This window comes from Cupriavidus pauculus, assembly GCF_002858765.1.
GTDB classification, from domain to species: Bacteria; Pseudomonadota; Gammaproteobacteria; order Burkholderiales; family Burkholderiaceae; genus Cupriavidus; species Cupriavidus pauculus_B.
In genome coordinates this window covers 1-113698 of the sequence record NZ_PJRP01000001.1, presented here as the reverse complement: position 1 = coordinate 113698, position 113698 = coordinate 1, and the positions used below count along the sequence as shown (strand labels likewise).

Sequence of the window (113698 nt, the reverse complement as noted above, 5' to 3'; positions counted from 1 at the left end):
GCCTTGCGTGACGCACAGCGTTTCCGCCGCACGGGTGAAGCTGCCGAGCTTGGCTGCCGTCACAAATGCATGTAGCTCGGACATCGAAGGTGAGCGTATACGCATGGCAGTTTGAGCATGAGCTTTGGTAATGGAAGCGTGCAATATAGTCGTTTGTGCAGGGCCGGTAAACTGTCGAAACTCCCCAGCTCGGTATCCAGATTCGAGAACGAAAAAACGAGGAGTTTTACGCCATGAACCGAGCCCTGCATGCCTCCGCCACGCGCCGTCGGCTGATGTTTTCCACAATGTTGTCCACAGCCGCGGCTGCCGTATTTGGCGGCATGGCGATGCCGGTGGCAGCGCAATCCAACTACCCCAACAAGCCGATCCGTCTGGTCGTGCCGTTTGCCGCAGGCGGTACCACCGACCTGTCGGCGCGCCTGGTCGCCGAGTACGCAGGACGCGAGCTGGGCCAGACCATCGTGGTCGACAACAAGGGTGGGGCGGGCGGTTCCATCGGTATGGAGCAGGTGGCGCGCTCCACTCCTGACGGCTACACGATCGGCATGGCCACGGTTAGCACGCACGGCTCGAACCCGGCGGTATACCCCAAGCTTGGCTATGACCCGATCAAGGACTTTGCACCGGTGACCAATGTGGCGGCCGTGCCCAGCGTGTTTGCCGTGCACCCGAGCGTGCCCGCCAAGACCATGCAGGAGTTCGTGGCACTGGCCAAGGCCAACCCCGGCAAATACACGTTTGCGTCGCCCGGCGCCGGATCGCTTGGACACGCGAACATCGAGAACTTCATGATGCTGGCCAAGATCGACCTGCTGCACGTGCCGTACAAGGGCGCCGGCCTGGCACTGAACGACGCGCTGGCAGGGCAGGTGAACGCGATTACCGACAACCTGTCGACCACGCTGCCGCACGTGAAGGCGGGCCGGCTGCGCGCGCTGGCCCTGCTGGGTGCACAGCGTTCGCCGCAGCTGCCGAACGTGCCGACGTACGGCGAGCTTGGCTACAAGGACATGGGCGACGGCGGCTGGTTTGGCATCGTCGCGCCGGCGGGTACACCCCAACCGGTTATCGACAAGCTGAACGCCGCCATCCACAAGGCGATGCTGAATCCCGAGTTCAAGCGCAAGATCGAGGAGTCGGGCGGTACGCTGGTGCCGACCACGCCGGACCAGTTCAAGGCCCAGATCCAGCAGGCCATGGCGCGCTACGCCCGCGTGGCCAAGGCTGCCAACATCAAGCTGGATTGAGCCATGACGACGTTCGACACACCGTACCGGGCGGTACAGGGCGACGCGCCGGACGGCCCGTATACGTTGGCTTTGCCGGAAGGGCTGCCGCTGCCGCTGGTCTGTGATTCGCCGCATAGCGGCGTCTACTATCCAGCGGATTTTCGTGCTGCCGTCCCGATGTCACGGCTGCGCGGTGGCGAGGATACCCACATCGACACGCTGTGGGGAGCCATCCCCAAGGTCGGGGGCACGCTGATCGGCGCCACGTTCCCGCGTGTCTATATCGATCCGAACCGGATGCTGGAGGACCTCGACCCGGAACTGCTGGATGCACCGTGGCCCACGCCGCTGTCTCCGGGTGAGAAAACGCGCCTGGGCTATGGCCTGGTCTGGCGGAAGCTCGATGCGGCCACGCCGATCTACGACCGGCAGCTGTCGGTGGCAGAGGTCCAGAGCCGTATCGGGCGCTACTACCGGCCATACCATACGGCGCTGGCCGAGGCCGTGGAAGCCGCTTACCGCCAGTTCGGCGCACTCTGGCATCTGAACCTGCACTCGATGCCCAACAACGCCTACGAGCGGCTCAAGATCAAGAGTCCGCACCCGCTGGCGGACTTTGTGCTGGGGGACCGCGATGGTACGACCTGCGAGCCGGGCATCGTCGATCTGGTGGAGCGGGAGCTGAAGTCGATGGGCTACACGGTGGCGCGCAACGATCCGTACAAGGGTGTGCAGTTGATCGCCCAAATCGGACGCCCGGCCGAGCGGCGCAACAGCCTGCAGATCGAGATCCGCCGGCCGCTGTATATGGACGAGGCAACCAAGGCGCCGAACGAAGGGTTCAAGACCCTGCAACGCGATCTCGGGTCGCTCTCGGCAAGTATTGGTAGCTACATCCGCAGTCAGCTTTGAGTCATGTTTCACGTGAAACACTGGCGGTAGGGAAGGGCCCCGTGCAAGCGGGGCCCTTTTCATTGCGGAGAGTGTTTCACGTGAAACACACTTTGCCGCTGGGTGAGTATCGTCGACGCCATGTTTCACGTGAAACATCGTCGTGGGCAGAGTTCGCCAAACGAATGCCGCTATAATTCGACATCCCGTATTTTCCCGCCCAGCCTCCCGGAGGAGGTGTCCCATGCTTTACCCGAAAGAATTCGACGTCATTGTCGTCGGCGGTGGTCACGCCGGCACCGAAGCTGCCCTCGCCGCGGCGCGCATGGGCTGCCAGACGCTGCTGCTCTCGCACAACATTGAGACGTTAGGCCAGATGAGCTGCAATCCGTCCATCGGCGGCATCGGTAAGGGGCATCTGGTCAAGGAAGTGGATGCCATGGGCGGTGCGATGGCGGCTGCCACCGACGAGTCCGGTATCCAGTTCCGCATCCTCAATTCGAGCAAGGGCCCGGCCGTGCGCGCCACGCGCGCCCAGGCTGACCGGGTGCTGTACCGCAAGGCGATCCGTACGCGGCTGGAGAACCAGCCGAACCTGATGTTGTTCCAGCAGGCCGTCGACGACCTGATGGTGGAGGGTGATCAGGTGGTGGGTGCGCGTACGCAGGCGGGTATCGACTTCCGCGCCCGTGCCGTGGTGCTGACGGCGGGCACGTTCCTCGATGGCAAGATCCACGTGGGGCTGGACAACTACACCGGCGGCCGTGCAGGCGACCCGGCTGCGGTGTCGCTGTCGGCACGTCTGAAGGAACTGAAGCTCCCGCAGGGGCGGCTGAAAACCGGTACGCCGCCGCGTATCGATGGCCGAACGATCGACTTTTCGGTGATGGACGAGCAGCCGGGCGATATGGATCCGGTGCCGGTGTTTTCCTTCCTGGGCAGGCCTGAGCAGCATCCCCAGCAGCTGCCGTGCTGGATTACCCATACCAACAGCCGTACCCACGACATCATTCGCGGTGGCCTTGATCGCTCGCCGATGTACACCGGCGTGATCGAAGGGGTGGGGCCGCGCTACTGTCCGAGCATCGAGGACAAGATTCATCGCTTCTCGGGTAAGGAAAGCCACCAGATTTTCCTCGAACCGGAAGGGCTGACGACCAACGAGTTCTATCCGAACGGCATCTCCACGAGCTTGCCCTTCGATGTGCAGCTGGAGCTGGTGCATTCGATCCGGGGCATGGAGAACGCCCATATCCTGCGCCCTGGCTATGCCATCGAGTACGACTACTTCGATCCGCGCGGGCTGAAGGCTTCACTGGAAAGCAAGGCGATCCAGGGCCTGTTTTTCGCCGGCCAGATCAACGGTACGACCGGCTATGAAGAGGCCGCCGCCCAAGGAATGCTGGCCGGCATCAACGCCGGGTGTTTCGTGCGGGAGCGCGATGCATGGACGCCGCGCCGTGACCAGGCATACCTGGGTGTGCTGGTCGACGACCTGATCACGCGGGGCGTGACCGAGCCGTATCGCATGTTTACGAGTCGCGCCGAATTCCGCCTGAGTCTGCGTGAAGACAACGCCGACATGCGCCTGACCGAAGTCGGCCGCGAACTCGGGGTGGTGGACGACGTACGTTGGGATGCTTTCAACCGCAAGCGCGACGCTGTTTCACGTGAAACAGAGCGGTTGAAATCCACATGGGTCAATCCGACGTTGCTGCCGGAAGCTGACGCCGTGCCGTTGCTCGGCAAGGCTATCGAGCGCGAGTACTCGCTTGCCGACCTGCTGCGTCGTCCAGAAGTCCGCTACGAGGCACTCGTGGCCGTGCAGGGTGGTCGCTATGCACCGGAAACGCCGCTCGCCGACGACGTGATGCTGGCCGAGCAGATCCGCGAGCAGATCGAAATCGGTATCAAGTACCACGGCTACATCGCCCGCCAGGCTGCGGAGGTCGACAAGCTGGGCGCTAACGAAGCCACTAAGCTGCCACTGGACTTTGACTACACCGAAGTCCGCGGTCTTGGTTTCGAGGTTAGCCAGAAGCTGAACCAACACCGTCCGGAAACGCTGGGCCAGGCGTCGCGGATCTCGGGCGTCACGCCGGCAGCAATCTCGCTGCTGCTGGTCCACCTGAAGAAGAAGGGCATGGGACGCGTGGCGCAGGCAAACGGAAAGGTCGGCGACGGCCAGGAGGCTGCCTGAGTGGGTGGCTTCCGATACACCGTGGTCGACGAGGCCGCGCAACGCCAGCGTCTGGAAGCTGGGCTTGCCGCTATCGGCCTGACGCTGGCGCCTGCACAGATCGAGACGCTATTTGCCTACCTGACGCTGCTCCGCAAATGGAACAGCGTCTACAACCTCACCGCCATCCGTCATGCCGACGAGATGCTGACCCACCACATGCTCGATTCGCTGGCGGCGGTTCCCGCGCTGGCCGAAGCCGCACGCAGCACGACCGTACCCGACGCTGCGCGGGGCAGGGTGCTGGATGTGGGTTCGGGGGGCGGGATGCCCGGCATGCCCCTGGCCATCGCCTGTCCCGATGTATCGGTGCTGATGGTCGATATCGTCCAGAAGAAGACCGCATTCCTGACCCAGTGCCGCGCGCAGTTGCATCTGACCAATGCGGCGGCCCACTGGGGCCCGGTGGAGAAGATCAAGGACGCGAATGGCTATGCCGTCATCACGTCGCGCGCATTCGCCGAACTGACGGACTTTGTGAACCTGTCCGGCCACTTGTTGGCGCCGGGCGGGAAGCTGCTGGCCATGAAGGGTGTTTATCCACAGGCGGAGATCGACCGGATGGAAGCCGCCGGCCTGATGCAGACCTGGCAGGTGGAAGCGGTGCCGAAACTGGTCGTCCCGGAACTGGACGCAGAGCGGCATCTCGTAGTGTTATCGCGGTGTTGAATCCGCAGGTTTGAATTTGGCAAGTGTTATTCGTTGTATGAATATGAATAGCACACACAGGGAGCTGCAAGCGCATATGGCCAAGGTATTCGTGATCGCAAACCAGAAGGGCGGCGTCGGCAAGACCACCACCACGGTGAATCTGGCCGCCGGTCTGGCCGCGCAGGAGCAGCGCGTGCTGCTGGTCGACCTGGACCCTCAGGGCAATGCTTCGATGGGCTCGGGTATCGACAAGCAGTCGCTGGAACACAGCGTGTACCAGGTGCTGGTGGGGCTGGCGTCGGTGCAGCAGGCAACCCGTCGGTCCGAGTCGGGGCGCTACGACGTGCTGCCGGCCAATCGCGAACTGGCTGGCGCCGAGGTGGAGCTGGTGGAGCTGGATCAGCGCGAGCGGCGCCTCAAGCAGGCGCTGGCCGAAGTGGACGACCAGTATGACTTCGTGCTGATCGACTGCCCGCCGTCGCTGTCGCTGCTCACGCTGAACGGCCTGTGTGCCGCGCATGGCGTGATCGTGCCGATGCAGTGCGAGTACTTCGCGCTGGAGGGGCTGTCCGACCTGGTCAACACGATCAAGCAGGTGCATGCCAACCTGAATCGCGAACTCAAGGTGATCGGCCTGTTGCGGGTGATGTTCGACCCGCGCGTGACACTGCAGCAGCAGGTATCGGCACAACTCGAGGCCCACTTTGCAGAGAAGGTATTCAAGACCGTGATCCCGCGCAATGTGCGACTGGCCGAGGCGCCGTCATATGGCATGCCGGGCGTGGCATTCGATGCGTCCTCGAAGGGCGCCAAAGCGTATCTCGATTTCGGCGCGGAAATGATTGCGCGCGTACGCCAGCTCGGTTGAGCGGCACGAACAGACAGGGAAGGGTGGCGAGCATGGTGACCGCTAAGAAGAAGGGTCTGGGCCGGGGACTGGAAGCACTGCTCGGCGGGCCCGCCGAGATTGTCGAGACCGCGAAGCAGGAGGGCGCGCCGTCGGTACTGGGCGTCAATCAACTCCAGCCCGGCAAGTATCAGCCGCGTACCCGCATGGACGAAGGTGCGCTGCAGGAACTGGCGGCGAGCATCCGCGCGCAGGGCCTGATGCAGCCGATCCTGGTGCGCCGCGTGGCCGAAGCCGATCGGTACGAGATCATCGCCGGCGAACGCCGCTTCCGCGCATCGAAGCTGGCGGGGCTCGACAAGGTGCCGGTCCTGGTCAAGGACGTGCCCGACGAGGCCGCCGCCGCAATGGCGCTGATCGAGAATATCCAGCGCGAAGACCTGAACCCGCTCGAAGAGGCGCAGGGCATCATGCGCCTGATCCGCGAATTCAGTTTCACGCACGAGCAGGCGGCGGAATCGGTAGGCCGTTCGCGCAGCGCGGTGTCTAACCTGTTGCGCCTGCTGAATCTGGCGTCGCCGGTGCAGACCATGCTGATGGCCGGCGATCTCGACATGGGCCACGCCCGTGCGCTGCTGGCAGTCGATGGCGCCAATCAGATCACGCTGGCCAACCAGATCGTGAACAAGCGACTGTCGGTACGCGAGACCGAGAAGCTGGTCACGTCGACGCTGAAGCCGTTCGACTTGAAGTCGCTCAAGCAGAAACAGGGCAACGGCACGCGCGATGTGGCGCGACTGGAAGAGGAGTTGTCGGACACGCTCGGCCTGGCCGTGCAGATCAAGCTCGGTGCGCGCGGCAAGGGCCAGTTGACCATCCACTTCACCAGCAACGATGCACTCGATGGCGTGCTGATCCGCCTGCGCGAGCCGGCTGCCAGCGCCTGACATCGGCCAACGCCATCAGGAGTCGGCCCCCTATACGTTTACCCGGTATACGGCAATCGTTTTGCCGATGAAATTGCCGGGCTGTCGGCACCGCGCGACAGCCCGCAGCTCATGCACCGTGTCGCGGCATGAATCTGCGCGATAACCGAACGGCTGGCTAGGCCTGACCTTTCTGAATACACGTCCTAAGTGGCGCTAGCGATGGCGGATTCGCCATCATGCACGTGCTGGCGTGCGCAATCCAATTACGTTACGCATCATTGCCGCGCAATTTCACACCATCCATCATGAATGCGTGATAGCAACCGTTGTGCGAAATTCGCTGCAAGCTAACTGAAAGCAGATTGACTCGCGTCGTCGATTGCTAATAGAATCGTGCGGTTTGAATTCTGGCCGGACGCAAAAAGTTCCGGCCTGGAACGAGGCTAGGCAGGTGGTGGTACGAGACCGTCAGCAGGAAAAATCGCAAGCCGGTACGGCATCCCGCGACAATCGTCGAGACGATGATTGGCGTGATGACTGGGATGATAGCGCCGCGCGCGAAGATGAAGCTGTCGATCCGCTGTCGCATGCCGAAGCGGTGAAGCTGCTTGGCGAGCGCGCGTTGCGCACGTCGCGCATGACACCGGGCAAGGTGGTGCTGGCGCAGGTCGTCGTGACGTTGTTGTCGGCTGTTGCCTGGGCGGTGTTCGCGCATGAGCATGCACCGTCGGGCTGGTCGGCCTTCTTCGGCGGCATGGCGTGTTTCGTCCCCAGCGGGTTCTTTGCGCTGCGTCTGTATATGTCGCGCAAGCAGCCGTCGGTCGGCGGGCTGGTGGCCGGCGAGGCGATCAAGGTCTTCGGCACGATGGCACTGCTGGTGCTGGTGATCGTGCTGTACCGCGATCTGCGCTGGGTGCCGTTGCTGGTCACGTTCCTGTTGGCGCTCAAGACTTATTGGGTGGCGCTCGCGATCCGCTAAGCGGAGATACGCGAATCCCGTCGCCCTTGGCAATGCATGAAGCAGGGCCACGGCGTGGGATTCGGTCTCAGATGAGGCACCCATCCGGAATATCAAGTGGTTTCAAGCGCAGGGCGTCACAACCGTGAAGCGCTGCGTGAGTAAGGTTTTGCCCAGAACAATAGAGCGGGCTTGCCCAGGCAGTGACCGGTCATGTGACCGAAGGCCAAAGCAAGACGCGTACCGGGCGACCGCCAAAGCGGTTGCCGGCAACAAAGATTTCGCAATATACCGATCGTTTCGACATGTCAGCTGAAGCTACTCAAGGCGCTGGGCACACGCTCACACCCTCAGGCTATATCGCCGAACACCTGCAGAACTTTAATTCGGTCGGCGGCAAGCAGCATTCCGTCGTCGATTTCAGCATCATCAACTACGACACAGTGTTCTGGTCGGTGCTGTGCGGCTTCATCGCCGTGCTGTTCCTGTACATGGCCGCGCGCCGTGTCTCGGCCGGCGTGCCGGGCCGCTTCCAGGCATTCGTCGAAATGATCGTCGAGATGGTCGACGATCAGGCCAAGGGAATCATCCACGGCGACCGCTCGTGGATCGCCCCGCTGGCACTGATGGTGTTCTGCTGGATCACCATGATGAATGCGATCGACCTGATCCCCGTGGACTGGGTCACCGGCCTGAACAACGTGCTGGGCATTTTCCACATCCACCTTCCGCACCACCGCGCAGTGGCCACGGCCGACCTGAACGGCACGCTGGGCATGTCGTGCTCGGTGCTGGTGCTGATGATTTACTACAGCTTCAAGATCAAGGGTGCGGGCGGCTTCATGCACGAGCTGTTCTCGGCCCCGTTCGGCGCCAAGTGGTACCTGGCCCCGTTCAACCTGATCCTGAACATCATCGAATTCCTGGCCAAGGCTGTGTCGCTGGGCATGCGGTTGTTCGGCAACATGTACGCCGGCGAACTGGTGTTCCTGCTGATCGCGCTGCTGGGTTCCATCTGGACCTTCAGCGCCGACCTGTCGGCTCTGGGTTTCGTTGGCCACGTGGTTGCCGGCACCGTATGGGCCATCTTCCACATTCTGATCGTGCTGCTCCAGGCATTCATTTTCATGATGCTGACGCTGGTGTACATCGGCCAGGCTCACGATCACCACTGATTTTCCGGTTCTTCGTTTTTTGGTTTTTTGGTTCTAAGTCTCTCTAAATTAAAGGAGTCATCATGCAAGCATATCTCGCCAACATCCAGGGTCTGACCGCTATCGGTATCGGCATCATCATCGGTCTGGGTGCTATCGGCGCCTGCCTGGGTATCGCCCTGATGGGTGGCAAGTACATCGAAGCGTGCGCACGTCAGCCTGAGCTGATGAACCCGCTGCAAACCAAGATGTTCCTGCTGGCTGGCCTGATCGACGCTGCATTCCTGATCGGTGTGGGTGTTGCAATGCTGTTCGCCTTCGCCAACCCGCTGCTGGCAGTCATTCAGTAAGTCTTTTCGGTCTGCATGATGCTGACGGGCGGCGCAGGCCTCAGTCCGATGGCCTGGCCGCCCTTGTGCATTTATCTGTAGTTTGATTACCGAAAGGAACACACCATGAATCTGAACGCAACGTTTTTTGCGCAGATGGTCGTGTTCTTCATCCTGTGGTGGGTTGTTGCCAAATTCATTTGGCCGCCGCTGGTGAAGGCGCTCGACGAACGCGCAAAGAAGATCGCCGATGGCCTCGCCGCTGCCGAAAAGGGCAAGGCGGAGCTTGAACTCGCCAACAAGCGTGTGGACCAGGCCATGGCCGAAGCCCGCACCGAAGGCGCGCAACGCGTGGCCGACGCTGAAAAGCGCGCCCAGGTGGCCGCCGACGAGATCAAGCAGAACGCCCAGGCAGAAGCCGCACGCATCATCGCCCAGGCCAAGGCCGAGGCAGAGCAGCAAGTGACCCGCGCCCGCGAAACGCTGCGCGACCAGGTCGCCGTGCTGGCCGTGAAGGGTGCAGAGCAGATCCTCAAGCGTGAAGTGAACGCGCAGGTCCATGCAGACCTGCTCAATCAACTCAAGGCTGAGCTCTAATCATGGCTGAAACCGCAACCATTGCCCGTCCCTACGCCGAGGCGCTGTTCCGCGTCGCGAGCGAAGCCGGTGCAGGCAACCTGGGTGCATGGTCTGAACTGGTGTCGGAGATGGGGCAAGTTGCCGCCAACCCCGACATGCAGGCGCTCGCCACCGATCCGAACGTCCCGGGCGAAAAGCTCCAGGAAGTGTTCCTGTCGGTGCTGAAGAGCCCGGTGAACGATGAGGCGCGTCGCTTCGTCAACCTGCTGGTGGAGAACAACCGCCTGACGGTGCTGCCGGAAGTCGCCGAACAGTTCCATGCGCTCAAGAATGCCCGCGAGGGTTCGTCCGACGTCGAGATCACCAGCGCTTTCCCGCTGGACGATTCGCAGGCGAAGGAACTGGTCGCCGCACTCGAACGCAAGTTCGGTCGCAAGCTGTACGCAAAGGTGGCGGTGGACCCGTCGCTGATTGGCGGCGTGAGCGTCAAGGTCGGCGACGAAGTGCTCGACACCTCCGTGCGCGCGCGCCTGGCTGCCATGCAAGCCACGCTGACCGCCTGACCGCAACGGCCGACGGATTGAAGAATTAGGAGCATTGTGATGCAACTGAACCCCTCAGAAATCAGCGAGCTGATCAAGTCCCGCATCTCGGGTCTTGGCGCTGACGCTGAAGTGCGCAACACCGGCACGGTGATTTCCGTGACCGATGGTATCTGCCGCGTGCACGGCCTGTCCGGCGTGATGCAGGGCGAGATGCTGGAATTTCCGGGTAACACGTTTGGCCTGGCATTGAACCTCGAGCGTGACTCGGTGGGTGCCGTGGTGCTGGGCGATTACGAACACATTTCGGAAGGCGATACGGTCAAGTGCACCGGCCGCATTCTGGAAGTGCCGGTTGGCAAGGAACTGCTGGGCCGCGTGGTCAACACGCTGGGTCAGCCGATTGACGGCAAGGGCCCGATCAACGCCAAGGAAACGGACGTGATCGAGAAGGTGGCTCCGGGCGTGATCGCACGTCAGTCGGTGAGCCAGCCGGTCCAGACCGGTCTGAAGTCGATCGACGCGATGGTGCCGATCGGCCGTGGCCAGCGCGAGCTGATCATTGGCGACCGCCAGACCGGCAAGACCGCCGTGGCCGTCGATGCCATCATCAACCAGAAGGGCAAGGGCGTCTTCTGCGTGTACGTGGCAATCGGCCAGAAGGCTTCGACGATCTCGAACGTGGTGCGCAAGCTCGAAGAGCACGGCGCCATGGAATACACGATCGTCGTGGCCGCTTCGGCTTCGGACTCGGCCGCCATGCAGTACCTGGCTGCCTACGCCGGCTGCACGATGGGCGAATACTTCCGCGACCGCGGCGAAGACGCGCTGATCGTTTATGACGATCTGACCAAGCAAGCCTGGGCCTACCGCCAGGTGTCGCTGCTGCTGCGCCGCCCGCCGGGCCGTGAAGCCTACCCGGGTGACGTGTTCTACCTGCACTCGCGTCTGCTGGAACGTGCAGCCCGCGTGAACGAAGACTACGTGGCGAAGTTCACGAACGGCGCCGTCACCGGCAAGACCGGTTCGCTGACCGCGCTGCCCGTGATCGAAACGCAGGCCGGCGACGTGTCCGCGTTCGTGCCGACCAACGTGATCTCGATTACCGACGGTCAGATCTTCCTGGAAACCGACCTGTTCAACGCCGGTATCCGCCCCGCTATCAACGCCGGTATTTCGGTGTCGCGCGTGGGTGGTGCTGCACAGACCAAGGTCGTCAAGAAGCTGTCCGGCGGTATCCGTACCGACCTGGCCCAGTACCGTGAACTGGCTGCGTTCGCGCAGTTCGCCTCGGACCTGGACGATGCCACCCGCAAGCAACTGGAGCGCGGCCGCCGCGTGACGGAACTGCTGAAGCAGCCGCAATACCAGCCGCTGCAAGTGTGGCAACTGGCCGCGTCGCTGTACGCCGCGAACAATGGCTTCCTCGACAACGTCGACGTGAAGGACATCCTGCCGTTCGAGAAGGGCCTGCACGACCATCTGAAGACCAAGTTCGCCGACCTCGTCGCCCGCATCGAAGATACCAAGGATCTGTCGAAGGACGACGAAGCCGCCCTGCGTGCAGCGATCGAGGATTTCAGGAAGTCCGCCGCGTTCTAACCGCGTGATTCCACGGACCGCGCCGTAGCTGCCGCAAGGCATGCGGCGCGGCACGAATGGAGAGGAAAGATATGGCCGGAACGAAAGAGATTCGAACCAAGATCAAGAGCGTGCAGAACACGCGAAAGATCACCAAGGCGATGGAAATGGTCGCCGCATCCAAAATGCGCAAGGCGCAGGAACGGATGCGTAACGCCCGTCCGTATGCTGAAAAAGTGCGCAATATCGCAGCGCACCTGGCCACCGCCAACCCCGAGTTCAAGCACCCGTTCATGGTGGAGCGCGACGTAAAGCGCGTCGGCATGATCGTGGTGACGACCGACAAGGGTCTGTGCGGCGGCATGAATACGAACGTGCTGCGAGCCGTGACCAATGAACTGAAGACCCTGCAGAACCGCGGCGTGGACGTGCAAGCGACCGCTATCGGTACCAAGGGCATGCAGTTCCTGGGTCGCATCGGCGCCAAGGTGGTCTCGAACGTGGTGCAGCTCGGTGACACCCCGCATCTGGAAAAGCTGATCGGCGCGATCAAGGTCCAGCTGGACGCCTTTACCAACGGCGAAGTCGACGCGGTGTACTTGGCTTATACCAAGTTCATTAACACGATGAAGCAGGAGCCGATGGTCGAGCAACTGCTGCCGCTGGCCGCGGACAAGCTGAGCCAGACCGAAGATGAAAAGCGCGCCTACTCGTGGGATTACATCTACGAGCCCGACGCACAGACGGTTGTGGAAGAGCTGCTCGTCCGCTACGTCGAAGCGCTGGTGTACCAGGCCGTGGCCGAAAACATGGCGTCGGAGCAATCCGCGCGCATGGTGGCCATGAAGGCGGCTTCCGACAATGCCAAGAACGTGATTGGTGAACTGCAGCTGGTCTACAACAAGACCCGCCAGGCAGCAATCACGAAGGAACTGTCGGAAATCGTCAGCGGCGCAGCTGCGGTCTAAGGCGTCAAGAATTCAAGCTATCGGAGATACGAAATGAGTATCGGAAATATTGTGCAGTGCATTGGCGCCGTGGTGGACATCGAGTTCCCGCGCGACGCAATGCCGAAGGTGTACGACGCACTCGTCCTCGAAGAGGGCAACGACAAGTCGTTCGCCGAGAAGGGGCTGACCTTTGAAGTGCAGCAACAGCTCGGTGACGGCGTGGTGCGTACCATTGCCCTGGGCTCGTCGGACGGCCTGCGCCGTGGCATGTCGGTGAAGAGCACCGGCGCCCCCATCTCCGTGCCGGTTGGCCACGGTACGCTGGGCCGCATCATGGACGTGCTGGGTCGCCCGATCGACGAAGCCGGCCCGATCGTCGCTGATGAAAAGCGCGGGATTCACCAGAAGGCACCGAAGTTCGACGAACTGTCGCCGTCGGTTGACCTGCTGGAAACCGGCATCAAGGTGATCGACCTGGTGTGCCCGTTCGCAAAGGGCGGCAAGGTGGGCCTGTTCGGTGGCGCCGGCGTCGGCAAGACCGTGAACATGATGGAGCTCATCAACAACATCGCCAAGCAGCACAGCGGTCTGTCGGTGTTTGCCGGCGTGGGCGAGCGTACCCGTGAAGGGAACGACTTCTACCACGAAATGAAGGACTCGAACGTGCTCGACAAGGTGGCCATGGTGTTCGGCCAGATGAACGAGCCGCCGGGCAACCGTCTGCGCGTGGCGCTGACCGGCCTGACGATGGCCGAGCGCTTCCGCGACGAAGGCCGCGACATCCTGTTCTTCGTCGACAACATCTACCGCTACACGCTGGCCGGTACCGAAGTGTCGGCACTGCTGGGCCGTATGCCTTCCGCCGTGGGCTATCAGCCGACGCTGGCTGAAGAAATGGGCAAGCTGCAGGAGCGCATTACGTCGACCAAGACTGGCTCGATCACGTCGATCCAGGCCGTGTACGTGCCTGCCGATGACTTGACCGACCCGTCGCCGGCTACCACCTTCCTGCACCTGGACTCGACCGTCGTGCTGTCGCGTGACATCGCCGCGCTGGGTATCTACCCCGCCGTCGATCCGCTCGACTCGACCTCGCGCCAGCTGGATCCGCAAGTCGTGGGTACGGAACACTACGAAGTGGCCCGCCGCGTGCAGCAGACCCTGCAGCGCTACAAGGAACTGCGCGACATTATCGCGATTCTGGGCATGGACGAACTGTCTCCGGAAGACAAGCTGGCCGTGTCGCGCGCTCGTAAGATCCAGCGTTTCCTGTCGCAGCCATTCCACGTGGCCGAAGTGTTCACGGGTTCGCCGGGCAAGTACGTGCCGCTGAAGGAAACCATCCGTGGTTTCAAGATGCTGGTGGATGGCGAGTGCGATCACCTGCCGGAACAGGCCTTCTACATGGTCGGCGCGATCGACGAAGCCTTCGAGAAGGCCAAGAAGCTTCAGTAAGCGGCGTCTTTCGCCTTTGCGCCAGATTGTGGCTGCCGTGCTCCGGCACGCGGCCGCAGCCGGCGCGAAGGCGAAGATCGTGCTTCCTGATTTGCGGGAAGCAAACGCTTTCTGGAGAAAGGATCTTATATGGCAACCATTCTTGTAGACGTCGTCAGCGCCGAATCGTCGATCTTCTCCGGTCAGGCGAAGTTCGTGGCGCTGCCGGGCGAGACGGGTGAACTGGGCATTCTGCCGGGCCACACGCCGCTGATCACCCGCATCCAGCCGGGTGCGGTGCGCATCGAGAAGGAAGACGGCAGCGAGGAATTTGTGTTCGTCGCTGGCGGCATTCTTGAAGTGCAGCCTCAGCACGTGACCGTTCTGGCCGATACCGCCATCCGCGGCAGCGACCTGGACGAAGCCAAGGCGCAGGATGCCAAGCGCGCTGCAGAGGAACTGATGCAGAACCAGAGCAGCGACCTGGACCTGGCGCGCGCTCAAAGCGAGCTGGCCGTGGCCGCAGCGCAACTGGCTGCTATCGCCCGTCTGCGTCGTAAGAAGTAAGCACTACCTGCAGTCGCCACGCTGTTGTTTTTTCGGCGTGGAAAATGAAAAAGGCAGCCGATTGGCTGCCTTTTTTTCTTCCGGACGCTATATTTCGTTGCCTGGACCACAAAAAAAAGCGCGCGGGCCGGGGAGGCTCCGCGCGGACGGGAAAATCCCTTCGAGGGGTCAATTCGAAGGAACGGGTTCGGTCCAGGATTCACTTAAAAGCGCAGCGGAACTTTTTTGTCCGCATCATCGGCGAGTTTCAATTATCGAAAACTCAAGCCGCGCGCTACCGGTCTTCCTGGTAGTCCGGATCAGTCGATTTCGATCGTCTGGTCCGGATAAATCGGGGAACTGCTCAGGCTTTCTTCCACACCCCTTATTTTTCAAGACTTTAGCGGCGGGGGTGCCTCACACCAAGCGCTGGTCTGTCAATGCATTGTGGGGGAAACTTCTTGGGATGGCAGTAACAAAATGTATCCTTTTGAAAGAAGATGAAAGCTCGGCCGGTAAAAATCCGGCGTTTTGGACACTTTTGCTCGTTTTTGAAAGCGTTTTCACGACACCGTCTAGCAATTTCCTTGGCTTAAATTGTTAAGACATTGTGAGCGTAGTGTACTGAATGCATTACGTTTTTTCGGTCAACGCTTAAGACTGTCCCCACCTTCGTGGGATGTCCGAAATGTGGCCGCGAAAATTGTGTTCGCTAGCGCATCCAGCGTTACGATTCGATACGGTTCCAGGGGCATCTTTCGGCGCTAACAAAGAGCCCCGGCACGCGCGCCTTAACCGCTACACTGGCGGACGTTCGACCTCCGCTAGATCCCCGCCATGGCTATCGATCCCCAGCTGCAAGCCTATTACCGCCAGATGGCGGAAGTGTATGCCGGTCAACCCGTCGCCCAGAGTGCCGTCGAGCGCCGTGCCCGCTTCGAGGACGTCGCCGCGCGCTCGCAGTTGTCGGACCCCGAAGGCATCACGTTCACCGACCTAGCGCTTCCGGTGGATGGCGCAACGCTGGCGGTCAGACTATTCCGACCGATGGACGTCGACCGGCCGCGGCTGATTGTCTATTTCCACGGTGGCGGCTGGGTAGTCGGATCGCCGGGCACGCATCACACGGTGGCTGCATTGCTGGCTGCCGATACGGGCTGCGCCGTGGCCAGCGTCGACTACCGCCTCGCGCCCGAGCAGCCGTTCCCGAAGCCTTGCGACGACGCCATCGCGGCGGTGCAGTGGCTCGCCGATGCACGTGATCGGCTCGGGCTCGCGCCGGAGTTCCTGGCCGTCGCTGGCGACAGCGCCGGTGGTCATCTGGCCGCCGTTGCAGCGCGCCATCTCAACGACGCCGCCGGCAGCCACGTGGTCAATGCCCAGTTGTTGATCTACCCGGTCGCCGCACCGGTACTGACAACCGAAAGCTATCGCGCCTTTGCCGATGGTCCGGGTCTGACGCGCGACGAGATGGCGTGGTTCTGGACGCAATACATCGGTGCCGAAGCCCTGGCGCTCGGGGCCGCGCACGCCGACCCGCGCATTCACCTGATGGCCACCCCGCCGCGCCATTTGCCGCCCGCCAGCGTGGTCATCGTGGCATCCAATGACGTGCTGCGCGATGATGGCTTGGCCTATGCCGATTTCCTGGTGCGCCACGATGCACCCGTGGTGACGATCGAGGCCAGCGGCATGACGCACGGTTTTGCCCGGCTGCAGCCCGATGCCCCGCGTGCCCGCGAATGGATGCGCCGCGCGGCCCAGGCCTTTGTGGCCGCGTTCGACGATATCTGACGCACGACGCGCCGAAGCTGCCGCCGATATGACGCCCATCATCCTCGGGGACGGCTGCACGGGACGGCGTTCCCGTAGAATGGCGGTCTTACGAGGATGACCATGACAGTACTGCAGAACGACACCTTCCTGCGCGCGCTGCGCCGGCAACCGACCGAATACACGCCGCTCTGGCTGATGCGTCAGGCCGGCCGCTACCTGCCCGAGTACAACGCCACGCGTGCGCGCGCCGGCAGCTTCCTGGGCTTGGCGAAGAACCCGGCATATGCCACGGAAGTGACGCTGCAACCGCTCGATCGTTATCCGCTCGACGCTGCCATCCTGTTCTCGGACATCCTGACCGTACCCGACGCGATGGGCCTGGGCCTGTCCTTTGCCCAGGGCGAAGGTCCGCGCTTCGCCCATCCGCTGCGCACCGAAGCCGACGTGGCCAAGCTGGCCGTGCCGGATATGTCTTCGCTGCAGTACGTATTCGACGCGGTCAGCGAGATTCGCCGCGCCCTGGTGCAGGATGGCGCCCAGCGCGTGCCGCTGATTGGATTCTCGGGCAGCCCCTGGACGCTGGCCTGCTATATGGTCGAGGGCGGCGGGTCGGACGACTTCCGCACCGTCAAGGCGATGATGTACGCACGCCCTGACCTGATGCACCGGATCCTGGAGATCAACGCGCAGGCCGTTTCCGCCTATCTCAATGCCCAGATCGAAGCGGGCGCGCAGGCCGTCATGGTGTTCGACACCTGGGGTGGCGCGCTGGCCGACGGCATGTACCAGACCTTCTCGCTCGCTTATATGCGACGCGTGTTGCAGGGTCTGAAGCGCGAGCACGACGGCCAGCAGATTCCGGTCATCGTGTTCACGAAGGGCGGTGGCATCTGGCTGGAGCAGATAGCCGCCATCGAACCCGACGCGATCGGGCTGGATTGGACGGTCAACCTGACTCAGGCGCGGCGTCGCACCGAGGGCAAGGTCGCGCTCCAGGGCAACATCGATCCCACCGTGCTGTTTGCGTCGGAAGCGGCAATCCGCGAGCAGGCGCGCGGCGTGCTGGATAGCTACGCAGCCGGCGGCGGCAGTGACGGTCATGTCTTCAACCTCGGACATGGCATTTCGCAATTCACGCCGCCGGAAAACGTGGCGGTGCTGGTGGACGAAGTGCACAGCCACAGCCGCAAGCTGCGCAACGGCAAGGTTGCACCTTCGGCCTGATATTGACGGGTTCCCCGCGACGCAGCGATGTGATGGGTATCTGCCGTGCAGTGGCGCGGCAGGCGGCGCATGCGTCCTGTCAAGTAAACTATTTAACGATATTTCGCCAAAAAGGTGCGAGGGGCTTGCTGTCAAGGCTTGACTTATGCACACCGATAGGTTTGCGGCACTGCACGAGCGGGTTACCCCTTAACTCAGTTGGGGGGTGTTTGCAAGTCCTTGATTCATAAGGCTTTGAATGTTCTGCAAAGGGGGGTGCAAGGACGATGAAAGCCTTGTGTCAAGCGCCTTGCCGGGAAGTTTGTGCGACTTTTCAACAAAGTTATCCACAGGGGCGATGAAGGCGGTGGAAAACCATCCGTGGATCATCGACTTAGGGTCACATTTGAAGTTTTACTTTAAGTTGATGTTGCGCCGCACACAGACTTTTGCCCCCGCCTCTGAAGCGCTCCGCATGCACAACGACAGCGCAACCGGGCTGCACCATGCCGGGGTCTGCGCATGACCTCCGACATGCCTGATACCGCGCAAAAGGCCTCCACCGCAGAGGGTGTCGCGTCTTCCCCACAGTTTCCCGCCCCTCGCATCGTTCGCGTCGCCCTCGACACGCCGGCAGACGACTGTTTCGACTATCTGGCCGATGACGGTGTGGCGCCTGGCGAACTGGTGGTAGTGCCCTTCGGCAAGCGTCAGGCCGTGGGCGTGGCGGTAGCGCGTGTGGATAACTCCGACGTGCCGGAGGACAAGCTGCGTCCCATCGTCCAGCGGATCGGCTGGATGCCGCCGATGAGCGACGAATGGATCGCATTAGCTCGCTTTGCCGCGCGCTATTACCACCGCCGGCTCGGTGAGGTCATGCTGCCCGCCTTGCCCCCTTCGTTGCGCGAGGCCGAAACCTGGGAGCGGTTGGGGCAGCGCGCGCGCACCACACAGTACCGGGTACGCCCCGGCCAGGCAGAAGCGCTGCGAGAGGCGGCGCCGCCGCGTGCGCGCACCGTCCGGGCGCTGGCCGATGCGCTGATCGATACGCAGGACTGGGTACGCCTGGCCGACGCCCGCGAACTTTGCACGGCGGCGCCCCAGCGCCTGGAAGAGTGGACCACCGCTGGCTGGCTCGAATGCATGCATGCCGACCGGCCGCTGCTGGAAACGGACACGAGCCGCGAGCCATCTGCCGCGCCCGCCTTGCATGCGGAGCAGCAACTCGCGGTGGACGCCATCGCGGCGGCGCAAGCCTACGCGGCCTTCCTGCTGCACGGCGTAACGGGCAGCGGCAAGACTGAGGTCTACCTTCATGCCATGGCCCAACGGCTGGCGGCCGATCCTTCAGCCCAGGTGCTGATGCTGGTGCCTGAGATCAATCTCACGCCGCAGCTGCAATCGCGCATCGCGGAACGCTTTCCCCATTTGCCACTGGCGGTACTGCACAGCGGGCTGGCGGATCAGGAACGCAGCCTGCAATGGCTGGCTGCCCACCGTGGCGAGGCGCGCATCGTGCTGGGTACGCGCATGGCCGTGATGGCGTCGATGCCGCACCTGAGTCTGATCGTGGTCGACGAAGAGCACGATACGTCCTACAAGCAGCAGGAAGGTCTGCGGTACTCGGCGCGCGACCTCGCCGTGTGGCGCGCCAACCAGCTTGGCATCCCCGTGGTGCTCGGGTCGGCAACGCCGTCGATGGAGACCTGGTATCGGGCGGAGCAGGGTGCGTATCGCAAGCTGGTGCTGCGCGAGCGCGCGCAGGCCGATGCAACCTTGCCGACTGTGCGGCTGATCGACCTCAATCACGAGCGCCAGCGTCAGCGCACGCTGTATGAAGGCTTGTCGGTGCCGCTGCTCGACGCCATCCAGCAGCGGCTGGACCGTGGCCAGCAAAGTCTGCTGTTCCTGAACCGGCGCGGCTATGCGCCCGTACTGGCTTGCGATAGCTGCGGCTGGCTTTCGGGTTGCCCGCGCTGTTCCGCGTACCTGGTGCTGCATCGTCCCGAACGGCGTCTGCGCTGCCACCACTGCGGTCTGGAATCGCCGGTGCCGCATCACTGCCCCGATTGTGGCAACGTGGATATTGCGCCACTTGGACGTGGCACCCAGCGTATCGAAGAAGCGCTGGCCACGCGCTTTCCCCAGGCCCGCATCGCCCGGATCGATGCCGATTCCACGCGCCGCAAGGGCAGCGCCCAGGCCATGTTCGACGAGGTGCACGCGGGCGAGGTGGATATCCTGGTCGGCACGCAGATGGTGGCCAAGGGGCATGACTTCCAGCGCGTGACGCTGGTCGGCATCGTCCACCCGGATGCCGCGATGTTCAGCCACGACTTCCGCGCCGCCGAGCACCTCTTTGCATCGTTGATGCAGGTGTCTGGCCGGGCTGGCAGGGCGGGGCTTGGCGGCGAAGTCCTGATCCAGACGCGCTACCCGGACGCCCCCGCATTGCAGGCGCTGGCGCGCCATGACTATGATGGATTCGCGGCCAGCCAGTTGCGCGAGCGGCGGCAGGCTGGGTTGCCCCCGTTTGCCTACCAGGTGCTGATTACCGCCGAGCACGGCCAGCTGGAGCGCGCCCTAGCGTTCCTGCAGGCGGCGCGCGAGCAGGCCAACGCCTGCGCGATGGCGCCCGAGGTGCAACTGCATGATCCGGTGCCGATGTCGATGGTCCGGCTGTTCAACAAGGAACGCGCCCAGATGCTGGTGGAGGCGGGCTCGCGCCCCATCTTGCAGCGCTTTGTGAGTGAGTGGGTGTCAACTTTTGAAGATGTTGGGGCACGGGTAAAAGGCGTGCGCTGGCAGTTGGAAATCGATCCGTTGCGGATCTGACGGCCCGCCGTGGCGAGGAGAATGTTGCGCAAGTGCAACCTTTTCGCGGCGGTAGAACTAAGTGGTTGCACTAGGTTGCACCTAGTAAATCTCCGAGAGTAAGATCGCGCCAGCCCGGTAGTCTGGCCGGTACGCTCGCGCGTATCGCCAGGACTGCCAACCGTCTTACCAAGATCCGCTGGAGAACTGCCCGCATGGCCACCACCACCCTCGGCGTCAAGCTTGACGATGCTTCGCGCGAACGCCTCAAACGTGTTGCCCAATCGATTGACCGCACGCCGCACTGGCTGATCAAGCAGGCGATTTTCACGTACCTGGAACAGGTTGAGCGTGGTCATCTGCCGCATGAGGCAGGCGCCGCCGGGCTGGCGGATGGCGAGGGCGCCGACGCCGGCGACGCGGCCCACGGCGACGCCATGCCGCAGCCGTTCCTTGAGTTTGCCCAGAGCATCCAGCCGCAGTCGGTGCTGCGCGCCGCGATCACGTCGGCCTACCGCCGGCCCGAAACCGAGTGCGTGCCGGTGCTGCTGGAACAGGCGCGCCTGCCCCAGGCTCAGGCCGACGCTGCCATTAAGATGGCTAAGGCGCTGGCGCGAAAGCTGCGCGAGCAGAAGGTGGGCACCGGCCGCGAAGGCCTGGTGCAGGGCCTGATCCAGGAGTTTTCGCTGTCGTCGCAGGAAGGCGTGGCGCTGATGTGCCTGGCCGAGGCCCTGTTGCGCATCCCCGACAAGGCCACGCGCGACGCGCTGATCCGCGACAAGATCAGCGGCGCCAACTGGCAGTCGCACCTGGGCCAGAGCCCGTCGCTGTTCGTCAACGCCGCCACCTGGGGGTTGCTGCTGACCGGCCGTCTGGTGGCCACCCATACCGAAGCCGGCCTGTCGAAGGCGCTGACGCGCATCATCGGCAAGGGCGGCGAGCCGCTGATCCGCAAGGGCGTGGATATGGCCATGCGCCTGATGGGCGAGCAGTTCGTGACCGGTGAGACAATTTCCGAAGCGCTGGCCAACGCCCGCAAGTACGAAGCCGAAGGTTTCCGCTATTCGTACGACATGCTTGGCGAAGCGGCGATGACCGAGGCCGATGCCCAGCGCTACCTGGCGTCGTACGAGCAGGCCATCCACGCCATCGGCCAGGCATCGCGCGGCCGGGGCATCTATGAAGGCCCGGGCATCTCGATCAAGCTGTCGGCGCTGCACCCGCGCTACAGCCGCGCCCAGCACGAGCGCGTGATCACCGAACTGTACGGCCGCCTGAAGAGCCTGACGATGCTGGCCCGCCAGTACGACATCGGCATCAACATCGACGCCGAGGAAGCCGACCGCCTGGAAATCTCGCTCGACCTGCTGGAACGCCTGTGCTTCGAGCCCGAGCTGGCCGGCTGGAACGGCATCGGCTTCGTGGTGCAGGGCTACCAGAAGCGCTGCCCGTTCGTGATCGACTACCTGATCGACCTGGCGCGCCGCAGCCGCCATCGCCTGATGATCCGTCTGGTCAAGGGCGCGTACTGGGACAGCGAAATCAAGCGCGGCCAGGTGGATGGCCTAGAGGGCTATCCGGTCTACACGCGCAAGGTCTATACCGATGTGTCGTACGTGGCCTGCGCACGCAAGCTGCTGTCGGTGCCGGACGCGATCTACCCGCAGTTCGCCACGCACAACGCGCACACGCTGTCGGCCATCTACCAGATCGCCGGGCAGAACTACTACCCCGGCCAGTACGAATTCCAGTGCCTGCACGGCATGGGTGAGCCGCTGTACGACCAGGTGGTGGGCGCCAAGGCCGATGGCAAGTTCGGCCGCCCGTGCCGGATCTACGCCCCGGTGGGTACGCACGAGACGCTGCTGGCGTACCTGGTGCGCCGCCTGCTGGAAAACGGCGCCAACACGTCGTTCGTGAACCGGATCGCCGATGAAACGATTCCGCTCGACGAACTGGTGGCCGACCCAGTGACCGTGGTCGAGCAGATGCACAAGACGGAAGGCACGATGGGCCTGCCGCACCCGCGCATTCCGCAACCGCGCACGCTCTACGGCGACTCGCGCGCCAATTCGGCCGGTATCGACCTGTCGAACGAACATCGCCTGGCGTCGCTGTCGTCGGCGCTGCTGGCCGGCACCAGCGACGCGCTGCGCGCAGATCCGCAACTCGGCGCCGATGTGGACCGTGGCGACGCCAAGTCCGAGCCGGTGCTGAACCCGGCCGACCATCGCGACGTGGTGGGCCACGTCAGCGAAGCCACGCCGGCCGAGATCGAAGCCGCACTGGTGGCCGCCGGCAACGTGGCGCCGATCTGGCAAGCCACGCCGCCCGAAGTGCGCGCCGCCGCGCTGGAGCGTGCCGCCGACCTGATGGAAGCCCAGATGCAGTCGCTGATGGGCATCATCATGCGCGAGGCTGGCAAGACGTTCTCGAACGCCATCGCCGAAGTGCGCGAAGCCGTGGACTTCCTGCGCTACTACGCGGTGCAGGTGCGCGAGACCTTCTCGAACGACACGCACCGTCCGCTGGGCCCGGTGGTCTGTATCAGCCCGTGGAACTTCCCGCTGGCGATCTTCACCGGCCAGGTGGCCGCAGCCCTGGCCGCCGGCAACCCGGTGCTGGCCAAGCCGGCCGAGCAGACCCCGCTGATCGCCGCCGCCGCCGTGCGTCTGCTGCGCGATGCGGGCGTGCCGGCTGGCGCCGTGCAACTGCTGCCGGGCCGTGGCGAAACGGTGGGCGCCGCGCTGGTGGGCGATGCCCGCGTCAAGGGCGTGATGTTCACGGGCTCGACCGAAGTGGCGCGCCTGCTGCAGCGTAATGTGGCGGGCCGCCTGGACGCCGCCGGCCGTCCGATTCCACTGATCGCCGAAACCGGCGGCCAGAACGCGATGATCGTCGACTCGTCGGCCCTGGCCGAACAGGTGGTGGGCGACGTCGTGAACTCGGCGTTCGACTCCGCCGGCCAGCGCTGCTCGGCGCTGCGCGTGCTGTGCCTGCAGGAAGACGTGGCCGACCGCATCCTGGAAATGCTCAAGGGTGCCATGGGCGAACTGACGCTGGGCAACCCGGATCGCCTGTCGACCGACGTCGGCCCGGTGATCGACGACGAAGCGCGAGGCAATATCGTGCGCCATATCGAAGCCATGCGCGCCAAGGGCCGCCGTGTGCACCAGGCCGACCTGGGTGCCGCGCAATCGGCGGCCTGCCGCAACGGCACGTTCGTGCCGCCGACGCTGATCGAGCTGGATTCGATCGCGGAGCTGAAGCGCGAGGTGTTCGGCCCCGTGCTGCACGTGGTGCGCTACCCGCGCGCCGCGCTGGACACGATGATCGGCCAGATCAACGGCACCGGCTACGGCCTGACGCTGGGTATCCACACGCGGATCGACGAGACCATCGCGCACATCGTCAACCGCGCGCATGTGGGCAACCTGTATGTGAACCGCAACATCGTGGGCGCCGTGGTGGGTGTGCAGCCATTTGGCGGCGAAGGCCTGTCGGGCACCGGCCCCAAGGCTGGCGGCCCGCTGTATCTGCATCGCCTGCTGTCGGTGTGCCCGCAGGATGCCGTGGTACGTGGCGTGCGCACGTCCGACATGGGCGACGCCACGGCGGCGGCGCCGGAGAACGCCGCGCTGACCGCCCTGCAGGGTTGGGCCAAAGCCAGCCTGCCGGACGTGGCGGACGCCTGCGGGCGCTTCGCCGCAGCCTCGGCCTCGGGCCTGTCGGTGACGCTGCCCGGCCCCACCGGCGAGCGCAATACGTACTCGCTGCTGCCGCGTGAGCGCGTGCTGTGCCTGGCCCAGCAGGAATCCGATCTGGCGCTGCAACTGGCGGCCGTGCTGGCGGTAGGTTCCGAAGCGTTGTGGACTGACACACCTGTTGCAAAGGCCCTGTTGGCGCGCCTGCCTGCCGCAGTACAATCGCGCGTCCGCGTGGTTTCCGACTGGCAGGGCACGGACATCGCCTTTGACGCTGTGCTGCACCACGGCGATTCCGACCAGCTGCGCACGGTTTGCGAACAGGTGGCCACGCGCCCTGGTCCGATCGTCAGCGTGCAGGGCATGGCCCAAGGTGAACCGAATATCGCGCTGGAGCGTTTGTTGATCGAGCGTTCGCTGTCTGTCAATACGGCGGCGGCGGGCGGCAATGCAAGTCTGATGACGATCGGCTGAGGTCACCGGCCCGGCGGATTGTCAGCAAAGCGCGTGGTGGGGGCCGGCGATCCCGACCCTGCCCGCAACCCAGGAACGGAACGGTGCTGCCAACGCCGATCCGCAAATATGCCGACACCGGCACCATATGGCACCCTATGGGACCCAAGGAGAACTGATGAGCTCGACATTCCGCAAGACGGCCATGACCGTTGCCATGGCCGTTGCAGGCCTGACCGCCGCCTCGGCCGCTTTCGCCCAGGCACAGGAAATCAAGCTGGGCTACGCCGGCCCGCTGACCGGCGGCCAGGCACAGTACGGCAAGGACATGCAGAACGGCATCGTCCTGGCCATCGACGACATGAACGCCACGAAGCCGAAGATCGGTGGCAAGGAAGTCAAGTTCGTCCTGATCTCCGAAGACGACCAGGCCGACCCGAAGACCGGTTCGGTGGTGGCTCAGAAGCTGGTGGACGCCGGCATCCAGGGTATGCTCGGCCACTTCAACTCGGGTACCAGCATCCCGGCGTCGATGGTCTACAACCGCGCCGGCATTCCGCAGATCGCCATGGCCACGGCGCCTGAGTACACCAAGCAGGGCTTCAAGACCACGTTCCGCATGATGACGTCCGACACCCAGCAGGGTTCGGTGATCGGCGCCTTCGTGGTGAAGAAGCTGGGCGCGAAGAACATCGCCATCGTCGACGACCGCACCGCCTACGGCCAGGGCCTGGCCGACGAGTTCGAGAAGGCTGCCAAGGCCGCCGGCGGCAAGATCGTGCGCCGCGAGTTCACGAACGACAAGGCTGTGGACTTCAAGGCCGTGCTGACCAACATCAAGCGCAGCAACCCGGACGTGATCTTCTACGGCGGCGCCGAGACCCAATCGGCCCCGATGGCCAAGCAGGTCAAGGAACTGGGCCTGAAGGCACCGATCGTGTCGGGCGAAATGTCCAAGACCGACAACTTCCTGAAGCTGGCCGGCACGGCTGCCGAAGGCACCGTGGTGTCGCTGGCGGGCCTGCCGCTGGAACAGATGCCGGGCGGCTCCGCCTACGAGAAGAAGTACGAGAAGCGCTTCGGCTCGAAGGTCCAGACGTACTCGCCGTACGCCTATGACGGCGCCACCGCAATGATGACCGCCATGATCAAGGCCGGCTCGGCCGACCCGGCGCGCTACCTGCCGGTGCTGGCCGCCACGAACATGCAGGGCGTGACCACCAAGACCCTGGCCTACGACGCGCGCGGCGACCTGAAGGACGGCGGCATCACCGTCTACAAGGTCGAAGGCGGCAAGTGGACCGTGCTGGAGACGGTGGGCGGCAAGTAAGCGCCTGGTCGATTCAGCCGATCCGAAGCAGGCCGGGCGACTTTCCCGTCAGGTCTGGTGCAGAACTGGCGCCATCGCGGAGTGCTCCGCGACGGCGCTTTTTATTTGTGTGCAATAGTAAGCAGGACCTTTTTCCCCCCTGTTCTCTCCCAAGCGTGTCACGCCAATGGCGCATAATTCCGCCTTTGCCGAATTCTGATGAAGGAGCGGGCCGTGCAGGATGTCCGTTACGAGCACGCGATCGCGCTGGCCAATGCCGGGCGCCATGACGAGGCGCTGCAGATTGCCGACCAATTGTGGGCGGCGCACCCCGAAGTAGTCGATTACGCCGCGTTGCGGGCGCAGATTCAGTCTGACCGCGGCGACGTGGCCGCCGCGCTGGCTGCGCTGGACGAAGCCATGGCGCGTCTGCCCGAACTGCCGCTGGCGCCGATGCACCGCTGGGCGTCACGCGGGGCGCTGGTCCATATGTATGGCACATTGCTGATGCGCGACGGCCGCGATACCGAGGCGCAGCCGTGGCTGCACGAGGCGGCGCGCCGCAACGGGCTGGCCACCGGCGAATGGGCCGCGCACTTCTACGCGGGCTTTGTCGCGTTCCGGCTGAACGACTTTGCGTTGGCCGGGCGCTACTGGCACGACTTGCTGTACCGTGCCCCCGATCTGGGCGCCAGCGACATCCTGCCGCTGGTGCAGGATTACGTGGCACGCAGCGATGCCGCCGAATTGCTCGGCGAGGCGCTGCTGCGCATCTGCCTGGGGCGCATCGCGCTCGATTCCCCGGAACTACTTGACCTGACGCCCGCACAGGGCGATGCGCTGGCCGCCGCTCAAGCCGAACGCGTGCTGGCCGAACAGCCCGATCACGCCGAGGCACGTCGCCTGCGTGCGCCGCTGCGACTGGGTTCCGAACCCGCCGCTGCGCTCGACGATCTGGAGACGTATCTGCGCCAGCGGGCCGATCCGCTCGCGCAGGTGCGCGCACTGACGTGGCGCCATCAGGCCAACGTGGCCGCCGGGGCGAACGCCCCGGCACAACCGGCGTGGACCGGTTTCGCCGTGACGGCGGACGCCGACGATGGCGCGCTGTACTTCCATGCGGCGACTGCACTGGGCAGTTTCCTGGACGAAGTGCCTGCCTCGCAGGCAGCGCTCAAGCCGATGCTGGAGGCCACGTGCCGCAAGGGCCTGTCGTGCTTCGAGGCGTATTTCGAGACCGGCGAGGGCGATGCCCAAGGCCACGGCGGCAATGCCGACCCCCATATTTACTCGCTGCTGTGCCGCCTGCTGGGACGCACACTGCCGGCCGATGCCACGCATCTGGACGAGAAGGTAGCGCTGCACCGCAAGGGCATGGCGGCCAGCGATTTCATCGATCACTGGATCGACCTGCTCGACGCGTACGCGTCCGCCGGCCAGCATCAGCAGGTGGTGGATATGGCCGGCGAGGTGCTGAACCGCTATCCGGTGGAGCGCAATCCGGCGGACGTGAGCTGGGCCTTCAGCCGTCTGGTGGCGGCCTGGGCGGCGATCGGCGGGCGCGAGGCCACCGAATCGGCCAGCGCGGCGTTGGCGCATATGGATGCCCGGCTCGATGCGCTGCCCGTGGAGGCCCGTACCGAGGGCGCCCACGCCATGGCTCATGCGCGCGCCCACTACGGCACCTTGCTGCAGACCGGCATGGCGTCGATGGACGAGCACGACAAGGCGGATGCCGTCGCGGAACTGGAGGCCCTACAAAGGCGCTCGCTGCTGATCGAGGACGCGTGGGTATCGGGTCGTTTCGGCCAGATCTGGCGCGACCTGGGTGACCATGAACGGGCCATGCCGTTGCTGGAGCAAGCGGTGGAACTGGGCGACGGCGATGCGCGGCAGCAGGCACCCGCACGCGTGCAGCGCGCCAAGCTGCTGGTGGACCTGGAACGCCATCCGGAGGCGCTCACCGACTTCCAGATCGCCTTTGCCGCACGTGACGACTGGGATGCACAGACCTGGCTGGCCGCAGTGCAGGCTGCCCTTGGCATGGGCCAGCGCGAAACGGCACTCGGATGGTTCGAGCGCGCGCGCGGTCTCGATGCCGAAAAGGGCGGCACGCGTGGCTTGTTCGCCAAGGTGGAAACAGCCTTGAAGGCCACACGGCCCAAGTGGAAAGTCTGGGGCGTTTGATCGCGCGGTCAGGAGAATGTGACCCACCGCACCAGGGACGAATCTGATTTTGCAAGCCCTACAAAAGCGCTATCGGAGACGATGGCGCTTTTTCATTGGAGAACGGAGAAGTTGTCGGCGTGATCGGGAAAGTGTCGGACAGGCACTTACATTTTCTGACGTGTCCTTCCGTTACCATGTCGCGCATGAACGGATTGAGCCAACTTTTTCCCTCGCTGCCGCTGGCGCCGGGCGGACTGTTCTGGGTGGGTCTTGCGCTGGTAGGCGCGGGCCTGGCTGGTGAAGTCTGCCGTCGCTGGCTGGGCTGTCCGCGTATCGTCGGCTACGCGGTGGTAGGGCTGTTTGCCGGCATGCTCGGGCGCAGCATTGTCGACGACAACATGATCGCGCAGACCCGGGTGCTGATCGACATGGCGCTGGCGCTGGCACTGTTCGAGCTTGGTCACCGGTTGTCGCTGTCGTGGCTGCGCGCCAATCCGTGGCTCCTGATCACGAGTGCCGCCGAAAGCCTGCTGACCTGGGGCCTGGTGTCCACGGTGCTGCAGTGGATGGGTGCCTCGCCGGGTGTGGCCATCCTGGCCGGCGGTATCGCGGTCAGCACTTCGCCCACCATCGTGCTGCAGCTCAAGAACGAACTGCGAGCTGACGGGCAGGTCACCGAACGCCTGATGGCGATGTCGGCGCTCAATTCGATCTACGCCGCGGCCATCGTGCAGGTGGCCACCGGCTGGCTCCATTCCGAATACGGCAACCTGGGTGCGGCGCTGCTGCATCCGCTGTACCTGCTGGTGGGCTCGTGCCTGCTGGCTTGGCTGGTGGGCAAGTTCGGGCATGCAATCTACGCGCGCATGTCGGCCGACGACCACTACAGCTTTCTGGTGCTGGTGGGGCTGGTGCTGTTCACGCTGGCGCTGACGCGGGTGCTGAAGCTGTCGATGCCGCTGACGCTGATGCTGGCCGGCGTGGTGTTCAAGCACCAGGACCGCCAGCCGCATGTGTGGCCCACGCACTTCGGCAGCGCGGGTAGCCTGCTGATCATCGTGATGGTGGTGTCCCTGGGCCTGCCGCTGACCGCCAAGGACTGGGTGGTGGGCGGGTCGCTGGCCGTGGCGCTGGTGTTCTTCCGTCACGTTGCCAAGCTGGCCGGCGTGGTATCGCTGGGTTCGTTTTCGGGGCTGAGCCTGCGACAGTGCATGGCGCTCGGGCTCGCGCTGGCGCCGATGTCCGGGCTGGCTTATCTTTTGATGAGCGACGTTGCCCGCCTGTACCCAGGCACCGGGGCGCCGCTCGCATCGATCATCCTGTGCGCGCTCGCGATCGAGCAGCTACTGGCGCCGATTATTGCGGCGTGGGCGCTGCGCTACGCCGGCGAGTCGCGCGACCATGGAGGAGGGCGCTGATGTCGCTCGAACCGTTCAAGCATTCCGAGGCGCTGACCTTCGGCGTCGAGCTGGAACTGCAGCTCGTCAACCGGCACGACTATGACCTGGCGCCGTTCGCGCCCGACCTGCTTCGCGCGCTGAAAGGCGCGCAACACGCCGGCGACATCAAGCCGGAAATCAGCCCGTCGATGATCGAGATCAGCACCGGCATCTGCCGCGACTACGCGCAGGCGCTGGAGGAACTGACGGTGATGCGCGATCTGATGATCAATGCGTCGCGCGGGCTGAACCTTGGCATCTGCGGCGGCGGCACGCATCCGTTCCAGGTCTGGTCGGAGCGCACGATCTCGAACTCGCCGCGCTACCAGTACATTTCCGAACTGTATGGCTACCTGGCCAAGCAGTTCACGGTGTTTGGCCAGCACGTCCACATCGGCTGCCCAAGTGCGGACGAGTCGCTGTTCCTGCTCCACGCGATTGGTCGCTACGTGCCGCACTTTATCGCGCTGGCCGCTTCGTCGCCTTACGTGCAGGGCGTGGATACGGGCTTTGCCTCGGCGCGCCTGAATTCGGTGGCGGCGTTCCCGATGAGCGGCCGTGCCCCGCATGTGCTGACATGGGACGGCTTCAAGGCGTACTTCGACAAGATGCGCGCCACCGGCGTGATCGAGAGCATGAAGGACTTCTATTGGGATATCCGTCCCAAGCCGGAGTTCGGCACGATCGAGGTGCGCGTGATGGACACGCCGCTGACCGTGCAGCGCGCCTGCGACATCGCCGCCTATATCCAGGCGCTGGCGCGATACCTGCTGCTGTCGCGGCCGTTCATGCCGCAGGAAGACGACTACCTGGTGTACACGTTCAACCGCTTCCAGGCCTGTCGTTTCGGGCTGGAAGGGGAATACGTGCATCCGAACGAACTCACCCGGATGCCGGTCGCGGACCACATCCTGTCGATCTGCGACGCGCTGGAGCCACACGCCGAGGCGCTGGGTTCGCTCCAGGCGCTGGCCAATATCCGCGCCCAGGCGGCAGCGCGCGACAACGACGCACGTCTGGTACGAACGGTGAACGACGAGGCCCACAGCCTGCGCGACACGGTGCGCCGTACCTGCGAGCTTTGGGAAGCCTGAGGCAGCGCCTGGGCTGACGCACGGGTTGGGGCCGGGCCGGATCGATATTGGTCCGGCGCGCCGGAGAGCCCGAAATCGTCTCGCGTCAGATGCCGTGTGGCACGCTCTCCCCGTCGCGGCCATTGGCCAGACCCAGCTGCTGGTTGGCGGGGACGGCGATGTCTATCAGCTTGGGCCGCGGCAGGTTCAGGTTGCGCATCATCACGATGAACTCGTCACGCGTGCGGCCGGCAATCCGGCTGTTGGTGGCGCGCTCATGGCCGATCGTTGATTCGGTTCGACCCTTATAGTCATGCGCGGGATAGACGTGCGTGTCGTCGGGCAGGCGGAAAAGCTTCTGCGTCAGGCTGTCGAACAGCGTGCCGGCATCGCCCGACTGGAAGTCGGTACGACCGCAGCCGTCAATCAGCAGCGCGTCGCCGGTGAAGATGCGCCGCGTCACGCCCTCGGGCGACGACTCCTCCCACAGGTAGCTCATGCTGCCGGCGGTATGGCCGGGCGTGTGGATCGCCCGCAGCACCTGGCTGCCGAACGGAATCGTATCCCCGTCGATCAGTTGTTTCCGTGCGGGCTTGATGTCGCAGCCTGACGGCGCCGCCGTGCTGGCGCCCGTCAGCTGGGCGAGATGGCCGGCTGAAGTGATGTGATCGGCGTGCGCATGGGTTTCCACCACCCAGGCCAGCTTGGCGCCGGACTGCTCTAGCAGCGCAAGATCGCGCGTGGACTGTCGATCGACGGGGTCGATCAGCACGGCCTCGCGCGTGTCAGCGTCGATCAGCAGGTAGGTGAAGGTGGACGAAACTTCGTCGAACAGCTGGTGAAAGGTCTGCATGGCGGTATTTTTCTGGCAAACCGAAAGTGCTTCCATCATACGTCGCCGGCCAGCGCCGGCAACTGGAATCCACACAAATCAGCACTCCACGATATTCACGGCCAGTCCGCCACGGGCGGTTTCCTTGTACTTGGTCTTCATGTCGGCACCGGTTTCGCGCATCGTCTTGATGACCGAGTCCAGCGACACATAGTGCGTGCCGTCGCCGCGCAAGGCCATGCGCGCCGCGTTGACGGCCTTGACCGATGCCATGGCGTTGCGCTCGATGCACGGAATCTGCACCAGGCCGCCCACCGGATCGCAGGTCAGGCCCAGGTTGTGCTCCATGCCGATCTCGGCCGCGTTTTCCACCTGTTCCGGCGTGCCGCCCAGCACGGCGGCCAGCGCGCCGGCTGCCATCGAGCAAGCCACGCCAACTTCGCCCTGGCAGCCCACCTCGGCGCCCGAGATCGACGCATTGAGCTTGTAGAGCAAGCCGATGGCCCCGGCCGTCAGCAGGAAGTCGACCACGCCCTGGGGATTGGCGCCCGGGACGAAGCGGTCGTAGTAGTGCAGCACGGCCGGAATGATGCCGGCCGCGCCATTGGTGGGCGCCGTGACCACGCGGCCACCGGCGGCGTTCTCCTCGTTGACGGCGATGGCGTAGAGGTTGACCCAGTCCATGACTGACAGTGGATCGGAAAGCGCGCGCTCGGCGTGCAGTGTCAGGTGTCGATAGAGTTCCGGTGCCCGCCGCTTGACCTTGAACGGGCCGGGCAGTTCGCCGTCGGTGCGGCAGCCGCGCGCCACGCACTGCTGCATCACGTCCCAGATATGCAGCAGACCGCTGGTGACATCGTTCTCCGGGCGCCATGTGAGTTCGTTCTCGAGCATGAGCCGGGCAATCGACTTGCCGCTGGCCTGGGCCATTTCGAGCATCGCGCGACCCGTGCGGAACGGATGCGGCAACTGCTCGTCGGCGGCCAGCAACTGCGTATTGGGCGCGCCGGCGGTAACGACGAAGCCGCCACCCACCGACAGGTAGCGGGCTTCGCGCAGCGACACGCCATCGGCATCGAAGGCGTGGAACTTCATGCCATTTGGATGTTCGGCCATGGCCTCGCGCCGATAGAATGCGATGTGCTCGCGCTCCGCGAACGGCACGACGTGCTGGCCCAGCAGGGACAGCTGCTTGCTGGCGCGCAGCGCTGCCAGTTTGCTGTCGATCGCGTCGGGCTCGACCGTGTCGGGCGATTCGCCCATCAGCCCCAGGATCACACCCTTGTCGGTGCCGTGTCCCTTGCCCGTGGCGCCGAGCGATCCGTAAAGCTCCACGCGCACGCTGCCCACCCGGGGCAGCAGGCCGTCGCGTTCGAGGCCATGCGCGAACATCAGGGCTGCCCGCATCGGACCCACGGTGTGGGAGCTCGACGGGCCGATGCCCACCTTGAACAGATCGAAGACGCTGACTGCCACGGCTGAACTCCAGATTGGTTGCCGGCGCGGTCCGTCGGACCGTTGGCCGTAAGGCCCGCTAGGTTGGCTTGTCCTGGTCGGACCGCCCCGGATGACGCCATAGTGCGCCGGGTACGGCGCGATCGGAAGTGTCCGGTGGGGGCTCCTTCATCTTCACGCTGATGGAGCCGTCGGTTTCCAGAATCGCGAAATGCACGTCTTCCACACGGGCGCAGCCATTGCGGCGCAAAACCTTGTGCAATTCGTGCGTGCTGATGCGTTCGCGGCGCATGACTTCCTCAAAGACCTCGCCCTGGTGGATCACGATCTGCGGGCGGCCGTCGACCAGCATTTCCAGTGGCCGGCTGCGCCAAGTGACATACCCGAGCACCGAATCGGCCCCAAACAACGTGGCCGCTAGGATTAGCCCGGCCAGCACTGAGTTGTCGCCCGCGTTCATCGCGTTCTGCACCGCGTTCGAGATGATCAGCAGCAGTACCAGGTCGAACGGCGTGAGTTGCCCGATCTGCCGCCGGCCCGAAACACGCATCAGCACCAGTATTGCGCCATAGACGATCAGTCCGCGCAGGACGAATTCCCACCAGGGCGCGCTGAGATTCCACATGAATGAGGCCTCCGCTCAAGGAAGGCGCCGGCCGCCGGCGCCCGTTTTCCTGAGCATAGTCCGTCGGCGGCATCCGCGTGTATCGGACGCCGCCTGACGGGCCAGACGCTCACTCGTCGGCGTACTCGCTCATCGGCACGCACGAGCAGAACAGGTTGCGATCACCGTACACGTTGTCGGCACGGCCAACCGGCGGCCAGTACTTCTGCGTGCGAAGCGATGCCAGGGGGTAGGCCGCTTCCTCGCGCGTGTACTTGCGCGTCCACTCGTTGCCGACCACCACGGCTGCCGTGTGCGGCGCGTGCTTGAGCGGGTTGTCCTCGCGGTCGAAGCTGCCGTCCTCCACGCGTGCAATCTCGCCACGGATGGCGATCATGGCGTCGATGAAGCGGTCCAGCTCGTGCAGCGATTCGCTCTCGGTCGGCTCGATCATCAGCGTGCCCGGCACCGGGAAGCTCATGGTCGGGGCGTGGAAGCCGTAGTCCATCAGGCGCTTGGCCACGTCTTCGTTCGAGATGCCCGTGGATTTCTGCAGCGGGCGCACGTCCAGGATGCACTCGTGCGCCACCAGACCGTGCTGGCCCGTGTACAACACCGGGAAGTGCGGCGACAGGCGGCGCGCCACGTAGTTGGCGGTCAGGATCGCGTTCTCGGTGGCAGCGGTCAGGCCGGCCGAGCCCATCATCGCGATATACATCCACGAAATCGGCAGGATGCTGGCCGAGCCGAACGGCGCGGCGGAGATGCCGCCGATACCGTTGTCGTCGCGGCGATAACCAACGCTGTCCTGGTTCGGTAGGAAGTCGGCCAGGTGCGCGCCCACGGCCACCGGACCCACGCCGGGGCCGCCACCGCCGTGCGGAATGCAGAATGTCTTGTGCAGGTTCAGGTGCGACACGTCGCCGCCGAACTGGCCCGGCGCGGCCACGCCGACCATCGCGTTCATGTTGGCGCCGTCGACATAGACCTGGCCGCCGTGCTTGTGAACGATGTCGCAGATCTGCTGCACGCCCTGCTCGAACACACCATGCGTGGACGGGTACGTGATCATGATCGCGGCCAGGTTCTTGCTGTGCTGCTCGGCCTTCTTCGCCAGATCGTCGAGGTCGACGTTGCCGTTGTCATCGCAGGCCACCACCACGACCTTCATGCCCGCCATCTGTGCCGACGCCGGGTTGGTGCCGTGTGCCGACGACGGGATCAGGCAGATGTCGCGATGGCTCTCGCCACGGCTGGCGTGGTACGCGTGGATGATCAGCAGGCCGGCGTATTCGCCCTGCGAGCCGGCGTTCGGCTGCAGGCTCACGGCGGCGTAGCCGGTGGCGGCGCAAAGCATCACCTCCAGTTGGTCGATCATCTCGCGGTAGCCAACCGTCTGGTCCAGCGGCGCAAACGGGTGGATGTTGCTGAACTCGGGCCACGTCACCGGAATCATTTCGCTGGTGGCGTTCAGCTTCATCGTGCAGGAGCCCAGCGGAATCATCGTGCGGTCCAGCGCCAGGTCCTTGTCGGCCAGCGAACGCAGGTAGCGCAGCATCTCGTGTTCGGCGTGATGCGTGTTGAACACCGGATGCGTCAGGTACGCGCTTTGGCGCGCCACCTTGCCCGGGAAACCGTCGCCCACCGATGCCTCGATCTTGTCGAAGTCGGGCACTGGCTTGCCGTGCGCGAAGATTTCCCACAGGGTGACCACGTCGTCGCGCGACGCGGTTTCGTCCAGCGAGATGCCGATGCGCGACGCGCCAGCATGGCGCAGGTTGATGCCGCGCTGCGTGGCCGTGGCGTGGAACGCCTCCGTGTTGAAGCCGGTTTCCAGCGTCAGCGTGTCGAAGAACGTCTCGTTGACCGGGGCCAGGCCCAGGGTCTTCAGGCCGGCGGCCAACGTGGCGGTCAGGCGATGCACGCGCTGCGCGATGCGCTTCAGGCCTTGCGGGCCATGGTAGACCGCGTACATCGACGCCATCACGGCCAGCAGCACCTGTGCAGTGCAGATGTTCGAGGTGGCCTTCTCGCGGCGGATATGCTGCTCGCGCGTCTGCAGTGCCAGGCGATAAGCCTTGTTGCCCTGCGCGTCGATCGTGACGCCCACCAGGCGGCCCGGCATCGATCGCTTGAATTCATCTTTGACGGCCATGTAGCCCGCGTGCGGACCGCCGAAACCGAGCGGCACACCAAAGCGCTGCGAGTTGCCCACGGCCACGTCGGCACCCCATTCGCCCGGGGCGGCGATCAGCGTCAGCGCCAGCAGGTCGGCGGCGGCCACTACGCGGCCACCGGCTGCATGCACGGCCTCGGCAATGGCACGGTAGTCGGCCACATCGCCGTTCACGCCCGGATACTGCAGCAGCACGCCAAAGGCATGCGATTGCGCGGCGTCGGCGGCGGGGCCGACCTTCACCTCGATGCCCAGCGGCAGCGCGCGCGTGCGCACCACTTCCAGCGTCTGCGGCAGCACGTCGTCGGCCACGTAGAACGTGTTCGACGCATGCTTGTGCACGCGCTGCAGCAGGGTCATGGCCTCGGCGGCGGCCGTGCCTTCGTCCAGCATCGACGCATTGGCGATGTCCAGGCCCGTCAGGTCCGTGATCATCTGCTGGAAGTTCAGCATGGCCTCCAGGCGGCCCTGCGAGATTTCCGGCTGGTACGGCGTGTAGGCGGTGTACCAGGCCGGGTTCTCGAAGATGTTGCGCAGCACCACGCCCGGCGTGAGCGTGTTGTAGTAGCCCTGTCCGATGAAGCTCTTCAGCACGCGGTTCTTGCTGGCCAGGCCGCGCAGGCGGGCCAGTGCGGCTTCCTCGGTCAGCGGTGCGGTGAACTCGCCCAGCGACATGCCGTCGCGGCGGCGGATGGCGGCGGGCACCACGGCGTCGATCAGCGCGGCGCGGCTGTCAAAGCCCAGCACCTTGAGCATGTGTTGCTGTTCGGCGTTGTCGGGGCCGATGTGGCGGGCGGCGAAGGCGTCGCGCGCCTCCAGTTCGGCCAGCGTGGGCCGGGTACCTTGGGCGGCGGCATTCATGGGAAGCGGGGCGTTCATGGCAAGGAATCTCGGGGAGCGGGCGGCGGCAGGTGGTCAGCCTGGCCGCCGCGCGCGGCATCAAACAGTCAGCGCGATCAGGCGCCGACGCTGGCCTTGTAGGCGTCGACGTTCATCAGGCCGTTCACGTCGTCGGCGTTGGCCGGCTTCAGCTTGAACAGCCAGGCGTCGAAGGCGTTGGTGTTGACCGACTCCGGCGATGCCGAGGCGGCGTCGTTGACGGCGATCACTTCGCCGGCCACCGGGGCGTAGATGTCGGAAGCCGCCTTCACGGATTCCACCACGGCCAGGGCGTCGCCGGCGCCAACCGACTTGCCCACTTCGGGCAGTTCCAGGAAGACGATGTCGCCCAGGGCGTCCTGTGCGTGGTCGGTAATGCCGATCGTCAGCGTGCCGTCGGCTTCGACGCGCACCCACTCGTGCGACTCGGTGTACTTCAGGTCAGCGGGGAAGTTCATGAGGTTCTCCGGGATACAGTTTGATTCTTGTTTCATTCACCCTGTCCGCAGTAGGTTGGGCTCGAGCGGACGGGTGGAAGGGCGACCGTTGATGTGAAGCCGGGCGATGCCTCAGCTCACGAGTGCCTTGCCATTACGCACAAACGGCAGTTTAACCACAGTCGCGGTCAGTTTGCGGTCACGAATCTCGACCTGGACGTCGGTGCCGGGCGCCACGTCCTTCGGCAGGCGAGCAAAGGCGATCGACAGTTGCAGGCTCGGGCTGAACGTACCGCTGGTAATTTCGCCGGTGCCGGCAGCCGTGATGACCTTCTGGTGCGCGCGCAGCACGCCGCCCTTGTCGCGCAGGATCAGGCCCGCGAAGGTCTGCTTCTGGCCGCCGGCCACCAGGGCCTGCTTGCCGGTGAAGTCGCGTTCGCTCTGCAGGTCGACCGTCCAGGCCAGGCCGGCGTCCAGCGGCGACGTGTTGATATCCATGTCCTGGCCATACAGGTTCATGCCGGCTTCCAGGCGCAGCGTGTCGCGCGCACCCAGCCCGGCCGGGCGCACGCCCGCGGCGACCAGCTTTTCCCAGATGCCGGCGACGTTCTCGGCCGACACCACCAGCTCGAAGCCGTCTTCGCCGGTGTAGCCAGTGCGGGCGATCATCAACTCGCCCATTTGCGGGTCTTGCACGACCAGCGCGTTGAACGGCTTCAGCGCATCGGCGGGTTGGGTGGAGGGGAAAGCCTGGTAGACCTTGGCGCGGGCGTTGGGGCCCTGCACGGCCACGATGGCCAGCTTGCCGGCGCCGGCCGGTGCGACATCGCCTCGGCGCGGTGTGATCGTCACGCCGCTGCCGGTGGCCGCATTGCGCGACTGGATCCATTCGATGTCGCCAACAGCCGTGCTGGCGTTCACCACCAGGCGGAAATGGTCTTCGGCAAAGAAGTAGACGATCAGGTCGTCGATGACGCCGCCTTTGTCGTCGAGCATGCAGGAATACAGCGCCTTGCCCGGCGTCTGCAACTTGTCGACGTTGTTGGCCAGCAGGCCGCGCAGGAAGGCGCGCGTGCCGGCGCCGTGCAGGTCGACCACGCACATGTGCGACACGTCGAACATGCCGGCATCGCCACGCACGGCGTTGTGTTCCTCGATCTGCGAACCGTAGTTGACCGGCATGTCCCAGCCGCCGAAATCGACCATACGGGCGCCGAGGGCGCGGTGGATAGCGTTGAGGGGCGTGGCCTGGAGCGTCATGGATATCCTCGGGGGCGGTTCGGAAACGAAAAAAGGGTCATCCGCCGCAGCGATCGGCGCACCAAAAGTGCAACCAATCCGCTGCGGCGGATGACCCCTCTGTCCTCGATACCTGAGAGATTACGAAGCCGAAGCTTCGTGCGCCCCTTCGGTGGACATGCTCACCCTGCGCACGGGCAGTGGCGGATGTCGCTCTCCAGAGTGCGGCATGCATCGTGTGCATGTTGCATGCCGATCCGGTCGGTCCATGGTGCCTGAGAGTTTTTGGGTAGTTCCCCTTCGGCGGCGCATTCGATGCGCGCTCTCCCGGCCGGATGCGCGAGAATGTACGGGACCGGTCAGCCTTTGTCAAACGAGAAGCCTGACGCCGGCCACCGGCCCCGCTCCGGGACCGGAACCCCTGGAACCGCCGGCCAGGCTTAGCGGCGGTCCTTCGTCACGACGTTACCGACCACGCCGCCCACGGCCGCGCCGCCCAGCGTACCCAGTGCGCTACCGTCGGTCAGGACGGCACCGCCGAGCGCACCTGCGCCGGCGCCGATGGCGGTATTGCGCTGCTTCGGGGTCATGTCCGCGCAGCCGGCAAAGCCCACCAGCGTCACGCCGATCAGGGCCACTTTGGTAAGGGTGCGAAGCGTCTTCATGATTGGCTCCTTTGTTGTCATCGAGATCATCGTTTCCGATTTGTTGATGTCCCGACCGGTCGCGCCACGCGCAAGCCGGGTGCGGTCCTGCCCGTTAAGAGGCAAGCTCCATGCCCCGGGATCCGCCGCTTTACGATTGTTACCAGCCTGAAACGCCTCTTGTCGGACGCCGCCCGACAACCCGATGCGGGTATGAAGCGCGTGTTAACATCGACGCCTTCGGCGCGCCGCCCCCCAGGTGCGCCTTGAGACATCCCGCCTGCAACGTTCCCCAGCCTCATGACTCACGGACTCAATGCCGCGCAATCCGAAGCGGTCCGCTACCTGGACGGCCCCTGCCTTGTGCTGGCGGGCGCCGGCTCGGGCAAGACGCGCGTGATCACGCAGAAAATCGCCCACCTGATCGAGGACAAGAGGTTCGAGCCGCGTCACATTGCCGCCGTCACGTTCACGAACAAGGCGGCGAAAGAGATGCAGGAGCGCATCGGCAAGCTGATGGAAGGCAAGACCACGCGCGAAGGGAAGCGCATTCCACTCAAGCAGCTGACGGTTTGTACGTTTCACTCGCTGGGCGTGCAAATCTTGCGCATGGAAGCCGAGCATGTCGGCTTGAAGCCGCAATTCTCGATCATGGATTCGGACGACTGTTTCGGCCTGGTCCAGGAGCAGCTGGGCACCACCGACAAGAAGCTGATCCGCAGCGTGCAGGGCACGATTTCGCTGTGGAAGAACGGCATGGTCGATCCCGAGACGGCACTCGCGCAGGCCGCCAATGCCGACGAACACCAGGCCGCGATGGTCTATCGCAACTACGTGGCCACGCTGAACGCATACCAGGCCGTGGACTTCGACGACCTGATCCGCCTGCCCGCCGAACTGTTCGCGCGCGACGAGGCCGTGCGCCTGAAGTGGCAGAACCGCCTGCGCTATTTCCTCGTCGACGAATACCAGGACACCAACGCGTGCCAGTACCAGCTGCTGAAGCTGCTGGCGGGCGGCTCGCACCTGCGTGCGCCGGCGTTCACGGCGGTGGGCGACGACGACCAGGCCATCTACGGCTGGCGCGGCGCCACGCTGGACAACCTGCGCCTGCTGCAGACCGATTTCCCGGACCTCAAGGTCGTCAAGCTCGAGCAGAACTACCGCTCGACCGTACGCATCCTGGAAGCGGCCAACGCGGTCATTGCCAACAACCCGAAGCTGTTCGACAAGACGCTGTGGTCGGAGCACGGCATGGGCGATCCGATCGCCGTGCATCCGATGAACGACGAGGAGCACGAGGCGGAGTCGGTGGTGTTTCGCCTGTCCGCGCACAAGTTTGAGCGCCGTGCCCAGTTTCGCGACTACGCCATTCTGTATCGCGGCAACCATCAGGCGCGGCTGTTCGAGCAGATCCTGCGGCGGGAGCGCATTCCGTACGTGCTGTCAGGCGGCCAGAGCTTCTTCGACAAGGCCGAGATCAAGGATATCTGCGCCTACCTGCGCCTGATCGCCAATCCGGACGATGACCCCGCGTTCATCCGCGCCATCACCACGCCGCGCCGTGGCGTGGGCAATACCACGCTCGAAGCGCTGGGCACCTTTGCCGGCCAGGCCAAGGTGTCGCTGTTCGAGGCGGCGATGATGGGTGGTATCGAGGCGAAGCTGCAGCCGCGCCAGCTGGAGCCGCTGCGCACGTTCTGCGAATCGATGGTGCGCCTGGCAGACCGCGCGGCCAACGATCCGGCCACCGTGGTGCTGGACGACCTGATGGAAGGCATCCACTACGAGGCCTACCTGTACGACACCTTCGACGAACGCCAGGCGCAGTCGCGCTGGACCAACACGCTCGAATTCCTGGACTGGCTCAAGCGCAAGGGCACGCGCCCGGAGACCGACGGCGAGGGCGAGGCCACGGGCTTCGATACGGCCGACGGCTTTGGCAACGAAGGCAAGAACCTGCTCGAACTGACCCAGACGGTGGCCCTGATGAGCATGCTCGAAGGCCGCGAGGAAGATCCGGACGCCGTGCGGCTGTCGACACTGCACGCGTCGAAAGGCCTGGAATATCCGCACGTGTTCCTGGTGGGCGTGGAGGAGGGCATCCTGCCCCACACACGCGAGGACGAAGACCTGGTCGACGAGAAGATCGAGGAAGAGCGCCGCCTGATGTATGTGGGCATCACGCGGGCGCAGCGCAGCTTGCAGATCAGCTGGTGCAAGAAGCGCAAGCGGGCGCGCGAAACCTATTCGGTCGAGCCGTCGCGCTTCATCGCCGAAATGAAGCTCGAGGAAGCGCCGGCACCGCAGGACGCCACCCCGGCGATGAGTCCGAAGGACCGGCTTGCCGGCCTGAAGGCGCTGCTCAACAAACCGGCCGCGGGCTGACTTGATACAAGGTCGACAAGACTGCCGGGTATGGGCTCACTACGATTGGCGGCGCGTGGAAACGTCTCTCGGACGTTGCTGCGACACACCGCGCCCGCCCTTCGGTTGCGGTGTGGCTGGGCGCATGCGAGCCCGGCTTCTTCCCTGTTGAACGCTCCCGGATGCGGCAGCACCGGGGGCGTATTTTTCTTCCAGGCGTCTCCGCCGCGCCAACCCCGCCCAGCGCTCTGAAACACGGCATCAGGTGCCCTTTGCTACACGTATCAAAATTGATACAAAGCGGGCATCGCCTGTAACCTCCCGGCTGGTACATTGGCCGATCGGATGTCCCGCCTATTTCTCACTTTTTCTCCATGGAACTGTCGCCCAACCTGCCCATTCGTCTGCTGATCGTCGATGACGATCCCCAGATCCGTTCCATGCTGGCCGAATACTTGGCCACGTTCGGCATGGAGGCCGAGGGGGCGGAAGGCGGTACGGCGATGCGCGCGGCGATGGGCCGGCAGGAATACGACCTAGTGATCCTGGACCTGTCGCTGCCCGGCGAAAACGGCCTGACGCTGTGCCGCGAGATCCGCGAGCAGAGCAACCTGCCCGTGATCATGCTGACCGCGCGTGCCGAACTGGCCGACCGCGTGGTCGGGCTGGAAGTGGGTGCCGACGACTACGTGACCAAGCCGTTCGAGATGCGGGAGCTTGTGGCGCGCATCCACACCGTGTTGCGACGCAGCCGTGGCGAAGTCCGCCGCGCGTCGCCGGCCGCGGCGGGGCACGAAATGCGCTTCGGCTGCTGGCGCCTGAATGCCACGCTGCGCCAACTGGTCGATGCGGAAGAAACCGTGGTGCCGCTGTCCAATGCGGAATTCCGGCTGCTGCTGACGTTCATCGAGAATCCGAACCGCGTGCTTGACCGCGAGATGCTGATCAACAATGCGCGCGGCCGCGACCTGGACGTCTTTGACCGCAGCATCGATCTGCTGGTCTCGCGGCTGCGCCAGAAACTGCGCGACGATCCGCGCGACTCGTCGCTGATTCGCACCGTGCGCGGCGAGGGGTACGTGTTCACCGGCAACGTGGAGCACTGACGGCATGGCTGCTGCGATTCCGCCGTCCGCCGGCGGTGCTTCGGCGATGCGGCCCGAACCGCGCGCCGCCGAACCGGCCCGACGCCGCCGGTTCAATTCGATGTTCATGCGGTTGTTCTTTGTGATGACCGCGATCATGCTGGCCGTGCACGTGCTGGGTGTGACGGTGATCGAAAGCGTGTTTCCGCGCCCTGGCTCGGAACGTTACATGGAGCGCATGCGCCGCGCCGCTTCCGATGCCGAGGCGGCGGCCCAGTTGCTACCCAACGGGCCGCCGCCGCACCCGCTCGAAGGCGTCTTCGTGCCCGACCATCCGCCTGGGCCGCCGCCGGGCATGCGCGGCAATGAACCATTCGATTTCGATGGCCCGCCGCTGCGCCCCGAGGCATTTGGCGAACGCCGGCCGTTCGATCGCCCGCCCGGGCCGCCGAAGGGCTTTCATATCCGTGGCATCTGGCCGCCACATCTGGGCCTGATCTTCCAGCTTGCGGCCATCCTCATCGCGTCATGGGTGGGCGCACGCCTGCTGGCGAGGCCGGTGCAGCAACTAGCCAGCGGTGCGAACCGCCTGGCGCAAGACGTGCACGCGCCGCCGCTGGACGAGGACACGGGACCCGCCGAAGCGCGCGATGCCACGCACGCGCTGAACCTGATGCAGCAGCGCATCCGTACCCAGCTGGCGCAACAATCGCGCTTCCTGGCAGCGGTGTCGCATGACCTGCGCACGCCACTGACGCGCATGAGCCTGCGTATCGAACGCATCGAGGACAACGACGTGCGCTATCGCCTGCGCCAGGATCTGGCCGAGATGAACGGCCTGATCGACGCCACGCTCTATTACCTGCGCGAGCGCGACGACGGCACCGGCCCGCGCCAACGCGTGGACGTGCTGGCGCTGCTGCAGGCGGTGGTCGACGACGCCCAGGAAATCGGGCAGGACGTACGCCTGTCTGGCGAAGCGGCGCCGCTGCTGGCCTATCCGACCGAACTGCGGCGCGCCGTGGTCAACCTGGTGGAAAACGCGCACCGCTATGGCGGCGCCGCGCACATCATCCTGACCGACAGCCCCGAACGCGTATCGATCGATGTCTGCGACAACGGCCCCGGCATTCCGCCGGCCGAATTGCAGCGCGTGCTGGAGCCATTCTATCGGCTGGAGTCGTCGCGCAGCCGCGCAACGGGTGGCGTGGGCATGGGCCTGTCGATAACCGCCGATATCGTGGCGCGCCACGGCGGCGAATTGAAGCTGACCAACCGGGTGGAAGGTGGCCTGCGCGTCAGCATCACGCTGCCGCGCGCCTGACCACGATGCTCCGGCACGCCCTTAGGCGCGCTGTGGCAGGCCGCTCTTGCCGATGGCCGCCAGCTGTACGTACTGCGAACCACGCAGGCTGCGCGTGAAGTCCAGCGTGAAATCACCCACGTCGATGCGGGCCTGCAGCGCGCGCCGCAATTCGGCCGTGCCCGACGCCTTCATGCCGGCGGCCGCGCGCACCAGCCAGGCCGCGCCGATATAGCCGGCCAGCGTGGCGGGCGAGGGCGGCTCGTCTAGGTACTGCTTCATGCGGGCCACGTGTTCCTTCACCACGCGCAGCGTCGATTCCTGCGGCCCCGGCGCGATCTGGGTCACGACCATGCCGCCTGCGTAGTTGGCGCCCAGGATCTCGCGCGCCGATGACGGGCTGACCGCCGAAAGCCCCACCAGAAAGCCATACCAGTTCTGCGCCGCCAGCGCGCGGCCCAGGCTGCCATAGGCCAGCGTGTCGCCGGCGACGATCACGGCGCCGGGCCGCGCGGCGGCAATGCGCCGTGCGCTGTCGTCGAAATTGCCGGTCAGGGCCACCGCACGCGTCGAGATGTCCTTCTCCAGACGAGCCAGCCATGGCGTACCGACGCCGAGCGTGCCGGCCGCGAAGTCGGGCGACACCGCCAGCGAGATGCCGGTCAGCCCGTAGCTGCGCAACTGATGCACGGCGGCGTCAAGCTCCGCCTGGTAGTCGGCGCGCGTGAACCACACGTTGTCGGCGCTCAGGGCTAGCCCCGACAACGGCGCCACGATCTGTACGCCGCGCCGTGTCAGGTCGGCGGAGCCCGCGAGCGTGGGCAGCAGGCTGTCACTGGGCCCGAACAGTACCTCGGCACGTTCGTTGTCGATCAGCGCCACGGCCTGTGCGGCGGCGGCGCGCGGGTTCGACGCGTCCGCGTCGCGCACCATGTGGACGATGCGCAGGCCGCCGTTGCTGGCCGGCGACGCGTTGAAGGCATCAAACATCACCTTAGCGCCCGCCAGGTAATCGCGCGCCTGGTCAGCCTGCGGCCCCACGCGGTCCACCAGGTGGCCCACCACAAGCTGCCGGCGCAGCACTTGGCCGGCCGGCTGCGCCAAGGCGGGCAGTACGGCGGCGGAAGTCAGGGCGCCAAGCATCTGCAAGGCGCGGCGGCGGCCCGTGGGAGCGGGCGGACACGCGAGGGTCGACTGCGGCAAGGCAGGGCGCATGGCAGTGGAAGAGTCGGATGAACGGGATGTGCGGCGGAAAGCGAATACAGGCGGGACTTCGAGAGCCGGGCCCGAGACTATCGGCCCTTCATGACGCTTCCGTGACTTTTGCCAGACATGAGGCCCCCCGTTGGCGGGGCTGGCAGGTGTAGGGTCGCCGTGATCTTGATGCGCATCAAGGTTGTCGCACCGGGTGAGGCATAGCATCGATCGTCATTCCGCCCACAAATCGAGTCTCCGCATGTCCGCCCCCATTTCAGACGTCGCCGGCACGGCCTTCAACCGCCGCGCGCTTGCCGATTTCCGCAGCCTAGCCGGCCGTATCGACGGCAACGGCCCCCGCTATACCTCCTATCCCACCGCCGACCGGTTCCACAACGAAGTCGGCGACGGCGGCTACCAGACCGCGTTGCAGGCCTGCCGGGCCGATTCCCCGGCCCCACTATCGCTGTATCTCCATATCCCGTTCTGCGAGAACATCTGCTACTACTGCGGCTGCAACAAGATCATCACCAAGGATCACAGCCGCAGCGCGCAGTATGTGGATTACCTGTCGCGCGAAATGGCGATGGTCGCCGGCCGGCTGGGTGAACGGCGGGGCGTGATGCAGTCGCACTGGGGCGGTGGCACGCCAACCTTCCTGGATCCCGATGAGATGCGCCGGGTGATGGCGGCGCTTCACGAGCACTTCGTGCTGCTGCCCGAGGGCGAACATTCGATCGAGATCGATCCGCGTCGTGTCACCGACGCGCGCATGGACTTGCTGGCCGAACTGGGCTTCAACCGGATCAGCCTGGGTGTGCAGGATTTCGATCCCGAGGTGCAGGAAGCCGTCCACCGCGTGCAGTCGTATGAAGAAACGCGTGCCGTGGTGCTGGCGGCGCGGCGCCTGGGATTCCAGTCGGTCAGCGTGGACCTGATCTATGGCTTGCCGCACCAGACCACCGCGCGCTTTGGCAAGACGATCGAGAAGGTGCTTGAGCTGCGGCCGAACCGGCTGTCGGTCTACAGCTACGCGCACCTGCCGCACGTGTTCAAGCCGCAACGCCGTATCGACGCCGCAACACTGCCGCCGGCCGCCGAGAAGCTCGACATCCTGGTGTCGACGATCGAACGCCTGACCGCTGCCGGCTATGTCTACATCGGCATGGATCACTTTGCGCTGCCCGAGGACGACCTGGCCGTGGCCCAGCGCGAAGGCCGACTGCAGCGCAATTTCCAGGGCTATGCCACGCATGCCGGCTACGACCAGGTTGGCCTGGGGGTGTCCGCCATTGGCGCCGTGGCCGGTCACTACGTGCAGAACGCCCGCGCCACGGACGAGTACTACGCCGCGATCGATGTCGGGCGCCTGCCGGTCGTTCGCGGTTTTGAGATGTCCGCCGACGATCATATGCGCAAGGCCATCATTGGCGCGCTGATGTGCAATGGCACGCTCGACCTCGCCGAGGTGGAAAAGACCTACGGCATCGACTTCGCCGCCACCTTCGCCGCCGAACTGGCCGACCTGGACAAGCTGGCCGTGGACAACCTGGTACGCCGCACGCCGGCCCGCATCGACATTACCGAACTGGGACGCCTGCTGGTACGCCGCGTGGCCATGGTGTTCGACCGCTACCTGCGCGATGACGCCACCCGGCCGCAACCGGCGCCGAACACCGCCAACGATGCCAAGGTGATACCGCTGGTTCGCTATTCGCGCGTGGTCTAGCGCTGCAGCGACGCCCGAAACGAAAAAGCCCGCGAATCGATCGCGGGCTTTTTGCTGGGCGTCAGCCTTGTATCGGGCCCCGCTTCGGACCTTGTGTCCGGCCTGGTCCGGCGCCTATTTTGCTGCGTTGGCCATGTAGTCGGACGCTGCGATGACATCCGCGTCCGGGCCGGCGTAGCCACCCTTGGGCGGCATCACGCCTTTGCCCTTGAGCGCGTAGTTGTGAACCACGTCCATGCCTTCCTTGAGGCGCGGGGCCCAGGCAGCCTTGTCGCCGAACTTCGGCGCACCGGCCACGCCGGCCGCGTGGCATGCGGCGCAAACCTGCTCGTAGACCTTCTTGCCCGTGTCTGCGGACGCAGCGGCCGGCGCAGCGGCGGGTGCACCGGCTGCCGGGGCAGGCGCTGCTGCCGCGGCAGGTGCAGGCGCTGCCGCCGCCGGTGCTGCAGGCGTTTCGGGAGCCGAAGCCGCAGCCTGGGCGGTGGCGCCCTGGGCCGGGGCGGCTGGCTCGGGGAACTTGGCGCCGCCGGCATCGGCCATGTAGACCACGGCGCGGGCCAGTTCGTAATCGCTGAGATCGTCCGGCGACGTGCCAGCGCGGGCCGGCATCGCACCCTTGCCGTTCAGCACCGACTTCAGCAGGCCGTCAAAGCCTTGGCCGATCCGGGCCGTCCAGTCGCCGGCCGTGCCGTACTTCGGCGCACCGGCCGCACCGGTGGCGTGGCACGCGGCACAAACTTCCTTGTAGACCTGCTCGCCCGTCTTGAAGACGCGCGGCGCATTGGGGTCTTTGATTTCGAGTGACGCCACCGGCGCGATACGGCTGTTCACCGCTTCCACGCTCTGGGTGGAGCCGGCGCCCTCGCGGGTGCCGTGTCCGACAAAATTGACCAGCAGAATGATGACGATAATCGGCACCAGAAAGGCGGCGATCACAACAGCGATAAGCTGCTTAGGGGTCTTGATTGGCGACTCGTGGTGGTCGTTTTGATGGACGTCACTCATACAGAACTCTCGATTTTGCGGGAAACCTATTGCACAGCACGTGGGGGCGGCTTGCTTGTCTGGCCCTGTCTTCGGGGATGAATCTGTCGGTCTATGCGTCCGGGGCGTCTCCTGCCCCGCTACGTCTCTGGTACGACGCAAATAGCTGCCGATTATAGACCCAAGACTCGGCCCACGGGGCCAAAAGCGACGGCTCAGAGACCTGTGAAAACCCGGGTTTGACGGCCCCCGGCGCATCCCGCATGGACGGCCACGGACAACTCGGGTATCCTATGCGACTTTCCGACGCCGGCACTCGCCGTTGTCAATGCAGCTCACATCGCGCCCGTAGCTCAATGGATAGAGTACTGCCCTCCGAAGGCAGGGGTTGCTGGTTCGATCCCAGCCGGGCGCGCCAAGATTTTTCCACCTGCAGTCAGTCAAGAACGGGCCAATAGTCCGATGCCGACGTGGTCCGCCCGCCGGATATGGCAGCCAGACCGTCCTTTGTGGCATCGGTGATTCAGCCGCCTGTCCCGCTAACGGCGCGCCATTGGCGCGGCGCTTGCAATCAGTTTCCGGATGTCCGGCGCCATGTCCCTGGCAATCATCGAACTCGAGTAATACGAGAGGTGGTCGGAGTAGCTGTATAGGAAATTGCCGCCCTGCATGATATTGCACTGGTCTTTTTGCGTGTCACAGAGCAGCGGCGTCGGATCGTAGACCGAAAGGCCTGGATTACGGCGGCCGAGTTCGTCCACAAAGTGCCGGTAGGGGGCCGTCCCGGCAATATGTTCGGCGTGGCTGGCCGCACACCGAGGGTTCTGATATCGCCAGAAAACCCGGTTGAGGAGCGGGCTCGACGTCAATCCTCCCGAAACGCAGTTTCTCGGGTCGGGCAGCGTCGGATTATCGATCACGAATATCACGCGCTTGCCAGCAGCCTCTGCCTTCCGTACCGCATCGCCATAGGCCGATAGCAGCGCGTTGATCGGCGGATTCCCGCGCACAAATCCGTCTTCGTCCGCGGGAAAGGTGTGCCGCAACGCCACTGCCCAGATAATCAACTTGATCGAAGGGGAATCCAGGACGGACTGCAGGGCCGCGTGTACCGCCGCCTGCTTGCTCTCGGTGACAGAATCATCGGCGCCGGGCGCGACAAAGGAGCCAATCAGCACCCCGGGCGCGTCGGACGCCATTTCATTGGCCAGACCAAAATAGAGCGCCTGTGCCTTGCTGTCGCCCAATACCGCGAAAGCTGGTGCGCCTTGCCCGCTTGTCAGGCAGAAGGCCAGGCTTTTTGCATGTTCGGCAGGCACGCCACATTCGTTGCGATAGTGTCCGAATTCAATCCCAAGGGTCAGGGTACTCAGGTCGCCGTTCACCAGGCCATCCAGGCGTCCCGCAAAGCCATCCTTCTTCTTGATGACCACGCCCACCGCGATTATCGCGACCATGGCCAGGCACAATCCGCCAATTACCCACTCTGCGCCTGTTCCCCGGCTATTCCTGACGGGCCGCTCGATGAATCGCCAGGTTGCCCAGGCCAGTGCAATGCTGGCAGCGATGGCCCAGATTCTCGCTTCCGCGGTCGGTGTTGCGCCATGCAGGATACGCGCCAGGGCAAACAGTGGCCAATGCCACAGATAGAGGGGATAGCTGATCAGGCCAATCCAGACAACGGGCCGGGCGGCCAGGATGTGTCGATTGAACGGCGCCTTGGTGCCGCTCAAAATCAGCAGTGCCACACCGACGGTCGGCAAGAGAGCCCAGGCCCCGGGGAATGCGAACTCGGGCCGCAGGCCGGCAACGGCGGCCAGAATCAGCGCCGCGCCGATCCACGCGAGCAAACGCCGGTGTGCAGCGGCAAACGCGGGTCGGCGCAGCGTGACATGGGCCAGCAAGGCGCCAAGGGCCAGTTCCCAGAATCGAGTGAGGGGCGAATAGAAATCTGCCGTGACGTCGCGATAGACCGTCACCATGCTGAACGCGAGCGACAGCACGATCAGGGCGACCATGCCTTTGCCCAGCCAGCCGCGTTTGCGCGACAGCACCGTCAGGATCAACGGCCAGACAATATAGAACTGCTCCTCGACGCCCAATGACCACAAATGAAGCAGCGGCTTGGTGTCGGCCGCGCGATCAAAATAACCGGATTCCTTCCAGTTCTGGATATTCGCAAAAAAGCCGGCGCCCGCGATCATATGCCGGCCAAGCGATTCATATTCCTCGGGGGTGAGGATGAGCCAGCCCAGGGCGGCCGATGCAGCCAGTACGGCAATCAGGGCGGGGAAAATGCGCTTGACGCGCTTGGCGTAGAACCTGGCGGTGCTGTACCGCCCATCCTCGATATCCTTGAGAATGTGCCGGGTGATCAGGTAGCCGGATATGACAAAGAAAATATCCACACCGGCAAAACCGCCGGGAAGCAGGCCCGGAAATGCGTGGAATCCGACCACCGCCAGAATGGCCAGTGCGCGCATTCCGTCGATGTCGGGCCGATAGTCCAGCGCCCAGACATGATCCCGTTGTCCGGCGAGACTGGCCGGTTGATTCGATAATACTTGGACTGACATGCTATGAACGATTGGTACGCGGTAACGGCTGCCAATGGAAGCCGCCCGCAAGCACATGCCCCGTCATGCCAGTCATCTAACTGGATAACGGCGCATTCACACCGGTTTGAACCGGCGCGCGGACAACGGCATTACTGGTCCGGTGATGGCCGGAGGCAAATGCCCTCAGTTGCGGGGATCGAGATTCGTAGCCCTATCGGTTGCCGAAGGGCTTTTGCCGGTGGCGTGACGTGGCAGAAGAAAAAGGGGAAAAGAAAAGGCGGGGAATCGCTGCGACCGGATGACCAGATTTCATATGCTTTTATTGCAGGGTACTTCTTCGAGTACGCCTGGCAAGCCACGACGTGGCATTGTTCGAGGCTGACATATTAAGAAAATGCGCGTGCCGGCAAAATCCCTCAAGGGTAGGGGTAGCGATTATGGGCAAACCGGATGGCACCGATTTGCCCCATTCGGCCGTCCCCGTTACCGCCCCATCCGCCGTTGATAGCTTTGCGTGATGCGGTTGACCAGCCCCGGATCGCGGGAATCGGACGCCTGGAATTCCACGCGCACGCTACCGTCTGACTGCTGACGAATCATGGCTGCCACGGGGGTACTGCCGTAGTAGCCGGTGATATTGCCGGTGGTCGGTTCCTGCGTCTGGATCGCCACCCCTTGATCGCGCATTGCGTCGGCCGCCGCGTAGAACGAGCGGTCGTAGCTGGTGGGCCCCGGGCCAGGCGGCGGATAGCCGTAATAGCAGCCGCCCAGCAGCAGGGCCATCCAGAGGGCAAGCATCAGTGGCAGGCGTTTCATGGCATCCCCTTCAATCTGTCGGCGCCGAGTATCTGTTCTAGCACCGGATTCGGGGTGCCCGATATTGGGCGGAAGGCTCAGACGAGGAACGGCCCGGCCAGCTTTAAGGCCCAATATGGAGAAAAATCGGTGCACCGCGCATCGAGAGACGGACAGCATGCAAGATGAGTGAAAAGACCGATTACCAATTGATGACGCTGACCAACGGCAAGCCAGTCAAAATGTGGACGGTCGGCGTGCCCGTCGAGGAAGACGCACGCCGCCAGCTGCAGAACACCGCGCGCATGCCGTTCGTATTTCGCCATCTGGCCGTGATGCCGGACGTACACCTGGGCAAGGGTTCTACGATTGGCACGGTCATTCCTACCCAGGGCGCCATCATCCCGGCGGCAGTCGGCGTCGATATCGGCTGCGGCATGATGGCTGCGCGCACCACGCTCAAGGCCACGGATCTGCCCGATTCGTTGCACGGACTGCGCGGCGCCATCGAACGCGCGGTGCCACATGGCCGCGCGCCGGGACGGCGTGATCCGGGTGCCTGGGGTGAGCGGGCACCCCATCATGTGGATGAAGTGTGGAAGACGCTGGTGCCGGGCTTTGCGCGCATCTGCGAGAAGTACCCGAAGCTGGCGCAGACGAACAGTCATGTCCACCTGGGAACGCTTGGCACGGGCAATCACTTCATCGAAGTCTGCCTCGACGAAAGCGACACGGTCTGGTTCATGCTCCACAGCGGATCGCGTGGCGTAGGCAACGCCATCGGCACCCAGTTCATCGAACTGGCGCAGCAAGACATGCGACAGCACATCGCCAACCTGCCCGATCGTGACCTGGCGTACTTCCAAGAGGGCAGCGAGCATTTTGACGACTACGTCGAGGCCGTGGGCTGGGCGCAGGAATATGCGCACCGTAATCGCGAAGTCATGATGGCCGCCGTGATTGGCGCGGCGCGGGCGGCGATCAACAAGCCGTTTGCCGTGAATGAACACGCGGTGAACTGCCACCACAACTATGTACAGAAGGAGCGCCACTTTGGCGCCGAAGTTCTTGTGACGCGCAAGGGCGCGGTCTCGGCACAGAAGGGACAACTCGGCATCATCCCGGGGTCGATGGGCGCGAAGAGCTTCATCGTGCGCGGGCTGGGAAACGCCGAAAGCTTCTGCTCCTGCAGCCACGGCGCTGGCCGCACGATGAGCCGCACCGAGGCCAAGCGCCGCTATACAGTAGCGGACCAGGTCAAGGCCACGGCGCACGTGGAATGCCGCAAGGACGCGGCAGTGATCGACGAAATTCCGATGGCCTACAAGGACATCGACGCCGTCATGGCCGCCCAGAGCAGCCTGGTGGAAGTTGTCCACACGTTGCGGCAGGTGGTTTGCGTGAAGGGGTAGACGGCTGGCCAACGTCGTCGCGCTTCATTCAATGCGGCGACTGACGTAGCCAGTCAGCGAACTGGATAGCACCGCCGGCGCCAGCAAGGTCTGCAACCGCACCTGTTGCGAGTCATCAAGAAAGTGCCATGGCAGCGGCGCCATCAGATGTGCCATACCGCCCGATCGCAATCCGGGCCAAGTAAAATTTTGTGTCCGATGCACGCCGGTGTCTCGCCAACGCCGCCTCAAGAGTGCAACAGATTGTGCTAACTGCCTGGTCGTAAGCACGCACACCATCGCCACAACCGTTGCCGCTAGGCCATTCGCCGGGGCCTGGCGCGTGCCTTGCATCGATAACGCTTCCCAAGAAGATCTTCGATGAAAAAGGGGAGGGTTCATCATGCCCACGCTTGCCGCCGACCACATCGACATGCTGCGCAAGGCCGTGCGCGGCAAGGTACTGCTGCCGCACGACACCGGCTACGACGTGGCGCGCACCGTCTGGAATGCCACCGTCGACCGCCGGCCTGCGGTCATCGTTCAATGCACGGGCACGGCCGACGTGATGCAGGCCGTCAATTTCGCCCGCGATCATGGATTGCCGATTGCCGTGCGCGGTGGCGGTCACAACATCGCCGGCAACGCCATCTGCCATGACGGGCTGGTTGTCGACCTGTCAGGGTTGCGCAGTGTCCATATCGATCCGCGCGACAACGTCGCCTGGGTCAGCCCCGGAGCCACGCTAGGTGATTTTGACCACGAGGCCCAGGCCCTTGGACTGGCCACGCCGCTTGGTATCAACTCGACGACCGGCGTGGCCGGACTGACGCTCGGTGGCGGCTTCGGCTGGCTGACGCGCCAGTACGGCATGACTGTCGATAACCTGCTGGGCTGCGAGGTGGTGACGGCCGATGGCCAGCGATGCTGGGCCGACGCCAGCCATGACGCGGAGCTGTTCTGGGCCCTGCGTGGTGGCGGCGGCAACTTCGGCGTGGTCACGCTGTTCGAGTTCAAGCTGCATGCCGTGGGCCCACTGGTGACGGCCGGACTCATCGTGTTTCCGGCCGTGGAAGGCAAGTCGGTGCTGCGCCAATACCGCGCTTTTACAGAATCGGCCATGCCCGACGATATGAACGTGTGGGTCGTCCTGCGCAAGGCGCCGCCGTTGCCATTCCTGCCGTCGTCGGCACATGGTGCCAACGTGGTGGTGCTGGCGGTCTTTTATAACGGCGACCCGGGGAAGGCGGACAAGGCGATCGATCCGCTGCGCGGATTCGGCCAGGCCATCGGCGAGCATGTGGGGCAGATGCCCTACGCGGCGTGGCAGCAGGCATTCGATCCGCTGCTCACGCCGGGCGCGCGCAACTACTGGAAGTCGCACAACTTCACGCGGCTGGATGACGCGGCCATCGACCTGATGACCGATTACGCGGCGCGCGGCCCGTCGGCCCATGCCGAGATCTTTATCGGACAGGTGGGCGGCGTGGCCAACCGTGTGGCGCCCGACGCCACCGCGTACCACCATCGCGACGCGCGCTACGTGATGAACGTGCATTCGCGCTGGGACCGCACCGACGAGGACACCGCCTGCATCGGCTGGGCCCGCGATTTCTTCAACGCTACCGCGCCCTACGCCACCGGCGGCGTCTATGTGAATTTCATGACCGAGGACGAATCCGCGCGTGTCAACGCGGCGTACGGCCACAACTTCGACCGCCTGGCGCGGGCCAAGCGGACGTACGATCCGCAGAACCTGTTCTGCTCGAACCAGAACATCAAGCCGGCGCCGTGACACGGTCTGACGCACACCGCCCGACCATGCGTTGCTATGATGCGGCGCATGGCCGACGACCTGTTCATCCCTCACCACGAATACGAGATCACCGCAATCCGCGCGCAGGGCGCGGGCGGGCAGAACATCAACAAGGTGTCCAATGCGGTACACCTGCGCTATGACGTGCGCACATCCTCGCTGGCCGCCGATCACAAGCAACGCCTGCTGGCGCTGCACGACCACCGCATCACGCGCGACGGGGTGATCGTCATCAAGGCGCAGCAGCACCGCAGCCTGGAAATGAACCGCGAGGAAGCCATCCGTCGCCTGCACGAGCTGGTCCGCAGCGTGGCCGAACCGCCGCGTATCCGGCGCGCCACGCGGCCCACCCGGGCGTCGAAGGTGCGGCGGCTCGATGCCAAGGTACAGCGCGGCCAGATCAAGGCGATGCGGGGGCGCGTGGTCGATTAGAGGCGCGATTCAAAAACCCGCGAGAGCGGTCTTGGGCCGGGAAGCCGTAATGAAGCGAAGCGGTTCTGGCTAGGCGCGCGGCCGCAGACAGGACAAGTGGTACGGCAAGGCCGCGCAACGACGCCAGAATCATTCTGAAGCGGCATCCCACTCGAACAAACATTTCAAACGGACGAACGCCGGGCGGGACAATGGCGCGATAGACAGGCATGCTCTGGCATCGCGCTGCCCAGCCATTTCCGTTCTCAACAAGGAACGCCCCCAATCCATGTCATCCGTCACCCCCGCCGCCGCCCTGGAACCGATTCCGCGCGATCCGGGCTGGCCCATCGTCGGCAACCTGTTCCAGATCACGCCCGGTGAGGTCGGCCAGCACCTGCTGGCGCGCAGCCGCCATCACGACGGCATCTTCGAGCTCGATTTTGCCGGGCGACGCGTGCCGTTCGTGTCGTCGGTGGCACTAGCGGCCGAAGTGTGCGACCCGGCGCGCTTTCGCAAGATCATCGGTCCGCCGCTGTCGTATCTGCGCGACATGGCCGGCGACGGCCTGTTCACCGCCCACAGCGACGAGCCGAACTGGGGCTGCGCGCACCGCATCCTGATGCCGGCGTTCAGCCAGCGGGCGATGAAGGGCTACTTCGACGTGATGCTGCGCGTGGCCAACCGGCTGGTGGACAAGTGGGACCACAAGGGGCCGGACGCCGATATCGTCGTGGCCGACGACATGACGCGGCTGACGCTCGACACCATCGCGCTCTCGGGCTTCGGCTACGACTTCGAGTCGTTCGCTAGCGAGCAGCTTGACCCGTTTATCGTGGCGATGGTCGGCGCGCTGGAAGAGGCCATGCGCAAGCTCACCCGCCTGCCGATCCAGGACCGCTTCATGGGCCGCGCGCACCGCCAGTTCGCCGACGACGTGGCCTATATGCGCAACCTGGTGGACGACGTGATCCGCCAGCGCCGGGCTGCCCCCCGGCCGGGCATGGACCTGCTGAACCTGATGCTGGAGGCGCGCGACCCCGATACCGATCGCCAGCTCGACGACGCCAATATCCGCAACCAGGTCATCACATTCCTGATCGCCGGCCACGAGACCACCAGCGGCCTGCTGACCTTCACGCTGTACGAACTGCTGCGCAACCCGGCGGTGCTGGCCCAGGCCTATGCCGAAGTCGATGCCGTGCTGCCCGGCGACGCCCCGCCGGTCTACGCCGACCTGTCGCGCCTGCCTGTGCTGGACCGCGTTTTGAAGGAAACACTACGCTTGTGGCCGACAGCGCCGGCCTTCGCCGTGGCGCCGTTCGACGATGTCGTGATTGGCGGCCGCTACCGCCTGCGGCAGAACCGTCGTATCTCGGTGGTGCTGACGGCGCTGCATCGCGATCCGAAGGTGTGGGCGCACCCGGAGCGGTTCGATATTGACCGCTTTCTGCCCGAGAACGAAGCAAAGCTGCCGGCGCACGCCTACATGCCGTTCGGCCATGGCGAGCGCGCCTGCATCGGCCGCCAGTTCGCGCTGACCGAGGCCAAGCTGGCGCTGGCCCTGATGCTGCGCAACTTCGCGTTCCATGATCCGTATGACTACCAGTTCCGGCTCAAGGAAACGCTGACGATCAAGCCCGACAACTTCGTGCTGCGCGCCCGGCGCCGGCGGCCGCATGAGCGCATCGCCGTGCAGGCCGTCAACGAGGTGGTGACCGATGCCGCGCGGGCCGAGGTGCGCGGGAACGGCCAGGCCATGACCGTGCTGTGCGCGTCGAGCCTGGGCACGGCACGCGAGCTGGCCGAGCAGATCCATGGCGGCGCCGTGGCGGCGGGGTTCGATGCCACGCTGGCCGATCTGGACGATGTGGCGGATGCCTTGCCCACATCGGGCCTGCTGGTCGTGGTGGCGGCCACCTATAACGGCCGCGCCCCGGATTCCGGCCGCCGGTTCGAGGCCATGCTCGATGCCGGTGGTGCCAGCGGCTACCGTGCCGAAGGCTTGCGGCTGGCGCTGCTCGGTTGCGGCAACTCGCAGTGGGCGACGTACCAGGCCTTTCCGCGCCGCGTGTTCGATTGTTTCACGGCTGCCGGGGCGGTGCCGTTGCTGCCGCGCGGCGAAGCCGATGGCAATGCCGATTTCGACCAGGCGGCGGAGCGCTGGCTGGCGCAGTTGTGGCAGGCGCTGCAGGCCGATGGGGCCAGCACGGGCGGCATCAGTGTGGACGTGCAGTTGCGCAGCGTCGATGCCATGCGCGCCGGTACCCTGCCGGCCGGCACGCAGGCCTTTACGGTGCTGGCCAATACCGAACTGGTCGCCGATCCAGCGGGACTATGGGACTTCGCCATCGAGGCGCCGCGCACCTCCACGAGCGACATCCGGCTGCAACTGCCGCCCGGCGCGACCTACCAGACCGGCGATCATGTCGCAGTCTGGCCACAAAACGACGCGACGCTGGTGGCGGCGCTCTGCGAGCGGCTCGACCTCGACCCCGACGCCATGGTCACGCTGTCGGCCCCCCACGGCGCGGGGCGCGGGCTGCCGATCGGAGAAACGCTGCCGCTGCGGCAACTGCTGACGCACTTCGTCGAGCTACAGGATGTGGTGTCGCGCCAGACGCTGCGTGCGCTGGCCCAGGCCACGCGCTGCCCGTCCACGCGGCAGTCGCTGGAGCAGCTTGCCGCCGACGATGCCGATACCGGCTACGCCACGCAGGTAGCGGCCCGGCGACTGAACGTGCTCGATGTCCTTATCCGCTTCCCGGCCATCGCGCTCACGCTCCCGCAGTTGCTGGCCTGCACCGTGCCAATACGGCCGCGCTTCTATTCGATTGCGTCGTCGCCATTCGTCTCGCCCGATGTGGCCACGCTGCTGGTGGGTACGGTCTGGGCGCCTGCGCTGTCCGGGCGCGGCCAGTTCCGGGGCGTGGCGTCGACATGGCTGCAGGCGCTGCCGCCGGGCGCGCGCGTGTCGGCATCGATCCGCACGCCGAATCCGCCGTTCGCGCCGCCTGCCGATCCCTCGGTGCCGATGCTGCTGATCGGCCCTGGTACGGGTATCGCGCCGTTTCGGGGCTTTCTGGAGGAGCGGGCCGCCCAGTTGGCGGCCGGGCAGCCCGTCACGCCGGTGCAGTTGTACTTTGGCTGTCGCCATCCCAGACACGACTGGCTGTTCCACGACGAGATCGCAAGCTGGGCCGACGCGGGCGTCGCCGAGGTTCACACGGCGTACTCCGTGCTGCCGGGTACGCCGCGCTATGTGCAGGATTTGCTCTGGCAGCGGAGCGCGCAGGTCTGGGTACAGCTGCAGGCCGGGGCGATGGTCTACGTCTGCGGCGACGGCCGTCGCATGGCGCCCGCCGTGCGGCAGGTGCTGATCGAGATCGGCGCGGAGCAGGGCGGCATGACGGCCGACGCAGCGTCGGACTGGTTCGCCGGCCTGGTGGCGCAGGGTCGCTATCGGCAAGACGTCTTTAACTGACATCTGCAACTTGCAACCGCGCAGGGGGGCCGAGGCGGCCTCCGCGCTTGGCAGAATTCCGCTGAACATTGTCAGTCGGCCGCCTGGCTGGGCCCGTACGCTGGAAACCATCCCTTTCCAGAATTCGGAGACTCCGATGGCTTCCCCTGCGATGCGGCAAGCGCGCGTGCTGGCGCTTTGCCAGGCGCTGTTCACGTCCGCCATATCCGTCGACCTGACGCTGACCGGACTGGTTGGCTACACGCTGGCCCCAGCCAAGGCGCTGGCCACGCTGCCGTTCGCGCTGATTACCGTGGCCGGCGCGGCCACGGCCCTGGGCGTGCCATTCGTGATCGAGCGATTCGGGCGCCGCTTCGCCTTCTGTCTGGGCGGCGTGGCCTGCATGCTGGGTGGATGGGTCTCGGTGGCGGCGATCTGGCGCCACGACTTCTGGCTGTTCTGCGTCGGCACGGCGCTGGTCGGCGTATTCCAGTCGTTTGCGCGCTTCTACCGGCTGGCTGCCGCCGATGCCGCCCCGATGGCCGACAAGCCCCGTGTGATCTCGGTGGTACTGACCGGTGGCGTGGTTGCCGCCATTTGCGGCCCGGCCATCGCCGCGTGGAGCGCCGACATGATGCTGCCGACGCCGTTTGCCGGGTCCTACGCGGTGGTCGCGGTCTTCGGGGCGCTGACCGTGCTGCTGCTGATGCTGGCGTACCGCGAATCCCCGGCCGCCCTGGCCGCCGCTGCTGCCGATACCCGGCCCGCACGCCCGCTGGGCGAGATCGTCCGGCAGCCGGTATTCTTGGCGTCGTTTGCCAACAACGGCATCGGCAACGCCGTGATGATGTTCGTGATGACCGCCACACCGATCGCGGCCATCGCCTGCAACCACACGATTGGGCAGGGCGCGCAGATCATCGAATGGCACCTGGTAGGCATGTACGCGCCGTCGTTCTTCTCGGGGTGGCTGCTGCAGCGGTTCGGCAACCCGGTGATGCTGGTGGCCGGTATCGCGCTGTCCGCGCTGGCCGCCGTGGTGGCGTTGTGCTCGACGTCGCTCGTGGCGTTCTACGTGGCGTTGCTGTGCCTGGGCATGGGCTGGAATTTCATGTCGGTGGGCGGCACGACGCTGCTGGCCGGCAGCTATCGGCCCAGCGAACGCGCGCGCACGCAGTCGGTCAGCGAGTTCTCGGCGGCGGTGCTCACAGCGGTCGCTACGCTGGCTGCGGGTCAGGTGCTGACGGTCTGGGGCTGGCAGGGCGTGAACCTGGCGGTGCTGCCGGCGCTGGGCTTCGCGCTGGTCGTAACGCTGGCGTGGCAGCGCCGGGAACGGGCGGCGGCGCTGGCTGCGGCAGTATGATCGTGGCAAGGTAGGATCCAGCCCTCTCCCCCGCCCCCTCTCCCGCGGGCGGGAGAGGGGAGACACCCACCACGGGCAGATTCGGCCTGACGGGTTCGCTCCCTTCTCCCGCGCGCGGGAGAAGGGCTGGGGGAGAGGGCCAGCGCGCCAACCACCTATTACGCAACACATCATGCATCTCGTCTCAGACCCGCCGCGCGTCGTGGTGATCGTCGCGCCAGATCCATCGCAGGAGCTCGATGTCACCGGGCCGACGGCGGTCTTCAGTACGGCGAGCAAGCTGTGCGGCCGCGACCAGCCGGCGTATGAGATTCACGTGGCCAGCGTCAGCGACGATGCCATCGTGCACACCGAATGTGGGCTGCGGCTGCTGGCCGAGGCGCCGTACCATCAGATGGCCAGCTGGATCGGCAAGCCCATCGATACGCTGCTGATCTCCGGCGGCGCCGGCTCGCGCGCCGCGGCAGATGACGCCCGGCTGGTGGGCTGGCTGCGCGAACAGGCCGGTACGGTGCGCCGCATGGGTGCCGTGTGCACGGGCGCCTTCGCGCTGTGCCGCACCGGCCTGCTCGACGGCCAGCGCGTGACTACGCACTGGCGCCACGCCGAACGGCTGGCGCAGCGTCATCCGGAACTGACCGTCGATGCCGATCCGATCTGGATTCGCGCGGGGCGCTTCTACACGTCGGCCGGCGTCACAGCTGGCATGGACCTGGCGCTGGCGCTGGTCGAGGAAGACCTGGGCCATGCGGTGTCGCTGGAAGTGGCACGCGAACTGGTGATGTTCCTGCGGCGCCCAGGCAGCCAGGCGCAGTTTTCCACCGTGCTGCGCGCGCAGGCCGCGCAAAGCCCGGAGCTGCGGGCGCTGCAGACGTGGATCGCCGACAACCTTGGGCGCGACCTGTCGGTAGGCGTGCTGGCCGAGCGGGCGGCCATGAGCCCCCGCAATTTCGCCCGGGTCTTCGCCAAACAGGTAGGAGAAACGCCAGCACGCTACGTGGAGCGGCTGCGCGTGGAAGCCGTGCGGCGGCTGCTGGAGGGCAGCGACCGCCGGCTGGAGGCGATCGCCCACGCCACAGGATTCGGCAACGCCGATGTCATGCGGCAGGCGTTCCTGCGCCATGTGCAGACCACACCGGAACGCTACCGCGCCGCGTTCCGGTCTGACGGCGCAGCGGAAGGGGAAGACGGGCTGGCGGCGTAGTCACATTGCCACGCCGCCGGCCGTACCCGCATCAGCGGGCGTTCTGCAGCGCGGCGATACGCGATTCGATCGGCGGGTGGCTCGAGAATAGCGCCATCCACGACTTGCCGCCCGAGATGCCCATGGCCTGCATGTTTTGCGGCAGGCCGTCGGCGTCCAGGCCGCCCAGGCGGCGCAGCGCACCCACCATCGGCACGGGCGTGCCCATCAGGCCGGCCGCGCCGGCATCGGCCCGGTATTCGCGATGGCGCGAGAAGGCCGCCACGATGATGCTGGCCAAGATGCCGAACACGATCTCGCAGACCACCACCGTGATCATGTAGCCGATGCCGGGGCCGTTCGATTCCTCGTCATTGCGGCGCAGCCACGAGTCGACAAAGTAGCCGACGACGCGTGCCATGAAGATCACGAACGTGTTCACCACGCCCTGGATAAGCGTCAGCGTGACCATGTCGCCATTGGCGATGTGGGCCACTTCGTGCGCCAGCACGGCCTCCACCTCCTCATGCGACATCGACTGCAGCAGACCCGTGGACACGGCCACCAGCGAGCTCTTCTTCGACGCGCCCGTGGCAAAGGCGTTGGGCTCGCCGTCGTAGATGGCTACTTCGGGCATCGGCAGGTCGGCGCGCGTGGCCAGCTTCTCGACGGTCTGCATCAGCCAGAGCTCCGTGCTGGTGCTCGGGTGGGTGATGACCTGGGCACCGGTGGACCACTTGGCGATGGTCTTGGACATCAACAGCGAGATGAACGAACCGCCAAAGCCCATCAGTGCGGCAAAGGCCAGCAGCATGCCGAGGTTCAGCCCGTTGGACGTCAGGAAGCGGTTCACGCCCAGCAGGCTGGCCGTGATACTGAGTACGAGCATGACGGCGATGTTGGTCGCCAGGAACAGGAAAATGCGTTTCATGGTTGTGGGGCAGTACAGGTAAGGACGCGGACAGGCCGCAGGCGCGCTCGGCACCCATCCGGCGTGCCAGGCGACAAGGGTAGGCGCGGCACATGTCGGCCGCGCGAATCGGGATCAGCCGCGCGGCGGGCGCGGCAGCAGGGGCAGGTCGGGATCGGGCAGCGCGGCGGCCGCGTAGCGCGGCACGGTGCCACGCGCGGCCGATGTCACCACGCGCGGCAAGGGCGCGGGCAGCAGCTGCTCGGCAAAGTCGGCACCGGGCGGCGTCGGCTCTGCGCTATCGGCAGGAACGGAAGAGTCGGACGATGAGGGCGATGCGGGCGTGGCCGACGGCTGGAAAGGATCGGCCTGGTCGGCGGACACCGCCACGTTGTCCTGCGCCATGGCGGCCACGTGCGGCGCCTGCACCATGTCGGGGCCTGCCGCAGACATGCCAATGCCGGCCCAGGCCTGCAGGGGCAGGAAGGCAAGCAGCACGATCATCATCAGGAGCCGAAGCGGATGCACGGGGGCGGGTGACGCACAAGACAGGAAACGATGGCGTCGATTCTACAGGATGGCGCGTCGGCCGGCAGGGCGCCCGATCGACGCGCCAACCACTATCCGACGATTCTCAATGCGGCGCGTGTGCCCCACCATGCCGCTTCCTCGAACACCGACAGGCCGGATAGGTCGGCGTGCGCGAACAGCACCGGGCCGTCCGCCGCGCGCAGGGCGGCCAGGCCGGCATTGGACAGGAAGCCGGGCGTTGGCGTGGCCATCGCATGGCCGCGCGCGGTGATCTCCACGGCGTCGGCGTGGCGCCAGAACTCGCGCCCGTAGACCGCCTGCAGGTCGGCGACGGCCAGTTCCATCAATGCGGCCGGCGACGCATCCACCAGCCAGCTTCGCACGGCGTCGGGGCGGCTGCCGGCGGGCAGGCCAGCTTGGGCGTCGAGCGGTGTGTACGCGGTGAACGCGGTTTGCGCGGGGCGCGCCTGGCGAATCCACTGGTGCGTGGCCACCACATAGCCAAGTCCGCGCGCACCATGGACGACGTTGTCCCACGCCAGCGGCACGCCGGCCTGTTCTTGTGGAAAACCACGCAGTCGGAACGTGGAGACCAGCCATGGCGCGTGGTGCTGTTGGTGAACAGCGGGATCGAATCCCAGCGGCTGCAGCGGCATCAGGTGCGCCGCCACGTGCAGGGGCATGGCGCAGATCACGCGGCGCGCCACGATGCGCGACAGCCTGGGCGGCTGGCCAAAGCCATCGGGCCATTCGGCGCACAGCACGCTGACACCATCCTTGCCAGGCTCGATCTTCACCGCCATCCCGCCGCGCCGCCACGGGCGCCCGGCGCCCATGCGGGCATCGATACGGCCCATCAACCGCGTCACCAGCCCATGCAGCCCATCGGGCCAGGTCAGCACGGCGCCATCGGCCGCATTGCTGGCATGTCCGCCCCGACTGGCGAAATAGTGCAGGCCGGCCCAGGCGGATACCACGTCGGCGCCCGCGCCATAGTCGTCGCGACAGCAGTAGTCGGCGTACCAGTGCAGCGTCGGCGCCGTGTAGCCCTGCGCGGTCAGCCATTGCCGGAACGTCTGGCCGTCCAAGGCCAGCCAGGCGGGGTCGCGCGATGACTGGGCCAGCGGGATGGCGAACACCTTGCGGCCGTCGTTGCCCACGGCGGATCGCAATTTGTCCACTTGGGCGAGAAAGCGCGCGTGCTCGGCGTGGTGGGCGTCGCTGTCGGGCAGCAGGCCGTCCTGCCATGCGCCGTCGAAGAACAGACGTTCTTCCGGTGCATGCACCAGCGCGCGTTCGTCAAAACGGGGCCGGGCATCGAACGGATCGCGCTCGATCACGCCCACGTCGGCCAGCATCTCGCGCACATGGGTGGATTCGGCCGACGGCAGCGGCAGGTAGTGCGCGCCGCGCGGAAAGCCGATGTCTCCGAAGCGGCCGCCAGACGCATTGCCGCCGAACTCGGGGCCGTCGAGCATGACGAAGTTGCGCAGGCCGGCGCGCGACAGCTGCCAAGCCGCCGACAGGCCGCCAACGCCGCTGCCCAGAATCGCCACGTCCACGCGCTGCTTGCTGACCGGTGCCGCCCAGCGATGCATGTCGCGCAGCGCATGCCCTTCGGCCATGCCGGGGCGCAGCACCACCGGCGTTGGCTCGTGCAGGCCCAGCCCGGCCAGAAAGTGCGCGGTATCGTTGCCGATGCGCTCGCAGCCGGCCAGCGCGGTGCCGGCCGCGGCAATCAGGAAGCGACGTCGATCCATGGCCGTTGGCGGTTAGCGGATCACGTTGCGCCAGTCCTGCTCGAAGTCATGTACCAGCGTCTGTTCGTTGAGCCGGTTCGCCTGGCCGTCGCGCGGCGCCATGTCGGCCGGAAAGCTGAACATCAGCTTCGTGCTGTCGGCGTCCAGGAATTTCAGTGGCACGTCATAGCGCAAAGGGGGCGTGTAGTCGGCACGCTTGGCGGCCAGGATAAAGCCCCATTCGCCGAACGACGGCACGTAGGTGTGGTACGGCCACGTGTGCAGGCCGGCTTCGCGCAGCGTGGCGGCGATGTCCCAGAACGAGCGCGGCGCGTAGTAGGGCGACGTCGATTGCACGACCGCGTAGCCCTTCTCGGCCAGGTGACGCGACAGCAGGCGGTACATCGGCACCGAATACAGCTTGCCGAGGCCAAAGTTCGACGGATCGGGCAGGTCGACGATGATCGCGTCGAAACTGTCCTGGCTCTGCTCCAGCCACTGCGCGGCGTCGGCGTTGACCACCGTCACGCGCCGGTCGGTCAGCGAGCCGTGGTTCAGCGCGCGCAACGGTTCGCTGCGCGAGAACAGCGTGGTCATGGCGGGGTCCAGGTCGACCAGCGTCACGTGCTCGATGCCGGGGTACTTGAGGATCTCGCGCAGCGCCAGCCCGTCGCCGCCGCCAATCACCAGCACGCGGCGCGCCCACGGCAACGCCTGTAGCACCGGGTGGACCAGCGCCTCGTGATAGCGATGCTCGTCGCGCGACGAGAACTGCAGGTTGCCGTTGATGTACAGGCGCAGGTCGTCCTTCCAGCGCGTGATCACCAGCCGCTGGTAGGGCGTGGTCTCGCTGTGGATGATCTCGTCGCCGAACATGCCCCGCTCGGCCCAGCGCGTCAGGTGCGTGGAGCCCGCAAAGCCGGCGGTCAGTAGCGCGAATACGATGCCGGCGCGCAGCGTGCGCAACGTGGAGCCCTGGATCTCGTCACGGAAGATGCGCAGCGTGAACAGGGCCACGGCCACATTGAGCATGCCGAACAGGAAGCCCGTGCGCGACAGGCCCAGGCGTGGCGCCAGCACCAGCGGGAACACCAGCGAGACGGCCAGCGCGCCCAGGTAGTCGAACGTCAGCACGCGGCTGACCAGGTCGCTGAACTGGGCCTTTCGCGCATTGAGGATGCGCATCACCAGCGGGATCTCCATGCCCACAAGCAGCCCTATCACGAAGATCAGTGCATAGAGCGCGGTCCGGAAGGGCGCGGACAGCCAGGCGAACACCACGAACAGCAGCGCGGCCGAGATGCCGCCCAGCAGGCCGACGAGGATCTCGATGTCGATAAAACGCGACAGTACGTCTTCGTCCTTCACATACCGAGACAGCCACGAGCCGACGCCCATGGCGAACAGGTAGCAGCCTATGATGGAAGAGAACTGGAGGATCGAATCGCCCAGCAGATAGCTGGACAGGGCGCCGGCAATCAGTTCGTAGCCAAGCCCGCAGGAGGCTACGATCAACACCGACAGGACAAGGGTACGGTCGCGCATGGGGCGGCGGCGTGCAGCGGGAGATGGGCCGGTACGCAACAGCGTCCGGCAAGGTCATGAATACTGGTATTGGGAAAAATGCGACTGCGGATATACTCTGCCGCAATCATCATGCGGCATCGCATCGGCAGGGCGGGACCACCCCAAACACACGTCAGAAACGACCCGAAACATGCTACCAATCTATGCCTACGTCGAGCACCTGCTGGCAAGCCTTGTGCTGCTGGTCGTGTTCGTCGGAGTCTACACCAGGATCACACCGTTCCACGAGTTCACGCTGATCCGCCAGGGCAACGTGGCGGCGGCGTTGTCGCTGGGCGGCAGCACGCTGGGTTTCTGCTTCACGCTGTCATCGAGCATCCAGCACAACGACACCTTCCTGATGTTTCTGGTGTGGTCGCTGGGGGCGATGGTGGTGCAGGCCGTGGTCTACGCCGCGCTGGCGCGCGCGCTGCCGGACATGGACGCGGCCATCGAATCGAACAACATCGCCATGGGCGGCCTGATGGGCACGATGTCGGTCGCGGTCGGCGTGCTCAACGCGGCTTGCCTGTCCTGACGCCTGGCGCGCGCGGCAAACCATTCCCCCTTCGAGAGGTGCTGAAATGAGTATCGGGTCATTCATCAAGAAGCAGTTCATCGATATCCTCCAATGGACGGAGGATACGGACGGCGTGCTGGCCTGGCGCTACCCGATGGAGGACATGGAGATCCAGTACGGCGGCAGCCTGACCGTGCGCGAATCGCAGATGGCGGTCTTCGTCAACGAAGGCAAGATCGCCGACGTGTTCGGGCCCGGCATGTACAAGCTGACCACCCAGACGCTGCCGGTGCTCACGTACCTGAAGAACTGGGACAAGCTGTTCGAGTCGCCGTTCAAGTCGGACGTCTACTTCTTCAGCACGCGCCTGCAGATCGGCCGCAAGTGGGGCACGGCCCAGCCGATCACGATCCGCGACGCGGACTTCGGCATGGTGCGGCTGCGCGCATTCGGCCTGTACTCGTACAAGATTGCCGACCCGAAGCTGTTCTATACGGAAATCAGCGGCACGCGCGCCGAATACACGCGCGACGAGGTGGAAGAGCAGTTGCGCAACCTGCTGATCGCCACCATGACCAGCACGCTGGGCGCGTCGTCGATCCCGTTCCTGGACATGGCGGCCAACCAGACGCTGATGGCGCAGGCCATCCGCGAAAAGCTGGTGCCGGAGTTCGCGCGCTACGGCGTGGCACTGGACAACTTCGCGGTGACCAACGTGTCGCTGCCCGAGGAACTGCAGAAGGCCATTGACACGCGAATCTCGATGGGCATGATGGGCGATATGGCCAAATACACCCAGTACCAGGTAGCCAGCTCGATCCCGCTCGCGGCGCAGAACGAAGGTGGCGTGGCGGGTCTGGGCGCGGGCCTGGCGGCCGGCGCGGTGATGGGGCAGGCCATGGCCGGCGGGCTGGTGGGCGGCGTGGCCGGGATGCCGGGCGCCGCGGGCGCACCGGGGATCGCGCCAGCAGCTGCGGCCGCGGGTGCGGTAGCCGCCCCGGCCGATGATCCCGCCGCGCGGCTGGGCAAGCTCAAGGAACTGCTCGACAAGGGTCTGATCTCGCAGGTGGAATTCGACTCGGCCAAGGCGGAGATCCTGAAGAAGCTGGTCGGCTGATTCCCGATGCAAACGGTCAACTGTCCGGGCTGCGGCGCGGAGGTCAGCTTTCGTTCGTCCGCCGCCGTCATGGCGGTTTGCGAGTACTGCCACAGCACCTTGCTGCGCGAGGCCGACCAGGTGCGCGACATAGGCAAGATGTCGGCCGTGCTGGAGGACTACACGCCGCTGCAGATGAATACCAGCGGCGTGTGGCAGGGACAGGGCTTCACGCTCGTGGGCCGCATCCAGCTGCGCTACGACGCCGGGCTGTGGAACGAGTGGTATCTGCTGTTCGACGACGGCAGCGACGGCTGGCTGGCCGATGCATCGGGCCAGTACATGCTGACGCGGCGTGTGGCGACGGAGGATGCCGCGAAGGCGTTGCCGGGCAAGCTGCCGCAATTTGCATCGCTCAGGCCCGGCGAACCGCTTTTCTTCGGCAAATATCGCTACGAGGCCAGCGACGTCCGGACAGCCCGTTGCACGGGTGGGCAGGGCGAGCTGCCTTTCCAGGTGGGTGCGGGGTGGACGGCGAATGTGGCCGACTTCCGCAATGCCGCTGACTTCCTGACACTCGATTACGCCGATGGCTATCCGCCCGCCGTCTATCGCGGCGGCATGGTTACGCTGGCACAACTGCAGGCACAATTCCTCCGCGAATCCGACGCCATCGACCGCACCGCCGACCGCTTTCGGGGCAAGGCCGAACAGCTGGCCTGTCCCCACTGCGGCAGCCCGATCGGCTGGCGCCCGGGGGTAGCGAATTTCGTCGTTTGCCCGAGTTGCCATAGCGAGGTGGATTGCACGACGTCGACGGCGATCGTGCTGGAGAAGCACGCCGAGATCGAAGCCTTGCAGACCAGCCTGACGCCTGGCGAGGTCGGCACGATCGACGGCAAGCCATACACGGTGCTTGGGCTGCTTCAGTGCATCGATGACGATCCCGATGAATCCTCGACTTGGGTCGAGTATCTGCTGTTCAACGAGCAGGCCGGGTTCATCTGGCTGGTGGAGCAGGATGCCGGCTGGGATCGCGTGCGCGTGCTGGATACCTGGCCCAGCCTGATGGGGGGCGCCAGCGTCGCCGTGCTCGACGACAAGGAGTACCGCAAGGGCTTCGCGTACAGAAGCACGGTGCTGTATGCCGCCGGCACGTTCAACTGGCGCGTGCAGGCCGGCGATGTCACGAACCTGACCGAGTACGGACCACCGGCGCGGCGGCTGACCCGCGAGGCATCGAGTACGGAAATTGTCTGGACCCAGTCGACTACCGTCAGCCGCACGCAGGTGGCGCAGTGGTTCCGGAACAACAAGGCGCTGGCGGCCGCGAGCCGGCTGCGCGAGAAGAAGCGGCCCGTGGCGGCAGGCAGCGACCTGGGATACTGCAGAAGGGTGGCCTGGTGGATCGTGGCCATCATGTGGCTGCTGAACCTGCCGATCGTCCTGTTCGGGCGCGCGAATTTCGCCGGCCTGATCGTTGGGACACTGTTGCTGTGGCTACCGTTGTGGCTGGTGGGAAGCATGTCGAACCCCGGCACAGACGACGACTAGAAAGGACTGGCGGTGCGTTTTCTGTTTCTTGTTTATGGCTCGATCGTGCTGTTCGGCGCGACGTTCTACACGCTCGCGTCGTCGGGCGCCATGGACCGCGGCGGCTATTCGTCGTCGTCGCGCGGCTGGAGCGGTTCCAGCGGCAGCGGCTGGTCGTCGGGCGGCGGCCACAAGTAGGCGAGGCGCCAGCCATGAACGCCCCAACGCCGATCTGTCCGCCCGTGCTGGGCCACCACCTGCTGCTCGACATGCAGGGCGTGGCCGCCACGTTGCTGACTGACGCCACGCGGATCGAGCGCGCGCTGCGCGACGCCGCGCACGCGGCCGGCGCCACGCCGCTGGACGCCCGGCTCCATCACTTCGGCCCCGGGTTGGGGGTCACGGGTGTGCTGCTGCTCAGGGAGTCGCATATCAGCATCCACACCTGGCCCGAGTACGGCTTCGCCGCGGTGGACATCTTCATGTGCGGCACGGCGCGGCCGGAACTGGGCGTCGATGTCCTGGTACGCGCGCTGGCCCCCACCGACTGGCACGTGCGAAACCATGCGCGCGGCCCGGGTACTGCACGCCCGACCTGACAGGGCTACACTATCAGCCAACCCTGTAATGACTACAGGGATTGGTTTGGAGAACTGGCCATGCGCATCGGCGAACTGTCGCGCCACAGCGGCTGCGACGTGGAAACCATCCGGTATTACGAACGCGAAGGGCTGCTCGACGCCCCCCAGCGTGAAGACAACGGCTACCGCCGCTATGGCGATGGCCATCTGGTGCAGCTGAATTTCGTGCGCCACTGCCGATCGCTGGGAATGAGCCTGGCCGATGTGCGCCGGCTGCGCGACTTCCAGCGCAACCCGTCGCTGGCATGTGATGATATCAATACATTGCTGGATCGCCAGATCGAGCAGATTCACGCCCAGCGGGTGGCGCTTGAGGCGCTGGAGGGGCAGCTCCGCACGCTGCGCCATACCTGCGAGAACCCGAATCCGCATCCGGCCAGCGAGTGCGGCATCCTCCAGAACCTGCAGCAGGCCGCCGAAGGCGCCGGCTGCGAGTGCCATCCGGACCATCCGCGACACTGAACCGCCTGGCAGTTCGCTTGAAGAGAGCCCCGCCAGAGCGGGGATGTTTCTCATCGGCCATGTCGCGATGGCTGTGCTAGCATGGCCGTTCGCGTCAACAGAGACGCCTTTTTCAGAATTTTCCTACGATGTTTCGCCACTTTCCGTCCGCCGCCCTTGTCCTGGTTCGCACCATGCGACCGGCGCGCGCGCGCATGGTGGCGCAGCCCATCACCGCCACCCGCCGGATCAACGCCCCGCTTGATCCCGCCCGGTTCCCGGCCTGACCGATCCCACTCCTGAGCAGCAAGGGTCCGGTGCCGAACCGGGCTCGAGCCACCACGCTTATCCGCTGTAATGCCGCCGGCGCCTGTCCGCGCCGGCCCGACCGATTTTCAACGGCTGCCGCCTGCGCCGGGGCTCATCCCGACGCGTGGCCGCCGCTTTTGCGAGAGGCACTGCCATGGCAAAGATCAAGAACCCGACCCTCTACCTGACCGAACTCGACGTGACGCGCCTGGAGGGCATCGCCAGCCGTGCCGGCACCGCCGAGCTGGACGAAATGCTAGATGAACTACTGGCACGCGCGGCCATCGTCTCGCCCGATGCCATTCCCAAGGACGTCGTGACGATGAACTCGCGTGTCGTCTGCACGCTGGAAGGCGAAGCCGCGCCGCGTGAGTGGACACTGGCTTATCCGGACGATGCCGACCTGGCGGCGGGCCGCCTGTCGGTGTTGTCGCCGATTGGCCAGGCTCTGCTGGGCGCTCGCGCCGGCAAGACCGTGGACTATCGCCTGCCCAATGGCAGCGCGCAGCGCGTGACCATCGTCAGCATCGCCTTCCAGCCCGAGGCCAGCGGCCAGTACACGCTCTGAGCACGCGCCGGACCATGCGCGCTGCGCGACCGAGACGTCCGCAGCGCCATTCACCTGTCCGCACCCGTACCGCAGGGTAGGTGAACAGTTCCGTACTGCGGAATAGCCCTCCCGGCAACCGTTCGGTCGCCCACCCCTACCGTTCATCCACAGACCCGGCATTTCACGGCGAGCAACGCACCATTCGTCGCAGCGGTATTTCTCATGGAAGTGCAAGCCACTAACCTTCAGTCCGTGCTCGCATCGCTACATAGATAGCGCGTCCGGGCAGTAGTCAGCTGTATCCATAAAAAAGTTGTGAATCAGTTGAAGGAGTCCCAGATGAACGCCAAACGTATCCTTGGCGGCGCTCTCGTGCTCGCCACGTTTGCCGCGTCGGCCGCTTTTGCCGCGCCCGCCACGACCAAGAAGGTCGGTAAGTTCGACGTGTATGCCGATGCCGCGCGCCAAGGCAAGTTCGACACGTACAGTGAAGGCTCGAAGATCGGCAAGTACGATTTCTTCTCCGACGGCCAACGCAAATTCGACAGCTTCACGGACGGCACCCGTCAGGGCAAGTTCGACAGCTTCGGTGAAGGTGCACACAGCTTCAGCGGCGAGATCTCCGGCTCCGCGCTGGACAACTCACGCAACGGCGATCTGTACGGCTACAAGGTCTGATGACCTGTCTGCCCGCCAGAACGCAAATCGGCGGCCCCGAGTCATCTCCGGGCCGCCGATTCTGATTTCCGGTTTCTCTCCCACCTGCGCGACCGACCTCCTCCTTCTCTCTCCGTCGCGCAGGTGATTTTTCCCCCGCCTGCCGTTCCCCAATTTCTTCCCGTCGTTCTTCTCGTAGTTCTTTTCTGAATTTTCCGATGTACCGTCAGAGTTGCCGCTGCGCGAAGGTGTCGCACTTGCGGATGTCGCCGGTCGTCAGGCCTTGGCGCAACCAGCGCACGCGTTGTTCGCTGGTGCCATGCGTGAACGCCTCGGGCACCACATAGCCCTGCGCCTGCTTCTGCAGACGGTCGTCGCCGATGGCGGCCGCGGCCTTCAGGCCCTGTTCGATGTCGCCTGGCTCTATCAGTTGCTGGTTGAGCTTGCCCGCTGTGGCGGCCCAGACACCGGCCAGGCAGTCGGCCTGCAGTTCCATGCGCACGGAAAGCTGGTTGGCCTGCGCCTCGCCCATGCGGCGCCGCGCGGCGTCCACCTTGTTCGACACGCCGAGCAGATTCTGTACGTGATGCCCGATCTCGTGCGCGATCACATATGCCTGGGCAAAGTCACCGCCCGCACCAAAGCGTTGGCGCAGTTCGTTGTAGAACGACAGGTCGATATAGACCTTCTGGTCGGCGGGGCAGTAGAACGGGCCCATCGCCGACTGCCCCGTGCCGCACGCGGTGGGGGTGGCGCCAGTGAACATCACCAGCGTCGGCGGCGCATAGCGGCGGTTCAGGTCGGTCTCGAAGATGTGTTCCCAGGTGCGCTCGGTATTGCCCAGCACCTTTCGCGTGAACACTGAAAGCTGGTCGGTAGCCGGCGGTCGGTGCGACTGCGACTGCGGTGCCTGCTGCTGTTGCTGCTGCAGCGCCGAGCCGCCCTGCAGGATCAGTCTGGGGTCGATGCCAAAGAAGTAGGACGCGGCCAGCGCGACGATGACGGTGCCGATGCCGATCGATTTGCCGCCGATGCCGAATCCGCCACCACCGCCGCGGCGGTCTTCCACATTCTGGCTTTCGGATTCGTCATCGAGACGCATGGCGGGGGCTCCATCTGGGGACACGGGAAATATCCGCTGGAGTATAGCAACCGGGCCTTGCAGCCAGCGGCAGGGCAAAAAACGTTACCTTGAAAAAGGACGCCGCCCGCGAAAATCGGGCCGACTTTCGCGGGCGGCGGGGCGGGCAGGGGGTCAGCCCGCCCGACGCAAGGGAAAACGTCTCATGCCATGCGGCGCGTGCCGCGCAGGGGTCAGACGGCAGCCGTGGCGGGTGCCTTGCTGAGATCCAGAGCGGCCACTTCGGTGCCCACCTCTGCCACGCGCAGCAGGTTGGTCGTGCCGCCCTGGCCGAACGGCATGCCGGCCGCGATCGTGATCTGGTCGCCCGGTTCGGCATAGCCTTCCACCAGCGCGGCGCGGGCCGCGGCTTCCACCATCTCGTCCACGCTCTGCACGTCAGGGCTCACCGTCGAATGCACGCCCCAGGTGATGGCCAGCCGGCGCGCGATGTCCAGGTTGGGCGTGATGCTGACGATGGGCGCGCACGGCCGCTCGCGTGCGGCGCGCAGTGCGGTGGCGCCCGACGACGTGTACGTCACCGTGGCCTTGGCGCCGATGATGTGCGTCACTTCGCGCAGCGCGGCGCAGATCGCATCCTGGCGCGTGGAAAGCGGCACCTCGTGCTGGGCGTCGATCATGTTGCGGTAGAGCGGATCGCGCTCCACCTCGGTGATGATGCGATCCATCATCGACACGGCCGGGACCGGATGGCGGCCGTTGGCCGACTCGGCCGACAGCATCACCGCATCGGCGCCGTCGTAGATGGCGCTGGCCACGTCCGACGCCTCGGCGCGCGTCGGCACCGGCGAATCGATCATCGATTCCAGCATCTGCGTGGCGATCACCACCGGCTTGCCCAGCTGGCGGCACACGCGCAGGATGCGCTTCTGCACGCCGGGCACGCGCTCGGGCGGCAGTTCCACGCCCAGGTCGCCACGCGCCACCATGACGGCGTCGGACGCGCGCACGATCTCGTCAAGCTGCTGCAGCGCAGCCGGCTTTTCGATCTTCGACAGCACACCGGCACGCGTGCCGATGATCTCGCGCGCCTCGGCGATGTCCGACGGCCGCTGCACGAACGACAGCGCGATCCAGTCGGCGCCCAGTTCCAGCGCAAACGTCAGGTCCTTGCGGTCCTTGTCGGTCAGCGCCGGAATCGGGATCACCGCGTCGGGCACGTTCACGCCCTTGCGATCGGACAGGGTGCCGTTGTTGGCCACCCGCGTGGTGATGCTGCCGCTGGACACCGCCTCGATGTTCAGACGCACTTTGCCATCGTCGATCAGTAGCGACTGGCCCGCGTTGGCCGCCTTGAACAGCTCCGGATGCGGCAGGTAGACGCGCGTGCCGTCGCCGGGCGTGGGGTCGCTGTCCAGCACGAACGTGTCGCCGGCGCGCACGGCCACTTTGCCGACGGCAAACGTGCCGATGCGCAGCTTGGGGCCCTGAAGGTCGGCCAGGATCGCGATGGGGCGGCCCGTCTCGGCCTCCACCTGCCGCACGGCGTCGTAGCGGGCCCGGTGGTCATCGTGCGTGCCGTGGCTGAAGTTCAGCCGGAACACATCGGCTCCGGCATCGAACAGCTGGCGGATCACGGCGATGTCCGAACTGGCCGGGCCCAAGGTGGCCAAGATCTTCGCTTTGCGCTGGCGTCTCATGTCAGTCTCCTTCTCCATCCTCTTTATGCTGCAGCTCGCGATCTCAAACGATCAGGATCGCGCGGAAATCGTTGACGTTGGTACGGGTGGGGCCGGTCACGATCAGATCGTCTATGCCGGCGAAAAAACCGTAGCCGTCGTTGTTGTCCAGGTGTGCGCGGGCAGACAGGCCGCGTGATGCGGCGCGCGTCAGCGTGTCGGGCCCCAGCAGCGCACCGGCGTTATCTTCGGAACCGTCGATGCCGTCGGTGTCGCCGGCAATCGCGTGCACGCCGGGCAGGCCGTCGAGTGCCACCGCCAGCGACAGCAGGAATTCGGCGTTGCGCCCGCCACGGCCGTTGCCGCGCACGGTGACCGTGGTCTCGCCACCGGACAGGATCACGCACGGCTTCTGGAACGGCTGCCCATGCGCGACGATCTGGCGCGCGATGGCGGCATGCACTTCGGCCACGTCGCGGGCCTCGCCCTCGATGCTGTCCGACAGGATGTGCGCGGTCAGGCCCAGTTCGCGGGCACGGGCGGCGGCGGCTTCCAGCGACTGCTGCGCGCTGGCCAGCGTGACGCTGCGGTGGCCTTCAAAGCGTGCATCGCCGGGCTTGGGCGTTTCGCCGGCGCCAGATTCCAGATGCGCGCGCACGTTGGCCGGTACGTCGATGTCGTACTTGGCAATGACCGCGAGCGCGTCGGCGCACGTGGTGGCGTCGGGCAGCGTGGGGCCGCTGGCGATCAGGGTCGGATCGTCGCCAGGAATATCGGAAATCAGCAGCGTTTCCACGCGCGCCGGGGCGCAGGCCAACGCCAGGCGGCCGCCTTTGAGCGACGACAGGTGCTTGCGCACGCAGTTCATCTCGCCGATGCTGGCGCCGCTACGCAACAGCGCCTTGTTCACGGCCTGCTTGTCGGCCAGCGTGATGCCGGGCGCGGGCGCCGCCAGCAGTGCCGAGCCGCCCCCAGAAATTAAGCAAAGTACGAGGTCGTCGGCAGTCAGGCCCTGCACCAGTTCCACCATGCGCTGCGCGGCCTGCTGGCCCGCTGCATCGGGTACGGGATGCGCGGCCTCGACCACTTCGATGCGGTGGCAGTCTGCGCCATGGTCGTAGCGCGTCACCACCAGCCCCGACAGCTCGCCTTGCCAGTGCGCGTCCACGGCCTGCGCCATGGAGGCGGCTGCCTTGCCGGCGCCGATCACCACGGTGCGGCCCTTCGGCGGTGGCGGCAGGTGCGGCGGCAGGCAATGGCTGGCGCTCACGGCGGCCACGGCCGTATCGAACAGGTCGCGTAGCAACGTGCGGGCCTGGGCAGGGTTGCGATAGTCGGTCTGCCGCTGTGTCGAAAGCAGGGCGGCGTTGGCGTCGGTGGCGAACATGCGAATCCTGAGGAATCTTGGGAAAAACGATGCAGTTGCCTTCACGCGAAGGCAACTGCAATGCTGCTATTGCAATTACTTAGCGGCCTTGGCGATTTCGTGATTCGACAGGATTTCGATCGCGCGGCACAGCGCCGAGTGGTCGAGCTTGCCGTAGCCATTGGCGGCGCATGCGTTGAACAGTTCCTGTGCGGCCGACGTGTTCGGCAGCGACACGCCCAGCGCCTTGGCACCCTGCAGGGCCAGGTTCAGGTCCTTCTGGTGCAGTTCGATGCGGAAGCCCGGATCGAACGTACGCTTGACCATGCGCTCGCCGTGCACTTCAAGAATCCGCGATGCTGCAAAGCCGCCCATCAGCGCCTGGCGTACCTTGGCCGGATCGGCGCCGGCCTTCGAGGCGAACAGCAGGGCTTCGGACACGGCCTGGATGTTCAGCGCCACGATGATCTGGTTGGCCACCTTGGTGGTCTGGCCGTCGCCGTTGCCGCCCACCAGCGTGATGTTCTTGCCCATCAGATCGAACAGCGGCTTCACTTCGTCGAACGCTTCCGACGGGCCACCGACCATGATCGTCAGCGACGCGGCCTTGGCGCCCACTTCGCCGCCCGACACGGGGGCGTCCAGGTACGACGCGCCCAGCTTGTTGATGCGCGCGGCGAAGTCCTTGGTGGCGATGGGCGAGATCGAGCTCATGTCGACCACGATCTTGCCGTAGGTGGCTTCCTTGCCGGCGGCCTTGAAGGCGGCGGCGATACCCTTTTCGGCGAACAGCACGGCTTCCACGTGCGGGGTGTCCGGCACCATGACGATCACGATGTCGGCGCGCTTGGCCACTTCCTCGGCGCTGGTGCAGACGGTGACGCCGGCATCGACCAGGGCCTGCGGGGCCGGGTTCACGTCATGCACGAACAGCGTGTGGCCGGCGGCGCGCAGGTGGCCCGCCATGGGCGCACCCATGATGCCCAGACCGATGAAGCCGACGTTGCGTTGGTTTGCCATGTTGATGTCTCCAGAAGTTGAAATCGAGGTGTCTTATTGAACGCCGTGAGCGGCGCGCCAGCTCAGGCCGGCTTCGGTGGTCGTCTTCGGCTTGTACTCGCAGCCAATCCAGCCCTGGTAGCCGATCTCGTCGAGGAAGCGGAACAGGTACGGGTAGTTGAGCTCGCCGGTGCCCGGTTCGTTGCGGCCCGGGTTGTCGGCCAGCTGCACGTGGCGGATCTTCGGCAGGTTGGCGCGGATCGTGTTGGCGATCTCGCCCTCCATGCGCTGCATGTGATAGATGTCGTACTGCACGTAGAGATTGGGCGCGTTGACCTGGCCGATCAGGTCCACGGCCTGCTGCGTGCGCGACAGGAAGAAGCCGGGAATATCGAACGTGTTGATCGGCTCGACCAGCAGGTCGATCTGTTCCTTCGCCAGCGCGTTGGCGGCGAAGCGCAGGTTCTCGACCAGTGTCTCGTTGGCCTGCTCGCGCTTGACGTTCTGCGGCAGGATGCCCACCAGGCAGTTCAGCTGGCGCACGCCCAGCACCTTGGCGTACTTGATGGCTTCGCCCACGCCGTCCTGGAACTCGCTCACGCGGTCGGGGTGGCAGGCAATGCCGCGCTCGCCGGCATCCCACTTGCCGGCGGGCAGGTTGTGCAGCACCAGGTCCAGCTGGAAGCGGCTCAGGCGGTCGGCGATCTGGTCAGCGTGGAACGCGTACGGAAACAGGAACTCCACGCCACGGAACCCGGCACGGGCGGCGGCCTCGAAGCGATCCAGGAAGCCCACTTCGTTGAACAGCATCGTCAGGTTGGCTGCGAGCTTTGGCATTGTGATGTCTCTCTCGGTGTTGGGAAAAACGGTGGCCCCGCCCGCCCCGGTGGAGCGGGGCGGGGGGGCGTACTGCGGGGTACTGCTGGTGCCGCTGGTGCGGGGCGAGACTTACGCGGTGGTGGTCTCTTCGGCCAGGATCGCTTCCTCGGCGTCTTCCAGGTCTTCGATCGGCTCGAACTCGTTGATGTTGTCGATCTCGGTGCCCATCGCGATGTTGGTCACGCGCTCCAGGATCACCTCCACGACGACCGGCACCGAGAACTCGGCCATCAGGTCGCGCGCCTCGGCAAAGGCCGGAGCGATGTCCTCGGGCTTGAACACGCGGATCGCCTTGCAGCCCAGACCCTCCACGACCTTCACGTGGTCCACGCCGTAGCCTTCCAGTTCGGGCGCGTTGATGTTGTCGAAGGCCAGCTGCACGCAGTAGTCCATCTCGAAGTTGCGCTGCGCCTGACGGATCAGGCCCAGGTACGAGTTGTTCACCACCACGTGGATGTACGGCACCTTGAACTGCGCGGCCACTGCCAGTTCCTCGATCATGAACTGGAAATCGTAGTCACCGGAGATGGCCACGATGTCGGAGTTCGGCGACGCGGTCTTCACGCCGATGGCGGCCGGAATGGTCCAGCCCAGCGGGCCGGCCTGGCCGCAGTTGATCCAGTGGCGCGGCTGGTTCACCGACAGGAACTGCGCGGCGGCGATCTGCGACAGGCCGATCGTCGACACGTAGCGCACGTCGCGCGGGAAGTACTGGTTCATCTCGCGGTACACGCGCTGCGGCTTGACCGGCACGTTGTCGAAATCGCTCTTGCGCTTCATGGTGCGGCGGCGCTTCTGCACGTCGGCCACCCAGGCCTTGCGGCACGGCAGGCGGCCGGCCATCTTCATTTCGCGGGCCACTTCCACGAACAGTTCCAGCGCGGCCTTGGCGTCGGACACGATGCCGAGGTCCGGGCCGAACACACGGCCGATTTGGGTGGGCTCGATGTCGACGTGCACGAACTTGCGGCCGCGGGTGTAGACATCGATGCTGCCCGTGTGTCGGTTGGCCCAGCGGTTGCCGATGCCCATCACGAAGTCCGATGCCAGTAGCGTGGCGTTGCCGTAGCGGTGCGACGTCTGCAGGCCCACCATGCCGGCCTGCAGCGGGTGGTCGTCGGCCAGCACGCCCCAGCCCATCAGGGTCGGCACGACCGGCACGTTGACCAGTTCGGCAAACTCGACCAGCAGCGCGTCGGCGTTGGCGTTGATCACACCGCCGCCGCAAACGATCAGCGGACGCTCGGCCTGGTTCAGCATGCTGATGGCCTTCTCGATCTGGGCGCGCGAGGCGGCCGGCTTGTACGGCTGCAGCGGCTCGTACGTTTCCGGATCGAATTCGATCTCGGCCACCTGCACGTCGAACGGCAGGTCGATCAGCACCGGACCCGGGCGACCCGAGCGCATCAGGTGGAACGCCTGCTGGAACACCTGCGGCACCAGCGCCGGTTCGCGCACGGTAACGGCCCACTTGGTCACGGGCTTGGCGATCGATTCGATATCGACGGCCTGGAAATCCTCCTTGTACAGGCGGGCGCGCGGTGCCTGGCCCGTGATGCAGAGGATGGGAATCGAGTCAGCCCAGGCCGAGTACAGGCCCGTGATCATGTCGGTGCCGGCCGGGCCCGACGTACCGACGCAGACGCCGATGTTGCCGGGTTCGGCGCGGGTGTAGCCCTCGGCCATGTGCGAGGCGCCTTCCACGTGGCGCGCCAGCAGGTGGCGGATCGAACCGGCCTTGCGCATGGCCGAGTAGAACGGGTTGATGGCGGCGCCGGGCACGCCGAACGCGGTGGTGATGCCTTCCTTCTCCATCACGGCAATGGCCGCGTCGACTGCTCTCATCTTCGGCATGTCTCTCTCCAGTACGCTTGAAAACAATGAGTGGGATTTCGTTCTGGCGTTGACTTTATGCCCGCAGCGGGTTGTGGATAAACAGAAGGGCGATCAGTTGATTCGATACCTGACGTAAGGAATGCCGCAGCAACCATCCTGTGAATGTGAACTTTGAGATACCTCCGGAAGGGACGGGACGGCACTCCCCCGATACGTGGGGTTGGGGCGATTTGCTACGGTTTTCCCCTATCGGCGGCAAGGGGGCCCGGGTCAAAATAGGGGGTTTGGAATTGCCTTGCCCCGCCATGTACACACGGCTGCCGAGCACCTATGAACTGATGGAAGCGTTGCAGACGGCGCCGGCCGAAAAATCCCCGGACGGCCGGCTGGCCATGGTGCTGTGGGCCGGGTTCGTGCTGGCGCTGGTGCCGACGCTGGTGGCGGGTGGGGGGCTGGTCTGGTGGCATCAGGTGTTGGTGCAGGCGCCGCCGGCCTGGCTGCCGCAGGCGTTTCATGTGCTGCTGGCTGTCAGCGGCGTGTTCTACGCGGGCGCCTGGCTGTCGCGCCTGCTGGCCCGCCGTGATGCACTGCGTCATCCGTTGCGCTGGCTGACCCGTCGTGTCGACGCTCAGAGCGAAGTCGAGAACGTATTGCTGCTGCGCCTGGGCCGTATTCCGGTGCTGCAATTGCGTGCGCGGCAACGCCGCATCCTGCTTCAGGCGCGGCTGTGGGAAGGGGGCGCACGCACGCTGGCGCTGATCCTGGCGCTGGCGCCGGCGGCCGTCGTGCTGGCCGACGGCCTGGCGGTGATGGCCCCGGGCCATGGCCCGTCGCTGGTGGCGCTCTACGGCGCGGTGCTGGTCGGCGGCGGCGCGCTGGCGCTGTTCGCGCAACTGCAATGCAGCGCGCCGCTGCGGCGCCTGGCCCATGTGCTCGGCGAGGCCGCGGAAATCAACGAGAAGCTTGGCCGGTAGGCCCGACGGCCCCGTCCCGGGCCGTCTGCAGCGCCCATCCATAGCGTGGGGCGGATGCACAGCATCGTCCTGCGGGGATGCGCACCATGGCGTCAATGCCTCACAATGTGGCGGCAGGAGACAAATGGCGTTATGGACAAACTCAAACAAATCGAAGCATTCATCGCCGTGGTGGAACACGGCAGCATGGCCGCCGCGGCGCTGACGCAGAACGTGACGCCGGTCATGATCGGCCGGCGCATCAACGCGCTGGAAGCGCGCATCGGCGTGAAGCTGCTGCATCGGTCGACCCGGCGCATTGTGGTGACGGAGCAGGGCGCGGCGTTCATGGAGCAGTGCAAGAAGGCGCTGTCAGACCTGGATCGCGCCGAGATGCTGATCGCCGAAGGCAAGCACAAGGCCACCGGGCACCTGATCGTTTCGGCGCCGGCCGCTTTTGGCCGCAAGCACGTGGCGCCGCACGCGCCGGTGTTCCTGGCGGCGAATCCTGAAGTCCAGATTTCGTTCAACCTGACCGACCGCGTGGTGGACCTGGTGCGCGAGGGCTATGACCTGGGCATCCGCATCGGCGGCGCCATCGACCCGAATTTCGTGGCAATCAAGCTGGCCACCAACAAGCGCGTGGTGTGCGGCACCCCTGCCTACTTCGCCAAGCATGGCGTGCCACATACGCTGGAAGACCTGGAAAAGCACAACTGCCTGGCGTTCAACCTGCAGGGCGGCCAGCAGCGTGGCTGGTACTTCCAGCAGAACGGCAAGACCGTGACCGTGCGCGTGCACGGCAATCTCGACTGCAACGACGGCGAACTGCTGCACCGCTGGACGGGCGAAAGCCTGGGGCTGGGATGGCGCTCGACTTGGGAGATCCTGCCGCAGCTGGAAAGCGGCGAACTCATCACCGTGCTTGATGAGTTCGCGCTGCCCGACTACGACATCCTGGCCGTGTACCCACAGCAGCGGCCGGTGCCGGCCAAGATCCGCTTCTTCATCGAACACCTGAAGCAGGCCTTTGCCAAGCCGGGGTACTGGACGGAGCGCGGCAGCAGCTGGACCGACGCCGCGCAGCGGCAGTCGGCCTGAAGGCAGAGGGGCAGGCAGGAAGGGAAGAAAGCTGGGGAAGGCGAGAAGAAGCCGGAAGCCAGAGGGGCACCAGAAAGGGCGCCCCAAAAGAAAAAGCCCGCAGCCATTGCGGTCTGCGGGCAGCCCTTCTTGCGAAGGACGGGGAGAGCCATGAAGTGCGCCCCCGCAACTTCATGGCGAGAGGAATGATGCGCCTCCCACCCCTTCCTCGTCCTTGATGGCGATCAACCCTGCTGCACTGTGCCGGCGTGTCTCAGGCCAGCAACGCGGTGACCAGATCCTTGCCGCGTGCGGCGGCCGGTACTTCCTCGAAGTGCAGCGCGCTTTCGACGTGATTCAGGTGCTCCACCATCAGCGCCACGGCCCGGTCGGTGTCGCCTGCCTTGGCGGCCTCGATGAACGCCCGGTGCTCGTCGGACGAGCACGTGGCATCGCGCCGGCTCTGGTACAGCATGGTGATGACCGCGCTGCGCATCGACAGCTCGCGCATGATTTCGGTCAGTACGTTGTTGCCCGCCACCTCCGCCAGCACGATGTGGAAATCGCCCAGCAAGCGCGTGCGCGTCTGCGCGTCGTTGCCCGCCAGCGACTTGCGCTCGGCCACCAGATGCTTTTCGATGCGCTTGTAGTCGGCCGGCGTCGCCCTGGTGACGAACTCACGGGCCAGGGCGGCTTCCAGGATGCGGCGCACGGCAAAGACCTCGCGCGCCTCTTCGGCACTGGGCTTGGCCACGAACGCGCCCTTGTCCGGCACGATCTGGATGACCTTGTCCTTGGACAGCATCAGCAGCGCCGCGCGCACCTTGGTGCGGCTGACGCGGTAGACGCTGGCCAGGGCTTCCTCTCGCAGCTTGGTGCCGGGCGGCAGCCGGTGCGAGACGATGGCGGCGACGATATCGTCGGCAATCGCCTCGGCGGTCATGTCTGGATCGATGTGCTCGGGCATGGTGTGCGCGTCTCTTGCCGGACCTGCGCGTTGACTGGGATGGCGCGATTCTACCGCCCCGACGCCGCCCCGGGCAGCGGTGCCGGCACCGGGACTTCCCCGACGCCGTCCACCAGCGCCGACAGCCCTTCGTCCAGTTCGCCAGCCGGAATCGTGCCGTTGAGCACGCCGTGGGCGCGCTCGCGGTCAATATCGCGCTCCCAGGCTGCCACCACCACCGTGGCCACGCAGTTGCCGATCAGGTTGCCCACGGCGCGGGCGATGCCGATGAACCAGTCCACCGACAGCACCAGCACCAGGCCGATGGCGGGGATGGCCGGGTGGGCCGAAAGCGTGGCCGCCAGGATCACGATGGCCGAACCCGGAATGCCGTGCGCGCCCTTGGACGTGACCAGCGCCACGGCCAGGATGCCGAGCAGGTCGCTCAGCGCCAGCGGGGTATTGGTGGCCTGCGCGATGAACACCGCCGCCAGCGTCAGGTAGATCGAGAACGCGTCAAGGTTGAACGAGTAGCCGGTGGGAATCACCAGGCCCACCACCGACTTCTTGATGCCCATGTATTCGAGCTTCTTCATGACCTGCGGCAGCACGCTGTCAGACGACGCCGTGCCCAGCACCACCAGCAGTTCGGCGCGCAGGTAGCGGATGAGCTTCAGCACCGAGAAGCCGCACAGGCGCATGATCAGGCCCAGCACCCCCAGCACGAAGATCGCCACGGCGCCGTAGAACAGGATCACCAGGAAGCCCAGCTGCTTGAGCGACCCGATGCCGTACTTGCCCACCGTGAAGGCCACGGCGCCCAGCACGCCCAGCGGCGCCAGCTTGATGATGAAGCCCATCATCTTGAACAGCGTGGCCGAGAAGTTGTCGATCATCCGCACCAGCGGCCTGCCCGGTTCGCCCACCACCGACAGCGCGCAGCCGAACAGCACTGACACCAACAGCACCTGCAGCACGTCGCCACTGGTGAACGCGCCCATGATCGTGTTCGGGATCAGCTTCATCAGGAAGTCCACCGTGCCGGCGCTCTTCACCTTGTCGGCGGACTCGATATACGCCGCCATGGCCGAGATGTCGAGGCTGCGCGGGTTCACGTTCATGCCGGTGCCCGGCTGGAACACGTAGGCCAGCACGATGCCCAGCGCCAGCGCGATGGTGGTGACGATCTCGAAGTAGACCACCGCCTTGATGCCCACGCGGCCCACCTTCTTGAGTTCGCCGGCGCCGCAGATGCCGGCCACCACCACGCAGAAGACCACCGGGCCGATCAGCATCTTGATCAGCTTGATGAAGCCGTCGCCCAGTGGCTTGAGCTTGGCGGCGAATTCGGGAAAGGCGAGCCCGAGCAGGGTGCCCAGCGCCAGGGCAATCAGCACCTGGCCAAACAGCGAACGGGTGAAGCGCGTGTGCAGGCGGCCAGCGGCGCGCTGCGTGGGTACGGCATGCTGCATTGTTGTCTCCGTGCCGGACCTGGTCCGTGGCGCATCGGTTCGCCATCGGCCGGCCCTGATCTGGTTCAGGGGGGCCCGCCGTCACATGCCTGCCGACGTCGGGCTGGATGCACCTTCCGGAAAGACCAGCGGCAAACCTGCCCGCCCGCCTTGCCCCACGCGGAAAGCCCCCCTGTTGAGGCGGAATCCACGCAATCCACTTGTCCGGACCGGATTGTCCGCGGCGGATTGTCGGTGCGTGCAGGCCAATATAGTGCATATCATTTTTGTATGCAATTTTTGAATTCACTGTGCTAACATGAATCGCACAGAATAGAGAGCACGGCCCGGGCGCCCGCCCGGACTGGCAGGTTTGCCAGGCATCCCTTGAACCGGGCTCAGGCACTAGCAGCAGGAGAGACACGCACATGGCAGCAACCCCTACGCCGTTGTCCGCTGACACCGGCACCCGCATCATGGCCTGGGCCGACAGCCTGGCCGTTCATACCGAACAGCCCGGGCTGCTCACCCGCACCTACCTGACCGACGCTCACCACGGCGCGGCCGCGCAGCTGACCGAATGGATGCAAGCGGCCGGCATGACCGTGCGCCGCGACGCCGCCGGCAACGTGATCGGCCGCTACGAAGGCACCGAACCCAATGCCCCCGCACTGCTGACCGGCTCGCACTTCGACACCGTGCGCGACGCCGGCCGCTTCGACGGGAACTTGGGCGTGATCCTGCCGGTTGCCTGCGTGGCCGAGTGGAACCGCCAGGGCAAGCGCTTTCCGTTTGCGCTGGAAGTGGTGGGGTTTGCCGAGGAAGAGGGCGTGCGCTTCAAGGCCACGCTGCTGGGCAGCCGCGCCATTGCCGGCACGTTCGATACCAACGTGCTCGACAACGTGGACGACTCCGGCAAGACCATGCGTGAAGTCATGCGCGCCGCCGGCTTCGACGCCGACCAGCTGCCCGCCGCCAAACATGACCGCAGCCAGGTGCTGGCCTTCATCGAGGTGCATATCGAACAGGGCCCCGTGCTGCTGAACGAAGGCCTGCCCGTGGGCGTTGTTACCGCGATCTCGGGCGCCACGCGCTTCATCGTCGAACTCGAAGGCCTGGCGGGCCACGCCGGCACGGTGCCGATGGACATGCGCCGCGACGCCGCCATGGCCGGTGCGGAGATCGGCCTGTTCATCGAGAAGCGCTGCGGCGGCAAGCCGGGCCTGGTGGGCACGGTGGGCCAGTTCAACGTGCCGAACGGCGCCACCAACGTGGTGCCGGGGCGCGCGACGTTTTCCATCGACATCCGCGCCGGCATCGATGCCGAACGCGAAGCCGCCGTCAACGACGTGCTGGCCGAGATCGAACGTGTTTGCGCGCGCCGCAACGTGCGTGCGCAGATCCGCAAGACGCACGAGGCCGCCAGCGTGCCGTGCGCGCCGTGGCTGCAGTCGCAATGGGCGGCCGCCGTGGAGCGCCAGGACGTACCCGTGCGTCACCTGCCCTCCGGTGCCGGCCATGACGCCATGGCCATCGCCGCCATCGCCGATGTGGCCATGCTGTTCGTTCGCTGCGGCAACGGCGGCATCAGCCACCATCCCACCGAGACCATGACGGCCGAAGACACCCAGACCGCGGCGCGCGTGTTCGCGGACTTCGTCGAACACTTCCACCGTCCCCAGTAAGCCCACCCGGCCACCAGAACACTCCAGAGATACAAGATGACCGCACGAGACAACATGAACCTCATCGAATCCACGCTGACGCAGTACATCGACCAGCACCGTCCGCAGCAGGAAACGTTCCTGGCCGAGCTGGTCAAGGTGCCGTCCGACAACCCGTCTGGCGACTGCGAGGCCCACGGTAAGCGCGCCAAGGCATTGCTGGAAGGGCTGGGTTTCAAGGTGGAAGCGCACAAGGTGCCCGCTGACCTGGTCAAGGCGGCCGGCATGATCAGCGCCACGAACCTGCTGGTGCGCAAGACGTTCGGCAGCGGCGGCCCCACCATTGCCATGAACGCGCACGGCGACGTGGTGCCCCCGGGCCTGGGCTGGACGAAGGACCCGTACGGCGGCGAGATCGCCGACAGCGAACACGGCCCGGTCATGTACGGCCGCGGCGTGGCCGTGTCGAAGTCTGACTTCGCCACCTATGCCTACGCCGTGCTGGCGCTGCAGGAAGCCGAGAAGCAGGGCGCGAAGATCAACGGCACCGTGGAACTGCAATTCACGTACGACGAGGAAACCGGCGGCGACATCGGCCCGAAGTTCCTGCTCGACGAAGGCCTGACCAAGCCCGACTACGCGATCTCGGCCGGCTTCTCGTACGGCATCACGTCGGCACACAACGGCTGCCTGCACGTGGAAGTGACCGTGAAGGGCAAGCAGGGCCACGCCGCCATGCCGCACACCGGCGTGGACGCGATCGAGGCCGCCACGCACATCCTGCACGCGGTCTACGGCCTGCGCGCCGAACTGGCCACGCGCAAGAGCAAGGTGCCGGGCATCGACACCGCCACGCTGAACGTCGGCCTGATCAAGGGCGGCATCAACACCAACGTGGTGCCCGACCTGGTCACGTTCCGCGTGGACCGCCGCATGATTCCGGAAGAGATCGGATTCGACGCCGAAGGCGAACTGCGCGCCGTGGTGGAGAAGGCCGCCAAGGATCGCCCGGGTATCGAAGTGAAGGTCGAGCGCATCATCCTGGCCGAGCCGCTGTCGGAACTGCCCGGCGTGGACAAGCTGATCGGCGCGCTGAAGACGCGTGCCGAATCGGTGTTCGGCGTGGAGATCCCGGTGCAGGGCGTGCCGCTCTACACCGATGCGCGCCACTACACGAGCCGCGGCATCCCGACGGTGCTGTACGGCGCCGGCCCGCGCACGCTGATGGAAGCCCGTGGCCACAATTCCGACGAGAACCTGCGCCTGAACGACCTGAACCGCGCCACCAAGGTGGTGGCCCTGGCGCTGTCCGACCTGATGGGCTGAGTGATCGGCATCGGATACCACACCGAACCCTGTAGTACCCCCTTGTTGTGATGATGGCCCGCGCGGCGTTTGCCGACGGGCCTTTTTTCATGGGGCGCTGGCCGGCTGGCTATTCGGCCGGTTTGGCTATTCCGCCAGACCCTCCCCGGGCACGGCCAGGGTTACCAGCCAGCGCCGCACCACGGCTTCTTCATCGGGCGTCAGCCCGGCGCGCAACTGTTTGTCGACGTCGGTAGCACGTACCTTGCACTGCGCCAGCAGCGCGCGGCCGGCATCGGACAGCGCGATGGTCTGGATGCGCCCATGCACCGGATGCGGCTGGCGCACGATCGCGCCCATCTTTTCCAGGTTGCCCATGATGACGCTGACCGTCTGGGGCGTCAGCAGTGCCAGCCGCGCCACATCGGCGCCCGAGATGCCGGGGTAAGCGCCCAGCATCGTCAGCACGAAGAACTGCGGCAGCGTCACGCCCAGGTCGGCCAGCGCGCGTTCCATATGCAGTCGGTTGGCCGCGCTGGCCTGGCGCAGCAGGTACGCCAGATAGCCGCTTTCGCCGCGCTTGCCTTGGCCCGGTGCCGGAATCGCCACGGCATCGGCCGGCTGGCTGTCCCGCTTCGCCCGGCCTTTCTCTTGGTCTTTCCCTTTGATTTTCCCTAGCGTGGGCAGGGTCTTTGTCATAATGTCAGAGCTCTTACATTAATCTTCGAGTTCTGACATCTTACCCGAAGGAGTTCAACATGGATTTCCAGGCTTTCACGCAGACCGCACCCGATGTGTACGCGTCGCTGGGGGGCGTCAGCAAGGCGGTGACCGCGTCCGGCATGGACAAGGCGCTGACCGAACTGGTCAAGCTGCGCGTCTCGCAGATCAACGGCTGTGCCTTCTGCCTGCAGTTCCATCTGAACATCGCGCGCAAGCTCGACATCGACCCGCGCAAGTTCGATCTGCTGGCCGGCTGGCGTGACGCCGGCATCTATGCCGAACGGGAAATGGCGGCGCTGGGCTGGGCCGAGGCGCTGACGCAGCTGACCGATCCGCCTGCGCGCGATGCCGCGTTGGCCCGCGCGCAGGCGACTTTCGACGACAAGGAGCTAGTGTTCCTGGCCGCGACCATTGCGTCGATCAACGCCTGGAACCGCATCGCCGTCGGGCTGCACTTTCCGCCGCCGGCGGCCGAAGCCAACCGGAGCCAGGCATGAGCGCAACCACCGCCGGACAGATCCTGATTCGCCACCTGGAAACGGCCGCCGAGGTGGCCGACGCCTTTCCGCTGATGCACCAGTTGCGCCCGCACCTGGCCGATGCCGCCGAACTGGTCACGCGCTGGCGCCGCCAGACCGGCGACGGCTACCACCTTGCCGGGCTGTGGGACGACGGCAGCCTGGTGGCCTTGGCCGGCTATCGCTTCGCGGATAACCTGATCGTCGGCCACCATATGTACGTGGACGACCTGGTGACCGACGCCAACGCGCGCAGCGGTGGCTACGGCCGGCAACTGATGGACTGGCTCAAGGCCGAAACCGAAGCGGCGGGCTGCACCCAGCTTGTGCTCGATACCCCGCTGACCAATGTGCTGGGGCACCGCTTCTATTACCGTAACGGCCTGCTGGCGCGGGCCCTGCGCTTCTACTTTCCGATCGACTGATCCGATTCACCTGAGCGAGACATGGCAACCCTGCTTCACCTGAACGTCAGCCCGCGTGGCGATGCCTCCACCAGCCGGCGCGCGGGCCAGCTCGTGCGCGAACGCCTGGCGGCCAGCCACGGCGAACTGACCGTAATCGAACGCGACCTGGCCGCCCAGCCGCTGCCCCCCATCGACGCGGCCTTCACCGACGCCAACATGGCGGTGGCCGCCGGGCGCACCGACGCCGATCCCGCCGCGCTGGCCCTCTCCGAGACGCTGATTGCCGAGTTGCAGGCTGCCGACGTGGTGCTGATCACCTCGCCGATGCACAACTTCACGGTGCCGGCGTCGCTGAAAGCCTGGATTGATCTGGTCGTCCGGACGGACCGCACCTTCGCCCGGACGCCGCAAGGCAAGCAGGGCCTGCTGCGCGATCGACCGGTGCTGGCCGTGGTGTCGTGCGGTGGCCGGTTCTCGGACGATGCCGCGAGCCAACGCGATTTCTTCAGCCCGTACCTGACCTATGTGCTGGAGACGATCGGGCTGAAGCAGGTGGAGATCCTGCGCATGGAAAGCACGTCGCGCGGCCCCGACCACGTAGCGCGGGCCTTCGACAAGCTGCAGTCGTGGTGCACCACGGTGGTGCCGGTGCTGCTGGCCTAGCGCGCCAGGCGGCTAGCGCAGGGCGTCCGGGTCCGGCAACGTCGCGTTGCCCTCGCCGAGCGGGCGCTGCATCAGCAAGGTGTCGATCCACTGGCCGTGCTTGAGGCCGACCGATTCCAGCCGGCCAACGGTGCGAAACCCCAGCCGCTCGTGCACGGCCACCGATCCCGCGCCTTCGCCGCCGGACGTGAGCGCCACCACGGCCACCATCTGGCGCCACGGGCCGGTTTCGCAACGCGCGATCAGCTCGGCCAGCAGCGCGCGGCCCAGCCCTTCGCCGGTATGGCGGTGGTCGATGTAGATCGAATCCTCGATTGCGAACCGGTAGGCGCTGCGGGCGCGGTAGCTGGACGCATAGGCGTACCCCAGGATCTCGCCATCGCGCTCGGCCACGATGTAGGGCAGGCCCTTGCGCAATACCTCGGCAAAGCGCGTCTGCATGTCGTCGGCCGTGGGCGCTACCTCCTCGAATGACGCGCGGCCATGCTGGACATGGTGTGCGTAGATGGCGTGGATGGCGGGAACGTCGGCGGGGGTGGCATCGCGCAGGTTGAACGGCTTGCGGGCGGCGACTGCAATGGATTCGGGTAGGGCAGACACGATTTCTCTAATGATTGCAGGGCAGCCCAGGCGGGGTGCCGGCGGCCCTGGAAGATGGATGGTCATGCCCACGCACGATGCATGCCCGCCACTTCCGGTACGTTGCCGCGCCAGCATGGTGCGCGCGTTGGGTGCGGTTGTATAGTGCGGGATATTCGACCGCACCGACAGCAGGCAGAAGGAGCCGCCATGATCACGATCTACCATAACCCCCGTTGCTCCAAGTCCCGCGAAACGCTGGCGTTGGTGGAATCGGCGGCGCAGCGGCTGGGCGAACCCGTGGAGGTCGTCGAATATCTGAAGTCGCCGCCTACGCTGACAACGCTGCGCCAGCTGCATATGATGCTGGGCGTGCCGGTGCGCGAGATGATCCGCGACGGCGAGGCCGCCTACAAGGAACTGGACCTGGCCGATTCCGGCCTGACCGACGCCGAACTGCTGGCGGCCGTTGCCGACAACCCGATCCTGCTGCAGCGTCCGGTGGTGGTGCGCAACCGCCGCGCCGTAATCGGCCGCCCGCCCGAGAACGTGGCGCCGCTGCTGGCGTGAGTCACGTGATGTTGCGACGCACAAAATAGAACCGGCCTCCCCAAGGGAGGCCGGCCGGTCAGTTGGCGATTCGCTTCAGGCGAGTCGTCGTTATTCAACACCCAGCCAGTGCATGGCCTCCTGACCGAAACTGATGCCTGCCAACACGAACAGCAGCACGATCGCGGTGACCGCGCTCACATAGATCAGCGCCTTGGCGACTTCAGCATCTTCCGTTGAGGAATGGAAATGCGAAACGACGTTGGTGCGCGCGTGGGAGCGATGCGGCCAATGCAGCCTACCTGACAGGTCCTTGAAATGAAGGTCTGGATGGAAACGCATGGTCACACCTCCTGGGCATGCCGCCGCGCATCGAGGTCGGCCGCTCTCGTGGCCCCGGCGGGCCACCGCACACTTCCAATATAGGAGACGCCGGGCAAATGTGGTGCCCTTTTCGCCACTGACGACCGTCGATGCCGCCGGCGCTTGTGGGCTAGCGCACCGATTTGCCCGAACCGGCCTGTGGATGTGAGGCTTCGCTTTCGCTGTCATCCGCACCAGACAAAGCATCAGACGGTGATGCAAGCGTCGCCAGACGGGCTTCACGCGTGCGCAGTTCTGCGAGCATGTTGCAGAACAGGGCGCCTTGCTCCAGCGCGTCGTCCAGCGCCACGTGGGTGTGCGGCAACGGATCGTGCCAGTGCTCCGGAAAGGCAGCCTTCACCGATTTCCGGTACGGCCGGCCCGTCAGCGCGAAGCCCAGCGTCTTGATGTCCAGCGCGGCCCAGCCGAACGGCGAGCGGCCGGCAAAGCGCATCATGTACCAGAACATCCAGGTGAAATCGAACCCGGCCGGAAAGGCGATGAAGACCGGCTTGCCCGGCAGCTTCTCGACCCATTCCACGTAGCGGGGCAGCACGTCCTCGGGACACTCCAGGTCGCGCCGGCAGGCCGCCCAGGCGTCGGGCTGGGTTTTCCACCACTGCATCTGCACCGGATGGCCCGCCGCGCCGGGCAACGTTTCCAGGTTGGCGGAGAACGTGCTGATGATGGTCTTGTCTGCCAGCATCGCCGCCGACGCGAACGACAGCATCGAATGCGGGCCCGGAATCGGCCCATCGGCCTCGACGTCGGTGCTGACGTAAATCTCCGGTCGCTTGTCGGGCGGCTGCTTCTTTGCCATGCGTCAGGCCACGTCGATCAGGTGGTCGGCCACAAACGGGTTGTTGCGGCGCTCCTCGCCGAACGTCGATGCGGGGCCGTGGCCGGGTACAAAGGTTACGTCGTCGCCAAGCGGCCAGAGTCGCGTGCGGATCGAGCGGACCAGATCGGCGTGATTGCCGCGCGGGAAGTCGGTGCGACCGATCGACCCGGCGAACAGCACGTCGCCCACGATGGCCAGCCGGTTTGCCCGGGAGAAGAACACCACGTGGCCCGGCGTATGGCCCGGGCAGTGGTAGACCTCGAGCGTCTCGTTGCCGAAGGTAACCGTGTCGCCGTTCTGCAGCCAGCGGTCGGGCTCGAAGACTTCCGCCTGGCCAAAGCCGAAGCGGCGTGTCTGCTCGGGCAATTGCTGGATCCAGAACCGCTCGTCTTCCTGCGGGCCCTCGATCGGCACGCCGTACTGGCGCGCCAGCGCCGCGGCGCCTGCGCAGTGATCCACGTGACCATGGGTCAGGAAGATCTTCTCCAGCGTCACGCCCTGTTCGTTGAGGGCCTCGGTGATGCGGTTCAGATCGCCACCGGGATCACAGACGGCGGCGCGCTGCGTGGCTTCATCGATCAGCAGCGAACAGTTCTGCTGGAAAGGCGTCACGGGGATCAGAAGGACTTTCATTTTTGTGTTCTATCAGCCTGTTCTGGCAGGCGCTTTCTTGGGGGGGAGGGGCGCCCGGAGGGTGGTCCATTGTAGCCGCCGATAACGGCCTCGACCGACCGTGCAACGTTTGAATCGAGCCTGAGAATCCTCTGAAAGTGTCGTGGTGCGCACCCGAATTTTGCGCTGGGGTAACCGGCGCAATCCCTTGCCAGGCGGTGGATTGCGGGGAATTGCACGGCGTTGTAACAGATTTCGTAACAAAATCAAGGCACTAGCTTCAAACGACCGATGTTAGACTGCGCGCCTATGTCCAGTCTGCCCCTTTTTCGTCCGGGGTCCGTGCGCCAGGACGCGCCCGGGTCCAACCGCTTCCTGCGTCAGTGCGCGATCCTCGTATCGGCGCTGGTGCTGGCTGCGTGCGCGACGCCGCCGGGGGGCGACACCGACAACGCATCGAACACCACCGGCGCGCTTTCCACGAAGGCTGCGAAGACGGCGAAGTCCAACGCCAATGGCGCGAAGGCCGACGATCGCGGCAACTGGAACCTGTTCGGCTGGCAGGACGACAATGCCCCGTCGCAACCGTCGATCGACGGCCTGCGCGCTGACATGGGTACGTTCGAGCAGCGTGGCATGGCATCGTGGTACGGCAAGGGCTTTCATGGCCGCAAGACGGCCAACGGCGAACGCTTCGACATGCGCGCCATGACGGCGGCGCACCCGTCGCTGCCGCTAGATAGCTGGGTGCTGGTGCGCAATCTGCGCAACAACAAGGTGGCCGTGGTCCGTATCAACGACCGTGGCCCGTACCATGGCAACCGGATTCTGGACCTGTCCTACGCGGCGGCCAAGCGCCTGAGCTTTGTCGACCATGGCGCCACGCAGGTGGAAATCCGCCGGCTGTCGCGCACCGAGGTGGCGGCGCTGGGTCCGAACATGGAAGCGGGTGGCATGGAAGCCGGTGACGGCAGCGGGGCCGATGAGGTGCCCGACACCGCCAACACGCCGGTGCCGGCGAAATCGAAGGCCAAGGCCAGGTCCGGCAAGACCGTCGTCAAGCACAAGCACAAGTAAGGCGATGCGCACCGGTCGGAACCCGCTTCTCGCGCTCCCGTCCTCCCGCCCGCTGCTTCCCTCGCAAGTAAGAAAATTCTCAAAAGGCACGATCTCCCGGATCGTGCCTTTTGTCTTTTCAGGCGTCGCTGGCGCCGTCGTCCGCTCCGTCGGCACGCTGCGCCAGTGCCAGCTTGTACAGCGCGTCGGTCTTGGCGCCGGTGATGGCCGCGGCCAGCTTGGCCGCCCTTTTGGCCGGCAGCTCCGCCAGCAGGAGCTTCAGCACGCGCTGGGCCTCTGCGTCGGGCGTGTCGGCGTCGCCGCCTTCGGCACGGCCCGCGCCTTCCACCACCAGCACGAATTCCCCCTTGCCGCGCGTGGCTTCGGCGGCCAGCCAGGCCGGCGCCTCGGCCACCGTCAGCACCGGGGTCTCTTCAAAAAGCTTGGTCAGTTCGCGCCCGATCAGCAGCCGGCGCGTGCCGGGCAGGCCGGCGGCCAGCGCCGCCAGGGTTTCGGCGATGCGGTGCGGGGCTTCGTAGCACACCCATGCGTGATCAAGCGCCGCCAGCCCGGCGATGGCGTCCTGGCGGGCCTTGGGCTTGCCGGGCAGGAAGCCGACAAAGGTAAAGCGGCCGTCGCCGGCCTCGAGCATGTCGCCCGCCACGGACAAGGCCGTCACGGCGGCGCTGGGGCCCGGCAGGGGCACCACGTTCAGGCCGGCCGCGCGCACGGCTTCCACGAGCCGGGCGCCTGGATCGGAAATGCCGGGCGTCCCGGCGTCGGATACGTACGCGATGCGCTCGCCGGCCGACAGCCGTTCGACAATGCGCACGGCGGCCTCGCGCTCGTTATGTTCGTGGACCGCCACCAGCGGCCGCTGCAAGCCCACGCGCGTCAGCAGTTGGCCGGTGTTGCGCGTGTCTTCGCAGGCAATGGCGTCGGCCAGGCCGAGCACATGCAGCGCGCGCAGCGACAGGTCGGCGACGTTGCCGATGGGCGTGGCCACCACGTAAAGCGTGCCGGCAGGGTACGTCTGGCCGGCGGCCAGCTGGGTCCAGTCACTCATGCTTGAGAACTTCCGTTGAATCACTCATTCAAATCCACCACGCAAGCCAATGTGCGTAGCACGACGCAACGCGGCGCGATGGCCGAAGACCGTGCGCTGGCCTATCTTCAGCGTCAGGGGCTGGCGCCAGTCGTCCGCAATTATCGCTGCAAAGGCGGCGAGATCGACCTGATCATGCGTGCCGCCGACGGTACGCTGGGGTTCGTCGAGGTCAGGCAGCGCCGCAGCCGGGGGTTTGGCGGGGCGGCGCAGAGCGTCACGCCGGCCAAGCAGCGGAGCGTGCTGCATGCGGCGGCGCACTACCTGGCCACGCTGGACGGCGTGCCGCCATGCCGCACGGATGTGGTGGCCATGGACGCTGGCCGGATCGACTGGCTACCCGGCGCGTTCGCGCCTGACGTCGGCCGACGGGAACAGTGGCGCGGGTGCTGCGTCATAATGCGCGGGATAGTGCAGATGTCACCAGACCATGAGTATTGAAAGTATCGAGCAGCATTTCCTGGACAGTGCCGACACCAAGCGGCTGGCCGCCACGCTGATGGCGCCGCATATCGATGCCGCCGTGGAGCGGATGGTGACGGCGCTGACCAGCGGCAACAAGATCCTGGTGTGCGGCAACGGCGGGTCCGCTGCCGACGCCCAGCATTTTGCCGCCGAATTGCTCGGCCGCTTCGAGCGCGAGCGCCCGGGCTTGGCCGCCATCGCCCTGACCGCCGACAGTGCGATCCTGACCGCCATCGGCAACGATTACGATTTCTCGGTGGTGTTCTCCAAGCAGGTGGAAGCGCTGGGCCAGCCCGGTGACATCCTGCTGGCGCTGTCCACGTCTGGCGATTCGGCCAACGTGGTGGCCGCCATCCAGGCCGCCCACCAGCGCGACATGGGCGTGGTGGCGCTGACCGGCAAGGGCGGCGGCCGGGTTGCCACGCTGCTCGACGAATTCGATATCCACCTGTGCGCGCCCAGCGATCGCACGGCCCGCATCCAGGAAGTGCATCTGCTGACACTGCATTGCCTGTGCGACGGCATCGACGAAGCATTGCTGGGCGAGGCATGAAGCCTCGGGCGGCCGGAACGGGACAAGTTATCCCCGGATATCCACAACGCTACCCACAACCTATGCACAGGAATCGCCATGTCTTCCACAGCCTTATCCACAGGCATCGCGAAAACCTGAAACTGCAACCTCTTTCACGCATCATTTCGGCATCCACCCAGAAACCAAGAATCGCATGACGAACGTGACCAACCAAAAGAAGACCTCTCCCGCCCGCCTGGCCCGTACCGCTGTCACCGTGGCCGCACTGCTGGTGTCCGCCACACAGCTGGCCGGCTGCTTCCCCGTGCTGGCTGGCGCCGTGGGCACTGGCGTGGTGATGGCCACCGATCGCCGCCCGACCGGCACGCAGGCCATCGACCGCGGCTTGCAGGTGGAGATCGACAGCACGCTCAGCCAGCGCTACAGCGACACCCAGGCACGCGTGAACACGACCGTGTTCAACCGCAAGGTGCTGCTGACCGGCGAGGCCGCGAACGCCCAGATCAAGCAGCAGATCGAGCAGTACGTGCGCGGGCTGTCGAACACGCGCGAGGTGGTCAACGAGCTGGAAATCACGGCGTCGCCTGACTTCATGACCCGCAGCAACGACACCTACCTGACCAGCAAGGTCAAGACGCTGCTGGTCACGGCGGACGGCGTGCCGGCCAACTCGATCAAGATCACCACCGAGAAGAGCGTGGTGTACATGCTGGGCGTGGTGACGAATGCCGAAGGCGACAAGGCCACGGACGTGGCCCGCAACGCCAGCGGCGTGCAGAAGGTGGTCAAGGTGTTCGACTACGTGAGCGAAGCCGAGCGCGCACGCCTGGATCAGGCCGCCTCGTCGCAGAATGGCAACGCCGGCAGCGACGCAGTGGGTACGCCGGCACCGGTGCAGGCCGTGCCGGGCAGCCAGCCGAACGCACCGGTCACGTCGGATGCGCCGGCGTCGATGGGCGCCACGACCAGCCCCGTGGCCGCGCCCGTATCGTCGCCGGTGGCGTTGCCGCCGGGGCGCAACCTCCCCTGATTCTCCTGAGGAAACTGCCATGACAACCCACCCGCGATTCCCGTTCTCCCTGCGTTGGATGGCCGGTATCGCGGCCGGGCTGTGTGCCGCGCCGCTGCTGGCACAGTCGCCGGCATCGGCGCCTTTATCGGCCCCCTCGGCCCCCTCCGCGCCCATGACCGCCGGCCCCGCCGACGCCGGCAAGATGACGATCGAAGTCCAGCGGTCGCGTACCGAGCAGGCCCGCAACCAGGCGGCCTCGTGCGCTGTCTGCCACGGCCCCGACGGCGGGCCGCCCGCCGATAGTCCCGTCCCCCGGCTGGCTGGCCGCCCGCAGGCCGAACTGGTCGAGCTGATGCTCAACTTCAAGAACGGCAAGCGCCCCGGCACCGTGATGCCGCAGATCGCCAAGGGCTACAGCGACACCGAGATCATTGCCATCGCCGCGTGGTTCGCGGACCAGAAATAGACCGATGCACCGACGATCCGTACTGAAGGCGGCGCTGGCCGCCACGGCACTGGGCGGGCTCACCGCGCGCCAGGCACGCGCCGCCGCACCGGCGAAGGTGGTGGTCATCGGTGGCGGCTACGGCGGCGCCACCGCCGCGCGCTACCTGCGTACCTGGAGCCACGGCGCGGTGGACGTGACCCTGGTGGAACCCGACGCCGCGTTCGTGTCGTGCCCGCTCTCGAACCTGGTGGTGGCCGGCTACCGCCAGATGGCCGACATCACCGTACCCTACGACACCCTGGTCAGGCGCCACGGCGTGAAGCATGTGCGTGACATGGCCACGGCCATCGACCTCGGCAAGCGCACCGTGCGGCTGGCCGGTGGCGCGACGCTGCCCTACGACCGGCTGGTGCTGTCGCCGGGCGTGGAAATGCAGACCGGCGCCATCGACGGACTGGCGGCGCCCGGTGGCGAGCAGATCGTCCATGCCTGGAAGGCCGGCCCGCAGACCGATATCCTGCACCGGCAACTGGCCGCCATGCGCGACGGCGGCACCTTCGCCATCACCATTCCGCTGGCGCCGTACCGCTGCCCGCCGGGCCCGTACGAGCGCGCCTGCCTGGTGGCGGACTACCTGAAGCAGCACAAGCCGCGCAGCAAGGTGCTGGTGTTCGATGCCAATCCCGACATCACGTCGAAGGGTGCGCTGTTCCGCCAGGTCTGGCAGACGCGCTACCCGGGCATGATCGAGTACCGGCCCCAGCACGAGACGGTGGGCGCCGACCCGGCCACCCGGACGATCCGCTTCGACGTGCAGGACGACGAGCGCGTGGACGTGCTGAACCTGCTGCCGCCGCAGCGGGCCGGCGCCATCGCGGTGGCGGCCGGACTGGCCACCGCCAATGGCCGCTGGTGCGAGGTGGACTTTCTGACGATGGCGTCACGGGTGTCGCCGGACGTCCATGTGCTGGGCGACGCCGTCCAGATTGCGCCGCTGATGCCTAAGTCCGGCACCATGGCCAACCAGCACGGCAAGGTGGCCGCCGCCGCCATCCTGCAGTTGCTGGCCGGGCGGGCGCCCGACCCGGTGCCGCTCTATACCAATACCTGCTACAGCTTCACGTCGTCGACGGAGGCCATCCACATCGCCAGCGTCCATCGCTACGATCCCGCCGAGCGGACGATGCTGACGGTGCCGGGGTCTGGCGGCCTGTCCACAGGACCGAGCGCCCTGGAAGGCCAGTACGGGCTGGCCTGGGCCGGCAGCATCTGGGCCGACATGCTGGCGTAGTGGCGGTGCGGCGCAGTGGTGTTTAAACCACAAACAAAACCGCAGGATCGTGCAATGCGCGCGCGCCGAGGGCTGCTACCCTAGCCGTGCCGAACGTCCATGCCCCCTTTGTCTGGCCACAACCAGGACGCGGCTCTCTCTCAACGATCATGCAAGCCAAAGACCGTCTGCTCGCCCTCGCCATCATCGTGGTCTGGGGTGTCAATTTTGTCGTCATCAAGGTAGGCCTGTCCGGCGTGCCCCCCATGCTGCTGGGTACGCTGCGCTTCAGCCTGGTGGTGTTCCCGGCGATCTTCTTCATCCCGCGCCCACGCATTCCGCTGCGCATGCTGATGGCCTATGGCGCGTCGATCAGCCTGGGCCAGTTCGCGTTCCTGTTCTATGCGATGGCCGTGGGCATGCCGGCCGGGCTGGCATCGCTGGTGCTGCAGTCCCAGGTGTTCTTCACGGTGGCCATCGCCGCCCTGTGGCTGGGTGAACCGGTGCGCTGGCACAACCTGGCCGGCATGGCGATTGCCGCCGGCGGCCTGGCACTGATCGGCAGCGCCGCGGCGCACGGCCCCGGTGGCATGACGGCGGTGGGCTTCCTGCTGACGCTGTGCGCGGCGCTGTGCTGGGCCACGGGCAATATCGTCAGCAAGAAGATCGGCCCCGTCGACCTGCTGGGCCTGGTGGTATGGGGCGCGCTGATCCCCATCGTGCCGTTTGCGCTGCTGTCGCTCTGGTTCGAGGGGCCGGCGCGCATCGCCGACGCGCTGACGCATGTCTCGGGCAACGCCGTGTTCGCGGTCGCCTACCTGGCCTTTGCCGCCACGATCTTCGGCTACACGATGTGGGGCCGCCTGCTGACGCGCTACCCGGCCAGCAAGGTGGCGCCGCTGACGCTGCTGGTACCGGTGGTGGGGCTGCTGTCGGCCCATCTGCTGCTGGGCGAAGACCTAGCGGCCGCGCAATGGGCCGGCGCCACGGTGGTCATGGCCGGGCTGCTGCTGAACGTGTTCGGCAGCCGGCTCTGGGCGGGCAGGGCACTGGCACGCCGATAGCGGCACCTGTGGATCCAACGCCAGTCAATTCAAGGGTTAACCCGCAATAAGGCGACAATTCCCACCTGTTTTGGGCATATGGTTATCACTGTCGCATCCGTATACGTGCCTTGACTTCAGGCAAAATAGCGGACTGGCCGCATATGCCCGGGAGCCCTCAACGATCACCGCAGGGCGCTCCTGAGAAGCCCGCCCCAACGGCGGCCAGCGCGCGCCGCGCCGTGGAGCAATCCGAGCGCGGGCATTTGCCGTCCCCACGGCTCTCATACAGTTTGGAGCACAACACATGAAGCAGTTTGTCATCGCCGCCGCGCTGCTGGCCGCAGCCGCGTCCGCGCACGCCGCCGTCGACGCCGCCAAGGCCCAGGCCATCGCCAACAAGAACGCCTGCATGGGCTGCCACCAGGTAGATAAGAAGCTGGTTGGCCCGGCCTTCAAGGACGTGGCCGCCAAGTACAAGGGCGACAAGGACGCCCTGACCAAGTTGTCGGCCAAGGTGAAGAACGGCGGTTCGGGCGTCTGGGGCCCGGTGCCGATGCCGGCCAACGCCGCCGTCAGCGACGCCGATATCAAGACCGTGGTGGAGTGGGTTCTGGCCGGCGCACCGGCCAAGTAATCCAGGCTATCGCCTGGGCGGGCGGCTGGCAGTGCCGGCGGCCCGCCTCGTTTAACGTATTCGCATAATGCATGCATGGGCCGGCGACGCACTGGCACGGCTGGGGTCGACAGGAAACCGGGTAGTACGGGAACACAGCAAGATGAACGCAAAACGACGAGATGTACTGCGCATGACCGCCGTACTGTCGCTGATGGCCGCCACCGGCCTGATCAGCGAGGCACAGGCTGCGGAATGGAACCAGACTGCCTTTGACGGCAAGAGCGTGGCTGACGTGATCAAGGCCCTGGGTGGCAGCGGCCCAGAGAAGAGCAGCGCCATTACCTTCACCGCGCCGGATATCGCCGAGAACGGCGCCGTGGTGCCGGTGACGGTGGCCAGCAACATCCCGGACACCGAGCAGATTGCGATCCTGGTGGAAAAAAACCCGAACACGCTGGCGGCCGATTTCACGATTCCGGCCGGCACCGAGCCGTTCGTGACCACGCGCGTGAAGATGGGCCAGACGTCGGTGGTGCACGCCGCGGTCAAGGCCGGCGGCAAGTGGTACGTGGCATCGAAGGAAATCAAGGTCACGCTGGGCGGTTGCGGCGGCTGAGCGCCACCGGACCGTTTGCACCGTTCGAGACCAGATTTCCAGATAACTGCTGACAGGAGAAGCACATGGCAGACCCGATGCGCGTTCGCGCCACCGAAAACGGCGGCGTCGTTGACGTCAAGATTCTGATGAAGCACGACATGGAAACCGGCCAGCGCAAGGATTCGGCCGGCAAGACCATTCCGGCCTGGCATATCCAGACCGTGGTGGCTTCGTACAAGGGCAAGGACGTGTTCCACGCCCAGTTCGGCGCGGCCGTGTCGAAGGACCCGTTCCTGAACTTCAAGTTCAAGGGCGGCGCCAAGGGCGACAAGGTCACCGTGACCTGGGTCGACAACCGCGGCGACAAGCGTACCGACGAAGCCACCATCGCCTGACGGCCTGATACGGGCGAAGGAGAAGCAGCATGCGTCGAGCATTCATTCGTGCCACGGCGGCCCTGGCCGCCATCGGGTTGTCCGCCAAGGCGGCGGCGGCCCAGCCAGCCCAGGCACCCACGTCCGCGGCGTCGGGCAAGGGCCGCGTCAAGGTGGTGTACCAGTTGTCGGACGGCATCGACCAGGCCGTGCGGGCCATGTCCAACCTGCGCAACCACCTGAACGGCGCCCCCGACACCAAGATCGTGGTCGTGGCGTTCGGCTATGGCGTGGATTTCCTGGTGGAAGGCGCCAAGGATGCGCGTGGCAACACGTTCGAGGCCGCGGTGGCGGCGCTGACGTCGTCGGGCGTGGAATTCCGCGCCTGCCGCAACACGCTGACCGCGCGGCGGATTTCCGAGCAAAGCCTGCTGATGGACGCCAAGGTGGTGCCGGCGGGCGTGGTGGAAATCGCGCGCCTGCAGTTCGACGAGGGCTACGCCTACATCAAGCCGTGATGGACCGGGCGGCGCGGCGCAGATCGCGGCGAATCGCCCAGGTTCACTGACAAGCCGTCCGGCAACGAGCCGCCGGACCCGCACAAGAAGGCCGTCCGTCCGCCAGCCATGCGGCGCGATGGCGAGGAGAATCCCCCAATGGTTACCGTGCGCAACATTCGCCGTCTGCGCCGCACCGTGGCCCCCGCGCTGGTGGCGCTGGGCGCCGTGGCTGCCGCCGTCACCGCCACGCTGTCCGGCCCTGCGCTGGCGCAGGACAACACCGCCGAGGAAATCGCCAAGTACCGCCAGATGTTGGCCGAAGGCAATCCCGCCGAACTGTGGGAAGCCGCCGGCGAGGAACTGTGGAAGAAGCCCGCCGGCCCGAAGAATGCATCGCTGGAACAATGCGATCTGGGCAAGGGCCCAGGCGTGACCAAGGGTGCCTACGCCGAGCTGCCGCGCTACTTCAAGGACGCCAACAAGGTGATGGACCTGGAGCAGCGCCTGGCGTATTGCCGCGTGACGCTGCAGGGCCTGACGCAGGAAGAGGCCACGAAGAACCCGTTCGCGTCGCAGGGCAAGCCTTCGGACATCGAGCGCCTGGCCGCCTTCCTGACCGGCGAATCGCGCGGCGTGAAGATGAACGTCCAGCTGACGCATCCCGAGGAAAAGCGCGTCTACGCCCTGGGCCAGAAGATGTTCTTCTACCGTGGCGGCGCGTATGACTTTGCCTGCGCCACCTGCCACGCCGTGGACGGCCAGCGCATCCGCCTGCAGGACCTGCCGAACCTGATGACCCAGAAGGGCGCCCAGGCCGCGTACACCACGTGGCCGGCCTACCGCGTGTCGCAGGGCGAAGTCCGCACCATGCAGCACCGCCTGTACGACTGCCTGCGCCAGCAGAGATTCCCCGAACCGGCCTACGGCTCCGACGTAATCACCGCCCTGACGATGTTCCTGGCGAAGAACGCCAACGGTGGCACGTACGACGGCCCGAACATGAAGCGCTGAGCACGGAGCAGAACAACATGAAGACACTCCATACGATGGCACTGGCCGCGCTGGTGCTGGCCGCCTCCGGCGCGCACGCGCAGACCGCCGCCAAGGGCCCCAAGGCCGAAAAAGCCGACAAGGCGGTAAAGGTCTCCGACGCCGACGTGCGCCAGATGATCGAATCGTCGTTCACGTCGAAGGGCCCGGCCACGGTCGAGGGCGTGATCAACCAGGACGCCACGCAGAAGACCTGCAGCCAGTACCCGGACCGCCTGCACGTGCCTGCCGCCGTGGCGAAGAAGGTCGAGGCGGCCGAACTGAAGCAGGTGAAGTACCCGGCCGACAACAACTTCATCGGCGACTGGAAGGAAGGCGAGAAGATCGCCCAGAACGGCCGCGGCATGCAGTTCTCCGACCAGGTGGGCGCGCCCAACGGCGCCAACTGCTACGCCTGCCACCAGCTGACCAAGGCAGAGATCTCGTTCGGCAATATCGGCCCGTCGCTCTACAACTACGGAAAGCTGCGTGGCAATTCGCCGGACGTGGTGCGCTACACGTGGGGCAAGATCTGGGACTCGAACGCGTACAGCGCGTGCTCGAACATGCCGCGCTTTGGCCACAAGGGCATCCTGACGGAACAGCAGATCCGCGACGTGATGGCCCTGCTGCTGGACCCGGCCTCGCCGGTCAACCAGTAAGGGTGGCGTGATGCGGGCACGGCGCGTGGCGATAGCGTGGCTGGTGGCCGTGCTCGGCATGGCCGGTTCGCTCGCCCATGCCGCCGAGGTGGGTGACACCATCCACCTGCCCGATGTAAAGCTGCTCGACGGCCGCACCGTGCCCGCCTCGCAATGGGCGGGCAAGCCGGTGGTGATCGAATTCTGGGCGTCGTGGTGCCCGTTCTGCGCGCTGCAGAACCCGCGCCTGCAGGCGCTCTACGACAAGACGCGCGGCACGAAGCTGCAGGTGCTGACCGTCAGCATCGACAAGCAGCCACAGGACGCCGTGGCGTACCTGAAGCAGCGCGGCTACACATTCCCGGCCGCGATGGATTCCGATGCGCTGCGCCGCGCTTTTGGCGCCCGCAAGGGTCTGCCCGAGCTGTACGTGCTCGATGGAAAGGGGCGCGTGGTGCAGAAGGAAGTCGGCGAGATGATCGACGACGACGTGGCCGCGCTGGCACGCTACGGCAAGCCCTGAGCCGGTGCGCCGGCGAATCAAACGGATAACAGCATGAACCGACGCGAGTTCCTGCAGGTGCTGGCCGTGGCCGGTGCCGGAGGCATGACATTTCCCGGTGGCGACGTCCAGGCGGCGCAGGCCGCGGCGCGGCTCTATGACGTGCCGCGTTTCGGCAATGTCCACCTGTTGCACTTCACCGATTGCCACGCGCAGCTCAGACCCGTGCATTTCCGCGAGCCGAACGTGAACCTGGGCGTGGCCGAGTGGGCCGGCAAGCCGCCGCATCTGGTGGGCGACGCCTTCCTGCGTCAGTACGGCATCGCGCCCGGCAGCGCCACTGCGCACGCGTTCACGTACCTGGACTTCACCGTAGCGGCGCGCCGCTACGGCAAGGTGGGCGGGTTTGCCCATCTGTCGACGCTGATCCAGCGCGTGAAGGCCGGCCGGCCCGGCGCGCTGCTTCTGGACGGCGGCGACACCTGGCAGGGGTCAGCCACCGCGCTGTGGACCAAGGGACAGGACATGGTCGATGCCGCGCTGCAGCTTGGCGTCGACGTGATGACGCCACACTGGGAGATGACGCTTGGTGCGGAGCGCGTGAAGCAGATCGTCGACAACGACTTCAAGGGCAAGGTGTCGTTCCTGGCCCAGAACGTGAAGACCAACGATTTCGGCGACCCGGTCTTCGATCCTTACGTGGTTCGCGAGATGAATGGTGTGCCGGTGGCCATCATCGGCCAGGCGTTTCCGTACACACCCATCGCCAACCCGCGCTACCTGGTGCCGGACTGGACCTTTGGCATCCAGGAAGAGAACCTGCAGCAGGTGATCGACGAAGTGCGCGGCAAGGGCGCCCGGGTGGTGGTGCTGTTGTCGCACAACGGCATGGATGTCGACCTGAAACTGGCGTCGCGCGTGCGCGGGCTCGATGCCATCCTGGGCGGCCACACCCACGACGGCGTGCCGGCCCCCGTGCCGGTGAAGAACGCCGGCGGCGTCACGCTGGTGACCAACGCGGGATCGAACGGCAAGTTCCTGGGCGTGCTGGACTTCGACGTGCGCAACGGCAAGGTGGCGGACTTCCGCTACAAGCTGCTGCCGGTCTTCGCCAACTACCTCCCGGCCGATCCCAAGATGAACGCGCTGATCCAGAAGGTGCGCGCGCCCTATGAGCGCCAGCTCGGCGAGGTGCTGGCCGTGAACCGCGGCCTGCTGTACCGGCGCGGCAACTTTAACGGCACCTTTGACCAGTTGATCCTGGATGGCCTGATGGCCGTGCAGGACGCGCAGATCGCATTTTCGCCAGGTTTCCGCTGGGGCACCACGCTGCTGCCGGGCGAGAACATCACGATGGAAGCCCTGATGGACCAGACCGCCATCACGTACCCGTACACCACCGTGACGCCGATGACGGGCGAGACGATCAAGACGATCCTGGAAGACGTGGCCGACAACCTGTTCAACCCCGACCCGTACTACCAGCAGGGCGGCGACATGGTGCGCGTGGGCGGCCTGCAATACACGATCGACCCCAACCAGCCGATCGGCAAGCGCATCACCGACATGCGCCTGGCCGGCCAGGCGGTGGACGCCGCCAAGACCTACAAGGTGGCCGGCTGGGCCCCGGTTTCAGAAGAAGCCCGCCAGACCGGCGGAGCCCCGATCTGGGACGTCATGGCCCAGTGGCTGCGCGCCAGCAAGGAAGTCAGCGCCCGCCCACTTAACGTCCCCACGGTGCGCGGCCTGGACGGCAATCCAGGCATGGCAGCGGCCTGAAACAGGCGCCAAAGTGTTGGATCGATGCGATTGAAAGGCCGCTCGGGATTCGGCTACAATCAGTCGCGACGGGCCGATAGCTCAGCTGGGAGAGCGCTGCGTTCGCAATGCAGAGGTCGGGAGTTCGATCCTCCTTCGGTCCACCAGAATTTTCTTTGTAAAACAACGCACTACGTCGACAGATGTGGTGCGTTGTTTTGCTTTCGGGGGTGGGGTTTTTCATTGTCCGTGGACATAACTTGAAGGCGATTTGCCGGCGAGCAATCTCGTTCGCTTGTGCGTCGACATTTGGGTAAGGCCAGCGTGCCGGAAGGGAAACGAGACGGCTCCGAGAGCCACAAGAAATGCTACCGTTCCACCTATCGCCCGCCATCAACCTCTCCCCATGCGTGAACCGCACGACGCCCCCGCCATTGGCGCCGACACCCTTGACGCCGAAGTCCGCCACCTGGCTGGGCGCCGGTCTACGCTGGTCAGCGTTTTCGTCAACATTGGCCTGACGATTGCCCAGGGCGCCATCGGCATCATCGCCGGTTCTCAGGCGCTGGTTGCCGATTCGCTCCATTCGCTGTCGGACCTCGTTTCCGATTTCGTCGTGCTGTTTGCCGGCCATCACAGCCGCAAGGGGGCCGATACCGATCACCCTTACGGGCATCAGCGATTCGAGACGGCGGCTTCGCTGGCACTGGGGGCGCTGCTCTTGGCGGTGGGCGTGGGCATGCTGTGGGCCGCGATCGGCAAGATCCAGCATCCGGAGGGGGCGCAGCCGGTGCAGACGGTGGCGTTGTGGGTGGCGCTGGGCGCGTTGGCGGCCAAGGAGGGGTTGTTCCGCTACATGCTGCGGGTGGCGGAGCAGGTCAGGTCGAGCATGCTGGTGGCCAATGCATGGCATGCGCGGTCCGATGCCGCGTCGTCACTGGTGGTGGCACTGGGCATCGGCGGCAACCTGCTTGGGTATCACGTGCTCGATCCCGTGGCGGCGATCGTGGTGGGGTTGATGGTGTCACGCATGGGGCTGCGATTTGGCTGGGATGCGATGAACGACCTGATGGACCGCGCTGCCGACGACGATGTGGTGTCCAGTCTGCGCGACGCGATGCTGGAAACGCCCGGCGTGCTGGGTCTGCATGATCTCAAGACGCGCAAGATGGGGGACATGATCCTGGTCGACGTGCATCTTGAGATCCAGGCCGACTTGACCGTCGAGCAGGGGCACGCGATTGCCACCGAGGCGCGCCGCCGCGCGATGGAGCGTGACGACGTGCTGAACGTGATGACGCACGTGGATCCGGTCAGGGTGCCACGCACGCAGCCCGTGTCGGCCGAGTCAGCGTAGGTCGCTGCGCCGGTACAGGCTCAGGCCCACGGCCAGGAAGGCCAGCATGCCGGCACAGCCCCGGTTGATCCACTGCACGGCGCGCGCCGACAGCGTCCGCACGGCGTGGCGGCCGCCGAACGCGTAGATCGCCATCATCACGATATCCATGAGCGCCGCAATCACGGCCAGGATCACGTACTGGACGGCCACCGGCTTGTCCGCGTGGACGAACTGCGGCACGAAGGCCGAGGTGAACAGGATGGTCTTGGGGTTCGACAGTGCCACGAACAGCGCCCGCAGGAAGGCCGCGCGGCCGCTGGCCGAGGTGGCGTCCGACGTTGCAACCAGCGCCTGCGTGGGCGCGCGCCACATCGAGACAGCCAGGTAGAACAGGTAGGCCGCGCCCAGCCACTTGATCGCCGTAAACAGGTGCTCGGATGCCTGCAGCACCGCGCCAAGCCCGCAGCCCACGGCGCCGATCAGGATCAGGTCGGCCAGCGCCGCGCCCGCGATGCCGCAAGCGGCCACGCGCATCGGGCGGGTGGCGCCGTTGCTCAGGGCCAGCAGCATCGTTGGCCCGGGAGTGACCATGACCGCGGCCACCGCAATCAGGTAGAGAAACAAGGTTGTGCTGTCCATCGCATGTGCTACGGCGGCTCCGCATTGGCGAGGCGCCAGTGTGAGCCGATTCGCGCCGATATGCACGCCTTCCTGTGGATAACTGCGTGAACAAGCCTGTGGGCGGGTGTGGGGGCCGCCTGTGGGGCGGCTGTGGGACGTATACGCACAACCTGGCACGTATACGTCGACTGCCGCGCGCCACGCCGTGATTACCCACTCCCGTCCACGTATACGCAGCACGGTTGCCCAATGGGTTATCTGTTTTCTAACCCATTGATCTGAAATGGGAAAACGGGGTTATCCACGGATAAGATCTAGTGTTAACCATTACTACTACTATTTATGTATACGTAAACAATACCGGTATACGTATACGGATCATTGCGCGGGCAGAGCTGGCAGGCATGGTCCGCCGCATTGCGCCAGCGCAATACCCCTCCACGGCGTGTCCCGACCGGCAGTAGCTCCATCCTAGAATGTCGGCTTTCCTGCACTGCGTGCCGAAATGTCCCGATGAACCGTCCTGTGTCCGACATCCAGCCCATCTCGCTGCAGTGGGCGCTGGCCCTGACCTTTGTCGCCTGGTTCGTGGAGTTGATGGTGGCAACGCTGCTGCGGCCGATGCTGGTCCGTAGCGGCCTGGAGATATCGGCGGCGGCGTCGCTGGTGCGCATCCTGGCGTGCGGCATTGTTTTCAGCGTGCTGCTGCACCAGAGCGGGCTGACCTATCGCAGGCTATTTCACGATAGCCGGTCGAGCGCCGTCGCCACCATCGGGCTGCTAGGCCTGCCCATCCTGATGACGGTGCCGCTGATCGTCCTGCTAGACGGCGTGATGATGACGCTGCTCGAAAAGGTGTTGCCGTTGTCGGCCAGCGAGGTGGCGATGTTCGAGTCGATGGCTGGCGGGCTGGGCAACTGGGTGCTGTCCTGCGCCATCGCGCCGATGGTCGAGGAAATGTTCTTCCGCGGCATCATCCTGCGGGGCATGCTCAAGCGCTATGCGACGACCGATGCCATCGTCTACTCGGCGTTCGTCTTCGGCCTGATGCACCTGAACGTCTACCAGTTCGTGATCGCTTTCGCGGTGGGCATCCTGGCCGCTGCGTTCTACGTGCGCACCGGATCGCTCTGGCCCGGCATCGTGCTGCACGCCGGCATCAACACGACGATCACCGTGATGAGCGAGTCCGGCACGGACGCCGACACCCAGTATTCCCTGTGGACGTGGAGCCTGGCCGTGGTCGCCGGTCTGGTCGGCGCGCTGGTGCTGCGCCGGATGTTGTGGCGGCCGACGGCGGTGGCGCAGCAGGCTGGCGCGGATGGGGCGGACCCCGAAGGCCCGCCGCCAGATGCCGCGTGACAGGCCGTAACGTGCGGAGACGCCCGCAGAAGCCCGGCGCGTGTGGTGGCCCTACCGGGGCACCTTGAAGGCCTGGCGGGCCCGTAGCACCGCGCTGCGGGTCGAGCAGCCGTCCATGTGATCGTTGACCAGCCCCATGGCCTGCATCAGCGCGTACATCGTGGTCGGGCCGACAAACTTCCAGCCGCGCTTCTTGAGATCTTTCGACAGCGCCGTGGATTCCGGGCTGATGGCCATCGTGCGCAGCACGTCGGGCGTCAGCGTCTTGGGCCGGCTTTTCGGGTCGGGCTCGAACTTCCAGAAATAGGCGGCCAGCGACGGCTCGGTCTTCAGCAGTTCCTGCGCGCACCGGGCGTTGTGGATGGCCGCCTCGATCTTGCCGCGATGGCGCACGATGCCGGCGTCGCCCAGCAGCCGTTCCACATCGCGCTCGGTAAAGCGGGCCACCTTGTCGATCTCGAAATTGGCGAAGGCCTTGCGGAAGGCTTCGCGCTTGCGCAGGATGGTCAGCCAGCTCAGGCCTGCCTGGAAGCCCTCCAGGCACAGCTTCTCGAACAGGCGCCGGTCGTCGTCCACCGGGAAGCCCCACTCGTTGTCGTGATAGTGGCAGTAGTCCTCCAGATCACCGCACCAGCCGCAGCGTACCGGGGTCTGCGGCACGGACTTCGTCGTCATTCGCCTTCACTCCTTGGGTCTATGGCGCGCACGGGCGCCGCAGCGATCATGCGCCCGGAACGCCACGCCGTAAAGGCCGAAACCGGCCAGATCCGGACATCCAACTGACAAACGGCGGCAATCATCGCGGGCACAAAAAAGCCAACCCGAAGGTTGGCTTTCGTGCGGCGGCAAGGGGCTGGTCAGGCCAGCTTCTGGCCCGTGCGGTCGTGCATGAACACCAGCGCCACAAGGCTGATGGCGGCGGCGGCAATCACGTAGTACGCCGGGGCCAGCTTGTTGTGGGTCGACTCGATCAGCCAGGTCACGATCAGCGGGGCGAAGCCGCCAAAGATCGTCACGGCGAAGTTGTAGGCCAGCGACAGGCCGGTGGATCGCACTTCGGTCGGGAACTGCTCGGCCAGCACGGCCGGCGCCGGGCCCGTGAAGGCGGCCAGCAGGATGCCCAGCACGATCTGCACTTGCAGCAGCGTGGCGGTGGTCGGCGACACGTTGAGCCAGTGGAACAGCGGATAGGCCAGCACCAGGATGGCCAGCGCCACCACGCTCAGCATGCGCTTGCGGCCCACGCGGTCGGACAGCATGCCCATCAGCGGGCACAGCACCAGGATGATGGCGCCGCAGATGGCGGTGGATTGGAACGTGGCGCCCAGCGGCAGGCCCAGCTGCTGCTTGGCGTACGACGGCATGTAGAACACCAGCACATAGGTGCAGACCGTCCACAGGATGGTCACGCCCAGGCCGGCCAGCACTTCGCGCGGATGGTCGCGCAGCACCTGCGACAGCGGCGAGAACTTTACGTTGTTGGCGCGGCGCTCGGCCTGGCGCTGCTCGAACTCGGGCGGCTCTTCCAGGTGCGAGCGGATGTACATGCCCACCGGGCCAATCAGCAGGCCGAACAGGAACGGAATGCGCCAGCCCCAAGCATCGATCTGGGCCTGGTCCAGGCCATTCGTGACCAGCGCGCCCATGGCGGCACCCAGCATGAACGAAATGCCCTGGCTGGCCTGCTGCCAGCTGGCGTAGGCGCCGCGCTCCTCGTCGGGCGCATGCTCGATCAGGAACGCCGTGGCGCCGCCCACTTCACCACCGGCCGAAAAGCCCTGGATCAGGCGCGCCAGCACGATCAGCGCCGGTGCCCACAGGCCAATGGATGCATAGGTGGGGGCCAGGCCGATGATGGCCGTACCCAGTGCCATCATCAGGATGGTCAGCGTCAGCGCAGCCTTGCGGCCCACGCGGTCGGCGTAGACGCCCAGCACGATGGCGCCCACCGGGCGCATGAAGAAGCCCACGCCGAAGGTGGCCACGGTCAGCAGGAACGACGTCAGGTCGTTGCCGGTGGGGAAGAACAGCTTGGCGATGATGACCGCGAAGAAGCTGTAGACGGTGAAATCGAACCATTCCAGGCCGTTGCCGATGGTAGCGGCGATGATCGCGCGTCGTCGGGTGGCTTTGGACAGGTCGTTGGCGGAGGCTGCAGTAACGGACATGAGGCTGGCTACAACGATGAAAGAACCGGTGGATGCCCCCGCCAGTGTGTCCCGGCGGTGACGCAAGCCAGCATCTTAAGCGATTCCTTACATCGAATTGTCATACGGACGTTCAGCGCAAGGTTGCAGATGCATCACGTGCCACCCATGTTCCCGGGCCGTGACGGGCCTATCCGGCGCCGTGGCCGTGATGGTTGGGGGTACGCGGCGTCTGGGTGGGGGCGGACAGATCTAGCGGGGTGATGTCGCGCGCCGGCGCCGGGCGCTTGCGCGTGAACCACAGCCAGGTGGCGCTGGCCAGCCAGCCGACGACGAACACGGTGTCGCCGGCGTGGTTGAGCAGGGCGGACGCCAGGGGTGTGCCGAACACATCCGCCAGCATCTCGGCCGGCAGGCGCGCGGTGATCCAGAGCAGCACGGCCGGGCCGCTGCCGTAAACGCCGGGCTGCCACCACAACGCGTGGGGCAGGGCGTGCAGGGGATCGAAACGCTTGGACACGGGCTTTCTCCGGCGGATGCGTCAGTCGCATCTCTGGAACACATCATAGGCCGATTCGTGTTACAGCCGCTGTCGGTGTTTGGGGAAACCGCAAGGGGGTGTGTGCGGTATCCAACGCCCAGCACGCGGGGGGCGCCAGACCTTCAAGTTTTTTGCAGGACTTGTCCGCAAAAGCCATGCGTCATGGCGTGACATCTTTGCCAGACTGCATCCATTGGATACATTCGCTTAACCGCCCGACGCCATGACCACCCTGTTGCCCGCCCTCTATGTGTCACACGGATCGCCGATGCTGGCGATCGATCCCGGTCCCACCGGCGTTGCGTTCGACGCGCTGGGCCAGCGCCTGCGCGCGCTGAAGCCGAAGGCTGTGCTGGTGATTTCCGCGCACTGGATCTACAGCACGCTGGCGGTCACCACCCGCACGCGGCAGGAAGCCTGGCACGACTTCGGCGGCTTTCCGCGCGAACTGTATTCGCTGCGTTATGACGCCCCGGGGTCGCCCGACCTGGCCGCGCGCGTGAAATCGCTGATCGAGGCGGCCACCATTCCGGGCGCCGGCTTCGTGGCGGAAGACGAGGACCGTCAACTCGACCACGGTGCGTGGATGCCGCTGCGCTTTTTCTTCCCCGATGCCGATGTGCCGGTGGTGCAACTGGCCTTCAACCCGTACCTGAGCCCGGCCACCCAGATCGAGATTGGCCGCGCGCTGGCGCCGCTGCGCGCCGAGGGCGTGCTGGTGATCGGTTCGGGCAGCTTCACCCACAACCTGCAGGAAGTGTTCGGCGGTGGCGCGCGCAAGGCCCAGCACGGCCCCGAGACCGAGCCTTATGTGGACGCCTTCCGGGGCTGGATGGCCGATGCGTTGAACGATGCGCTGGCCACCGGCGACGTGAGCCGGATTGCCGACTACCGCACCCAGGCGCCGTTCGCGCGCCGCGCCCATCCGACCGACGAGCACCTGCTGCCGTTCTACGTGACGCTGGGTGCAGCCATGGGCTCGGACGCGACGACGGGCAAGGAGGCCAGCGTGGCCCGTGTGGCCGACGAGGTGACGTACGGCGTGCTGGCCATGGACACCTTCGTGTTCGACGGCATCGGCACCGGGCACGCGCCGCTGCCCAAGGCGGCCTGATCGCCGCCTGATCTACGCCTGACCATCACCTGACCTTCGCCCGATACTCGCGGACGCCGGTCAGGTCGTCAGGTAGCGTCGCGCCGACCGGGCGCCGAACAGCGCGATGTAGCCCATCGTCAACGCCACCACGGCGATGCCAATGCGCAGGCTGGCCAGGTGCGCCACGCCGCCAATCATCACGGGGCCCAGCAGCAGGCCGACGTAGGCAAAGCGCGCCACGCGCGCGATGGCTTCGGCCGCCGTCACACCGGGCAGGCGCGACGCCGCCACGAAGAAGATCGGCACCATGTTGGCGGCGCCCAGGCCCATCAGGCTGAATCCGATGAGCGCCGCCAGCGGCCAAGGCACGGCAATGGCCAGCGCGATACCGGCAAAGCCCAGCCAGGCGCTGCCGGTCAGCGTGCGGGCGTCGCCGAAACGGGCCCGCAGGCGGTCACCGCCAAAGCGGCCGCAGGCCATGCCGCCCGAAAAGGCCGCGTACCCGAAGCTGATCCATGCCAGCGGCGCGTCGGTCACCTCGCGCATGTAGACCGTGGTCCAGTCATACATCGCCCCTTCGCCCACCAGCCCCAGGAACGCCATCAGACCCAGCAGCCACAGCCCGCGCGTGGCGTGGTCCTTGTGGTGGTCGGCCGTGGGCAGCACCGGATGGTCGGCCAGCAGCCCACGATGCGTGCCAAGCGCCACCGCGGCCGTCATGGCCGCGATAAAGGCGGTATGCAGCAGCGGCGGCACCTGCAGGCTCAGCATCAGCCCGCCGAAGGCCGCGCCGATCATGCCACCCAGGCTGAACATGCCGTGCAGCGCCGACATCACGGGTCGCGTGCTACGACTGGCCTCGACCGTGGCAGCCTGCGCGTTCATGCCGACATCGAACATCGCGTTGGCCATGCCGAACACCAGCAGCGCGGGCAGCAGTAACGCAAAGCTGGGCATGGCCAGGATCAGCAGCGTCATGCAGGCGAAGGCAACCCCGCCCACCATCGAAGCCCGCGCGCTGCCCATCTTGCCCACCCAGCGGCCCACCGGCCCCATGACCAGGATCGCGCCGCCGGCCACGGCCAGCATGGCCAGCGACAGCATGGCATCGGACAGCCCGAAGCGGGCCTTGATGGTGGGAATGTGGACACCCCAGGTGGCAAACGTGGCGCCGTTGGCGAAGAACAGCGCCATGGTGCCGCGCGTGGCGCGCGAGACGGCCGACGGGGACGGGGCGGGAACGGAGGCGGGGGGCGAAGTGGTTTCGATCGAGTAATCAGACATCAGGAAAAACGAAAACGACCGGAACAGCCGGACGACATACGGTACAGGTAAAAGGGCAGCTCAGGCCGGCGCGGCGCCAGGCCGCAGCAGGCCGCGCTGGTGCAGCGCAAAGGCAAACGCGCCCAGCGCGCCCACGGCCAGCGCCACCATGACCCACAGCATCAGCCAGTAGCCACCGGCCACGCGCCAGAGCAGGGCGCCAATCCACGGCGCCGCAGCCTGCATCAGCAACACGGGGGTCATCATTAACCCGTTCAGCGTTGCATAGTGATGACGCGAGATCAATTCGGGCATGGCCATCGCGCGCAGCATGGTGTTGACGCCGTTGGCGCAGCCATAGCAGACCGCCGCGACCATCAGCCAGTAGCCCTCGCCGAGCGTCAGGCACAGCAGGCCCAGACTCATGACGATATACACCGGCATCGACAGCCGCACCGGGTGATCGATGGGCAGCCGCGCCATGGCCAGGCGGCCCGCCACTTGGGCCGGTCCGATCAGCGCCGCGACGATCAGTTGCTGGCCCACCGGCAGGCCCTTCTCGGTCAGCATCGGAATCAGGTGGGCACCCAGCAGCGATGCGATCACGGCGGTGGCCGTGAAGGCCAGCACCACGGCCCAGAACACGGGCTGGCGCAGCGTGGTGCGCGTGATGC

104 protein-coding genes, 2 tRNA genes and 2 riboswitches (1 of these 108 cut by a window edge) are annotated in these 113698 nt (G+C 65.7%); of the genes, 69 read left to right on the top strand and 37 right to left on the bottom strand.

Going from position 1 to position 113698, the window contains the following annotated elements; translation table 11 throughout:
• Positions 1–105: the 5' end (the start) of a LysR substrate-binding domain-containing protein gene (locus CYJ10_RS00530; protein ID WP_101679636.1), read on the bottom strand. It extends 819 nt beyond the left edge of the window; only the first 105 of its 924 coding nucleotides appear in the window; its start codon is at positions 103–105; its stop codon lies beyond the left edge, outside the window.
• A 182-nt stretch (positions 106–287) separates the two neighbouring features.
• On the opposite strand from CYJ10_RS00530, the gene CYJ10_RS00525 reads away from it, so the two are divergent.
• The 23 genes from CYJ10_RS00525 (at position 288) to CYJ10_RS00410 (ending at position 30823) form a co-directional block, all read left to right on the top strand.
• Positions 288–1250, top strand: coding sequence for a Bug family tripartite tricarboxylate transporter substrate binding protein (locus CYJ10_RS00525; RefSeq protein WP_374703219.1), 963 nt, complete (start codon positions 288–290; stop codon positions 1248–1250).
• Positions 1251–1253: 3 nt separating this feature from the next.
• Complete coding sequence (locus tag CYJ10_RS00520) at positions 1254–2144, top strand: N-formylglutamate amidohydrolase (protein ID WP_101679634.1); 891 nt, start codon at positions 1254–1256, stop codon at positions 2142–2144.
• A gap of 223 nt (positions 2145–2367) precedes the next feature.
• On the top strand, positions 2368–4323 hold the full coding sequence (mnmG, locus tag CYJ10_RS00515) for a tRNA uridine-5-carboxymethylaminomethyl(34) synthesis enzyme MnmG (protein WP_101679633.1): 1956 nt from the start codon (positions 2368–2370) through the stop codon (positions 4321–4323).
• Entirely contained in the window at positions 4324–5031 is a 708-nt protein-coding gene (gene rsmG / locus CYJ10_RS00510) for a 16S rRNA (guanine(527)-N(7))-methyltransferase RsmG (protein WP_101679632.1), read from the top strand.
• 76 nt (positions 5032–5107) lie between these two features.
• A complete protein-coding gene (locus CYJ10_RS00505; RefSeq protein ID WP_029051308.1) occupies positions 5108–5881 on the top strand; it encodes a ParA family protein in 774 nt (257 codons plus the stop codon).
• Between the two features lie 32 nt (positions 5882–5913).
• Complete coding sequence (locus CYJ10_RS00500) at positions 5914–6807, top strand: ParB/RepB/Spo0J family partition protein (RefSeq protein ID WP_101679631.1); 894 nt, start codon at positions 5914–5916, stop codon at positions 6805–6807.
• Between the two features lie 433 nt (positions 6808–7240).
• The gene (locus CYJ10_RS00495; RefSeq protein WP_101679630.1) at positions 7241–7768 is read left to right on the top strand and encodes an ATP synthase subunit I; all 528 of its coding nucleotides are present in this window, start codon (positions 7241–7243) and stop codon (positions 7766–7768) included.
• 284 nt (positions 7769–8052) lie between these two features.
• A complete protein-coding gene (gene atpB / locus CYJ10_RS00490) occupies positions 8053–8922 on the top strand; it encodes a F0F1 ATP synthase subunit A (RefSeq protein ID WP_101680363.1) in 870 nt (289 codons plus the stop codon).
• A gap of 62 nt (positions 8923–8984) precedes the next feature.
• On the top strand, positions 8985–9251 hold the full coding sequence (gene atpE / locus CYJ10_RS00485) for a F0F1 ATP synthase subunit C (protein WP_092138471.1): 267 nt from the start codon (positions 8985–8987) through the stop codon (positions 9249–9251).
• Positions 9252–9356: 105 nt separating this feature from the next.
• Positions 9357–9827, top strand: coding sequence for a F0F1 ATP synthase subunit B (locus tag CYJ10_RS00480; RefSeq protein WP_066736810.1), 471 nt, complete (start codon positions 9357–9359; stop codon positions 9825–9827).
• 2 nt (positions 9828–9829) lie between these two features.
• Positions 9830–10372 carry a F0F1 ATP synthase subunit delta gene (locus CYJ10_RS00475; RefSeq protein WP_101679629.1) on the top strand — a complete coding sequence of 181 codons (543 nt, stop codon included), beginning with the start codon at positions 9830–9832 and terminating at the stop codon, positions 10370–10372.
• A gap of 39 nt (positions 10373–10411) precedes the next feature.
• Positions 10412–11953 carry a F0F1 ATP synthase subunit alpha gene (gene atpA, locus CYJ10_RS00470; RefSeq protein WP_101679628.1) on the top strand — a complete coding sequence of 514 codons (1542 nt, stop codon included), beginning with the start codon at positions 10412–10414 and terminating at the stop codon, positions 11951–11953.
• A 71-nt stretch (positions 11954–12024) separates the two neighbouring features.
• Positions 12025–12900 carry a F0F1 ATP synthase subunit gamma gene (atpG, locus tag CYJ10_RS00465; RefSeq protein WP_101679627.1) on the top strand — a complete coding sequence of 292 codons (876 nt, stop codon included), beginning with the start codon at positions 12025–12027 and terminating at the stop codon, positions 12898–12900.
• Between the two features lie 33 nt (positions 12901–12933).
• Complete coding sequence (gene atpD, locus CYJ10_RS00460) at positions 12934–14337, top strand: F0F1 ATP synthase subunit beta (RefSeq protein ID WP_101679626.1); 1404 nt, start codon at positions 12934–12936, stop codon at positions 14335–14337.
• Between the two features lie 129 nt (positions 14338–14466).
• Entirely contained in the window at positions 14467–14883 is a 417-nt protein-coding gene (locus CYJ10_RS00455; protein ID WP_101679625.1) for a F0F1 ATP synthase subunit epsilon, read from the top strand.
• A gap of 816 nt (positions 14884–15699) precedes the next feature.
• Positions 15700–16656, top strand: a complete 957-nt coding sequence (locus CYJ10_RS00450) for an alpha/beta hydrolase (protein ID WP_101679624.1) — start codon at positions 15700–15702, stop codon at positions 16654–16656.
• A 102-nt stretch (positions 16657–16758) separates the two neighbouring features.
• Positions 16759–17862, top strand: a complete 1104-nt coding sequence (gene hemE, locus CYJ10_RS00445) for a uroporphyrinogen decarboxylase (RefSeq protein WP_101680362.1) — start codon at positions 16759–16761, stop codon at positions 17860–17862.
• A 501-nt stretch (positions 17863–18363) separates the two neighbouring features.
• The gene (locus CYJ10_RS00435; RefSeq protein WP_101679622.1) at positions 18364–20676 is read left to right on the top strand and encodes a primosomal protein N'; all 2313 of its coding nucleotides are present in this window, start codon (positions 18364–18366) and stop codon (positions 20674–20676) included.
• A 194-nt stretch (positions 20677–20870) separates the two neighbouring features.
• Complete coding sequence (gene putA, locus CYJ10_RS00430; protein ID WP_101679621.1) at positions 20871–24833, top strand: trifunctional transcriptional regulator/proline dehydrogenase/L-glutamate gamma-semialdehyde dehydrogenase; 3963 nt, start codon at positions 20871–20873, stop codon at positions 24831–24833.
• A 157-nt stretch (positions 24834–24990) separates the two neighbouring features.
• Positions 24991–26142 carry a branched-chain amino acid ABC transporter substrate-binding protein gene (locus CYJ10_RS00425; protein ID WP_101679620.1) on the top strand — a complete coding sequence of 384 codons (1152 nt, stop codon included), beginning with the start codon at positions 24991–24993 and terminating at the stop codon, positions 26140–26142.
• A gap of 198 nt (positions 26143–26340) precedes the next feature.
• On the top strand, positions 26341–28308 hold the full coding sequence (locus CYJ10_RS00420; protein WP_180862814.1) for a hypothetical protein: 1968 nt from the start codon (positions 26341–26343) through the stop codon (positions 28306–28308).
• A 185-nt stretch (positions 28309–28493) separates the two neighbouring features.
• Positions 28494–29708, top strand: coding sequence for a cation:proton antiporter (locus tag CYJ10_RS00415; RefSeq protein WP_101680360.1), 1215 nt, complete (start codon positions 28494–28496; stop codon positions 29706–29708).
• Positions 29708–30823 (top strand): YbdK family carboxylate-amine ligase, encoded by a 1116-nt coding sequence (locus tag CYJ10_RS00410; protein ID WP_101679619.1) that lies wholly within the window; start codon positions 29708–29710, stop codon positions 30821–30823. Before CYJ10_RS00415 ends, CYJ10_RS00410 begins: the two co-directional genes overlap by 1 nt.
• An 85-nt stretch (positions 30824–30908) precedes the next feature.
• On the opposite strand, the gene CYJ10_RS00405 is transcribed toward CYJ10_RS00410, so the two are convergent.
• From CYJ10_RS00405 to CYJ10_RS00375, 7 genes are all read right to left on the bottom strand, one after another.
• Positions 30909–31655: an MBL fold metallo-hydrolase gene (locus CYJ10_RS00405; RefSeq protein ID WP_101680359.1), complete on the bottom strand. Its 747-nt coding sequence runs from the start codon at positions 31653–31655 to the stop codon at positions 30909–30911.
• A 78-nt stretch (positions 31656–31733) separates the two neighbouring features.
• Positions 31734–33110 carry an L-serine ammonia-lyase gene (locus CYJ10_RS00400; RefSeq protein ID WP_101679618.1) on the bottom strand — a complete coding sequence of 459 codons (1377 nt, stop codon included), beginning with the start codon at positions 33108–33110 and terminating at the stop codon, positions 31734–31736.
• 58 nt (positions 33111–33168) lie between these two features.
• The gene (locus CYJ10_RS00395) at positions 33169–33714 is read right to left on the bottom strand and encodes a DUF421 domain-containing protein (protein ID WP_101679617.1); all 546 of its coding nucleotides are present in this window, start codon (positions 33712–33714) and stop codon (positions 33169–33171) included.
• A gap of 109 nt (positions 33715–33823) precedes the next feature.
• Complete coding sequence (gene gcvP, locus CYJ10_RS00390; RefSeq protein WP_101679616.1) at positions 33824–36748, bottom strand: aminomethyl-transferring glycine dehydrogenase; 2925 nt, start codon at positions 36746–36748, stop codon at positions 33824–33826.
• Between the two features lie 77 nt (positions 36749–36825).
• On the bottom strand, positions 36826–37206 hold the full coding sequence (gene gcvH / locus CYJ10_RS00385) for a glycine cleavage system protein GcvH (RefSeq protein ID WP_101679615.1): 381 nt from the start codon (positions 37204–37206) through the stop codon (positions 36826–36828).
• 111 nt (positions 37207–37317) lie between these two features.
• A complete protein-coding gene (gene gcvT / locus CYJ10_RS00380) occupies positions 37318–38445 on the bottom strand; it encodes a glycine cleavage system aminomethyltransferase GcvT (RefSeq protein WP_101679614.1) in 1128 nt (375 codons plus the stop codon).
• Positions 38446–38534: 89 nt separating this feature from the next.
• Positions 38535–38655, bottom strand: a riboswitch (glycine riboswitch).
• 21 nt (positions 38656–38676) lie between these two features.
• Positions 38677–38764, bottom strand: a riboswitch (glycine riboswitch).
• A 100-nt stretch (positions 38765–38864) separates the two neighbouring features.
• Positions 38865–39089, bottom strand: a complete 225-nt coding sequence (locus CYJ10_RS00375) for a glycine zipper 2TM domain-containing protein (RefSeq protein ID WP_101679613.1) — start codon at positions 39087–39089, stop codon at positions 38865–38867.
• A 279-nt stretch (positions 39090–39368) separates the two neighbouring features.
• On the opposite strand from CYJ10_RS00375, the gene CYJ10_RS00370 reads away from it, so the two are divergent.
• The 3 genes from CYJ10_RS00370 (at position 39369) to CYJ10_RS00360 (ending at position 43844) form a co-directional block, all read left to right on the top strand.
• Positions 39369–41456 (top strand): UvrD-helicase domain-containing protein, encoded by a 2088-nt coding sequence (locus CYJ10_RS00370; protein ID WP_101679612.1) that lies wholly within the window; start codon positions 39369–39371, stop codon positions 41454–41456.
• A 353-nt stretch (positions 41457–41809) separates the two neighbouring features.
• Positions 41810–42541: a response regulator gene (locus CYJ10_RS00365; protein ID WP_101679611.1), complete on the top strand. Its 732-nt coding sequence runs from the start codon at positions 41810–41812 to the stop codon at positions 42539–42541.
• 4 nt (positions 42542–42545) lie between these two features.
• Positions 42546–43844 (top strand): ATP-binding protein, encoded by a 1299-nt coding sequence (locus CYJ10_RS00360; RefSeq protein WP_101679610.1) that lies wholly within the window; start codon positions 42546–42548, stop codon positions 43842–43844.
• 21 nt (positions 43845–43865) lie between these two features.
• Here CYJ10_RS00360 and CYJ10_RS00355 read toward each other — a convergent pair whose 3' ends face one another.
• Entirely contained in the window at positions 43866–45038 is a 1173-nt protein-coding gene (locus tag CYJ10_RS00355; protein ID WP_101679609.1) for an ABC transporter substrate-binding protein, read from the bottom strand.
• Between the two features lie 241 nt (positions 45039–45279).
• Here CYJ10_RS00355 and hemN point away from each other — a divergent pair, with 241 nt between their 5' ends.
• Positions 45280–46749, top strand: coding sequence for an oxygen-independent coproporphyrinogen III oxidase (gene hemN / locus CYJ10_RS00350; RefSeq protein ID WP_101679608.1), 1470 nt, complete (start codon positions 45280–45282; stop codon positions 46747–46749).
• 114 nt (positions 46750–46863) lie between these two features.
• On the opposite strand, the gene CYJ10_RS00345 is transcribed toward hemN, so the two are convergent.
• Positions 46864–47754 carry a c-type cytochrome gene (locus CYJ10_RS00345; protein WP_101679607.1) on the bottom strand — a complete coding sequence of 297 codons (891 nt, stop codon included), beginning with the start codon at positions 47752–47754 and terminating at the stop codon, positions 46864–46866.
• A gap of 321 nt (positions 47755–48075) precedes the next feature.
• Between CYJ10_RS00345 and CYJ10_RS00340 the strand changes: the two genes are divergently transcribed.
• Positions 48076–48151: transfer RNA gene (locus CYJ10_RS00340), tRNA-Arg, on the top strand.
• A gap of 121 nt (positions 48152–48272) precedes the next feature.
• On the opposite strand, the gene CYJ10_RS00335 is transcribed toward CYJ10_RS00340, so the two are convergent.
• Both CYJ10_RS00335 and CYJ10_RS00330 read right to left on the bottom strand, forming a co-directional pair.
• Positions 48273–50309 (bottom strand): acyltransferase family protein, encoded by a 2037-nt coding sequence (locus CYJ10_RS00335; protein ID WP_180862813.1) that lies wholly within the window; start codon positions 50307–50309, stop codon positions 48273–48275.
• Between the two features lie 465 nt (positions 50310–50774).
• Positions 50775–51107, bottom strand: coding sequence for a hypothetical protein (locus CYJ10_RS00330; protein WP_101679605.1), 333 nt, complete (start codon positions 51105–51107; stop codon positions 50775–50777).
• A 164-nt stretch (positions 51108–51271) separates the two neighbouring features.
• Here CYJ10_RS00330 and CYJ10_RS00325 point away from each other — a divergent pair, with 164 nt between their 5' ends.
• Complete coding sequence (locus CYJ10_RS00325) at positions 51272–52498, top strand: RtcB family protein (RefSeq protein WP_180862812.1); 1227 nt, start codon at positions 51272–51274, stop codon at positions 52496–52498.
• A 24-nt stretch (positions 52499–52522) separates the two neighbouring features.
• Here the strand turns inward: CYJ10_RS00325 and CYJ10_RS34500 are convergent, their stop codons facing one another.
• Positions 52523–52654 (bottom strand): hypothetical protein, encoded by a 132-nt coding sequence (locus CYJ10_RS34500; RefSeq protein WP_257991789.1) that lies wholly within the window; start codon positions 52652–52654, stop codon positions 52523–52525.
• Between the two features lie 226 nt (positions 52655–52880).
• On the opposite strand from CYJ10_RS34500, the gene CYJ10_RS00320 reads away from it, so the two are divergent.
• The 5 genes from CYJ10_RS00320 (at position 52881) to CYJ10_RS00295 (ending at position 60734) form a co-directional block, all read left to right on the top strand.
• Complete coding sequence (locus CYJ10_RS00320; RefSeq protein WP_101679604.1) at positions 52881–54272, top strand: FAD-binding oxidoreductase; 1392 nt, start codon at positions 52881–52883, stop codon at positions 54270–54272.
• 48 nt (positions 54273–54320) lie between these two features.
• Entirely contained in the window at positions 54321–54725 is a 405-nt protein-coding gene (arfB, locus tag CYJ10_RS00315) for an alternative ribosome rescue aminoacyl-tRNA hydrolase ArfB (RefSeq protein WP_180862811.1), read from the top strand.
• 268 nt (positions 54726–54993) lie between these two features.
• A complete protein-coding gene (locus CYJ10_RS00310) occupies positions 54994–58188 on the top strand; it encodes a bifunctional cytochrome P450/NADPH--P450 reductase (protein WP_101679602.1) in 3195 nt (1064 codons plus the stop codon).
• 136 nt (positions 58189–58324) lie between these two features.
• Complete coding sequence (locus CYJ10_RS00305; protein ID WP_101679601.1) at positions 58325–59530, top strand: MFS transporter; 1206 nt, start codon at positions 58325–58327, stop codon at positions 59528–59530.
• 172 nt (positions 59531–59702) lie between these two features.
• Positions 59703–60734, top strand: coding sequence for a GlxA family transcriptional regulator (locus CYJ10_RS00295; protein ID WP_101679600.1), 1032 nt, complete (start codon positions 59703–59705; stop codon positions 60732–60734).
• Between the two features lie 31 nt (positions 60735–60765).
• Here CYJ10_RS00295 and htpX read toward each other — a convergent pair whose 3' ends face one another.
• The 4 genes from htpX to CYJ10_RS00275 form a co-directional block, all read right to left on the bottom strand.
• On the bottom strand, positions 60766–61644 hold the full coding sequence (htpX, locus tag CYJ10_RS00290; RefSeq protein WP_101679599.1) for a protease HtpX: 879 nt from the start codon (positions 61642–61644) through the stop codon (positions 60766–60768).
• Positions 61645–61758: 114 nt separating this feature from the next.
• Complete coding sequence (locus tag CYJ10_RS00285) at positions 61759–62151, bottom strand: hypothetical protein (RefSeq protein WP_257991767.1); 393 nt, start codon at positions 62149–62151, stop codon at positions 61759–61761.
• A 92-nt stretch (positions 62152–62243) separates the two neighbouring features.
• Positions 62244–63914: an NAD(P)-binding protein gene (locus tag CYJ10_RS00280; protein WP_101679598.1), complete on the bottom strand. Its 1671-nt coding sequence runs from the start codon at positions 63912–63914 to the stop codon at positions 62244–62246.
• 12 nt (positions 63915–63926) lie between these two features.
• Entirely contained in the window at positions 63927–65438 is a 1512-nt protein-coding gene (locus CYJ10_RS00275; RefSeq protein WP_101679597.1) for a polyamine aminopropyltransferase, read from the bottom strand.
• A gap of 172 nt (positions 65439–65610) precedes the next feature.
• On the opposite strand from CYJ10_RS00275, the gene CYJ10_RS00270 reads away from it, so the two are divergent.
• The 8 genes from CYJ10_RS00270 to CYJ10_RS00240 all read left to right on the top strand — a co-directional run bounded on the left by CYJ10_RS00270 (position 65611) and on the right by CYJ10_RS00240 (position 71227).
• Positions 65611–65997 (top strand): DUF350 domain-containing protein, encoded by a 387-nt coding sequence (locus tag CYJ10_RS00270; RefSeq protein WP_101679596.1) that lies wholly within the window; start codon positions 65611–65613, stop codon positions 65995–65997.
• A 46-nt stretch (positions 65998–66043) separates the two neighbouring features.
• Complete coding sequence (locus CYJ10_RS00265; RefSeq protein WP_101679595.1) at positions 66044–67096, top strand: SPFH domain-containing protein; 1053 nt, start codon at positions 66044–66046, stop codon at positions 67094–67096.
• Between the two features lie 6 nt (positions 67097–67102).
• Complete coding sequence (locus CYJ10_RS00260; RefSeq protein WP_101679594.1) at positions 67103–68629, top strand: DUF4178 domain-containing protein; 1527 nt, start codon at positions 67103–67105, stop codon at positions 68627–68629.
• Between the two features lie 12 nt (positions 68630–68641).
• Complete coding sequence (locus CYJ10_RS34005) at positions 68642–68806, top strand: hypothetical protein (protein WP_180862810.1); 165 nt, start codon at positions 68642–68644, stop codon at positions 68804–68806.
• 14 nt (positions 68807–68820) lie between these two features.
• Complete coding sequence (speD, locus tag CYJ10_RS00255) at positions 68821–69207, top strand: adenosylmethionine decarboxylase (protein ID WP_101679593.1); 387 nt, start codon at positions 68821–68823, stop codon at positions 69205–69207.
• Between the two features lie 60 nt (positions 69208–69267).
• On the top strand, positions 69268–69711 hold the full coding sequence (locus CYJ10_RS00250) for a Cd(II)/Pb(II)-responsive transcriptional regulator (protein WP_101679592.1): 444 nt from the start codon (positions 69268–69270) through the stop codon (positions 69709–69711).
• A 442-nt stretch (positions 69712–70153) separates the two neighbouring features.
• The gene (gene rnk, locus CYJ10_RS00245; RefSeq protein WP_101679591.1) at positions 70154–70567 is read left to right on the top strand and encodes a nucleoside diphosphate kinase regulator; all 414 of its coding nucleotides are present in this window, start codon (positions 70154–70156) and stop codon (positions 70565–70567) included.
• A 321-nt stretch (positions 70568–70888) separates the two neighbouring features.
• Positions 70889–71227, top strand: a complete 339-nt coding sequence (locus tag CYJ10_RS00240; protein WP_101679590.1) for a hypothetical protein — start codon at positions 70889–70891, stop codon at positions 71225–71227.
• 205 nt (positions 71228–71432) lie between these two features.
• On the opposite strand, the gene ypfJ is transcribed toward CYJ10_RS00240, so the two are convergent.
• From ypfJ to gcl, 6 genes are all read right to left on the bottom strand, one after another.
• Positions 71433–72308 (bottom strand): KPN_02809 family neutral zinc metallopeptidase, encoded by an 876-nt coding sequence (gene ypfJ, locus CYJ10_RS00235; protein ID WP_101679589.1) that lies wholly within the window; start codon positions 72306–72308, stop codon positions 71433–71435.
• A 212-nt stretch (positions 72309–72520) separates the two neighbouring features.
• Positions 72521–73987, bottom strand: a complete 1467-nt coding sequence (gene pyk, locus CYJ10_RS00230) for a pyruvate kinase (protein WP_101679588.1) — start codon at positions 73985–73987, stop codon at positions 72521–72523.
• A 43-nt stretch (positions 73988–74030) separates the two neighbouring features.
• Positions 74031–75353 (bottom strand): glycerate kinase type-2 family protein, encoded by a 1323-nt coding sequence (locus CYJ10_RS00225; RefSeq protein ID WP_101679587.1) that lies wholly within the window; start codon positions 75351–75353, stop codon positions 74031–74033.
• 75 nt (positions 75354–75428) lie between these two features.
• Positions 75429–76352, bottom strand: a complete 924-nt coding sequence (locus tag CYJ10_RS00220) for a 2-hydroxy-3-oxopropionate reductase (RefSeq protein WP_101679586.1) — start codon at positions 76350–76352, stop codon at positions 75429–75431.
• A gap of 33 nt (positions 76353–76385) precedes the next feature.
• The gene (hyi, locus tag CYJ10_RS00215; protein WP_101679585.1) at positions 76386–77168 is read right to left on the bottom strand and encodes a hydroxypyruvate isomerase; all 783 of its coding nucleotides are present in this window, start codon (positions 77166–77168) and stop codon (positions 76386–76388) included.
• A 111-nt stretch (positions 77169–77279) separates the two neighbouring features.
• Positions 77280–79064: a glyoxylate carboligase gene (gcl, locus tag CYJ10_RS00210; RefSeq protein WP_101679584.1), complete on the bottom strand. Its 1785-nt coding sequence runs from the start codon at positions 79062–79064 to the stop codon at positions 77280–77282.
• A 287-nt stretch (positions 79065–79351) separates the two neighbouring features.
• On the opposite strand from gcl, the gene CYJ10_RS00205 reads away from it, so the two are divergent.
• Positions 79352–80020: a hypothetical protein gene (locus CYJ10_RS00205; RefSeq protein WP_101679583.1), complete on the top strand. Its 669-nt coding sequence runs from the start codon at positions 79352–79354 to the stop codon at positions 80018–80020.
• 132 nt (positions 80021–80152) lie between these two features.
• On the top strand, positions 80153–81100 hold the full coding sequence (locus tag CYJ10_RS00200) for a LysR family transcriptional regulator (RefSeq protein ID WP_101679582.1): 948 nt from the start codon (positions 80153–80155) through the stop codon (positions 81098–81100).
• A gap of 253 nt (positions 81101–81353) precedes the next feature.
• Here the strand turns inward: CYJ10_RS00200 and CYJ10_RS00195 are convergent, their stop codons facing one another.
• Both CYJ10_RS00195 and CYJ10_RS00190 read right to left on the bottom strand, forming a co-directional pair.
• Complete coding sequence (locus tag CYJ10_RS00195; protein WP_101679581.1) at positions 81354–82046, bottom strand: GntR family transcriptional regulator; 693 nt, start codon at positions 82044–82046, stop codon at positions 81354–81356.
• A gap of 50 nt (positions 82047–82096) precedes the next feature.
• Positions 82097–83497: a C4-dicarboxylate transporter DctA gene (locus CYJ10_RS00190; RefSeq protein ID WP_101679580.1), complete on the bottom strand. Its 1401-nt coding sequence runs from the start codon at positions 83495–83497 to the stop codon at positions 82097–82099.
• A 407-nt stretch (positions 83498–83904) separates the two neighbouring features.
• On the opposite strand from CYJ10_RS00190, the gene CYJ10_RS00185 reads away from it, so the two are divergent.
• Together CYJ10_RS00185 and CYJ10_RS00180 are read left to right on the top strand one after the other, a co-directional pair.
• Positions 83905–85161, top strand: a complete 1257-nt coding sequence (locus CYJ10_RS00185; RefSeq protein WP_101679579.1) for an allantoate amidohydrolase — start codon at positions 83905–83907, stop codon at positions 85159–85161.
• 54 nt (positions 85162–85215) lie between these two features.
• Positions 85216–86466: a M20/M25/M40 family metallo-hydrolase gene (locus CYJ10_RS00180; RefSeq protein WP_374703208.1), complete on the top strand. Its 1251-nt coding sequence runs from the start codon at positions 85216–85218 to the stop codon at positions 86464–86466.
• Positions 86467–86592: 126 nt separating this feature from the next.
• On the opposite strand, the gene CYJ10_RS00175 is transcribed toward CYJ10_RS00180, so the two are convergent.
• Positions 86593–87144 (bottom strand): MarR family winged helix-turn-helix transcriptional regulator, encoded by a 552-nt coding sequence (locus CYJ10_RS00175; RefSeq protein WP_101679577.1) that lies wholly within the window; start codon positions 87142–87144, stop codon positions 86593–86595.
• Positions 87145–87203: 59 nt separating this feature from the next.
• Here CYJ10_RS00175 and CYJ10_RS00170 point away from each other — a divergent pair, with 59 nt between their 5' ends.
• Genes CYJ10_RS00170 through CYJ10_RS00160 form a run of 3 tightly spaced genes read left to right on the top strand, consistent with a single transcriptional unit; the run spans position 87204 to position 88756 of the window.
• On the top strand, positions 87204–87665 hold the full coding sequence (locus CYJ10_RS00170; RefSeq protein ID WP_101679576.1) for a carboxymuconolactone decarboxylase family protein: 462 nt from the start codon (positions 87204–87206) through the stop codon (positions 87663–87665).
• Positions 87662–88111: a GNAT family N-acetyltransferase gene (locus CYJ10_RS00165; RefSeq protein WP_101679575.1), complete on the top strand. Its 450-nt coding sequence runs from the start codon at positions 87662–87664 to the stop codon at positions 88109–88111. The genes CYJ10_RS00170 and CYJ10_RS00165 overlap by 4 nt, the downstream gene beginning before the upstream one ends.
• A 21-nt stretch (positions 88112–88132) precedes the next feature.
• On the top strand, positions 88133–88756 hold the full coding sequence (locus tag CYJ10_RS00160; RefSeq protein ID WP_101679574.1) for an FMN-dependent NADH-azoreductase: 624 nt from the start codon (positions 88133–88135) through the stop codon (positions 88754–88756).
• A 12-nt stretch (positions 88757–88768) separates the two neighbouring features.
• On the opposite strand, the gene CYJ10_RS00155 is transcribed toward CYJ10_RS00160, so the two are convergent.
• Positions 88769–89356: a GNAT family N-acetyltransferase gene (locus CYJ10_RS00155; RefSeq protein WP_257991662.1), complete on the bottom strand. Its 588-nt coding sequence runs from the start codon at positions 89354–89356 to the stop codon at positions 88769–88771.
• A 189-nt stretch (positions 89357–89545) separates the two neighbouring features.
• On the opposite strand from CYJ10_RS00155, the gene arsC reads away from it, so the two are divergent.
• Positions 89546–89905: an arsenate reductase (glutaredoxin) gene (arsC, locus tag CYJ10_RS00150; RefSeq protein WP_101679573.1), complete on the top strand. Its 360-nt coding sequence runs from the start codon at positions 89546–89548 to the stop codon at positions 89903–89905.
• A gap of 90 nt (positions 89906–89995) precedes the next feature.
• Here arsC and CYJ10_RS00145 read toward each other — a convergent pair whose 3' ends face one another.
• The 3 genes from CYJ10_RS00145 to CYJ10_RS00135 form a co-directional block, all read right to left on the bottom strand.
• The gene (locus CYJ10_RS00145) at positions 89996–90226 is read right to left on the bottom strand and encodes a hypothetical protein (protein ID WP_092602326.1); all 231 of its coding nucleotides are present in this window, start codon (positions 90224–90226) and stop codon (positions 89996–89998) included.
• Positions 90227–90377: 151 nt separating this feature from the next.
• On the bottom strand, positions 90378–91067 hold the full coding sequence (locus tag CYJ10_RS00140) for an exonuclease (protein ID WP_101679572.1): 690 nt from the start codon (positions 91065–91067) through the stop codon (positions 90378–90380).
• A gap of 3 nt (positions 91068–91070) precedes the next feature.
• Positions 91071–91721, bottom strand: coding sequence for an MBL fold metallo-hydrolase (locus CYJ10_RS00135; RefSeq protein ID WP_101679571.1), 651 nt, complete (start codon positions 91719–91721; stop codon positions 91071–91073).
• A gap of 288 nt (positions 91722–92009) precedes the next feature.
• Here CYJ10_RS00135 and CYJ10_RS00130 point away from each other — a divergent pair, with 288 nt between their 5' ends.
• Positions 92010–92777 (top strand): septal ring lytic transglycosylase RlpA family protein, encoded by a 768-nt coding sequence (locus CYJ10_RS00130; RefSeq protein WP_180862809.1) that lies wholly within the window; start codon positions 92010–92012, stop codon positions 92775–92777.
• Positions 92778–92895: 118 nt separating this feature from the next.
• On the opposite strand, the gene rsmI is transcribed toward CYJ10_RS00130, so the two are convergent.
• Complete coding sequence (gene rsmI, locus CYJ10_RS00125; protein WP_101679570.1) at positions 92896–93822, bottom strand: 16S rRNA (cytidine(1402)-2'-O)-methyltransferase; 927 nt, start codon at positions 93820–93822, stop codon at positions 92896–92898.
• Positions 93823–93837: 15 nt separating this feature from the next.
• Here rsmI and CYJ10_RS00120 point away from each other — a divergent pair, with 15 nt between their 5' ends.
• The 16 genes from CYJ10_RS00120 (at position 93838) to CYJ10_RS00045 (ending at position 106012) form a co-directional block, all read left to right on the top strand.
• On the top strand, positions 93838–94302 hold the full coding sequence (locus tag CYJ10_RS00120) for a YraN family protein (RefSeq protein WP_101679569.1): 465 nt from the start codon (positions 93838–93840) through the stop codon (positions 94300–94302).
• Positions 94292–94879, top strand: a complete 588-nt coding sequence (locus CYJ10_RS00115; RefSeq protein WP_101679568.1) for a phosphoheptose isomerase — start codon at positions 94292–94294, stop codon at positions 94877–94879. Before CYJ10_RS00120 ends, CYJ10_RS00115 begins: the two co-directional genes overlap by 11 nt.
• A gap of 175 nt (positions 94880–95054) precedes the next feature.
• Positions 95055–95891 carry a BON domain-containing protein gene (locus CYJ10_RS00110; RefSeq protein WP_101679567.1) on the top strand — a complete coding sequence of 279 codons (837 nt, stop codon included), beginning with the start codon at positions 95055–95057 and terminating at the stop codon, positions 95889–95891.
• A 19-nt stretch (positions 95892–95910) separates the two neighbouring features.
• Positions 95911–96339, top strand: a complete 429-nt coding sequence (locus tag CYJ10_RS00105) for a c-type cytochrome (protein ID WP_257991659.1) — start codon at positions 95911–95913, stop codon at positions 96337–96339.
• Positions 96340–96343: 4 nt separating this feature from the next.
• Positions 96344–97612: an NAD(P)/FAD-dependent oxidoreductase gene (locus tag CYJ10_RS00100; RefSeq protein ID WP_101679566.1), complete on the top strand. Its 1269-nt coding sequence runs from the start codon at positions 96344–96346 to the stop codon at positions 97610–97612.
• Between the two features lie 149 nt (positions 97613–97761).
• Positions 97762–98655, top strand: coding sequence for an EamA family transporter (locus CYJ10_RS00095; RefSeq protein ID WP_101679565.1), 894 nt, complete (start codon positions 97762–97764; stop codon positions 98653–98655).
• A gap of 286 nt (positions 98656–98941) precedes the next feature.
• The gene (locus CYJ10_RS00090) at positions 98942–99271 is read left to right on the top strand and encodes a c-type cytochrome (protein WP_066736677.1); all 330 of its coding nucleotides are present in this window, start codon (positions 98942–98944) and stop codon (positions 99269–99271) included.
• A gap of 142 nt (positions 99272–99413) precedes the next feature.
• Positions 99414–99869, top strand: coding sequence for a thiosulfate oxidation carrier protein SoxY (gene soxY / locus CYJ10_RS00085; protein ID WP_101679564.1), 456 nt, complete (start codon positions 99414–99416; stop codon positions 99867–99869).
• Between the two features lie 65 nt (positions 99870–99934).
• Positions 99935–100246 (top strand): thiosulfate oxidation carrier complex protein SoxZ, encoded by a 312-nt coding sequence (soxZ, locus tag CYJ10_RS00080; protein ID WP_101679563.1) that lies wholly within the window; start codon positions 99935–99937, stop codon positions 100244–100246.
• A 29-nt stretch (positions 100247–100275) separates the two neighbouring features.
• Entirely contained in the window at positions 100276–100743 is a 468-nt protein-coding gene (locus tag CYJ10_RS00075) for a DsrE family protein (RefSeq protein ID WP_101679562.1), read from the top strand.
• A gap of 138 nt (positions 100744–100881) precedes the next feature.
• Positions 100882–101736, top strand: coding sequence for a sulfur oxidation c-type cytochrome SoxA (gene soxA / locus CYJ10_RS00070; protein ID WP_101679561.1), 855 nt, complete (start codon positions 100882–100884; stop codon positions 101734–101736).
• A 17-nt stretch (positions 101737–101753) separates the two neighbouring features.
• Complete coding sequence (gene soxX / locus CYJ10_RS00065; RefSeq protein ID WP_101679560.1) at positions 101754–102416, top strand: sulfur oxidation c-type cytochrome SoxX; 663 nt, start codon at positions 101754–101756, stop codon at positions 102414–102416.
• Positions 102417–102426: 10 nt separating this feature from the next.
• Positions 102427–102918 carry a TlpA disulfide reductase family protein gene (locus CYJ10_RS00060; RefSeq protein WP_180862836.1) on the top strand — a complete coding sequence of 164 codons (492 nt, stop codon included), beginning with the start codon at positions 102427–102429 and terminating at the stop codon, positions 102916–102918.
• Between the two features lie 33 nt (positions 102919–102951).
• The gene (gene soxB / locus CYJ10_RS00055; protein WP_101679558.1) at positions 102952–104676 is read left to right on the top strand and encodes a thiosulfohydrolase SoxB; all 1725 of its coding nucleotides are present in this window, start codon (positions 102952–102954) and stop codon (positions 104674–104676) included.
• A 70-nt stretch (positions 104677–104746) separates the two neighbouring features.
• Positions 104747–104822 (top strand) — tRNA-Ala (locus CYJ10_RS00050).
• A gap of 239 nt (positions 104823–105061) precedes the next feature.
• Positions 105062–106012, top strand: a complete 951-nt coding sequence (locus CYJ10_RS00045; RefSeq protein ID WP_101679557.1) for a cation diffusion facilitator family transporter — start codon at positions 105062–105064, stop codon at positions 106010–106012.
• On the opposite strand, the gene CYJ10_RS00040 is transcribed toward CYJ10_RS00045, so the two are convergent.
• Positions 106004–106633, bottom strand: coding sequence for a LysE family translocator (locus CYJ10_RS00040; RefSeq protein WP_101679556.1), 630 nt, complete (start codon positions 106631–106633; stop codon positions 106004–106006). The two genes, CYJ10_RS00045 and CYJ10_RS00040, sit on opposite strands and share 9 nt — an antisense overlap.
• Before the next feature lie 495 nt (positions 106634–107128).
• On the opposite strand from CYJ10_RS00040, the gene CYJ10_RS00035 reads away from it, so the two are divergent.
• Positions 107129–107977, top strand: coding sequence for a CPBP family intramembrane glutamic endopeptidase (locus tag CYJ10_RS00035; protein WP_101679555.1), 849 nt, complete (start codon positions 107129–107131; stop codon positions 107975–107977).
• Positions 107978–108028: 51 nt separating this feature from the next.
• On the opposite strand, the gene CYJ10_RS00030 is transcribed toward CYJ10_RS00035, so the two are convergent.
• The 3 genes from CYJ10_RS00030 to CYJ10_RS00020 all read right to left on the bottom strand — a co-directional run bounded on the left by CYJ10_RS00030 (position 108029) and on the right by CYJ10_RS00020 (position 110602).
• On the bottom strand, positions 108029–108652 hold the full coding sequence (locus tag CYJ10_RS00030) for a DNA-3-methyladenine glycosylase I (protein WP_101679554.1): 624 nt from the start codon (positions 108650–108652) through the stop codon (positions 108029–108031).
• A 182-nt stretch (positions 108653–108834) separates the two neighbouring features.
• Positions 108835–110145: an MFS transporter gene (locus CYJ10_RS00025; protein ID WP_101679553.1), complete on the bottom strand. Its 1311-nt coding sequence runs from the start codon at positions 110143–110145 to the stop codon at positions 108835–108837.
• A gap of 169 nt (positions 110146–110314) precedes the next feature.
• Positions 110315–110602 carry a hypothetical protein gene (locus tag CYJ10_RS00020; protein WP_374703218.1) on the bottom strand — a complete coding sequence of 96 codons (288 nt, stop codon included), beginning with the start codon at positions 110600–110602 and terminating at the stop codon, positions 110315–110317.
• Positions 110603–110888: 286 nt separating this feature from the next.
• Here CYJ10_RS00020 and CYJ10_RS00015 point away from each other — a divergent pair, with 286 nt between their 5' ends.
• Positions 110889–111779 (top strand): DODA-type extradiol aromatic ring-opening family dioxygenase, encoded by an 891-nt coding sequence (locus CYJ10_RS00015; protein WP_180862808.1) that lies wholly within the window; start codon positions 110889–110891, stop codon positions 111777–111779.
• A 60-nt stretch (positions 111780–111839) separates the two neighbouring features.
• On the opposite strand, the gene CYJ10_RS00010 is transcribed toward CYJ10_RS00015, so the two are convergent.
• Both CYJ10_RS00010 and CYJ10_RS00005 read right to left on the bottom strand, forming a co-directional pair.
• Positions 111840–113045 (bottom strand): MFS transporter, encoded by a 1206-nt coding sequence (locus CYJ10_RS00010; protein ID WP_101679552.1) that lies wholly within the window; start codon positions 113043–113045, stop codon positions 111840–111842.
• Positions 113046–113105: 60 nt separating this feature from the next.
• Positions 113106–113698: MFS transporter (locus tag CYJ10_RS00005; RefSeq protein ID WP_146001982.1), on the bottom strand; the 593-nt coding region annotated here is incomplete at its 5' end.

Coding starts and splice junctions, on each gene's coding strand:
- CYJ10_RS00525 (WP_374703219.1), top strand. CDS start 288: ATGTTGTCCACAGCCGCGGCTGCCGTATTTGGCGGCATGGCGATGCCG.
- CYJ10_RS00520 (WP_101679634.1), top strand. CDS start 1,254: ATGACGACGTTCGACACACCGTACCGGGCGGTACAGGGCGACGCGCCG.
- mnmG (WP_101679633.1), top strand. CDS start 2,368: ATGCTTTACCCGAAAGAATTCGACGTCATTGTCGTCGGCGGTGGTCAC.
- CYJ10_RS00505 (WP_029051308.1), top strand. CDS start 5,108: ATGGCCAAGGTATTCGTGATCGCAAACCAGAAGGGCGGCGTCGGCAAG.
- CYJ10_RS00500 (WP_101679631.1), top strand. CDS start 5,914: ATGGTGACCGCTAAGAAGAAGGGTCTGGGCCGGGGACTGGAAGCACTG.
- atpB (WP_101680363.1), top strand. CDS start 8,053: ATGTCAGCTGAAGCTACTCAAGGCGCTGGGCACACGCTCACACCCTCA.
- atpE (WP_092138471.1), top strand. CDS start 8,985: ATGCAAGCATATCTCGCCAACATCCAGGGTCTGACCGCTATCGGTATC.
- CYJ10_RS00480 (WP_066736810.1), top strand. CDS start 9,357: ATGAATCTGAACGCAACGTTTTTTGCGCAGATGGTCGTGTTCTTCATC.
- CYJ10_RS00475 (WP_101679629.1), top strand. CDS start 9,830: ATGGCTGAAACCGCAACCATTGCCCGTCCCTACGCCGAGGCGCTGTTC.
- atpA (WP_101679628.1), top strand. CDS start 10,412: ATGCAACTGAACCCCTCAGAAATCAGCGAGCTGATCAAGTCCCGCATC.
- atpG (WP_101679627.1), top strand. CDS start 12,025: ATGGCCGGAACGAAAGAGATTCGAACCAAGATCAAGAGCGTGCAGAAC.
- atpD (WP_101679626.1), top strand. CDS start 12,934: ATGAGTATCGGAAATATTGTGCAGTGCATTGGCGCCGTGGTGGACATC.
- CYJ10_RS00455 (WP_101679625.1), top strand. CDS start 14,467: ATGGCAACCATTCTTGTAGACGTCGTCAGCGCCGAATCGTCGATCTTC.
- CYJ10_RS00450 (WP_101679624.1), top strand. CDS start 15,700: ATGGCTATCGATCCCCAGCTGCAAGCCTATTACCGCCAGATGGCGGAA.
- hemE (WP_101680362.1), top strand. CDS start 16,759: ATGACAGTACTGCAGAACGACACCTTCCTGCGCGCGCTGCGCCGGCAA.
- CYJ10_RS00435 (WP_101679622.1), top strand. CDS start 18,364: ATGACCTCCGACATGCCTGATACCGCGCAAAAGGCCTCCACCGCAGAG.
- putA (WP_101679621.1), top strand. CDS start 20,871: ATGGCCACCACCACCCTCGGCGTCAAGCTTGACGATGCTTCGCGCGAA.
- CYJ10_RS00425 (WP_101679620.1), top strand. CDS start 24,991: ATGAGCTCGACATTCCGCAAGACGGCCATGACCGTTGCCATGGCCGTT.
- CYJ10_RS00420 (WP_180862814.1), top strand. CDS start 26,341: ATGAAGGAGCGGGCCGTGCAGGATGTCCGTTACGAGCACGCGATCGCG.
- CYJ10_RS00415 (WP_101680360.1), top strand. CDS start 28,494: ATGAACGGATTGAGCCAACTTTTTCCCTCGCTGCCGCTGGCGCCGGGC.
- CYJ10_RS00410 (WP_101679619.1), top strand. CDS start 29,708: ATGTCGCTCGAACCGTTCAAGCATTCCGAGGCGCTGACCTTCGGCGTC.
- CYJ10_RS00405 (WP_101680359.1), bottom strand. CDS start 31,655: ATGCAGACCTTTCACCAGCTGTTCGACGAAGTTTCGTCCACCTTCACC.
- CYJ10_RS00395 (WP_101679617.1), bottom strand. CDS start 33,714: ATGTGGAATCTCAGCGCGCCCTGGTGGGAATTCGTCCTGCGCGGACTG.
- gcvP (WP_101679616.1), bottom strand. CDS start 36,748: ATGAACGCCCCGCTTCCCATGAATGCCGCCGCCCAAGGTACCCGGCCC.
- gcvH (WP_101679615.1), bottom strand. CDS start 37,206: ATGAACTTCCCCGCTGACCTGAAGTACACCGAGTCGCACGAGTGGGTG.
- gcvT (WP_101679614.1), bottom strand. CDS start 38,445: ATGACGCTCCAGGCCACGCCCCTCAACGCTATCCACCGCGCCCTCGGC.
- CYJ10_RS00375 (WP_101679613.1), bottom strand. CDS start 39,089: ATGAAGACGCTTCGCACCCTTACCAAAGTGGCCCTGATCGGCGTGACG.
- CYJ10_RS00370 (WP_101679612.1), top strand. CDS start 39,369: ATGACTCACGGACTCAATGCCGCGCAATCCGAAGCGGTCCGCTACCTG.
- CYJ10_RS00365 (WP_101679611.1), top strand. CDS start 41,810: ATGGAACTGTCGCCCAACCTGCCCATTCGTCTGCTGATCGTCGATGAC.
- CYJ10_RS00360 (WP_101679610.1), top strand. CDS start 42,546: ATGGCTGCTGCGATTCCGCCGTCCGCCGGCGGTGCTTCGGCGATGCGG.
- CYJ10_RS00355 (WP_101679609.1), bottom strand. CDS start 45,038: ATGCGCCCTGCCTTGCCGCAGTCGACCCTCGCGTGTCCGCCCGCTCCC.
- hemN (WP_101679608.1), top strand. CDS start 45,280: ATGTCCGCCCCCATTTCAGACGTCGCCGGCACGGCCTTCAACCGCCGC.
- CYJ10_RS00345 (WP_101679607.1), bottom strand. CDS start 47,754: ATGAGTGACGTCCATCAAAACGACCACCACGAGTCGCCAATCAAGACC.
- CYJ10_RS00335 (WP_180862813.1), bottom strand. CDS start 50,309: ATGTCAGTCCAAGTATTATCGAATCAACCGGCCAGTCTCGCCGGACAA.
- CYJ10_RS00330 (WP_101679605.1), bottom strand. CDS start 51,107: ATGAAACGCCTGCCACTGATGCTTGCCCTCTGGATGGCCCTGCTGCTG.
- CYJ10_RS00325 (WP_180862812.1), top strand. CDS start 51,272: ATGAGTGAAAAGACCGATTACCAATTGATGACGCTGACCAACGGCAAG.
- CYJ10_RS34500 (WP_257991789.1), bottom strand. CDS start 52,654: ATGGCACATCTGATGGCGCCGCTGCCATGGCACTTTCTTGATGACTCG.
- CYJ10_RS00320 (WP_101679604.1), top strand. CDS start 52,881: ATGCCCACGCTTGCCGCCGACCACATCGACATGCTGCGCAAGGCCGTG.
- arfB (WP_180862811.1), top strand. CDS start 54,321: ATGGCCGACGACCTGTTCATCCCTCACCACGAATACGAGATCACCGCA.
- CYJ10_RS00310 (WP_101679602.1), top strand. CDS start 54,994: ATGTCATCCGTCACCCCCGCCGCCGCCCTGGAACCGATTCCGCGCGAT.
- CYJ10_RS00305 (WP_101679601.1), top strand. CDS start 58,325: ATGGCTTCCCCTGCGATGCGGCAAGCGCGCGTGCTGGCGCTTTGCCAG.
- CYJ10_RS00295 (WP_101679600.1), top strand. CDS start 59,703: ATGCATCTCGTCTCAGACCCGCCGCGCGTCGTGGTGATCGTCGCGCCA.
- htpX (WP_101679599.1), bottom strand. CDS start 61,644: ATGAAACGCATTTTCCTGTTCCTGGCGACCAACATCGCCGTCATGCTC.
- CYJ10_RS00280 (WP_101679598.1), bottom strand. CDS start 63,914: ATGGATCGACGTCGCTTCCTGATTGCCGCGGCCGGCACCGCGCTGGCC.
- CYJ10_RS00275 (WP_101679597.1), bottom strand. CDS start 65,438: ATGCGCGACCGTACCCTTGTCCTGTCGGTGTTGATCGTAGCCTCCTGC.
- CYJ10_RS00270 (WP_101679596.1), top strand. CDS start 65,611: ATGCTACCAATCTATGCCTACGTCGAGCACCTGCTGGCAAGCCTTGTG.
- CYJ10_RS00265 (WP_101679595.1), top strand. CDS start 66,044: ATGAGTATCGGGTCATTCATCAAGAAGCAGTTCATCGATATCCTCCAA.
- CYJ10_RS00260 (WP_101679594.1), top strand. CDS start 67,103: ATGCAAACGGTCAACTGTCCGGGCTGCGGCGCGGAGGTCAGCTTTCGT.
- speD (WP_101679593.1), top strand. CDS start 68,821: ATGAACGCCCCAACGCCGATCTGTCCGCCCGTGCTGGGCCACCACCTG.
- CYJ10_RS00250 (WP_101679592.1), top strand. CDS start 69,268: ATGCGCATCGGCGAACTGTCGCGCCACAGCGGCTGCGACGTGGAAACC.
- rnk (WP_101679591.1), top strand. CDS start 70,154: ATGGCAAAGATCAAGAACCCGACCCTCTACCTGACCGAACTCGACGTG.
- CYJ10_RS00240 (WP_101679590.1), top strand. CDS start 70,889: ATGAACGCCAAACGTATCCTTGGCGGCGCTCTCGTGCTCGCCACGTTT.
- ypfJ (WP_101679589.1), bottom strand. CDS start 72,308: ATGCGTCTCGATGACGAATCCGAAAGCCAGAATGTGGAAGACCGCCGC.
- pyk (WP_101679588.1), bottom strand. CDS start 73,987: ATGAGACGCCAGCGCAAAGCGAAGATCTTGGCCACCTTGGGCCCGGCC.
- CYJ10_RS00225 (WP_101679587.1), bottom strand. CDS start 75,353: ATGTTCGCCACCGACGCCAACGCCGCCCTGCTTTCGACACAGCGGCAG.
- CYJ10_RS00220 (WP_101679586.1), bottom strand. CDS start 76,352: ATGGCAAACCAACGCAACGTCGGCTTCATCGGTCTGGGCATCATGGGT.
- hyi (WP_101679585.1), bottom strand. CDS start 77,168: ATGCCAAAGCTCGCAGCCAACCTGACGATGCTGTTCAACGAAGTGGGC.
- gcl (WP_101679584.1), bottom strand. CDS start 79,064: ATGCCGAAGATGAGAGCAGTCGACGCGGCCATTGCCGTGATGGAGAAG.
- CYJ10_RS00205 (WP_101679583.1), top strand. CDS start 79,352: ATGTACACACGGCTGCCGAGCACCTATGAACTGATGGAAGCGTTGCAG.
- CYJ10_RS00200 (WP_101679582.1), top strand. CDS start 80,153: ATGGACAAACTCAAACAAATCGAAGCATTCATCGCCGTGGTGGAACAC.
- CYJ10_RS00195 (WP_101679581.1), bottom strand. CDS start 82,046: ATGCCCGAGCACATCGATCCAGACATGACCGCCGAGGCGATTGCCGAC.
- CYJ10_RS00190 (WP_101679580.1), bottom strand. CDS start 83,497: ATGCAGCATGCCGTACCCACGCAGCGCGCCGCTGGCCGCCTGCACACG.
- CYJ10_RS00185 (WP_101679579.1), top strand. CDS start 83,905: ATGGCAGCAACCCCTACGCCGTTGTCCGCTGACACCGGCACCCGCATC.
- CYJ10_RS00180 (WP_374703208.1), top strand. CDS start 85,216: ATGAACCTCATCGAATCCACGCTGACGCAGTACATCGACCAGCACCGT.
- CYJ10_RS00175 (WP_101679577.1), bottom strand. CDS start 87,144: ATGACAAAGACCCTGCCCACGCTAGGGAAAATCAAAGGGAAAGACCAA.
- CYJ10_RS00170 (WP_101679576.1), top strand. CDS start 87,204: ATGGATTTCCAGGCTTTCACGCAGACCGCACCCGATGTGTACGCGTCG.
- CYJ10_RS00165 (WP_101679575.1), top strand. CDS start 87,662: ATGAGCGCAACCACCGCCGGACAGATCCTGATTCGCCACCTGGAAACG.
- CYJ10_RS00160 (WP_101679574.1), top strand. CDS start 88,133: ATGGCAACCCTGCTTCACCTGAACGTCAGCCCGCGTGGCGATGCCTCC.
- arsC (WP_101679573.1), top strand. CDS start 89,546: ATGATCACGATCTACCATAACCCCCGTTGCTCCAAGTCCCGCGAAACG.
- CYJ10_RS00145 (WP_092602326.1), bottom strand. CDS start 90,226: ATGCGTTTCCATCCAGACCTTCATTTCAAGGACCTGTCAGGTAGGCTG.
- CYJ10_RS00140 (WP_101679572.1), bottom strand. CDS start 91,067: ATGGCAAAGAAGCAGCCGCCCGACAAGCGACCGGAGATTTACGTCAGC.
- CYJ10_RS00135 (WP_101679571.1), bottom strand. CDS start 91,721: ATGAAAGTCCTTCTGATCCCCGTGACGCCTTTCCAGCAGAACTGTTCG.
- CYJ10_RS00130 (WP_180862809.1), top strand. CDS start 92,010: ATGTCCAGTCTGCCCCTTTTTCGTCCGGGGTCCGTGCGCCAGGACGCG.
- rsmI (WP_101679570.1), bottom strand. CDS start 93,822: ATGAGTGACTGGACCCAGCTGGCCGCCGGCCAGACGTACCCTGCCGGC.
- CYJ10_RS00115 (WP_101679568.1), top strand. CDS start 94,292: ATGAGTATTGAAAGTATCGAGCAGCATTTCCTGGACAGTGCCGACACC.
- CYJ10_RS00110 (WP_101679567.1), top strand. CDS start 95,055: ATGACGAACGTGACCAACCAAAAGAAGACCTCTCCCGCCCGCCTGGCC.
- CYJ10_RS00105 (WP_257991659.1), top strand. CDS start 95,911: ATGACAACCCACCCGCGATTCCCGTTCTCCCTGCGTTGGATGGCCGGT.
- CYJ10_RS00100 (WP_101679566.1), top strand. CDS start 96,344: ATGCACCGACGATCCGTACTGAAGGCGGCGCTGGCCGCCACGGCACTG.
- CYJ10_RS00095 (WP_101679565.1), top strand. CDS start 97,762: ATGCAAGCCAAAGACCGTCTGCTCGCCCTCGCCATCATCGTGGTCTGG.
- CYJ10_RS00090 (WP_066736677.1), top strand. CDS start 98,942: ATGAAGCAGTTTGTCATCGCCGCCGCGCTGCTGGCCGCAGCCGCGTCC.
- soxY (WP_101679564.1), top strand. CDS start 99,414: ATGAACGCAAAACGACGAGATGTACTGCGCATGACCGCCGTACTGTCG.
- soxZ (WP_101679563.1), top strand. CDS start 99,935: ATGGCAGACCCGATGCGCGTTCGCGCCACCGAAAACGGCGGCGTCGTT.
- CYJ10_RS00075 (WP_101679562.1), top strand. CDS start 100,276: ATGCGTCGAGCATTCATTCGTGCCACGGCGGCCCTGGCCGCCATCGGG.
- soxA (WP_101679561.1), top strand. CDS start 100,882: ATGGTTACCGTGCGCAACATTCGCCGTCTGCGCCGCACCGTGGCCCCC.
- soxX (WP_101679560.1), top strand. CDS start 101,754: ATGAAGACACTCCATACGATGGCACTGGCCGCGCTGGTGCTGGCCGCC.
- CYJ10_RS00060 (WP_180862836.1), top strand. CDS start 102,427: ATGCGGGCACGGCGCGTGGCGATAGCGTGGCTGGTGGCCGTGCTCGGC.
- soxB (WP_101679558.1), top strand. CDS start 102,952: ATGAACCGACGCGAGTTCCTGCAGGTGCTGGCCGTGGCCGGTGCCGGA.
- CYJ10_RS00045 (WP_101679557.1), top strand. CDS start 105,062: ATGCGTGAACCGCACGACGCCCCCGCCATTGGCGCCGACACCCTTGAC.
- CYJ10_RS00040 (WP_101679556.1), bottom strand. CDS start 106,633: ATGGACAGCACAACCTTGTTTCTCTACCTGATTGCGGTGGCCGCGGTC.
- CYJ10_RS00035 (WP_101679555.1), top strand. CDS start 107,129: ATGAACCGTCCTGTGTCCGACATCCAGCCCATCTCGCTGCAGTGGGCG.
- CYJ10_RS00030 (WP_101679554.1), bottom strand. CDS start 108,652: ATGACGACGAAGTCCGTGCCGCAGACCCCGGTACGCTGCGGCTGGTGC.
- CYJ10_RS00025 (WP_101679553.1), bottom strand. CDS start 110,145: ATGTCCGTTACTGCAGCCTCCGCCAACGACCTGTCCAAAGCCACCCGA.
- CYJ10_RS00015 (WP_180862808.1), top strand. CDS start 110,889: ATGACCACCCTGTTGCCCGCCCTCTATGTGTCACACGGATCGCCGATG.
- CYJ10_RS00010 (WP_101679552.1), bottom strand. CDS start 113,045: ATGTCTGATTACTCGATCGAAACCACTTCGCCCCCCGCCTCCGTTCCC.